Raw genomic sequence first — 115,343 nt, forward strand, 5'->3', positions numbered from 1 at the left:
ACCACTTTTGCTGGATCAATCACACCAGCTGTAAATGCATTAGCGTAATTCATAGCCTCAACGTTGTATATAAGCTCTTTATCATTCTGCTTAATCAAATAGTCAATTATAACAGCAGATTCAAGACCAGCATTTTTAACTAACCTTCTAATTGGAGCACTGAGAACTTTCTTGATAATGTTTATGCCTATTTGTTCCTCGTCACTTGCACCTTTTAATTTGTCGAGAACAGATGAAGCATAAAGAAGCGCAACCCCACCACCTGGAACTATACCTTCTTCAATTGCAGCTCTTGTTGCATGCAGCGCATCTTCGACTCTATCTCTACGTTCTTTAACTTCCACTTCAGTTGCTCCACCAACTTTGAGCACAGCAACGCCACCTGATAATTTCGCTAAACGTTCTCTTAGCTTTTCTTTATCATAATCAGAAGTTGAAGTTTCAATTTGAGATTTAATCTGCTCGATTCTAGCTTTCACACTGTCAGAATCGCTATTTTCGCTGACAACTGTGGTATTATCTTTAGTAATTTTAACATTTTTAGCCGTACCAAGATCATCAAGCGTGAGATCTTCCATCTTGATTCCAAGTTCATCTTTTATGACGTACTTAGCACCAGTTAAAGTTGCTATGTCTTCGAGCATCTCCTTTCTTCTGTCACCAAAACCTGGAGCTTTTACTGCAGCAACTTTTAAACCACCACGCAATTTATTGATAACTAAAGTGCTTAATGCTTCACCTTCGATATCCTCTGCAATAATAACCAAAGGTTTACCAGATTTAACAATAGCTTCAAGAATAGGAAGTAAAGGTTGAATAATATTTAATTTTTTCTCTGTAATTAATAGATAAGGATTATCAAGCTCCACGATCATTTTTTCATTATTTGTAATAAAATACGGAGAGAGATAACCGCGATCAAATTGCATGCCAGTAGTCAGCTCAACTTCTAACTCTTTTGAACCTTTACTCTCTTCAACAGTTATTACACCCTCTTTTCCAACTTTTTTCACGGAATCAGCGATACTGTTACCTATATCCTTATCACCATTTGCAGAGATTATTGCAACTTGTGCCACTTCGTCTATTTTCTCTAGAGAAATTGTACGAGACATTGACGCAATTTCCTTTAATATTACATCTTTTGCCTTCTGTATTCCGTTTTTAATACCAACACGATCGTTTCCAGCAGCAATTGACTTTGAAGCTTCCATTATCATGTTGCTAGTTAGTATTGAGCACGTTGTTGTACCATCACCAACTTTATCGTTACATTGAGAACAACTTTGTGCAAAGATGCTTGCTATCGCAGCGTTTAATGGTTTTTCAGGCTTGATACCCTTCATCACCTTATAACCATCTTTTGTAATTTCTGGTGCTCCATAGGGCTTATTAATCCCTACTGTTTTTCCTCTAGGTCCTGCAGTTATTGCTACTGTTGAATCCACTATTGCTGCAACTTCACGAAAGGCTTCTTGCAACTGCTCACCTGATACTACTACATTAGTCATTTTTATCACCTCTTGTTAATAAAAAATTTAGAAAACTATAATAAAATCATTTACAATGCGCTATGTTGCGCTTTGTTTCAGTTTAGTAAAATAAAGACTGCTACTTAATGACAGCAAGTATATCGGACTCTTTCATCACGATAAGCTTCTCATTATTATGTTCTATTTCTGTACCAGCCCATTGGCGATAGAACACTTTATCACCAGCTTTCACAGTTAAAGTTACGCGTTCGCCACTTGAATTGCGTGAACCTTCACCAATTGCTATAACTTCACCTTTAGTAGGTTTCTTTTCAGCACTTGATGGAAGCACAATTCCACCTTGCTTTTCTTCGCTAATAGGCTTGATCAGCACGCTATCATCTAATACATTTAAACTTATACTTGACATTTGTTTTTCCTCATCAACAAATTAACTTATAAGTTTATATATATATACTCGTAAGTTAGATTTCAAGGGCTGGAGCTTGTAAAATATGCACGCCATTATAAAATATGCACGCCAAAAGCAGTTTCTAAAAGAGCCTAATGTTATATAATAAAATTTAGATTTATTTATAGAGATTTCATGAGTTATATACCATTTTTAAGTCGTGGTGTGATAGTGCTATATGGGCCTGACACTAGAGATTTTCTGCAGGGTATTATAACCAATGATATTAATAAGTTGGATAGCCAAAAAGCCATTTACTCTTTATTGCTTAGCCCTCAGGGAAAATATCTATATGATTTTTTTCTTATTGAATATGGTAAATACACCCTCTTGGAGTGCGAAAACATGCACTTGCAGCAAATAATCGAGAAACTGGATTTGCTTAAAACTTATTTGAAAGTGAAAATTAAAGACGTTAGCGCACTATATAAGGTTGGAGTTTTGTTTAATACTAAGTTGGCGGAGTGTAGTAGTGAATCACAAGTTATTTTTCAAGATCCAAGGCACAAGCTGCTAGGAATGAGGATCATACATAAAGATGAAATAAAAGAGCCGGTTGGGGATTTTACTCAGTATGAAAAAGTCAGAATTCAAAATCTCGTTCCAGATGGAGCGAAAGATATGGTGCAGAATTCATCGTTTCCGCTGCAATTTTTAATCGATAAAGTAAACGGTATAAGCTTTAATAAGGGGTGTTATATAGGTCAGGAAGTTGTAAATCGAATGAGCAGACAAGAAATATTCAGAAGAAAACTTTACCTTGTTGAGGGGGATAACGCACTTCCAGATATTGGCACTAAAGTGACAAATGAAAACAATGAGGAAATAGGGGAACTGCGCTCTAGTGTAGACAACGTTGGATTTGCATTGCTTAATACTGGAAAGAGCCATGCAAATTTATATGCAGATGGAGTTAGGTGCGTTAAGACTTTGAAGTCTTAAGGTAGCGCATATAGAAACGAAAAACTTGCTTGACACCCTTTGCCAGCGCCCTTATCATAACAGTGAAGCTATTTCATTTAACTTCGCAATCTGTGCAGATTAAAACGACAAGGACTCCTGATATAATGTTGAACATTTTTTTTCTGCATTTCCTGGAATGTTCAAAAAAGCATACGCGTCAAGTTAAGGAAAAGTGTAAGTAAAGTTGATAGAGTGAAGGAAAATAATAAGGTATAAATTCTCTTGGATATATGAATGAGAGAACTTACAATGGACAGAATAGCTTGCTTATCAAAAGACCTCAATGAATTCTTTAATGAAAAAGCAGACGAAATATCAATTGCAGTAGGTTTTATAAAAAGAAAGAGAAAACTTAATGGCTCATCATTCATAAAAGATATGGTTTTTGGTAACATAGGAGTTGATGATTGCAGCATAGAAACAATGTGTCAATTACTAAACGAGGACTCGATAGATATAACAAAACAAGGTTTGGATTTTAGATTTACTGAAGAAGCAGTGGAATTTATGAAAAGGATGTATAATGAATCTGTGATTCTCTTTAAAAATATCTTGCAAGTTGATTGCAAAATCTTACAGCAATTTAATAGTGTTAAATTATTGGACAGTAGCTATATTACTCTACCTAACAGTATGGAAGAGATGTATAAAGGTTATGGTACTAGCTACAGTGGCTATGAAAGCAATACTAAGTCTGGAATAAAGTTACAATTAGTTTTCGACTACATGAATCAGATAATAGACCAACTTAATTTAACGGAGGGGGTAAGATCAGACCAGGGATATAGGAAACATTTAAGTAATATATTAAGCAATGATTTGCTAATATCTGATCTCGGTTATTTTGTGCCAAGTTCTTTTAAACAAATCAATGAAATAGGAGCTTATTTCATAAGTCGTTATAAATCCGATACCAACGTATATGATGTAGAAACAAATCAAAAAATGGAGTTATTAGAATGTTTAGAGGATAAGTTATTTTTAGAAAACGAGGTATTGTTAGGAAAAGAAGCAAAAATTAGAGTAAGAATTATATGTCAGAAACTAACTGAAGAACAGTCTATAGCCAGAAGAAGGAAAGCTAATAGATTAGCAAGATCGCAGGGATATACATCCTCTAAAAGAAATCAAAAATTGTTGAACTGGTCAATATTTATAACTAATGTTCCAGAAAATAAAATTAGTGCTGAGCAAGTATTAACGATTTACAGAGTAAGGTGGCAAATTGAGTTATTATTTAAATTGTATAAAAGCCATATCAGACTTGATAAGCTAAAAGGAAAGCCATGCAGAGTATTATGTGAACTATATGCTAAATTGTGCGCAATTCTTATATTTCACGGCATAGTTGGTTGCACAGAAGTGAAAAAGAATACAGAACTTAGCTTAACAAAGGCATTTATTGAGCTAAAAAGACGGGTTAGAGAGTTATTTTTAGTATTAACCAAGATTAATAGTTTAAAAGTATTTCTTAAAAAACTCACTATAACTTGGTCGCGATTTTCATTAAAAGACAAACGTAGAAGGGCTAGAGTATCCACTTTAACCTCTCTAAATTTGCTCACAATCTCTTAACTTGACGCGTATGGTCAAGAATGACAGTCTGTCCAGGTTCCAAGATCGGTGTCAAAAATTGCTCAAACCATCCATTAAAAACATCCATATTACAGTGGCCTTCAAAGGTTAACGGAACAACTATCTTTCTTCCACTTAAGGCTGCAACCATACTGATTCGTTGAGTTTTCTTTCCAGATTTTAAGGCATAAAACCGCTGTCCTTTCTGGCAATATCCGTAGGGGTAGTCTTCGGTGTTATCAATGCCAGACTCATCTATATACACTAAGTTTTTAGGTTCTTTTGTCGCTATAATTTTCAAAAATTCAGCACGTTTTTCTTCGTTTCTTTCCTTGTATCCATATGTCTTTTTTTGCGCGTAAATCCAATTTTTTTAAGGGCTCGATAGATCGTTTGGATACTAACGTTGTTCCAAAGTTTAGCCATTTCCGATAGAGTCTTTCCTCCGTGTTCTCTGGCAAATTTGGCAAAGGTATCCCAGTCGGTAATTTTGTGATTGTAACCCCCATTTCCAAGTTTTTTTGATTGAAAGTCTCCTGTTTCTTTTCTTCTTTGCTGCCACTCCCATAAAGTAGTTCGTCCAATCTTAAATCTTGCTGCCACTGTTTCTCTGCTTTCTCCTTCGTCTAGCGCTTCCATTGCTTTTTTTCTTAAATCATAACTATATGCTGCTGGCATTCAACCTCCTTATCATCATCTACCCTTATCCTATCACATCCGGACTTTTATGGAAAGAGCTATAACTGCATCTTTTGCCTTATCCAATAACCCATTAATAAAACCAATTTCGCTTGGTTTATCAAGTAAATCAGATGCAATGTTAGTATATTCATTAATGACAACTGGAACTGGCGTATCACAATTAGCTAACTCACATATTGCAACACGCAAAATAGATAAGCTTATAAGATTTAACCGTGAAAGGGACCAACTTGGGTGTAAATAAGACTCTATTATTTTATCATATTCTTCACTGCTTTTTATAACCTTATATAACAAGTTTTCTAAGAACTGATGTTCAAATTCTTCACATTCAAATATATCTTTCAACTTATTTATGTAGTCCTTAAGCTCACAATTTTCCAGTTTAAAAGTGCTTTTGTTGTAACCTACGAAAATATTTGAATAAGCAATTTGTACAGCAAGAAATCTTGCCGTGCTTCTTTTTATGCGCCACTTTTTATCTACTGGTTTTTCCTCCATTATTTTAATTTATTGTGTAAATCTATCATACGCAAAACAGTTGAGGCTGCATGGCCACCAACGTTCTTTTTGTTTTTATCAGCTCTAACTAGTGCTTTATCTTTGCTGTCAGCGGTAATTACACCCATACCAAGGGGTATTGCATAATGCATAACAACCTCATTTAAGCCTTCAATTACTCCTTTACAAACATATTGATAATGATCGGTTTCACCGCGAATTACGCACCCAAGAGCTAAATAACCATCATAATTAGTATGCCCACTCTTGACTGCAAAAAGAATTGTAGCTGGTATCTCAAATGTACCAGGAACCTCAACTACATCGTAACTGGCATTACTGCCTTTTAATTTATCAATTGCACCTTCAAGCAAAAGGTTCGCTATTTCAGTATAATAAATCGAATTAACTATTAGTATTCTCGACATTTACTACCACTTTTTTTGTTAAAAACAACTTTATTAATGACTGTTGAATTAGAGTTATAATATTACTAAATATCCAATATATTACCAGGCCGGCAGGAAAAGAAGAAAAAATAAAGACAGAAATGTAAGGTAAAAACTTCATAACATTTACTTGAATATCATCTTTACTGGTTTGATCTTTCTCACTTAGCTTCTGCTGAATTATCATGGTGGCACCGAAAATTATAGGTAAAATGCCTATAGAAATAGGAAAGTTATAATTAAACAACCCAAATAATGTAAAGATGTTCGTTGGGTCAGGAGCTGAAAGATCCTTAATCCATAAAAAAAAAGGAGCATGCCTCATCTCTATAGTAACAAATAATACTTTATATAGAGCAAAAAATACCGGTATTTGTATTAGCATGGGAAAAATGCTCGACATTGGATTTACGTTGTTTCTCTTAAACAATGCAATTGTCTCTTTATGCTGCTTTAAGCTGTCATTTTTATACAACTCTTTTACACGAGTTAGCTCAGGCTGCAAGCTTTTCACCTTGAACATTGAAACATATGATCTATTAGATAAGGGAAGCATCAAAAGTTTGATTACTAAAGTCAGCAATAATATTGCTAAGCCAAAATTCTTTAAAACGAAGTTAAAGTATTCAAGCAGTAAAAACACTGGTTTAGTTATAAAGTAAAGAACACCAAAATCTACAGCTTTATCAAACAAAGGTATATTGAGAGTATCCTTATAAGAATCCAGTAAATTCAACTTTTTTGCTCCAGCAAAAAAATAATTCACATTAGAAGTGCTTGCACCAGGAAGTATACTCTTATAAGACTTAACAAAATCTACTTGAAATTTATCAATATCATTAGCGTTAGTATGTTTAATGCTTACATTTATTTTATCAGATTTTTCAGGTATGATGGCTGTGAGCCAGTATTTATCAGCAAAACCAAACCAATTTTTTTCACTCGTGCTTGCTTTTATTAAATGTTTTTTGGAAATATCCTTATATGTCCACTCCTCTAGTTTATTATCAAATGCACCCAGTACTCCTTCATGGGATATCCAATAAGATTCGTTGATATTGTCACGTTTACGGTTAATTTTACCATAAGGAACCAAAACTACATTATCCTTTGTATTATTTTCAACAACTTGCTCAACTTTAAACATGTAATTATCGTCGAGGTTAATTTTCATTCTAAATAAAATGCCATTCTCATTGTCCCAAGATAAATTGACCTCTTTTTGATTAAGTTTATCTGCTCGCCAGACTGCTTTAGAATCTGGAACTTTAATCTTGTTACTCGGATCGAGCCACCCAAATTCTGCAAAATATACATCTTTTGATTCTGCAGGTGACAGTAACACCACTTGTGGAGAAGAAGAACTCGGTTCTAAGTGGTAATTAGTTAAAATTAAGTCATCAAACCTTGCACCTTTCAGAGAAATTGATCCTTTAATCATGTTATTGGTTAAACTAACCCTCTGTTCTCGAGTAGAATTAATAATTTCAGAACGATTTTGGTATATTATAGGAGCAAGGTCGTTAAAAGATTCGATATGTTCAATATTTTCAATCAATGGCTGGTTTTGGTTTGTACTAAAAAAATTATCATAAATAATACGCCAAGACACCATGATTAACATGGAAAGGATAGCTGCCAAAATTAAACTTTTTGCTTCTGACATGAAATTAAATCAAACATATCTTCTTAAAGTGTATACTAAATATTGTACTAAAACAATGAAATTTACTTATTTTTAATAATAACTTTTAACGCTGATCTTTAAAATTTATTTTAATAGCTTCAAATTTTAACAATATGAACGCGGTGAAAAATCTAGTTATTTGGTTGCTAATAATAGCCACTACTGCAATGCTTATTGATTCACAAAGGGACAAACTAAGCGACAGATTTCTCAGTACTTTTTTACCATATAAAGGAAGAATTCAAAATAGCGGTCAGAATAGTGGAAGTATTGAATTTACGAAGTCATATGATGGACACTTTTATATTCAGGCTCAAGTCAATGATCGCAATATAACGTTTTTGCTTGATACTGGAGCAACCGATATTGTTCTATCACAAAAAGACGCATTACATGTTGGTATTAACTTACAAAATGTTCAGGATTTTAAAATATATGAAACTGCGAAAGGTCAAATAAAAGCTGGAGTGGTTCAAATACCTCAAGTTAAAATAGGAAATTTTTTGATTAATGATGTACAGGCAAGCGTTAACACTCATTCTATGTCTCATTCACTACTTGGAATGAGCTTTTTAAGGTATTTTCATTTCACTATAAGAGATAATAAGTTGATATTATACCGCGACTAAACACTTCTACAATCTACTTATCAAAGCTCTGTAGGTTAATATAGGAGCAGAAATAAATATTGCAGAACAAGTGCCAATCAAAATACCAAAAAAAATGATCAAGCTGAAGTCTTTCACTGCATCTGTGCAGATTAATGCCAAAGGAAGAGCAGCAAGAAGGGTTGTACCCGAGGTTAATATAGTGCGAAATAATGTAGCGTTGATACTTGCATCTACTATCTCACTCATCCGCCCACTTTTACCACTCTTGCAATACTCTCGAATCCGATCGTATATAATTACTGAGTTATTGATTGAATAACCAATGACAGTGAGAAGAGCTGCAACTGATGAAATATTAAACTCAATGCCAGTTAGGCTAATAAAACCAACAGTTAAAATCACGTCATGAATCAGTGCTGTTATTCCACTGAATCCACATTGCCAATTAAATCTAAACCAAACGTAAAAAAATATTCCAACAATTGCGATCAACATGGATAACATTCCTTCAAATATTTGTGTTGAGCTTATTTGTGGGCCAACATAGTCTATTTTACGATAGCTTATTGAGCTCCCCAGCTTTTCTTCTAGTATGCTTTTTATCTTTTTGATTTTATCTTCATCTCCTTCATCTTTAAAACGCATGACTAAATTATCACCCGCTTTTGAACTCTGCACTGTAAAACCATTTTCTTTTAATGCATCGAGAATAGAGTGATTCTCATCTGAAGATTTTATCTCTATCAAAATTCCGCCTGCAAAGTCTATGCCTAAGTTCACTCCACGCAGCACAACAGTGAATATTGAAAAGATGATAAGAATAATGCTAATTAATGCAGTCAAATCCCTATATTTACTAAATTTTATATTGAGGTTATCTGGAATGAGTCTAAGTGCCATGCTATTTACTTAAACTTGAATTTTATATACTTTTCAAAAAATTCACTAGTTTATTCTGTGATTGTTTGACTATGTAAATTTTTCTGTCAGTTGATTCTTGTCTGTCAATTAAGTTCTATCTAGTGCAAACTTTGCAATTTTGAAGTACATTACAAGAGCAAAATACCGCCAATTTGGCCCATCATTTTATCTCTGCAAGCTTATCCCCCCCTTGCTATGTTAGCAACGCAACCTAAGCTAGGTTCCTTCATAGCAGTGTTAGGTACACTGCCATATCTTTCAAAACTTTCATGCTCTATAGCTTCCTCAACACTTTTTCCTCCTAAAAGACAGTTTTCCCCTAAACTTTTTCCCCTATTTTTTAACTCATTAAGCCTTGCTCTGTTTTCCCCATCAATCTCCACTTTTATTTTATTGCTGCCTTTCTCACTAGGACTTAGATAAATACTTATCTCTCCTACCTCAGTAGTAAAAGACATTTCAATACCACCTTTTGAGACATCCATGTAATTTCTTTTTCCCCCTATTTCTTCTACATTTTCAACTCTTACTATACTTTCTCCAATTTTGAGTATGCCAACTCTTAAATTTAAGTCTTTGGCTTTTTCATTGTTTAGGATTTCTGCAACTTCAACAATACTATCTTGCGAGTACTCTATACAAAAATATCTATTATCCTTGTCTACTCCTAATACATTTTGAGTCTGCTTGCTTTTGTTTACAATACTTTCATATGCTAAACCTTTTAGCTTGCTTTCAATTTCCTTACATTTCTCAGAAAGACCATCATCAAATCCATTACAAGTAACTATCTGCTCAAACTCATTCCCATCGAAAAAATTATGGCGTTTTACCTTCCCACCTTCTAACAATAAATTACTAACAATGCTTTTGATAATGTCCTCTTCGGACACTTCATTTTTTTTGTTACAGTTTTGATCTTTACTTTGATAGGGAAAGTTATCAAATACAAAAGTGTTACTTCTGTTACTTATATGACTACCACTAGTAAGATCTTTTATTTCTTCAAATACTGTATTTGTTACAGTTTTGTTACAACAACTACATTTTAAATTTAACATTACTTCTTTTTCTAAGTATTTAGCTACTATGCACTTAATACTTTCTGGAGTATTTTTTATATCTTTTTGTTCATTTTGTTCTGTTATACCTCTCACCTCCCCACAGCATTTATCAATCAGATCCTGTTTACTTTGAGTTAACGACATTTTTAGTTTCATAAAAAGTGAGTCTTTTAGAAAAGGATTATCATCTTCTAGGTCCCGATCATTTTCTGAATCCAAATCATCTGTTAACTCCATTGAATCAAGATTACCTGAACTATAGTACGAACCCTTTTTTGAGTCCGAACTATCTTCTGAGTTCCCATCACTATCTGACCAATTGTCAACTTTCGGAAATTCTGAGCTTTTCTGTTCACCTTCAAAAGTCTGATTACTACCACCAGCGCCCTTTGTCAAATTTTCTTTATTTTCACAAGAACCACCTAAAGAATAGCCTTGACCCTCTTCTTGATCTGAAGCACTTAATTTACTATAAGTTGCTTGACTATAACCATTGAAGTTATAACCTAAACCATTACTACCATGCTGTAAAGGATCGCTTTCAAAAGTTTGTGGATTATCACTTTCACCTAACAAACCACCATTTGTTGGATTACATACATTTTCTGTATATTTTTGATTATTTTGTGCTTCTATTTTCCTCTTCTTGTACAACGGTTCAAACTGATCAATTTCAATCGATCGTACTCGTTTCCTTGAAGGAAAGTCCTCTGGAATCTGATCCTCATCGTCAGAATTGTGACCTGAATCACAAATTACATGATCATTGCAGGTAGAATTATGCTCTTGACTAATCAAGGAAAGCTGAATTAGATTGCTAAAAACAATATTATCTAGCTGTACTGAATCAGTACTTTCAAAAATTTGTGGATTATTACTCACGTCTGGCAAATCACCTGATAAACCAGTCTGATGATTATTTTCACCTACCCAACCATCAGTTGGTGTGGGAATGCATATTCCTGTATATCTTTGGCTATCAAGAGAATCATTAGTTAATTGTACTGCTGTATAAGTTGTCCGGTCATCCTCATCATCGGAACTAATACCTGAATCATGGCCATCACCTTCTTCAATCTTTTGAGTTTCTATATCGTGTTCATTTATTTCGCTCGACGAATCATAGTTGGAAGGGTTATACTGTTGATTAGGACGTTTAAAAATTTGACGCCAATCGCTGTAAGGCTCCTTAAAATCGAAAGGAGTGCGTATAACTTTTTTCTTGCCTGATACCCCACCATTCATATTGTATAACCATTACTCACTAATCCCTTAGTGAATATCGTAATATATAGGTCTGTCAACAAAAAAATATAACTTTCTTTGGTTCTAACCTTTGCAAATCAGTATCTATAGCTCGGTAATTTCTCATACGTTGCACTCTGGACCTAGGAGTGTTGTTAATAAAATCCACGACAGCTAGACAATCCTTGCTCGTCCACTAAAAGGAAAAGCAGCAAGGAGCGAACCAAAAGCGATAAGAAAGGATCCAAGCCAGATTATAGACATTCCAGGTTTATAGTGCACTTTGGCTGCGATTTTGCTCTTACTCTTATCAATCTCTCCAATTACAACATAAATATCAGAAAGCAAATTGTGGTAGATACTGCTTTCAACATTTTTCTGACCTTCCGCAAGGTAAAATCTATATTCAGGAGTTACTTCACCTAATATCTTATTATTCAGCAAATTCCTGATATCCATTGTACCCCTCACTGCATGGAAATTTTTTTCTTTTATTAGCTCAATATTGCGTAAAGTAACTTTAAATTTATTGACTGTTATGCTATCCCCTATTTTTAAGTAATTTTCTTTTTTCTCCTGCCAACCAACTGAATAAGCTATACCAAGCACTAGAATTGCCACTCCAGCATGAGCAAGCATCATTGCATAGTAGGACTTAGAAACTCTTCTTGCTAATAAAATTGATTCACCAAATGCTACCTTAAATAAACGAATTCTTTTACTGTATGCTTCTAAAACAAAGATTAATAATGCTATGGAGATAGTAATTGATAGCACAATTATTAGCTCCATGTGAAAGATAAACGGCAAAATAGCTGCAGCACTGCAGAATGAAAATCTATATTCACGGAATATTGGCAATAGACTATTTCCCTGCCAACTGCAGTATTGCCCGATCATGGTGAGCACTAGAATAGCTAGTGCAATAGAGTTAAATAAAGAATTGTAATATGGTGCTCCAACTGAAATTAATTCACCGGTTAAATACTCAAGCACTGTAGGGTATAAAGTGCCAACGAACACGATGAAAAAGGCAGTGATGAATAATAAATTGTTCATCAGTATCATCGTAAAGCGTGAAAAGAATCTTCTACCCTCTGTCACTTGAGTAGCAAGTTTCTTTCTGGATTCCAGTGTCAAGCATTGGAATGACATCGCAGGCGTGTGATTTTTTCTCGTAAATACTACAAATATTACTAAGCTACTGACTGTAATTACACCAAGTAGAGCTAATATATATAGTCCATATCTTGGGTCATCTGCAAACGTGTGCACTGAGGTAAGTATTCCTGAGCGGACTAGAAATGTTCCAGTCACACTCAATATAAAAGTTGTAAGCGTAAGTAAAATAGCAAAGTTCCTTAAAACATTGAAATTCCGTACCACGAGCAACAAATGTGTCAGCGCTACTGCAATTAGCCACGGCATCAAAGAAACGTTTTCCACTGGATCCCAAAACCAAAATCCACCCCACCCAAGTTCGCGATATGCCCACCAGCTACCCAAGCTGATGCCCAAAGTGAGCAGCGACCAAGAAATAAGTACCCAAGGCCTGACAATTTTAGCCCAAACATTTCCTTCAGTATTTAAAATTAATCCAGCTATAGAGAGCGAAAAAGGAACGCTAAATCCAAGGTACCCCAAATATAATATCGGTGGATGAATAGCAAGGCCTATATCCTGCAATATCGGATTAAAACCCAATCCATCTGTTTCAATGCCTGGCATTTTAGTGAAGGGGCTGGATTCAATTAAAGTGAACAGCAAAAAACAAAAGCAAATCAGCCCATGAGTGATAAGAGATATTTTTTTTAATTTACTACCATTAGTTCGTTCTGGTGTCATTCCAGTGCTTGACACTGGAATCCAGTTTTTATTACACTGCCATTTGATGTACTCATTTGCAATTAAATTGTCTGGATCCCAGTGTCTGGGCACTGGGATGACAGAAGAAGAGACTGGGATGACAGAGGGGGAAACTGGGATGACAGAAGGTATATAAATATCCATTAGTAATAAATACATGACAAGCACTAAGGTCCAAAGCAACATGGACCCTTCTTTGTTTCCCCAAACACCACAAATCTTGTAGATCAAAGGTTTTGTTGTGTGTGAGTGGTAGTATACGTTTTCAAGTGAAAAATCATTTGTAATGTGGCAGTAGATCAAAATAGCCATTGACGCTGATACACAAAAAAATATGGCAGTGGTAATAAACCGACAAGAACTAAGCGGTAAAAACAAATATGTCAAAGACAATAAGCAGGCTAGCAATAGCAATATATTCCCAAGTTCAGGCATAAAAAATTATAGTTTTTATATAAACAATATTACTGATGACAAGTTAGAAGTTAAAGTGTTAATTGATGCTAGCATAATGCTCCCGTAGTTAGCTGTGCTAGTATTAATTAAAAATTAAATATTAAATCTTTATACTTTTATAGATAGCGTTAATATTGAGGTAACATTGTGGGTACAACTAAGATTAGTAAATTTCCATTCAATATAAAAGGTAAAGTGGCAAAACAACATGCCGAACCAATAATCGAAAAAAATCTCTATACTATTTTAGGATTCAAAGATATAGAAGATTTTGAAAATAAGACAAGTAAACTTGTTAATAAAAAAGTTTGGCAATCATTTGTTGACTGCTTTGCAAAAGAAATAGATTATGCAGCAACCGAAGAAGTTGTAAAAAACATCGTTTGTAACATTGCAAAGAGTGATCAAGGTAATGCTTTTACCAAAACTGAACATCTCATATTAAATGAAAAGCAAGATAATAAAAAGAGAGAAAAAGCGATTAGAAAAGCTATTAGTATTTTGAGAAAAATCAATCCAGAAAAAGCCTTTAATGAACTTTCAGTAATAAAAAAACAAGCTGAAGATTTTTTACAAACCGATTTTTGTAAAGCACAGAGTAAATCACTTCAAGGATTTGCTCCCTCTGGTGGACAGCTCTTTGCGGAAACTCTGAAATATATAGAAACACTAGAAAGATTATCCGAAGTAAAAAAAGAAGGGCTAGTTAGAGATTTCTTGTTAAATCATGTTAGTTTATTGAATAAAAAGTATCCTAAATCACAAGGTAAAAGGGAAGATGCTATAACAATACTATCAAGTGATGAGTTGAAGAATTTTTACAATAAAGGTGTAAAAGAAGGAATGTTACAACCAATGGCATCTTACAAAGGATGCAGAAACCTGTATGACAAAATGAACCAGATAAAAAATGAATCCAAAAGTATAATTAAAAGAGAAGAACGGGAAGAAAATTTAAAGAAAATAGATAAGTCGATAATCAGCGCAATTAATGACATAAAAAAACATAGAGAAGCAATCCTTAACTGTAAAGACTTTCAAAATTCTTACATAAAAGAGAAAAAAGAACATCCATTTAGAGGCAACGCATGTCAAAAAATGATTGATATATATCAAGAGAGAATTGTTGGATATCAGGAGAAAATTCGTCAAAACTTAAACCAAATAAAAGCGATATTAAAAAGTGCGCCGCAAGAAATGGATGATGTGGAAGAATTCGAGGAAATAATTGATGATATACATGAAGCAAAGCAGTGTGATGAAATTTTTGATTCAGCTTTAATTTGTTTATCGAACATACAGAATGAGCTAGATATTCAGCTGGAAAATCCTTCAACAGAACTCAGAGCTTCACACATTAACGTTAAAACTGAGCTAACTAGGTTATAAGAACCAAATCTTTAGGATAATGAAAGCACTTTAATTCAAGACAGCTCTTAGTCTGTGTTTTAATTTGGTTGTGTTTTATTAAAAAAACTTTAGATTTATTTTATAATCGATACTCAAATATAATGACTCAAACTTGGGATTTGTTGCAAACAGGACAAAAGGAAGGCTATAAAATTGCGTATACTAATGCTCGTATTATCGACCCGGAAACTAAACTTGATATAAAAGGTTCATTATTGACTGAAGGGGATAAAATTGTTGACTTTGGTGAATCATTATTTTCAACAAGTGGAGTTGATGAAACAATAGACTGTAAAGGGCTTGTTCTAATGCCAGGCCTTATTGACATTCACGTACATTTTCGTGAACCAGGCCAGGAACATAAAGAAACTATATATACAGGCAGCAAATCTGCAGCTGCGGGGGGAGTTACAACTGTAGTTTGTCAGCCAAACACTGTTCCAGCAATTGATAGCGTTATTTTGGCTAAATATTTGAAATATAGAGCACTTGAAACTTCACATGTAAACGTTGAATTTTACGCTAAAATCACCACTTCGGAAGAACACCTGACTGAAATGGCACTTTTAAAGGAAGCAGGTGCGGTTGGGTTCACCGATGATGGCATGCCAGTTATGAACCCAATGATTATGAGACAGGCGCTGCTTTATTCAAGTATGCTGAATGTTCCTATTGCTCAACATGCAGAAGATTTAAATTTATCTGCTGGTGGCGCAATCAACGAAGGTAAAATTTCTGAAGAATTGGGAGTAAAGGGGATCTTGAGTGCGTCAGAATCGGTTATGGTAAATCGTGATATACTGCTAATGAAGGATATGGAAAATGTGCACTACCATATTCTACATGTCTCTTCAAAAGATTCACTTGATGCTATTAAACGTGCAAAAGATTTGGGATTAAATGTTACGTGCGAAGTAACCCCTCATCACTTCACTTTGACTGAAGATATAGTAAAACAACATGGAGCAATTGCAAAAATGAATCCGCCGCTTCGCACTGAAGAAGATCGTTTAGCTATGGTTGAAGGTTTAAAGACAGGTGTGATTGATTGCATTGCAACTGATCACGCTCCGCATGATCGTAGTTCTAAAGATCTACCACTTGAAAATGCTGCATTTGGTATTGTTGGTCTTGAAACAATGCTGCCCCTTTCACTTGAACTCTATCACAGTGGGCAAATGGGTCTACTTGATGTGCTTGCAAAATTGACATATAAGCCTGCAGATATAATACACATACCACGTGGTCGTATACAAAAAAACCTTGCTGCAGACTTAATTTTAGTTGACCTCAATCATGAATGGGAAATTAAAACTGACAACTTTGCTAGTAAATCAAAGAATTCTCCTTTCGATGGTCGCAAAGTAAAAGGACACGTAGTACGTACTGTTGTGTCCGGCAAAACTATATACTCGCAGAAGAGTTAGTTATCATATCTTATCTATTCCAATTTGTTATCACCAGAATGGGCTAAGTGCACCTAAATTTAAATTAAGAAATCTTACACTGTCTCCGAATAAACACATCCTCTTATCTTTCCCTAATCTGTAAAGTTATTTTGTCTATCAATCTGATTCCAAAACAGCAAAATTATTGTATAATGTTACTTTGAAGTTTTATTTTCAATGCACAAGTTTGCAATACTTTTTTCTATACTGCTTGCAATAGTTGCTTACTACCTAAACAATGAAATCATATTTGAAATAGCAAAGCTATTTAGTGATATCTTTATCAGCTTGCTCAAATTAATAAGCTTACCTCTGGTTTTTTTATCCATAGTTTCCACAATTTCCGGGCTCAAAGACTCAATTGAAATCAAAGTCTTAGTTAAGAAAACACTATTTTATACTCTGCTTACAACTATTATAGCTGCGTTTGTTGCATTATCGTTTTATTTGTTAATAGATCCAGCAAGAAAAAATTTCATAAGTAATACAATAGGGAGTATTAACAGCAATAACCACAGTTATTTTTCATATTTAAAATCACTCATTCCTTCTAATTTTGTGCAAGTTTTTCTTGAAAATAATATGATTGGTAGCATATTAATCGCTTTTTTGATGGGTGGAGCTATTGTTTCACTTTCAAAAGAAAAGCAGGATATATTATATCAAGTATTCTCTGCACTTTTTGATACGCTACTTAAAATTGCTCAAGGGTTATTAAAATTTATTCCGCTTGCTGTTTGGTCTTTTATTACATGTTTTTTGCATGAATTAAAAGGCGGTAGTGAGTTCTACAATCTTTTATGGTATTTTGTTTGCATAATGTCTGCAAATTTTGTGCAGGCATTTCTGATTTTACCGCTATTTATGTGGTATAAAGGCATATCACCAATTCAAACGCTGAAAGGGGTTATGCCAGCACTCACACTTGCGTTTTTTTCTAAATCATCCAGTGCAACATTGCCAACAACTATAGAATGTGTGCAGAACAAGCTAAAGGTGCCAAAGAAATTATCGTCTTTTATTTTACCAATATGCACAACAATTAACATGAATGCATGTGCTGCATTTATACTAATCACTGTAATGTTTGTTGCAGAAATGAACGGATACGTATTTTCCTTAAGCGAAATGTTGATATGGATTTTTTTAGCTACAGGGGCTGCAATTGGTAACGCTGGAGTGCCGATGGGGTGCTATTTTATGGCAACCAGTTATCTCATGTCGATGAATGTTCCTCTGCATATTATGGGACTGATTTTGCCTATTTATACAATCATCGATATGTTTGAAACTGCAATAAATGTGTGGTCTGATGTTTGTATCACTCAGATAATTAATAAAGAATGTAATAGTGAAACTTAAAAAATGATATTAGACGAAAATAACCTAATAATAAAAGAATTTAAAGAAGCAGAAGCAATTTTGCATGGGCATTTTGTTTTATCATCCGGGCTGCATAGTGACACATACATACAGTGTGCGAAGATTTTTGAAAATCCAAGCAGAGCCATGAAAGTTTGCGCATTATTAGCAGATAAAATAAAAAAAGAATTAAATAGCTCCATAGATTTAATATTATCTCCTGCAATTGGTGGAATAATTGTGGGTTATGAGATTGGCAGGCAGCTTGGAATAAAGACAATGTTTTGCGAGCGCGTTAATGGTAAGTTTGAATTACGCCGTGGATTTAAGATCAAAAAGGGTGAGAAAATATTGCTCATTGAAGATGTAATAACCACAGGTAAATCTTCACTTGAAGCAGTGGAATGTGCAGAAGGGGAAGGAGGTAAAGTTGTTGCTGAAGCTTCTTTGATAAAGAGAAATAGTGAAACGAAACTGCCTTTTCCTGTCATATCTTTGATTGAACTGAACATCAAAAACTACAGCGAGGAAGAACTTCCAAGTGAATTAAAACAACTACCCATAACAAAACCTGGGAGTAGGGAATATTTAACAAAGTAATCCTATAATATCTTGGAAGCACAGCACAGCTTTAGTTATTTACTCCAAGTGTATTTTATGTATACTTATTACTAAATTAATTTTGAAATGATAGAAAATGAACGAATTTAAATCGATCCGAAATATAGCAATAATCGCACACGTTGACCACGGTAAAACTACTTTACTTGATAACATGTTAAAACAAAGTGGCACATTCCGCGAGAATCAAGAAGTTCAAGAACGAGTGATGGATAGTGGTGATCAAGAGCGTGAACGCGGAATTACAATACTTGCAAAATGCACATCAATAATGTGGGGTGATGAAAAAATCAATATTATTGATACGCCAGGGCACGCAGACTTTGGTGGAGAAGTAGAAAGGGTATTGTGCATGGCAGACGGCGTGTTGCTGCTGGTTGATGCTGCAGAAGGTCCCATGCCACAAACAAAATTTGTGCTCTCAAAAGCACTAAAAGCAAATTTGAAGCCAATTGTGATAATCAATAAGGTCGATCGACCAGACAGCAGAATTGATGAAGTATTAAATGAAATATATGAGTTATTTTTTAACCTTGATGCAACCAACGAGCAGCTAGATTTTCCAGTGTTGTATGCTTCAGGTAGAAATGGCTGGTGTGCTAAGGAGCTTTCTGATGAAAGGAAAGATTTAAGCCCATTATTTTCAACGGTTATAGATTATATAAAACCTTCTGTTTATGATCAAAATGCACCTTTTGCTATGCTGGTCACTCTACTTGAGTCTGATAAGTTTCTTGGCAGAATATTGACAGGAAAGGTTTATCAGGGCGTTGCAAAAGTCAATTCGGATCTTAAGGTGCTTGACCTCGATGGCAAAGTAATTGAACGAGGAAGATTAACTAAGTTGCTCTCATTTTCTGGCTTGAAACGCATTCCAGTAGAACAAGCTGTGGCGGGAGACATAATTGCAATTGCAGGACTTGAGGAAGCTTCGGTTTCAGATACTATAGCAGCACCAGAGGTTACAACTGCAGTAAGCTCAACTCCAGTTGATCCGCCGACAATGGCGATTACTCTGAGTGTTAATGATTCACCTTTTGCTGGGCAAGAAGGTACAAAGCTTACCTCAACTGCTATAAAGGATCGCTTATACGCGGAGGCAGAAACAAATGTTGCAATTACTGTGACTTTGGCACCAAGCGGTGAAGCATTTGAAGTAGGTGGACGTGGTGAGCTACAGCTTGGGGTGTTAATTGAAAATATGAGGAGAGAAGGTTTTGAGCTTTCGGTATCACGCCCTCGAGTGCTATTTAAGGAAGAAGATGGCAAAAAACTTGAACCTATAGAGGAAGTAGTAATTGATGTAGATGATGAATATAGTGGAATCATCATGGAAAAACTCAGCTTCCGTAAAGGTGAAGTAACTGACATGAGACCTTCTGGTAATGGCAGGACAAGATTAACGTTTTTAGTGCCATCAAGAGGATTAATCGGTTATCAAGGAGAGTTTTTAACTGATTCTCGTGGCACAGGCATAATTAACCGTTTATTTCACAGTTATGCTCCACATAGAGGTCCAATTTCTGGAAGGCGCAATGGAGTTTTAATTTCTACAGATAAGGGTGAGGCTGTGGCATATGCAATTTTCAATTTGCAAGACAGGGGAATTATGTTTATTAAGCCACAGGATAAGGTATATTGTGGCATGGTTGTCGGCCAGCACAGCCGTGACAATGATTTGGAGATAAACGTGCTAAAAGGTAAACAATTAACCAATGTAAGAGCATCAGGTAGTGATGAAGCCATAAAACTCACTCCTCCAAAGATAATGACACTGGAGGATATGATAGCGTATATAGACGATGATGAATTGGTAGAAGTAACCCCAAAATCTATACGTTTACGCAAGAAATTCCTCGATCCAAATGAACGCAAACGTGCAGGAAGGGCAAAGAATAAGGAGTAATCAGAGGTTGAACATTTGCGAAAAATAGTGTATAATTATTCGTCTCCTAATTGTATTTAATTATGGCCTTTTCGAAATTTCTCGATCCAAAAAACAATTTTGCGTTCAAGAGAATATTTGGCACTGAGAAAAATAAAGATATTCTCATTCACTTTCTCAATGATATATTGGACTTCGCTGGCAAAGATGAAATAGAAGAAATAGAATTTCTCAGCACTATCATGGATGCTGAGATTGCCTCTAAAAAACAAAGTATTGTTGATGTTTTCTGTACTGATTCTGCTGGAACCCAGCTAATTATTGAAATGGTGCGACCTGAAAGTCTTCGGTCATATTGTTTAAAAGGAGAGGAATTCCTTCAGAAAGAAACTAAAAGAGTTCTAAAACTTATTAAACCAGATGTTTTGCCATCTGAGTCTACGCATCAGTGCGAATCGGGTAACCGGTTGGTGCCAAGCGATGCGGACAATGAACCTCCTCTTGAAAAAGAAGATGCTCAATCGTGAAAGGAGCATAAACTACAAGCATCATGTGGTTGGAGAGCTAGGCTTAGTGGTATGGTGAACGTAAGTGAAGCTTCATAAGTATCGTAACGATTAAAGAGCTAAAGATGCTGATAAGCTCCGACCAAAAGGTAATGTGACATTTTTCATTTCTGGATGTACGCAAATCACCGGTATAGAGAAGTCACCTAACCCACTGTTGTATGACAGAAGGAACAGGGTAAGCCTGTATTTCCGCCTATATGGCAAGCAAACCGCAAGGAACGCTGATGAAAATGCAGGTAAAGGATAATGGAGAAAGCGAATGCCATTTTGTAACGAAATGGATAGAATTTGTAACATTAATTCGCGTGAAAACGAGCAGACTTTCATTTGGTCCCTCGTGACAAGAAACTTTGTTAACCACTTGAGGTAGAGAAGCAGATGACCTTACCCACAAAAATGATGAAGAAATTAGGAATATTTTTTACAAAAAGGACAATACTAACAAAAGAACTTTATTCTATTTAGAATATAAAGTTACAATAAATTTTCCTGTCATCTCCAAATAAATTACATTAACTTAGTATTGTATATTGTTAATAACTTAAATAATACAACCATTTTCAGCAACAAAAACCAAAGGTCTTGAGATACAAGATATTTGTATGGTTACTATGATAGTTCCTTTTTTAAGAAAGTTTTAAATTTCATACCTAACAATAAACAACTTTAGGTTTAAATTTATGAAATCAGTTGTTATATACATCAGCAAATACGAATTTAACTGGTGTTATGGACTTAAATAAATTTACCGAAAAAGCAAAAAGTCTAATTCAAAGTGCTCAAATGAAAGCGTTGGGAGCTGGGCATCAGATTTTTATGCCTGAGCATTTACTAAAAGTGATGCTTGAAGATGAATCAGGTTTAGTTCAGGATTTGATAAACGCTTGTGGTGGAAATGTGCAGAGTATTTCCGATGCTGTGGATAGTGCAATAAAAAAGTTGCCAGTAATTGAAGGTCCAGGAAGTGGTGGCCTTCAACTTTCAAGAGAAATAGCAAAAGTTTTTGAAGATTCAATTGGTATTGCAAAGAGAAATAAAGATTCATTTGTTGCTGTCGAGCGTTTACTGCAGGGCCTCACTGCACAAAAAGATGATACTGTAGGCAAAATTCTGGCAGAGAATGGTGTGACTCCACAAAAACTGAACTCAGTTGTTGCAGAAATGAGAAAGGGCAGCAGTGCGGACTCGCCAGACAGTGAGGAAAAATTAAACGCGGCAAAGAAATATACAAAAGATGTTACAGAGCTTGCTATGCAAGGAAAGCTTGATCCTGTAATTGGTCGTGATGAAGAGATCAGAAGAACTATGCAGGTATCACTGAGGCGGACAAAAAATAATCCAGTGCTGATCGGTGAACCTGGTGTTGGAAAAACTGCAATAGTTGAGGGGCTTGCAAATAGAATTGTTGCAAACGATGTACCACTTGGTTTGCATGATGCAAAGGTCTTAGCTTTGGATCTTGGTGCATTAATCGCTGGAACAAAGTTTAGAGGAGAATTTGAAGAAAGGTTAAAAGCAGTTATTAATGAGCTTTCGAAAGCGGAGGGAAAAGTTATCTTGTTTATAGATGAGCTTCATACTTTAGTTGGAGCAGGAGCAACAAGTGGTGCAATGGATGCCTCGAATCTGCTGAAGCCTGCTCTTGCGCGTGGAGAAATTCGCTGTATAGGAGCCACAACTTTAGATGAATATCGTCAGCATATAGAAAAAGATCCTGCGCTTGCAAGGCGTTTCCAGCCTGTGTTTATTTCTCAACCAACTGAAACTGATACCATTTCAATACTCAGGGGTTTGAAGGAAAGATATGAGGTGCATCATGGTATAAGAATTACAGACGGTGCAATAATTGCTGCTGCAACGTTGTCCAATAGATATATAACAGATAGGTTTTTACCTGATAAAGCAATTGATTTGATTGATGAAGCAGCAAGTAGGGTGAGAATTGAAATGGATAGCAAGCCTGAAGTTATTGATGAACTTGAGAGAAAGGTTATACAGCTAAAGATTGAAGCAGAGGCTTTAAAAAAAGAAAGTGATGAAAATTCTAAACAGCGTTTAAAAAAGATAAATGAAGAGATCGAAAATCTAAACAGTAAATTTGCTGACTTGAACAGCAAATGGCAGATGGAAAAGAATAAAATAGCTAGAATACAAGAAACAGCCGAAAAATTAGATAACGCTAGAAAAGAGTTGGAATTAGTTCAGCGTAGTGGGAATTTGGGAAGAGCAGGAGAGCTGATGTATGGTGTGATTCCTCAGCTTGAGAATGAATTAAAAAATCAGGAAAAGGTTACTGATAGTTTCTTAAAGAAAGAAGTGACTGGAGATGATATTGCAAACATTGTTTCAAAGTGGACAGGAATTCCAGTTGATAACATGATGCACAGCGAAAAGGAAAAACTTCTCAACATGGAGAATGAAATAGGAAGAAGAGTAATAGGGCAGAAAGATGCAATAGAAGCGATAAGTAATGCAGTTAGGCGCTCTCGCTCTGGTGTGCAAGATACTAATCGACCTTTTGGTTCATTCTTATTCTTGGGTCCAACCGGAGTTGGAAAAACAGAATTGGCAAAAGCCCTTGCTGAATTTCTGTTTGACGATCAATCAGCGCTTTTGCGTTTTGATATGTCAGAATATATGGAAAAACATTCTGTTTCAAAGTTAATTGGCGCGCCTCCAGGGTATGTTGGCTATGAACAAGGTGGCAGATTAACTGAAGCAGTGAGGAGAAGACCATATCAGGTAATCTTATTTGATGAGATAGAAAAGGCAAATCCAGATATATTTAATCTATTGCTGCAAATCTTGGATGAGGGGAGACTCACTGATAGTCATGGCAAATTGATTGATTTTCGCAATACCATACTGATTTTAACTTCTAATCTTGGTGCTGAGATAATGCTAAAGGGGATTGCTGAGTCTGTAAAAGATGAGGTAATGCAGATAATTAAATCAACATTTCGTCCAGAATTTTTAAACAGACTGGATGAAATTATTATATTTCACAGTTTAACCAGAAATGACATCTATAAAATTATAGATGTTCAATTTTCTTATTTACAAAAAACACTTGCTAAGCGTAAACTGAGTATAAGTTTGTCGCAGGAAGCTAAAGAACTAATAGCACAAACTGGCTATGACCCTGAATATGGAGCAAGGCCCTTAAAAAGGGTTATACAAGAGTGTATTCAAAATAATTTAGCTAAATTAGTTTTATCAGGGGAAGTAGTAGAAAATGATGAGCTAATAGTGTACGCTCTTGATAATGAAATCTTAGTTAAAAAGGTTTAAGTTCACTGTGTATTTTTGTTAAAAAAAATGTGTATAGATCATAATGTTGACACTGAGTCTTTATTTAAGTTAGCTGATCAAGAAAATCAGCAAGATAAAGAAAAAATTAAAAAATTTATTAAGTATTTTTATAGTTTTGTTTATAAAAGCAACCTAAAAGCCAATGATAAGTTTTTGCTATATATTGTAAACGATGCTTACAATTTTGTTTCTCAAAAAGAGAAAGATGAAAGTAAGTTAGTAGTAAGCAATATAGATGATATACCAGGAATAGAAGGCGATTTTACCACGATTAAGATAACAAACGATGATATGCCATTTTTGGTTGACTCCGTTATTACAACTATTAAGTCGCACGATTTAACCATATGCTATTACAGCAACAGCATAATTAACATTAAAAGAAAAGATGGCCTAATAGATGAGATTTACCCTTTGGAAGAAAGTAATGGAATAAAAGAGTCAGTTATATATGTAATTATCAAAGGTATAAGTGACAGTTTTGTTGATACATTAAAAGAATCTCTACAAAAAACGCTGAAAGCAGTTAATTGTGTTGTGAAAGATTGGCACTTAATGCTTAAGAAACTTGATGAGGCAAGTCTTTCTGTCATCCCAGTACTTGATACTGGGATCCAGGAAAAGGACACGTGGATTCCAGTGTCACGCACTGGAATGACACCAGACCGAAATCAAGAGCAAAAAGATTTTCTAGTTTGGTTAAAGAATAATAATTTTGTATTTCTAGGTTATCAAGAATATATTGCTGGTAAAGATGAAAAACTCGTCTGTGATGGCAAAAAGGACCTTGGCCTGATGAGAGTAGGTCAAAGTACGTTGATTCCTTCTGCAAACCTTGATTCCCTATACATATTGAGATCAGATCTAATCTCAATAGTCCATCGGCGTACATACATGAATTGTATAGGAGTAAAAGAATTTGATGACCAGGGTAATGTAGTAAAGGAACGGCGTTTTTTCGGGCTATTTACTTCTGTAGCGGAGGTCCAAGATATTCGAACTATTCCAATAATAAAAGATAAAGTTAAAGTTATAGAAAAAAATGCAGGATTTGTAACCGGGGGCCACAACAATAAAGCTTTGATTTCTATTTTGCAAGTGTTCTCTTGTGATGAATTATTCCAATCAAATGAAGACGAATTATTTAAAATTTGCATTTCGATCATGTCTCTTGCGATTAGGCCAAGGGTCAGATTATTTTTAAGAAGAGTCGGGGATTTTATTAGTTGCATAGTGCTGATACCGATGCGTTATGCTAGCGCTAGGCTAATGTTCAAGATACGTGACATATTGAAGGATGAGACAAGTGCAGGAAGTTCAGATATTTATAACAATCACATTATCAATGAATATGATTTGATGAAATTGCATGTAGTGCTAAAGACCAAAAATGCTAGCGTTCTTGATGATGAAGTTTTGCGTATCGAAAACAAATTAAGAAACATTACAGAAAAGTGGGAAGATCGTTTTATAGACAATTTATACAATACTTTTAGCACTGTTGAGGATATATTCATCCGTTATTGCAAGGCATTTCCAATAAGCTATCAAGAGAGTTTCGAACCTCATGACGCATATTACGATATGAAAAAATTGGAGATAGTGAGGAAGAAAGGAGTTAGCGAGGTCGATTTAAGACTTACTCGTGATAATCTTAATTATCAATTAAAGGTTTATACTCCAAACAATGGAGGCCTTGAATTATCGAAGATATTAAGGATCACTAAGAATTTGGGAGCTAAAATTCTATCTCATAATGGCTATTACATAGAAATTAACGGTGGAATATGGATACACCATTTTGTGTTGTCAAGAGTCGATGAATTAATAGACAACATTACTCTAAAAGAGCAATTTGAAATAACACTTGCGAAAGTGTTTAGCAAGGAAATTAAAAATGACTATTTCAATAGTTTGATCATTATTGCTGGGCTCAAGTGGAAAGAAGTGCTTCTGGTTAGAGCGTTAAGTGCTTACCTAAAGCAGACGTCATTTAACTACAACCCAGAATATATCCAAAAGGTAGTCTCAGAGTATCCAAAAGTAGTAAAGTATTTGATACAACTATTTCATGCAAGATTTGATCCTAACATAGACATTGATAGAGCAGAAACTACGGACATTGTCAGAGAAAAAATTGAGGAACTTCTAAAAGAGATCAGCAATGTTTCACATGATTACGTTTTGCGCTCGATATTTAACTTGATAATGGCTATTTTAAGGACCAGTTATTATCAAGACGATAAACCATATTTATCTACAAAATTTGACTCAAGTAAAATAAATGGTTTGCCTGATCCTCGTCCGTATCGCGAATTGTATATTTATTCAAACCTTTTTGAGGGAATACATCTAAGAGGAGGGAAATTAGCCCGTGGTGGCTTAAGGTGGTCGGATAGGACTGAAGATTTTCGCACTGAAGTTTTGGGGCTCATGAAAGCTCAGATGACAAAAAATGCGGTTATTGTCCCTGTTGGTGCAAAGGGTGGATTTGTAATAAAGCAAGCTTATAAAGATAAGAATATTTTAAGAGAGAAAAGTGTTGAGTGCTATAAGAGTTTTATTAGAGGAATGCTTGATATTACTGATAACGTGGTTGATGGTGAAATAATTCCACCAGAGAATGTGATTAGGTATGATGAAGACGATCCATACTTGGTAGTTGCAGCAGATAAAGGCACTGCTTCATTTTCTGATTATGCCAACCAGATAGCCTCTGAATACAATTTTTGGCTTGGCGATGCATTTGCATCTGGTGGATCAGCAGGTTATGATCACAAAAAAATGGGTATTACAGCCAGAGGTGCATGGATTGCAGCACAGAGGCATTTTTGGAAAATGAATAAGGATATTTACCAGGATGCAACTGTTATTGGAATTGGGGATATGGCTGGCGACTTATTTGGAAATGGTATGCTGCTTTCAAAAAATATACATTTAATCGGCGCATTTAACCATATGCATATTTTTGTTGACCCAAACCCTGATGCAAAAAAGAGTTTCACAGAGCGTAAACGTCTCTTTGAGTTACCATTTTCAACTTGGATGGATTATAATAAAGATTTGATTTCTAAGGGTGGAGGAGTATTTGAGCGTAGCAGTAAGCAAGTAAACATTTCTCAAGAAATAAAAAAGTGCTTTGATATAACAGAAGATATGCTACCTCCAAGTGATTTGATTAGATATCTATTGAAAGCAAAAGTGGACTTCATATGGAATGGAGGAATCGGCACGTTTGTTAAGGCAAAGAGTGAAAATCATAGCATGGTCGGTGACAAAGCAAACGATGAGTTAAGAGTGAATGGTAAAGATATTAGAGCTTCTATGTTTATAGAGGGTGGAAATCTTGGTTGTACACAGTTTGGAAGAATAGAATATGCTGAAAAAGGTGGATATATCAATGCAGACTTTGTTGATAATTCAGCCGGAGTGATATGTTCGGACCTTGAAGTTAACATTAAGATTGCATTTGTTTCAGCTATGAAAGCAGGGGGTATTTCTTTAGAAAAAAGGAATGAAATACTGGCAAGTATGGTGGATGAAGTTGCATCCAAAGTGCTTGAGAACCACAACAAAATTGAAACAAAAGCATTACTTCTTGAGTGTTTGCAAGCTAAAGAGAGATTGGAGCAGCACCACAGGTTACTGCTCAGTTTAGAAAAATCTGGGCTGTTAAACCGAAGCGTAGAATTTCTTCCAACTGAAGAAGAGATAGCAAGGATGTTAACTGGTGCAGAAGGTTTCAGTTCTCCTCAGCTCTCTGTTCTAATGTCTTATGCTAGAACAGCAATAAAAAATGAAATTATACATTCCGATCTGTCTGAAAAAGATCTTATATCTCATGACTACTTGCTAGGTTATTTTCCTAAAAAGATGGTAACAAAGTTTAAGGATTTCATATTAAAACACCAACTTCGTAGAGAAATTATCTCTACTTGCATTGCAAATGATGTAGTGAATAGAATGGGCTGTATATTTATTAATAATTTAGTTGAGAATACTGGAATTAAGGTACACGAAGCAGTTAACATATATATTGTTGTTAACCACCTGTATGATTTAAACAGCCTGTGGCAGAAAATTGATGAATTGGATGGAAAAATTGATGTTAACTCATACTTACAAATAGTGAGGAACGTGCAGAAATTTATTGGCAGAGTATCATTTTGGCTAGTGAAAAATCTTGGCAAGCTTAGCTTTGTAGAATTGGATGATGTTACAAAATTTAAAGATGCAATTGAAACTTTAGGCCAGAACTTAACTGATGTTTTAGATGAACACCTGTTAAAGATCTATAGCCATGGATCAACTTCTTTAGTAGAACTTAATATAAATAAAGATCTAGCAAAAAAAGTTGCTGATCTATGCGTTCTTGCTTATGCACTGGACATTATATCTGTTGCTGAACAGACATCTTTGTCCATTCTTGATGCTGGTAAAATATACTTTGAGTTAAAGTCGCTGTTAAGATTCGATCTGATTAGAACAATTGCCATCAAGATGAAAAGCCGCTCTTCTTATTGGGATCGCAGCTTAGTTAATGATTTATTGGACGATTTAAGCAATTACCATCACAAGCTAGCTGTTAAAGTCATAAAAGCTACTGATAACCCTGAAGATAAGGTTCAAACCTGGGCTTGTAATGATAAGGACTACATAGAACGTTATAATAGTTTTTTAGATGAGATGGTTGCTTCTAAACTTGATTTAAGCAAATTAATATTTATAATCAGAAGGATTAAAGTACTTGCTTCATAGGAAAATGTTCAATATAGGTCTTTCAGAAATTTTAGTTGTAGCTTTAGTGAGCATAATTGTTCTTGATAAAAATAAGGTGCCTGTATTTATTGATCTTATTAGGAATGTGTATAAGTATCTTATGATTATAAAATCAAAAGCTAGGAGGTTATTGAAAGACGCAGGAGTTGAAGACTTATATAAAGAATGTAATGCTGAGAAAGTAAATTACATAATTGGTAAAAATGGTAAGCTTTATCCTACTTATGATATAGATAATACATCTAAAGATAATGACAGCAAAGATTCTGGTAGTAGATGATGTACTATCTAATGTCAAGCTTTTAGAAGCTCGACTAAAAGCAGAGTACTATACGGTTATCGTAGCTCATGATGGTGAAGAAGCTATAGATTTAGTAGCAAAGCAGCAGCCCGATATTATATTACTTGATATCATGATGCCAAAGATGAATGGCTTTCAAGTTTGTAAGGAGCTAAAGAGTGATCCCTTGACAACCCATATTCCAATAATTATGGTAACTGCGCTGCATGATACTCATGATAGAGTGCAAGGTATTAATGCTGGCGCGGATGATTTTCTGACTAAACCAATAAACGAAACTGCTTTATCTGCACGAATTAAGTCTCTCACACGCTTAAAGATGATTATTGATGAATTGCGTTTGAGAGGAGAAACTAACGCTGAGATTGGTGGAGTCGCAGGAAACAGTATTATGGATTATTCCAATCAGATTTTTGATGCTAACATACTTGTTATAGATGAGGATGTTCATCAAGCAGAGCAGATATATAATATATTAAAGCAACGCTTTAGGTCAATTAAAATACTGAGTGATCCAATGGAAGCATTGAAGGTTGGTATTGAGAATGGTTACGACCTGATCATTTCTGATATGCAATTTTCAAAAACTGACGGCTTGCGTTTGTGTTCTGAGTTTCGTAGTAAGGTGGAAACACGTTATATACCAATTCTGATTCTTTCTGAGGATTATGATAAAAACAATTTAGTAAAAGCACTTGATGTAGGTGCTAATGATTATTTAACAGTACCTTTGGATGAGGGTGAGCTAATAGCAAGGGTTAATTCGCAAGTAAAACGCAAAAGATATCAAGATGCCTTGAGAATGAATTTATTTAATAATGCGGAAATGTCTATAAAGGACCCATTAACTAACTGTTATAATAGAAGATATTTTGATGCACACTTAAGAAACATTGTTAAGGACTCTGTGGAAAAGGATAGAAGGTTGTCTCTTATGATACTTGATATAGACTATTTTAAGATAGTGAATGACAGTTTTGGGCATAGTGCTGGAGATGAACTTTTAAAGCAAATACAGAAAAGAATTTCTGAAAATATCAGAGTGACAGATTTACTAGCTAGGTTTGGTGGTGAGGAGTTTGTTGTTGTAATGCCAGATACCAATGTATCAGATGCGTATACTATTGCGGAGAGAATACGAAAAATTATTGCTAAAGAACCTTTTGTACTTGCGGATAAAAATACAACCCATAATGTAACTGTGAGCATTGGAATTGCAGAAATGCAAGGATCTGACTTTGATGATATTAAAAAATTTATAGTACGTGCTGACAGATATTTATATAAAGCAAAAAACAGTGGTAGAAATAGAGTGGTTACTGGCTATAGCTAAAGTGGCTTAAGTTTACCGACAACCGTCATTCCACTACTCGTTAGCGGAATCTATGCTGAGATACCGCGAATGAATCGCGGTATGACGTGTTGCTTGGGTTAGCTATAGATTTCTGAAATGATTTCAAAAAAATGATAACTAAGATTAAAGCGACAACATGAGGTTTCTCAGCTCTGGAAATTTCACGTTTAACTGCAAAAATAGATACTTATTTAAAAAATATCCTGTGACTTTCAGTCCTAACTGAAATTCTTGGAATGAGTAGCTGTTTTGTAGGGTATTATTGTATACATCATGCAACATTTGTGGAAAAGGTAGGAGTTTATCTGCATAATAATCTCCTACTTTTTTTGACACTGCTCTACCAGTTTTTGGAGAAATAAATTGCAGATTTTCCTTAACACCTGTTACAGCGCATTTGGATAAGTCTAACTTGAATCCCAATTGCGTAAGAAGCAGAAGCTCTAAGTTAAGATAATGGCTTTGCCAAGACTGATTGTTGTGTTTAATTACATCGATGAAATATCGAAAATTGTCATACAGCATGGCACAGGGTTCACTTTCTGGAAGCACTTTTTCTAAAATAGAGGAGAAAGAAACAATAGTAATGCTTTTTAACCTATCTTGAAAGAAATGATGGAATGGAGATTCGATTAATTCGCACTTAAAAAAACCTAGATTTTCAGGTAACTTAGCACTCCATTCTGCATGTAATAGATTACTTATCTGAAACTTATAATTGCTATTGTTTGTTAGCTTAGTTAATCCCCTGCGCTTTCCATGACTTTTTGTAAACAGAGAAAGAATTAAGTTTTTATCGCCGTATTTTTTAGCAGCTATAATGATGCCTTCATCTTTCCATCTCATTTAGAGTGTATTGACCGTATGATATTATAGGATAGTACACCTAGAGCTTGTAATCCATAAAAATCACTTACTCCGTCACTGTCTGCTTCCAAAGTTTCAAGGCTATGAGAGAGTAAGTTATTGGCTGCCACTCTTCTTCCTGAGCCTCCATGCTGAGCTTTTGGTTTGCTAAATAATTGTTTGAATGATTTTAGTAGCATTACTTTTCCTTATCTGAAACTTTCGATAATTCAGCTTCTAATTCTTCTATTGTTGGCAGAGCCGTTTTTATGTTTTCTGGTAGATTCTCAGTGATTTGATATTCTGCAAGACCTATTGGTTTGGTCATGTCTCGGAGTGTATATTTAGCAAGTACATCGTCTTTAGATTTACATAAGATTAACCCTATAGAAGGTTGATCTGTCGAGTGCTTCAGTAAATCATCAACTGCAGAAAGATAAAAATTCATTTTACCAGCATATTCCGGCTTAAAATCCTTATCTTTTAGTTCAATCACTACGAAGCAACGTAACTTTAAATGATAGAATAATAAATCAATATAAAAGTCTTTATTACCAACATCTAAATGAAATTGTCTACCAACAAATGCAAATCCTTCACCGAGTTCTAACAGAAATTTTTCCATATGCCCTACGAGTCCTTTTTCTACTTCTCTTTCATGAGCATCCTTACCTATACTTAAAAAATCAAAAATATACGGATCTTTTAATGTGTAATGTGCTAGATCGGATTGTGGAGATGGTAATTTTTCTTTAAAGTTATTTCCCTTGACGTTTATGTAGTCCAAGCTCTATCTGCATAACCATAATGTTACGTATGTTCAATAGCTTTTTTTACATAAAATAATCTTATTTCATGACTTTCTATTTTTTCCAAAAGAGTGATATTGTGATACCAAGTTAATTGTGCAAGAGGCTCCTGCACAAATTCAACATCAGGATATTCTTCGGCAAACTTACGCATATACTTCAGATTTCTCATGCTAAAGCCTTTCATTTCTGGAAATGTACTTCTCAAATCCTTACTTAATTGATCAATTACCTTAGCTCCCCAGGTATGTTCTTTTTGGCGTTTTAGGATCTCTGTACCAATATGGTGGTAAAGCAAAATAAGCTTACTATTTACTGCAAGTGCTGCTTTATAACGGTTTGTTGCAATATGATCCTTCAATTGCTCTAAAAATTCTGTATATTCTTTTGCTATAATTTTTGTCATACGGTTCCTTTTAATCCATTATACAATTCCTTTGTCTGTCGAGAAGACAATCTTTCGCTTGCCTTCAGCTTTGAAGGGATTCCTTATTGACTTCAAACTCGTCCATCAACTAAAATATATTGACTTTACGTGCAATATTAGCTTTAAACCAGTAAAACAAGCTGCTTAACATATGCGTTTTTTCTATTCGAGTTATATTCTTTTTTTGTCTTTATGTTGTTTTTTGCTTTTTTCGTTATCTTCAACAAAAGCCCAAACGAATGATACGTTAGCTGTTCCTATACCACAAAGGAAAAAAGAAATAGTTGAGCACACTGTTGTAGCACAACCGAGGCAAATTATCGAAATGCAAGAAGAAGTCATTATTAACGAGGGTAAAGAATTCATTCCAATTCCAAAAAGAAAAAAAAGTGTAGAGAAAAAACTAAGAAGGGATGTTAGAGGGGCAAAAAATGAAATAGGAAACGAAAAAAGCGTTGAGAGCAAAAAGGATGAATTAGTTGTAACAGAAATTATTAACTCTATAAGAGAAAAGCTCACAAAATGCTGGAGCATTCCTGAAAGCATAGCTTACAAAGAAAATTTTAATATAAAAATTAACTTATTGTTATCCAGTCAAGGCGAGATAATTATGGCGGATGTAGCAGACAGTGATTCCTATCGAAATAATCCACTTTTCAGGTCGATAGCAGATAATGCAATGCGTGCAGTATATAAATGTAGCCCATTGACCGGCTTGCCTACTCAGCACCACCACATTTGGCGTGAAGTAACACTAGATTTTATTCTATAGCTAAAGTAATTCTATAATTTAATAAGCCCACTGTATCCGTTCAGGATAGCAGCAAGGTAGTATAACCATAGAGTAAAAGTGAGTTTACAACAAATGGTGTCATCCCAGTGCTTGACACTGGGATGGCTTTGTTGCATCGCTACTTATGAAAGGCTAACTATAGTTAGGATTATAAGCAACCTATTGAAAATCTTGTTTTTTTGCAATCAATCTGATCAAATTTAAGAATAGTAATTTGTTATTTATATTAATAAATTTAATTCTATTGAAAATAGCTAAAGCATTGAAATTCTTGAATTTTAGCCGGATTGGTAAATGGTAGTGAAATTTCTTTTACTCAAATTTAGGTATTCATTGACCGTTCTTGTTATAAATACCAGAATAATAAGCTACTGATATTCCCTATCTTTTTTATCTTTAATCCATCATAGCTAGCGATGCAACAAAGCCCACTGGGATCCAGTTTTCTTTACAAATTCACCAAAAGTGCTTCATTCTATAACGCAAAACCCATACTTACCAAACCCAATGCATTACTTGCAATTAAGTTTCCTGGATCCAAGTAGTCTGGGCACTGCCGTCATAAAGGAACTAGTGTCAGCTACTTTCATGACACCCTTCTGGTAGGCCCAAATCGCAATGTTCGTACAGTTATGGAATGAACCGCGGTATGACGTAGGAAGATCTGAGCAAACTTTCAATCAGAAACAGCCAAAGATCTCTCTAAGATGTCAGTTTCTTTTGTATCTTCAACTTTACCGTCCTGGTCGAATGAAATTTGCAGAGACTTACTACTATACTTCCTTTTTCCTAAAAAATTGGCTTGTTTAATTTTATATGAGACATAGTACCAAACATTGTCATCGAACTTTGATACTAATGTTGGTGATCCTAAAGTGTGAACCACTTTTTCTTTATCGTCACCTACTTTTATCTTGCTCCACAATTCAACACTAATGCCAGGAGCTCCGTGATTGTGAATAGTGTGAGTGCAGCTCACTGTAAATAATAAAATAAAAGATATTAATACTCGCATTTCTGTTGATAAATTACTTGAAGCTATAATACACTAATAAATTATCTGCCGTCAAATTTCAAAAAAGTTAAATTGACTGATTCTCAATATCACTTAATATAATATTTACTTTAGAAAATAATAGGTGTCTTATGTCATTGTTAGAAGCAGATCCAATATACAAACCTTTTAATTACCCTTGGGCGTATGATGCGTGGCTGCAGCAACAAAGAATCCATTGGATACCTGAGGAAGTTCCGCTTGCTGATGACGTAAAGGATTGGAAAACTAAACTTTCAAGTGTAGAAAAAAATCTACTAACCCAGATCTTTAGATTTTTTACTCAGGCAGACATTGAAGTAAATAACTGCTACATGAGGCATTATTCAAATATATTTAAGCCAACGGAAATATGCATGATGCTTGCAAGCTTTTCCAATATGGAAACTATACACATTGCAGCTTATTCTTATCTTTTAGACACAATTGGCATGCCAGAAAGCGAGTATCAAGCATTCTTAAAGTATGATGCTATGAGAAAGAAGTATGAATACATGTTAGAATTCGAGGAAAGCAAAAAACACGATAAAAAACATGTAGCTAAAACTCTAGCGGTGTTTGGTGCATTTACCGAGGGGTTGCAGTTATTCGCATCATTTGCAATTTTGCTCAATTTTCAACGCTTTGGAAAAATGAAAGGCATGGGACAAATAATTGCCTGGTCAGCCCGTGATGAAACTTTGCACACCAATTCAATTATCATGTTGTTTAATACATTTATTAAAGAGAATAATGAAATTTGGGACGACGAGTTTAAAGAGGAATTATATTCTGCATGTCGCACCATCGTTGAACTTGAGGATGAATTCATAAAGCTTGCTTTTGATTTCGGAGACGTTGAAGGACTATCCGCAGAAGAAGTGCGCAATTACATACGCTACGTAGCAAACAGACGGTTAATGCAATTAGGTCTTGAGTCCATATATGATGTCAATGATAATCCTATTCCGTGGCTTGATGAAATACTAAATGGCGTTGAACATACGAATTTCTTTGAAAATAGAGTAACAGAGTATAGCCGCGCAGCAACTCAAGGCACGTGGGAAGAAGCTTTTACTGAAAATGACACGAATAATAAGTGAATGCTAATTTCACTCTTTTTTGTCATTCCACTTTCATTACACCATTTGCTGTGCAGTTTAGACAGTTTTGCTTTACTTAACAACTAACTTACCATATATATGTCCATAGGACATTGGTATATAAGAACGTGCTACAACTATTAATCTTACTCACGGTCATCACTTCAGCTGCATTCTTTGGTCATTTAGTTCCAATGGAAGTAAAAACCTTCTTGTACTCAACGAGCCTTAGTATAAAAGAGGTTTTGCTATTTATAATGCCTTTTATTATTTTTGCGTTAATCTTTAGCAGTGTTAACAATCTTAAGCAGTCAGCTATAAAGTTCATATTGTTACTTATTATAATGATCTTCTTATCGAATCTGGCTTCAAGTTTAATAGCTTATTCTGTTGGGCATTTTATCATACAAAACACTTATTCAATACAAGATATAACGTATGAAGAAACAATTGTTCCCTTATGGTCGTTTAGACTGCCTGCATTGCTTTCTAATTTTTATGCCCTTGCTTGTGGATTTGTGTCCAGCATAGTAGTGTCCACACTGCTACCCAAAAAAAGCAGAGAGCTTTCGAACAAAATGTTAGATTTAACTCTCTTTATTTTGAAGACGTTTTTGACGCCGATTATTCCAATATTTGTACTTGGGCTTGCTTTAAAAATGCAGCATGATCAAGTTTTATCTATAATATTTAAGGATTACTCAATAATTTTCATTATTATAGCATCTGCAACCTACCTTTATGTTTTCCTCTTATATGGAGCAGCAAATTCATTCAAGATCACAAGCTGGATAGCTAGTATAGGCAATATGATACCGGCATTTATTACTGCAATGAGCACAATGTCTAGTAATGCAACTATGCCGCTTACTCTTGAAGGAAGCAAAAAAAATGTAAAGCAACCTGACATAGCATCGTCTGTTGTGCCAATAACTGCTAGCTTTCATTTAGTAGGTGATTGCTTTTTTATTATAATATTATCAATGATAATTGCCTCCGGTTATTCATTGTGCACAACAGACTATGTAACTTTCCTTCTCTATTTTTTGTTATTTAAGTTTGCTATCGTGGCAGTTCCGGCAGGAGGAATTATGGTAATGCTACCTATTCTTGAGAAATACCTCAAATTTTCTCCAGAAATGCTTTCGTTAATCACAGCACTGTATATAGTGTTTGATCCAATAATCACTTCAGCAAACGTTATGGGTAATGGTGCCTTTGCTATAATGTTTACAAAACTCTATGATAAGCTTAAGTAATGTCTATTTTAGCGATTGATACTGTAGGTATTGGTAGTTCAATAGCAATAGTTGATTATGATGGTAACTGTTTTGTAGAGCACAATTCCGCCAGCAACAATCATGCAGAATCATTTTTTCAAATTCTGAATACTTTGTTTGATAAGCACAACTATAATTATGATAAAATAGATCATTTAGCGGTAGTAGTTGGACCAGGAAGTTTCACTGGAATTAGAGTTGGTATATCAGCAGCACAAGGTATAAATCTTGCTACAAATAAGCCGTTATATGGAGTTAGTGCGCTGGAAGTTCAAGCCTATGCAATATCTTTGCTTTGTAAAAATAGCAAAAAAAATATCAGAGCTATAATCAAAAATGCTCAAGGGTTTTATACGCAGTTATTTGATTTCAATTTATTGCCGCTGTCTGGTCCAACTGCAGCATGTGACCCTGGTCACGCTACAAGCAGTACACATATGGATTGCAATTTAAATGCTAGCCATGCAGGACTATTAGTTCATTATAGACTGAAGAACAAGCAAAAATTAAACGAAGTTGAAGCTCTATATTTAAATGAGCCTCAGTATATGAAATTGCTATAGATTATTCTTTTGCATACACGCAATTTGGCTAAGCTTGTGCATCTGGTTTACTATCTCTTGAGCTACTTCTTTTATACTCATATTTGAATTTTCTATCTCTATGGCACTCGGTGGTATAAATGAATCGTTAGTCCTCAATTTCTCTATAACGTTATTTACATTAATCACCCTCCTATTTTTTCTTTGCCTTTTTAATGCAATACGCTTTTGTAATGTCAGTAGATCGCACCTGAGTACTACAGGAAGGATTTCTGTGCCCATTTTTTTACTAAGCCTTACTATTGAATCATACATCCTCATGTTCTGGTCATTATTTTCCATCAACTCATCAATAAATATGTAATTTTTTGAGTGAATCGGATAATTTTCTATTACCTGAAGCATAATTTGCATAATGCCATATATTCTATCTTGAACTTCTTTAGGTATTGGATCACGTTCAAAGACACCATCGTATATAGAGCAAGCTTGAACATTGTTATAGAACTTGCTATTTACAATTAATGCGTCTATCATATTAGATAATTCTATTGCTGTGGAAAGTTTACCACTTCCCGAAAGACCAGAGAGATATATGAAAAATCCTGCTGGCTGTTTTTTTGTGTTAATATTTACCATATTATTTTCAATCTTGAAACTTACATTTATAATAACATAAAAATGAAGCTTTAAAACATATGAAATATTATATAGAAAATTATTTTTGTAGTTAAGATATTATGTAATTTAAAAACATAAATTCTGTATATAAACTCTATAATAACGATAACTATTTTTAAGCAAGCTACAACACAAAAGTGTTTGGTATTCAGAAAGCAAGACAGAGTGGCATAGACTTATTAGTTTACTACAAGTCTCTTTTCGCGTATAAACCTTCAGAAGATTCTAACAGAGGATTGTGTTGTTAACAAAGAGCAGAGTAAAAAGGGATCTAGTCTATGCCTATCAGATTTTGTCCTACCTTAAGTTCGATGATCATACATATACTCACCTTTCAGTGCGTTCTGAAGATCAAAAGTCGTTTTATATTTATCCGTTTGGTATGCGTTTTGATGAAGTAGATGAACGTTCGTTAATGAAAGTATCATTTGATGGAGATGTAGTTGAAGGCAAAGAATATCAATATAATAGAACTGGCTATATAATTCATGGTTTTGTTTATCAAGCAAGGAAAGATATTCAAGCAATTTTTCACTTGCATACACCTTCTATTGTAGCGGTTTCTTCTCTCAAAGATGGGCTGCTTCCTATAAGTCAATGGGCACTGCACTTTTACAATAAAATCTCTTACCATAATTATAATTCCCTAGCACTTAGCGATACAGAAGGAAAGAGGTTAATAGCTGATCTGAAAGAAAATTTTGTCATGTTAATGCGTAATCATGGATCTATAACGTGTGGTCGGACTATACAAGAAGCAATGTTTTACACGTATCATTTAGAACAAGCGTGCAAAACTCAATGTTTAACGTTAGCAATGAATAAGGAGTTATCAATTCCAAGTGAAGAAATTTGCTCAAAAGCTGTAAAGGATCTCCTATCTTTTGAAAGCAATCTTGGTGAGAGGGATTGGCACGCATGGGTTAGACTAATTAAAAGTAAGTTGTAAGTGACCTTACCCAGAAAAAGTAGAGAGAAAGTTAAAACGTTTTTGGAGTAAAATAAAACGTTTTTTCAAAATATGACAAATAGAAGAGAATATACAGCAGAATTCAAATTAGAAGCTGTTAAGCTGGTTAAAGAAACAGGTCAAGCAAGTACAAAAATAGCAAAAGATCTAGGTATAGATGGCAGTATGTTAAGTAAGAAAATATGATGGAAAAATGTCTGGAGCATACGCATTTCCAGGCAAAGGCTCCTTATGACAAAGAAAGATTTGATCTAAAAAAAGAGCTAATAAGAGAAAGAGACATCTTAAAAAAAGCCCTGGGCAAAGAAAAAGAGTAAAGTATTCTTTTATATAGAAATTGCTATAAAACACAGGAACTATGTAGGGTTTTGTACTGGTGGTATGGGTTGCTAAGGAAAAAAGCAGTAAAGAATTAGCAAAAGAAGGGCTTCTAGCAGATATTCAAAAAACACATCAAGCTTCTAAATGCAGATATGGAGCCCCTAAAATTCACGCTGAATTAAAAGCTTTAGGCAAAAATTAAAACAGTACAAAGTGTTATGCAAGAAAATGGCATTAAAGCCAAGCTTAGACGAAGGTTCAAAAATAAAAAACAGCAAATAAGCAACCGAGTTGTGGCTCCGAACACATTGGATCAAAATTTTACTACTGATCAGCCAAATAAAGTTTGGGATTACCTACATAAAAACTAAAGAAGGTTGTTGGCGGCAATAATTGACCTATATTCACGCATGGTGGTTAATGAGTAACATGATAATTAGTTATAGATTCTTTATTAATGGCCGTTGATAAACGCAAACCCGATAAAAATCTGCTGTTACATAGCGATCAAGGGTGTTCGGTAGAAGCTGTAGCTTTACTCCTCTCGTTTGAGTTTTATTACTACAACTCCCCCTAAAGAACCGTGCTTGCAGATTTCCCGCACACGGCTCATCAATATTAGTTTTCACAGTCGTCCCTCTTATGCATATAAAGAAAAATGTATTTTTGGCTTTGGTAATGGATTTACTTCTACGTAGTGTACAAACTGTTCCCAGGTCATACTCTTTTTCTGACTACGCCGATTTATCCATTTAAATGCTAGCTTTCTTACTGATGTGTAAAATTGTTTCAAACACCAATAATTTCCGCTAATACCAAAGTAGTTATAGTGTCCTGTTAATTTAGCCTTCAGTACTTGCCACCAATCTTTAAGTCGAATACTTCCGCGGACTATTTTCAACCACTCCTTGATTTCTTTTAGTTTTCTGGCTAGATTTAACTTAGAGGTTTTATGTCCCATCATTAATCTACCACGACGACTTTTTGCACCATAGTGCGTAAACCCCAGAAAATTGAAACTTTCCGTCCTTCGTTTCTCTCTTATCGCTCGTTGCCACTCCCTCTTGCCAAACTTTACTACTCTGGTCTTGTTTTCAGATACTTCCAACCCAAATTTATTTAGCCTTTGTTTCAGTAATTCCAGAAATTCTTCCGCGTCTACCTTACTTTCGCAACAAACCACAAAATCATCGCAAAACCTTATTACTTGTATATATCCTCTGGATCTTGGTTTAAATTTCTTTTCTATCCATAAATCCAACACATAATGTAAGTATATATTTGCTAATACAGGACTTACTATACCGCCTTGTGGTGTACCTTGTTTTGTTGCTTCATAATTTCCAGCTTCGACTATCCCTGCCTTGAGAAACCGCTTTACTAACCACAGCAAATTTGGGTCAGTTATTCGTTCCCTTAGACACCTCATTAGCCATTTATGCTGTATATTATCGTAGAACTTCTTGATATCCACTTCTACAATGTAGTTTATTGGCTTGTACATAACTGCTTTATCTAGTGCATTTACCGCTTGATGACAGTTTCTTCCTGGTCGAAATCCATATGAGCTGTCCAGAAAGTTTGCCTCGTAAATATTTTCTAATATCTTCTTCAGCATAATCTGTACTAATTTATCCTCGGTCGATGGTATTCCGAGTCCGCGTTTCTCTTTACTTCCAGCTTTCGGTATATATACCCTCTTTACTGGTTGTGGTTGATATTGCTTCCTCTTCATACTTTCTACTAGCACTTCGAGTTTCTCATTCAGATTTTCTCCGTATGATTCCACTGTTATCTGGTCTACTCCACAAGCCTTGTTACGCTTCAGTTCTTTATAACATCTCGCAAGATTCTCTGTATTTATCAGATGGACTAACGATGTGAATTTTAGTCGCTTATCTTGCTTTGCTCTTACTGCTATCTGGTTTAGTTTATATCGCATGTTATTCCTACCTCCGTTGTATTGGCATAGCAATCCCTATTCCAGTTACTATATTGCTGATCGCTTCCCCTTGTACGTGGCTTTCCCACATTCTGAGTACTATCAATCAGTCCGACTTCCCCTGCATCTTCCGCTAGTTCTTGCCTTTGTTGACTTGTTCCAACGTACCTTAATAGGAATGCATGGGATCTCCCAAGTTCACTTGAAGTCCATTTCAATACATGGCACGGTCTCAGATCCCGATAGAGTGAGTGATAACTTGCCTTTACGTTATCCTTCATGCTGTCTTCCATGGCCATGAACATGTCGACCTCTATGTCTTCAGGTATTTCGGGACTCCACTCCTTCACTTCCGTTGTGCCCTGCATTGTCCATCCCACTAGCTCTATTACACTCGTTACCTCATGCAACATAGTGGTCTGTTCCAAACTGTTGGCTAGACTTTGTTTGTGTTGGATTTTCACCAACTGTTCTCCAAGCACTTCTTGGCGCACCTTGGCAGTTACTGACTCTCATTTTTTGTGGCATATTTTTTCTTCAACAGTTAAATGGCTATTTATAATGAATTTGTCAGTAACTGCCAGTTCTTTTCACTTGAGCGATGCAACAAAGCCCACTGGGATCCAGAAAATTTGATTGTGTACTATACAACATTTTCGATTAAAAGCTGGATTCCAGTGTCAAGCACTGGAATGACATCACAGGGGCACTGGAATTTTTGTTTCAATATTTGTACATTAGCCATGCATCTGAACAGATACTGTAAACTAGCTATATTACATTAGCCCATCAGATGAGTTGTAATGGTTATAATTGTCTGATAAGTGATCTCTAACATCGTGACCTAACTCATCCACATCAGGTTTAAGCAAAGAAAGGTCATCAGCAGAAGGTTGTTGCGTAGATTCATCAGATTTTTCCTCTTTAGACCAAAATAACCATGAAAAGAGTGATGAGATAGAATCAATAATGGATTTAATTGCTGAAAAAATATTGGATAAGAAATTACTGGGTTGCTGAGTGTCTTGCTGGTTACTTTTTTCTTCTTCTACATTACTTTGTTCTACTTCATTTGATTCTTCCACCTCTTCTTCAGGGTTACTTCTGCTTATAAATGTCTTATCTAGCTGTTTGAATATATTTTTGTCGGAGTTTTGAAAATACATTCGACTTATCTCCTTATTTTCATCAATGTAAATCACTAAAGTTGTATTCTCGTTCCCCAATCCATCACATTCACTAACGAGCGATTCATGAGAGTTCTTAATGTCTTTGATAAATTGAAGTTTTTCTTCTTCTGCTGAAAGATAATCTCTGTGTTCTGCTCTATAAGTGGTGCCTTTGTATTTAAAACTAAACATTGATCCATGGTCTTCATATTCATCTACTAGTTCATGAATACTCTTGACATTTTGTATAGCTTTAAATTTTTCTTCTTCTGAAAGGTTCTTGTGATATTTATAAAGTGTACCTTTATATTTAAATTGAAACATCGATCCACGGTCTTCATATTCATCTAATCCAGAGTTCTTGATACGTTGTATAATTTGAAATTTTTCTTCTTCTGAAAGATCTTCACGGTATATACTACCAGTTGTGTCCTTATATTTAAATTGAAACATCCATCCACGGTCTTTATATTCATCTACACCCATCTGCTTGCAAATAGCTTTATAATTTTTTTCTTCTACCTCTCGTCCAACAACATTTGCTATGAGTTCAGTATCCAGAATATTCAAAGTTCGGACTGTTGCTGATGGTGAAAAACGTAATTGAAATATGTGACCTAGCTCATGACCTAGAACAAAATCCATGGCACTTTGCTTATATGTCAGAATATTCTGATAATCTGTTACTCCTCGTGTAATATATCCTGGACCACCGTCTTCATCTATGCCGAGAAGATTGTTATACTTTATATAATCGCTTCTATTATTGAAAATGTAAACCTTTATATCTTTAATTATGCTACTATCTTTGAAGCAAAACTTTTCTTTAAATGCCCCATAGGCAGTTTTAATGTCTGTTTCTATTTGGTTTTGTTCCTGCTCAGATAAGTTGTCGTATTTTATAGTACAATTTATATACCCGTATTTAACGGTAAAGCTGTTAGACAAAATATCATGTATATTTGTGGAAAAATAATTGAACTGCTTTGACTCGGCTTCCTTATACAATTGATGCCCATATTTATCACTAGAATACTTTGGTAGTTTAGGTACTTTGGCAATTAAGTTTTTGTTACTATCAAAAAAAGAAATGTCTGTATTACCAATTTCACAATTTTGTATAGATTGCCCGCAAGTGCCATCATTTGCACAATCGTGATGATTTGGGTCAGTCTTCTTATAAAACCATGCATTAGTGTATTTTCCCATTTTGATATCTCACTACCAAACCTTACTATATTATTATCTTGGTAAAAATCATAATAATTCATTAACTTGTATTTTAAATCTGTATCAAATGTGCTTTTCTCGTAAGGTATCAATTGTGAAGTAATTAACTTTATTTGTTTAAAATTTTGCTAAAATAGCTCTTTTTATACTATGTTTTATATAGCTAAACTGACTTAGATTTACTGACAATTTGAAAAACAAAAATTCGTCATTCCGCTACTATAGTATTTTCTAAAACGAATGATAAACATCTAAAATGGTATTACCAACTAAAAGGTGTAAGTCTGTACATTGATGCATTAGAGGTCTGAGGCGACTTTTGATGGTGTGCCAACAATGCTCTATCGGATTTAGATCTTACTATTACCCACAAATATAAATGTTTGTTGCATAGCTCTTAATGGCATAACTTTTGCTTGAAATAACTGTTTATATGGTGCAATTTACAGCTTTTAGTTGCTAAAATTATAACTCTTAGTTTAATAATTTTAATCTAATAAGCTTTCAGGTTAATAAAATTAAATTATTTGAATAAATACAATACTATGTTTTTATTTGTGGGTAATAGTAAGGCTTAAAGCAAAATGTAGTACGAACGGTAGGTGGATCTAAAAGATCGAATTACAATCCTGTATACAGCATTTTGCATTATTGTTTGATGATATTTATAGGTACAAAAATGGCTAGAATAATTTTCATGGGAGTAGATGTTTCCAAGGAAGCATTGGACATCTCAATTAATGGCAAGCATAAGCGCATAGCAAACGTGAGTGATGCTATATCTAAGTTTATAGAAACAAATATAGTCGATTTACCCATCAAGTTATGTGTAAACTGGTGGCTATGAAAAGCTCATTATAAAATTGTTGCAAGATAACTGTCCATAAAGCTCACCCGAATCGGGTATATGCATTTGCCAAAGCTTGCAATCATTTTGCAAAAACTGACAAGTTAGATGCTAAATTACTGGAAAAATACGCTGAATTTGTCAGTAAAGACGGTGAAGTAAAAGGATGTGTAATTTCAAAAAAGCAAGAGGAATTAAAGGAGCTGGGGGCAGTTGAGCGTAATTTAAATGATGCAATTCATGCAAACAAGTGTCGCCTGCAAAGTGCGACGGGAAAAGCTAGAGAATACATAGAAAGACAGATAGGGTTTGCTGAAAAACAATTGAAAGAAATTAGGCAAGACATAGAAGACGCAATAGCTGAATTGAAAGGAAAAAATGAGCTTTTAATCAGCTATAAAGGTATTGGATCAAAGACGGCGAGCGTTCTACTGACAGAGGTGCCTGAGCTTGGTAGATTAGAGAATAGAGAAATTGCATGCTTAGTTGGAGTTGCACCTAAAACTAGTGAAAGTGGAAGAAAAGTTGGCAAAGCTCAAATCAAAGGAGGCAGGTTTTATGCAAGGAAAGCACTATACATGTCAGCTTTTGTTGCTATGCGCCACAACAGAAAAATGAAAGCGTTTTATCAGCGTTTGGTTGATTCTGGCAAAGCTGCTAAGGTTGCATTAGTTGCTGTCATGAGAAAAATTATCGTTTGTTTAAATGCCATGATAAAAAATAACAACTTTTATCTTGACTCTTAAGACGGTAGATGACAGACCATTGATTGTATGGGTTCCATCTGTTATATATAATCTTTTTGAATACGAAGAAAACTGATGAATGAGTATGATATTACGGTTATAGGTAGCGGTCCTGGTGGTTATATAGCGGCAATTAGGGCGGCACAGCTTGGGTTTAAAACTGCAATTGTGGAAAAAGAAAAAAATTTAGGCGGTATATGCTTAAATTGGGGATGTATACCAACAAAATCACTGCTTAGAGCATCTGAGGTTTATAGGCTAATAAAAAGATCAAAAGAGTTTGGTATAGAAGTAAAGGGAGCGAATTTTGATATACAATCAATAGTGAAATACTCAAGAAACGTTGTTGATAAATTGTCAAGCGGTGTTGCATATTTGATGAAAAAAAATAATATCAAAGTTCATCAAGGTTTTGGTAAACTTGCAGGCAATGGTACTATAAAAGTTGCTGGCGATAAGGAAGAACAAGAAATTGTTTCCAAGCATATCATTTTAGCAACAGGCGTGAGAGCACGGAATCTGCCTGGAATAGAGGCAGATGGAGATTTAATATGGAATGCGCAGCACGCTATGACTCCAGAGAGATTACCAAAATCGCTACTAATTATAGGGTCTGGTGCAATTGGAATAGAATTTGCAAGTTTTTATAGTACTTTGGGGGTTGATGTAACAATCATAGAGATAAAGAGCACTATTTTGCCGCTGGAGGATAAGGACATTTCAGATTTAGCACAAGAAATATTCACAAAACAGGGGATAGAAATATATACAAGCAGTAGCGTAAAAGCTCTTACTAAAAGTAAAGACTCTGCTCAAGTGCTACTAAGTAGTGGTGAGAGCAAAGAATTTGAGAGGGTGATTGTTGCGGTTGGAATTCAAGCAAATATTGAAAATATAGGTTTAGAAAATACAAAAATTAAATTAAGCCCTTCTGGCTTTATTGAAACGAATGAATGGTATGAAACTAGTGAATCAAATGTGTATGCAATAGGTGATGTAGCTGGCCCACCATGTTTAGCACATAAAGCGAGCCATGAAGCCGTGATCTGCATTGAAAAGATTGCTGGTAAAAATGCTCATGCGTTAAAAAAAGAATGCATACCAAATTGCACTTATTCTCATCCACAAATAGCGAGCATCGGCCTTACTGAGGAACAGGCAATAAAAGGTGGGTATGATATAAAAATAGGAAAATTTCACTCTAACTTTAATGGTAAGTCTGTTGCACTCAGTGAAACTGAAGGGTTAGTGAAAACGATTATAGATAAAAAAACCGGAGAAATTCTGGGTAGCCACATGATAGGTGCAGAAGTAACGGAGTTAATTAGCAATTTTGCTCTTGCAAAGCAACTAGAAGGAACAGACTTCGACATAAAATCTACGATTTTTCCTCATCCAACCATTTCAGAGATGATACATGAATCAGTGCTTGCTGCAGATGTTAAATAGTTGAACTAACGTTCCATCGTTTTAGAGTTGTCAATGTCTTGAGTAGTAGTTTGATTAGGCACTTTAGTTTCAATAGATTGATTACCACCAGCATCAGAATTCTGTAACTCTTCTTTCAATCCCTTAGCTGCTTCTTTAACTTCAAGCTTTGCCTTTGGATGAAGATCTTCTGGGCCTTTTCCTTTAGTATCCAAACCTTGTTGTAGATTAGTGCTTTTCATTTTATTATGCTGCTCGTGCTCAGGTAGGTCAACGACCGAATTGAAAAGAATTTTTATTATATTTTTTAGCAGTTCTAAAAAACCTCCGCTTCTGCCTTCTCTTTGTTCTTGAGGTTTATTTTTCTCATTAGGTTCTTTTTTACTATTACTTTTAGGCATTTTTAACTCAACTATCATAACGCTTAATAAAATTCTACGTGCAAATTGTTAAATAACAGTTAACAATCTAGGATTTATTATTTACAGATGGATATTATTTTAGCAACAGGTGGCACAGGTGGGCATATCTTTCCGGCCATAGCTTTAGCAAAAGCACTAAAGACACAAGGATACAATTGCATATTATTCACTGATAAAAAAACAAATAAAAATACCGACATAGAAAGCTACACCTTACCATTACGTAGACCAAGCAGCAACAAATTTAAGTTTTTCCTTTTCTTGATATACAGCTCTATGTTAGCACTGTATCAAGTAAGAAAATTAAAACCAAAATCGGTCATTGGTTTTGGTAGCTATGCTTCTTTTCCAACTCTTCTTGCAGCAAGAGTTCTTTCTATACCTATAATTTTACATGAACAAAACACAGTTTTAGGGAGAGTAAATAGATTCTTTTTCAAGAGTGCAAAATTAATTGCAACCAGCTTTCCGGAGACTAAATATGCAGAGGGCAATAAATGTATTTTTACAGGAAATTTTGTTGATATAAAAGCACAGAGCCATTCTAGCACTGAGAAAATCCTAAATATATTGGTCATAGCAGGCAGCCAAGGTGCAAATTTTTTTGATGATGTAGTAAGCAGCGTAATTTGTGATTTACCTATTAAAATGAAAAAGAAAATTAGAGTGACGCAGCAATGTACGAAGAAAAATGTAAACAAGGTCAAAAGTCTATACAAAAGTGAAAAGATCGATTGTGAATTGAGTGAATTTTTTGATGATATGGAGAATAGACTGGCCAATGCTCACTTGGTAATTAGCAGAGCAGGAGCAACTTCAATAGCAGAGATCACTCTTGCTAGGCGTTCTGCTATATATATTCCTTACCCTTACTCAAAAGATAATCACCAATTTTATAACGCAAAATATATTGAAAACTCGAGAGCAGCTATAATAGTTGAGCAGAATAGTGAAGCAAAAAAAAATCTAACAGAGGTACTATTTGATCTATTAAATAATTCTCAAAAATTGCGTGATATGACCAATAGTACAGAAAAAACAGGGATAAAGAATGGGACTACTGAGTTTGTTAAGGTGATTGTTCACAGGTTTAGTTGATGGCTGCTTGCTTTTTCTTCAAACACGTCCCAAAGATCCTTTTCTAGCGATATATTATACAATTTATTGATATAAACTACTCCCGTGGGTGAAGTTGTGTTAATTTCGAGCAGGAAGTCATCTATAATATCAATACCAACAAATATTAGCCCTCTTTTCTTTAATTCAGGACCAATTTTGTTACATATTTCATTGTTTCTATCGTTCATTTGAGCGGGCTCAAAACTTGCTCCAAGTCGCATGTTTGTTCTGATCTCTCCACTGATTTTTGGAATTCGTTTCATTACACCAATTGGTTGGCCATAAAGTAGCAATATTCTTTTATCTTTATCTATGTTTTTACAAAATGATTGTGCAATCACAGGGCATTCGTATTTTGCTATCATGAGATCCACTACTACTTGAATACTATTCTCATCTTGTATTCTTATCACATCGTTTCCTCCATAACTATACAATGGCTTCAGAATAATATCTTGATAGTTGTAGTAGAAATCTCTAATCATTGATATATTTTCAGTAATCAAAGTTGGCGGAATTAGCTCTGGAAATAATGAAGTTATCAATTTTTCAGGACAATTTCTTATTTCTGTTGGATTGTTAATTACCAATGCGCTGGTTTTTTCTAAGATATATGTTGTTGTAATATAACGCATATCAAAGGGTGGATCCTGTCTGATAAATATGATGTCCATTTCATTCAAGTTGATTGCTACATCCTCTTTAGAGATAAAACTAAAATCATCAACGCTGACTTTCTGAGCCAGAGCAATTGGATGGTTTAGCTTTAGTGCTAAATTGTTAGGAGCATAGACAAAAACTTCGTGCTTCCTCCTTTGTGCTTCCTTTATTAGCACGAATGTAGTGTCAGTTTCAAAATTTATATTTTCATCCATCTGAAAGGCAATTTTCATTTATGTTCTCTACCTATTGTCACAACTGTACAAATGTTATAATTTGAAAGCGATTTTTGCCTAATGGCGTAACTTACTGTACCTGTATCGTACATAACTTACAACTTGTTTTACTCCCTTTACTTTTCTTGCAATTGCTATTACAGCTTTTAATTCCGCTTTATTTTGGGCTATACCCATCAAATAAACAACTCTATCAACCGTATTAACGCTATAATTAATTGACTTAATATTTCTTTTTCCCAGGAGTCTTGTTCTTATTTCCGCTGTTATCATGCCATCTACAGTGGTGTCTAGCATGGAAGCCATTTGAATTGGTATTACTCTTATTTCATTTATCACTTCTTTAATTTCTTTTTGCTGCCAAGCTATTTTTTCTGCTGTAAGTTGTTTTTCAGGAGTGTCAACACTTCCAATGAGCAATACTCTTCCTTCACTTACTTTAACCTTTATGGATGAAAATAGCCCATGTTTTAAGAGCCCCTTATTAATTCTGATGACCATAGTCGTATCATCAATGATATTTCCCAAGGATTTGTCCTGCATTGTTATTGCTGTTGCTGTAGCCACCACACCACCTATTATAAGGGTTGTGCAACCACTTTGTGTAATCAAAAAAATTGCGAGTAAGAAGCTTGTTATTAATCTCATTATTGATTTTCATGGTTTAGAGCTTTCATTAAGAAATGTTAATAAGCTTTTTTGATTGTGTAAATACCATAAATTAAGTAAGACTTTAAACCTTGAATATTTTTAATGGAATACCTATAATAGGGTACTGAAAATTTCTTGCGGATATGGCGGAATTGGTAGACGTGCCAGGTTTAGGTCCTGGTGAGCTTGCTCGTGGGGGTTCAAGTCCCTCTATCCGCACTTTAAAGTCATGTAACTTAGGTTTTAAGGGAAAATTTATAATCACTAAATACACTTTTGTTTGTGTAAAAACCTGTTCTTAAGGATTGTGTTTAACTTAAATTCTGGTAAAATGACTCTATTAAGATATGAATTAAAATGTTAATAAATGAATTATGATGTCTAATAATATACCTCAAAATACAGTCGAAGTAAGTAGCGTATATACCTACAAAGAGCTTAGTATAGATAAACTAAAGTATGAGTATGAAATCACAGTTGGTAGTGATTATATAAAACAAAAGGTAAATTCCAGGTTGCAAGAGATAGCAGAAAATGCAAAATCACCTGGATTTAGGGCTGGAAAGATGCCCTATGACCTTGTTGTTGCAAATTATAAAAACGAGGCTTTGGAATATGTGATAAATAATACAATTGATTATTGCTCAAGTGATTTGATGAAAAAAATTGAAGTCAAGTCTCACATTTATCCTAAGGTTGATGTTATATCATTACCAGATCTGGGCAAAGAAAATGAGGAGGGCAATTTTGTATACAAGCTATCTTTTGAGTCGATGCCTGAAGTACCGATGATAGATCTTGACAAAATAAACTTAAAGAAAATTGAAGCAAAGATTGAAGAGGAAGATATAAAAGAATTTATTGATTCTATCAAAACAAAGTTCCCCAATTTTGCCTCTGTTGATGATGCTTCTTATCAAGCGAAAGATGGGGATAAATTGATAATTGATTTTGAAGGGAGGATTAGGAATAAGCTCTTTCAAGGTGGAAGTAGCAAAGATTTTGCCGTTAATTTAGGGTCTGGCACATTTATTAATGGTTTTGAAGATCAATTAACTGGTATGAAAAAGGGAGAAACAAAGAACTTTAAGTTGAAATTTCCTGAAAATTACCAAGCCATTTCCCTTGCAGGACAGGAAGCTGATTTTTCTGTGCGAGTTAATGAGATTCAAATTGCCAAAGATTTTGAAAATGATGATGAAATAGCTAAGAGTATTGGGTTTAAAGATTATTCTTTGCTAATAAATCATGCAAAAAAAATGATTGGTGATCAGTGCACCGAAATGAGAAATCTCTTAATTAAAAAGGAGCTGTTTGATTATTTGGATGCTAATTATAGTTTTGATTTACCCACAGACATAGTAAAACAGGAGCAACAAAGAATGGAAGGAGAATTGGGTGCTCAAAATGATTCTTGTAAAGAAGCTGAAAAACGTGTAAAGCTTGCTATGTTATTTATGAAATTTAGTGCAGAACATAAAATATCATTAACTCAAAATGATGTTTTGAGTGTTATTGTAAATCAATATGTCAGTAAAGATGTGCAATTTGACAGAGTACTTAAGCATTTTGAATCAAATAAACAATTTCAAGAATTAGTTAGAGGGCAAGCGCTTGAGTATAAAGTGACAGATTATATAATAGAAAAAGTTAGTAAAGAAGAGCAGATTGTTTCTGTGAAAGAATTAAAGGAATTATTTGATAATATTTAATAGGAAAAGGTATGACTCTTATACCAATTGTAGTTGAACAAACTAGTCGCGGTGAGCGCGCTTATGACATATATTCAAGACTAGTGAAAGAAAGAATAATTTTTGTAACAGGTCCTATTGAAGACAATATGGCCAGTGTAATAGTAGCACAGCTTTTATTTTTAGAATCGGAAAATCCCGATAAAGACATTTGTATGTACATCAACTCACCAGGTGGTGTTGTAACTGCTGGTTTGTCGATCTACGATACAATGCAGTATATAAACCCAGACGTTTCAACTTTATGTATAGGTCAAGCTGCGTCTATGGGTTCTTTATTGCTTGCAGCTGGTACAAAAGGTAAGCGCTACTCTCTACCTCATTCAAGAATTATGATACATCAGCCATCTGGTGGTTATCATGGTCAAGCAACTGATATAGAAATACATGCTAATGAAATTTTGCGGGTTAAGAAAAAACTAAATCAAATTTATGAAAAACATACTGGAAATTCACTGAAGAAAATTGAAGGAATGATGGAAAGAGATAAATTCATGGATCCTGAAGAAGCAAGGAAAATTGGCTTAATTGACAGGGTGATAGCTGAGCGTACAGATATTGAAATTGAAAATATTAAAGTTAAACAAAAGGTGGGTTAATGGATAACAATAATGATTTACACTACTGTTCTTTTTGCAACAAGGCGCAAGATGAAGTAGATAAATTGATTACTAACTCTTCGGATGGTTTAAAGGTGTTTATTTGTAATGAGTGCATAGAATTATCCCATAAAGCAATAAGTCAAAAGAAAGATAGATCTTTTAATTCAGATCGTATATCTGATATGAAGCTATTACTAAAGAAACCTGAGGATATAAAAAACTTTCTCAGCAAGCATGTTGTAGGTCAAGAACACGCGCAACACGTTTTATCTGTAGCTATGTATAACCATTGTCAATCCATGGTACAATTTCATGCTATAAGTGATATTGAAATCGAGAAGTCAAATATAATGCTTATTGGTCCCACTGGTTCTGGTAAGACTTTGCTAGCCAAAACACTTGCTAAAGTTTCAGATGTGCCATTTGCTATGGCTGATGCGACAACTTTAACTGAGGCAGGTTATGTGGGTGATGATGTAGAAAGCGTGTTGTCGCGTTTATTACAAGCTGCAAATTATGACGTTGTAAAAGCACAGCGTGGTATAGTGTTTATAGATGAAATAGACAAGATTACAAGAAAATCTGAAAGCACTTCAATAACCCGTGACGTTTCAGGTGAAGGGGTCCAGCAAGCTCTGCTTAAGATTATGGAGGGTACAGTTGCTTATGTTCCGCCACAAGGAGGGCGAAAACACCCACAACAAGAGTTTATACAAGTGGATACTAGTAACATACTGTTTATTTGTGGAGGAGCTTTTGAAGGCCTCGATAAAATTATTGAAGCGAGAAAAAAGGGAACGTCAGTTGGCTTTGGAGCAGATATAAGTCAGTCTAAAGAGCAAAAGAAAAAGAATGCTTTACATGATGTTCAACCTGAAGATTTAATCAAATTCGGTTTAATACCCGAATTTGTAGGGCGGGTTCCAATAACTGCTGTTTTAGATGAGCTGGATCATGAAGATTTAATACATGTGTTGACAGAGCCAAGGAATGCACTAATAAAACAGTACAAAGCATTGCTTGCGTTTAGCAAAGTAAACCTTGAGTTTTCAGATGAAGCAATATCAGCTATTGCTAAAAAGGCTATAAGCTACAAAACAGGTGCAAGAATGTTACGTGCTATCTTGGAGTCACTTTTGCTTGACATTATGTATACATCTGGAAACGGAGGCTTTGAAGGTAGCACTATAGTAATCACTAAGAAAATGGTAGAATTAGGAAAAGCAACGGTTAATCATAATAACAATGGCAATGTTATAACGGTTAATGATTAATTTGAGGCATATATTATGAACATTGAACGTGCTGTAAGCTCTAGTTTTACTGCATTGCCAGTATTACCTTTAAGAGATGTAGTAATTTTTCCAAATATAATGGTGCCTTTATTCATAGGCAGAGAAAAATCTGTTAATGCACTAGAGTATGCAATAAGTAGTAGTAATCACCAAAATGAGATTTTTCTTGTAGCACAGAAAGATGGCTCTGTTGATAATCCAGAGCCTGAAGATCTTTATGAAGTAGGTGTGTTAGCAAGCATTGTACAACCGTTAATAAAATTACCTGACAATGCAGTAAAAGTTATAATCCGGGGGATAAGAAGGGGAAGAGTTGTAGAATATATTAGCTCTCATACTTTATTACAAGCCAGGGTAGAGTTAGACAGTCATTATAAAGAAGATGAAGACAATATTGACTTAGAAGCTTTAAGGCGATCTGTTGTAGACGCGTTCGATAGCTGGTGTAAGCTAAACAAGAAAAATCAGCCCGAGGTTGCCATTAACTCCATTGATCAAATCAAAGAAGTTGATCAACTTGTAGACACGGTAGCTTCACATTTAAATATAAAAGTATCAGATAAACAAAGCATACTTGAGGCTTATGACCCAGAAGAGCGTTTAAAAAAAGCTTTTGCTTTTATTGAGAGAGAAATGAGTATTTTGAACGCACAAAACCGTTTATATAAGACAATTAAATCGCAAGTTGAAAGCACTCAGAAAGTTTACTACCTTAACGAACAATTGAAAGCTATACAGAAAGAATTAGGCGAATTTGAGAATGGTGATGAAGGGAATATACTCAATGAATTTGAAAAAAAGATAAATGAAACAAAGCTTTCTCAGGAAGCAAGAGAGAAAGCTATAACTGATTTGAAGAGATACAAGAAAATGAATCCCATTTCTCCTGAAGCTACAGTTATATCTAGTTACTTGCATTGGTTGCTTGAGTTGCCATGGGGAAAGTACAAAGATGCAAAAATTAACTTAAATGCAGCTAAGAAAATCTTAGATGAAAATCATTATGGCATAGAGAAAGTAAAAGATAGAATAATAGAATTTTTAGCGGTATTAAAAAGAGTAAAAGAGATAAAAGGTCCTATACTTTGCTTAGTTGGACCGCCAGGTGTTGGTAAAACTTCTTTAGCTAAGTCTATGGCAAGAGCAGTAGGAAGAGATTTTGTTCGCATAGCTCTTGGTGGTGTGCGTGATGAGTCTGAGATACGAGGGCATAGGAAAACTTATATTGGCTCAATGCCTGGTAAAATCATTCAACACATGAAAAAAGCTAATTCATGCAACCCGCTTTTTCTGCTTGATGAAATAGATAAGATGGGTTCTGATTCGCGTGGCGATCCTGCATCGGCATTACTTGAGGTTTTAGATACTGAGCACAATAAACACTTTACGGATCATTACTTGGAAGTTGAGTTTGATCTTTCAAGTGTAATGTTTGTAGCTACGGCAAACAGCTTAAATTTACCACATCCTTTGCGTGATAGGATGGAAATTATACAATTGTCCGGGTATACTGAAGATGAAAAAATCAGTATTGCTACACACCACCTTATTCCGAAGTTAAAGAAGGAGCATGGTTTGTATCAGAAGGAATGGGACATAACTAATGAGGCGTTATACGAGTTGATACGTTTATATACACGTGAAAGTGGTGTGCGGAGTATGGAAAGGGAGCTTGCAAAGCTCATGAGAAAGGCAGTTAAAGAAATATTGACTGATAAAAATAAGAAAATATCCGTAGGGGTTGACAATTTACAAGATTATTTAGGGGTACGTAAATATACCTTTGGCATTGCGGAAAATGAGAGTTTAGTAGGAATAGTAACTGGGCTCGCCTATACTGAAACAGGTGGTGATATTTTGATGATAGAATCAGTCCTAATTCCGGGCAAGGGAGAAATAAAATACACAGGAAAGCTTGGAGAGGTTATGCAAGAATCTATAAAAGCTGCGTATAGTTATATTCGATCAAATTGTTTGTTTTTTGGTATAAAGCCCGAAAAATTCCAAAATAATGATATACATTTACATGTACCTGAGGGTGCGGTACCAAAAGATGGCCCTTCTGCTGGCGGCGCGGTATGTACGTCTATTGTTTCTCTTATGACGAATATACCAGTTAACAAAAATGTTGCTATGACAGGCGAAGTGACATTGCGTGGTAGAGTTTTAGCTATTGGGGGCTTAAGAGAAAAATTGCTTGCAGCGCTCAGAGGATCAATCAAAACTGTGATTATACCAAGTGAAAATGAGAAAGATATGCAAGAGATTCCGGCAAGCATCAAAGAGGGGATCAACGTAGTTTTTGCTAAGAATATTGATGAAGTTATGAAAGTTGCTTTAATGCACCCTACTACTCCAATTGATGGTGATGATAATCAAAATAGTGTGCCTTCCTCTATAGAAAGTAAAGATGATACTTTTCCTATGTCGGAAACATTGAAGCATTAGATTAAAAAAATATTATCAATCTCCATTTCTCTTTTATCCGGCAAAAATCCACCAACTTGTGCATCCCATAAGGATATGACTTGCTTTGTTGTTATGTCATTCATATTTTTTACTTATTCTATCTCCCAGTTTAATTCAAGTAGATGATATATTATAATAGTCCTTTTGTTCGGTAGAAGCTGTAGCTTTACTCCTCTCGTTTGAGTTTTATTACTACAACTCCCCCTAAAGAACCGTGCTTGCAGATTTCCCGCACACGGCTCATCAATATTAGTTTTCACAGTCGTCCCTCTTATGCATATAAAGAAAAATGTATTTTTGGCTTTGGTAATGGATTTACTTCTACGTAGTGTACAAACTGTTCCCAGGTCATACTCTTTTTCTGACTACGCCGATTTATCCATTTAAATGCTAGCTTTCTTACTGATGTGTAAAATTGTTTCAAACACCAATAATTTCCGCTAATACCAAAGTAGTTATAGTGTCCTGTTAATTTAGCCTTCAGTACTTGCCACCAATCTTTAAGTCGAATACTTCCGCGGACTATTTTCAACCACTCCTTGATTTCTTTTAGTTTTCTGGCTAGATTTAACTTAGAGGTTTTATGTCCCATCATTAATCTACCACGACGACTTTTTGCACCATAGTGCGTAAACCCCAGAAAATTGAAACTTTCCGTCCTTCGTTTCTCTCTTATCGCTCGTTGCCACTCCCTCTTGCCAAACTTTACTACTCTGGTCTTGTTTTCAGATACTTCCAACCCAAATTTATTTAGCCTTTGTTTCAGTAATTCCAGAAATTCTTCCGCGTCTACCTTACTTTCGCAACAAACCACAAAATCATCGCAAAACCTTATTACTTGTATATATCCTCTGGATCTTGGTTTAAATTTCTTTTCTATCCATAAATCCAACACATAATGTAAGTATATATTTGCTAATACAGGACTTACTATACCGCCTTGTGGTGTACCTTGTTTTGTTGCTTCATAATTTCCAGCTTCGACTATCCCTGCCTTGAGAAACCGCTTTACTAACCACAGCAAATTTGGGTCAGTTATTCGTTCCCTTAGACACCTCATTAGCCATTTATGCTGTATATTATCGTAGAACTTCTTGATATCCACTTCTACAATGTAGTTTATTGGCTTGTACATAACTGCTTTATCTAGTGCATTTACCGCTTGATGACAGTTTCTTCCTGGTCGAAATCCATATGAGCTGTCCAGAAAGTTTGCCTCGTAAATATTTTCTAATATCTTCTTCAGCATAATCTGTACTAATTTATCCTCGGTCGATGGTATTCCGAGTCCGCGTTTCTCTTTACTTCCAGCTTTCGGTATATATACCCTCTTTACTGGTTGTGGTTGATATTGCTTCCTCTTCATACTTTCTACTAGCACTTCGAGTTTCTCATTCAGATTTTCTCCGTATGATTCCACTGTTATCTGGTCTACTCCACAAGCCTTGTTACGCTTCAGTTCTTTATAACATCTCGCAAGATTCTCTGTATTTATCAGATGGACTAACGATGTGAATTTTAGTCGCTTATCTTGCTTTGCTCTTACTGCTATCTGGTTTAGTTTATATCGCATGTTATTCCTACCTCCGTTGTATTGGCATAGCAATCCCTATTCCAGTTACTATATTGCTGATCGCTTCCCCTTGTACGTGGCTTTCCCACATTCTGAGTACTATCAATCAGTCCGACTTCCCCTGCATCTTCCGCTAGTTCTTGCCTTTGTTGACTTGTTCCAACGTACCTTAATAGGAATGCATGGGATCTCCCAAGTTCACTTGAAGTCCATTTCAATACATGGCACGGTCTCAGATCCCGATAGAGTGAGTGATAACTTGCCTTTACGTTATCCTTCATGCTGTCTTCCATGGCCATGAACATGTCGACCTCTATGTCTTCAGGTATTTCGGGACTCCACTCCTTCACTTCCGTTGTGCCCTGCATTGTCCATCCCACTAGCTCTATTACACTCGTTACCTCATGCAACATAGTGGTCTGTTCCAAACTGTTGGCTAGACTTTGTTTGTGTTGGATTTTCACCAACTGTTCTCCAAGCACTTCTTGGCGCACCAAGGAATTCCGCTCAAAATTACCAGATAAGGAAATAGAGGAATATTCTGGCAAATTGAATAAGCTACATATCTACCAGTGCAATAAGCATATAATAGAAAATAAGAAGCTATATCATTATACAATAAATGGGAAAACCCATGCTATGGGTCAGCATGGGCATAATTTTGTCAAGAGTTTAGAAGTTATCTTGAGGAATAAGCCACAAATTTCCTTAGAAGAGGTAATTGATTTTATGGAAAAAATAATTAATTTTGGTATTGATAGTTGTTATGGAGCATTTGAGATGATATTTGAATCTCGCTCTGGTGTTACAATAGATGATGCAGTTAATTTTGTAAAAGATAGCTTATCTAGTAAATTTTATAGATTCCATGGCAGTGGGATTTTCAAAGTAATATTAGAACTTAATCCAGAGAGCTCTCTTGAAGAGATAGAGAAACAATTTAGCAAAGTAGTAGATCCTTACTTTCTTAATGCTTGGAGTCGAGAAAGTGAAAGGGCTTTTGCTAAGATATGTAGGTTATGTAGAGAAGGACATGTGGAGAGTATGCAGAAATTTGATTTTAGCAATTTTAATTTAGATCAAGATAGTGCTGGAGCATTAAGAGCACTGTTACAGTATTGTGTTGACGTTTCTAATCAAAAAGCTTTAGGTGATTCACATGAATTGCATAGAGAAGAGATGGAGGGGATATATAAATTTGATGATAATTACGATTTAAATTTAGATAGTGATCATAATGATAGTATCTGGCATTGAAATTATACTACAATAATAAAATAACTGGATAAAAATTATCACCAAAAAAATTCAAAAAAGTGCTTGACATAAAAGAACGAACATTATATAGTGTCATTATCTTTTATTTTACCTCGCTTAATTTAATTACTGGATTAAGCTTACAGTACTAAGCGTGGCACAAAGTGCCACGCTATTTTCCGGTTTACATTTTCAACAGATAAAAAATGATGCCATTTCAGTGCCAAGCACATAACTGTACGGATATTCATTTTTAAAGGTAAATTGCACAACAGATGATGTCATTCCAGTGCTTGACACTGGAATCCAGAAATTTTGCTTATAACTGAGCTGATGAGCTAAAGGTAGTTGTCTTACGCTAAAACAAACGTTTTTAATTAAGTTGCATAGAAGCTGGATCCCAGTGTCAAGCACTGGGATGACAAGAAAGGGAGCACTGGAATGACATCGTTTACTATGTACCATATTGCAATATTCGTACAACTGTGGGAAACATCTATGGATGCCATTCCTATTACCTTATTTCCATTTTTATTTCATTTTCAAAGGAGGCTATTATGTCACTTACCGATATCGCTCACCGTATCAATGAACTCGCTTCATCATGGGAGCAATTTAAATTAATAAATGATCGCAAACTAAAAGAAATTGAAAGCAAAGGGCGTGCTGATTCTGCAACAATTGAGCAGCTATGCAAGGTAAATAATGCCATTGATAGTTGCAAAGAGCGTTTAGACTTGATCGAAACTGCAGCTCAACGCCCAGAAGTAAATACAGATTTTAGCACAAGCGATAAATATTTTTCTGATTATATCCGCAAGGGAATGGAAAGCGGTTTATCACACAAAACCCTCAGTGGAGATGACAGTGATATCGGGGGGTATCTAGTTACTCCGCATATTGTAAAACGCATAAACAAGCGCGTAACTGATTCGTCCCCAATGCGACAAATATGCTCCAGTCAAAGAATCTCTACTGAAACATTGGATTACATTATAGAAGATTTTGACCGCGCCGGTGCAGGTTGGAGCAGTGAAACAGTAGATGATGAGGACGGTGGCAATAAGTCTAAGTATGATTTTGCAAAAGATACGGACACGCCCAAAATCCAAAAGATTTCCGTCACAACTTACGAGTTATATGCTCAACCACAAATATCACAAAAGTTACTCGATGATGCGTTTGTCGATGTTGAGAGTTGGCTGGTGGAAAAGATTGCCGAGACTTTTAGTAAGGAAGAAAGCGAAGCCTTCATTAAGGGTGAGGGCACTTTTCAACCAAAAGGAATTTTAGCTTATGAAAATGGAAACAGTTATAATAAAATAGAGCAAGTTAAAACTGAAAAATTAGATAGTGATTCAATAATGATGTTGTATTACTCTCTGGACGAATATTATTCCAAAAATGCGTCATTTTTGATGAACAGGAGTACGTTGAAGGATATCAGGCTGCTAAAATCTCAAACAGGTCAGTATCTCTGGCAGCCAAGTCTGTCGCTTGAAGCTCCAGATACTTTAATGGGAATACCAGTATATCAATCTGCCGATATGCCACCAGCGCCAAACAATCAGCTACCAGTAATTGCGGTGGCAGATTTCAAACAAGCTTATAAGATTGTAGATAACAGAGGAATGAGAATATTAAGAGACCCTTATACGAATAAACCTTATGTGAGGTTTTTTGTCACTAAGCGTGTCGGCGGAGAGGTTGTAAACACCAGTGCTATTAAATTGTTGAAAGTTGCGAGCAAGTACTAAAAACTTCCGCAGCATCATCTTTATAGCTGATCAAAGCAACACGTCATACCGCGATTCATTCCATAACTGTACGAACATTGTGATTTTGGCCCATCAGGAGGGTGTCATCCCAGTGCTTGACACATATAGCTAAACTAATTTAGATTTACCGACAGTTTGAAAAACAAAAATTCGTCATTCCGCTACTTGTTAGCGGAATCTATGCCGAGATACCGCGAATGAATCGCTGTATGACGCAGGAAAACCTTGCTTCTTACATTATGTAATTTTATTTTTAGCGTTGCTTCTTACATTATGTAATTTTATTTTTAGCGTTGCTTCTTATATTATGTGATTTATTTTCCATAATGTATATTATGTAATTTTCGATGCTAAGATCTGCTATAGCTCTCAGTATGATATGAGTGATTCTCTTTTAATAATTATTTTTTAAATAGTTTGTTGGTTCATCAATTTCTTTAGGATTGATATCTACAATTATTTTTCCGTTTTTTAACAGAATAATCCGATCTGATATTTTTGTTAAAAAATCCAAATTGTGAGAAGCGATAATCATAGTAATACCCATATCTCTAACTGATTGTAATAGTTCCACAACGTCGACTATTGTTGCTACATCTAAACCAGACGTTGGCTCATCGCATAATAGAATCTTTGGATTCATCATTAAACTTCTGGCAAGCGCAACCCGCTGTTTTTGCCCACCAGATAGATTATTAGGGTAATCATTTTTTTTAGAGGCAATACCCAAAGACTCAAGTAGTGAATAACTTTGATCCTGAGTTTTATTTTTAAGCTTGGGAGCGTATGTAAGATTTTCCCAGACAGTCATATGTGGGAAAAGTTGAAAATCCTGAAATACAAAACCAGTACTATCATTGCATTCAATGCTACCAGAATCTAAAACTTCGAGTTTTTGTATACAACGTAACAATGTTGATTTACCACTACCAGAAGGACCAGCAAGACCAACTATAGATTGTTCTATAATCAGGTTAATATTATTAAGTACTGGAATATTATTAAATAATTTACAAACATTATGCATTTTTATCATATATACCTTTCTGTTCAATCTTTTTGCCTATATATTCAATTAGTAATACAAGAGCGTAATAATAAGCCCCAGCAAGACAAAGTGGTATAAAATAAGTAAATTGTTCTGCTGCAAGCATTTGCGCAGAGCGCATAATATCAACACCACCAATAGTAGAGATTAATGCCGTTTCTTTAAGGAGTGCAATGATCTCATTTATCATTGCAGGAAGAATATTTTTAATAACTTGTGGTAATATAATATCTCTCCACATATAGAAACTAGGTATTTGTAAAGTTTTAGCTGCTTCAAACTGGTTTTTTGATATAGTTTCAATACCAGCTCGTAAAATCTCAGCAATATAAGCACAGCTATTTAGACCAAATGCTATAATGCCAGCACTAAATATGTTTAATTTAATTCCTGCAATGGTTGGAGTCATAAAATAAACAACACTTAACTGTAATATAAGGGGGGTGCCACGTATTACAGATATAATTCCATTAATTAATGGAATACAGATCTTATTATATCTGAGTACTGAAAATAACCCTCCTAGACTCATACCTAAAAGCAGTCCTCCAATCAATAATTTTAAAGTAAAGGCAAGGCCTGTTCCAACAAACAAGAAATTAGAAATTAATTCTTGCATCAGTTATCTCCTAGCCATTTTTCTGCTATCTTTTGTATTACACCTTTACTTTCTAAACTTTTTAACGCCTCGTTTATTTTATCCTTTAAATCAGATCCTTTATTCACAGCAATAGAATAACCATTATCTGACTTAGCGATGGCTGACCATGATAGACCAGGATTTTTTTTGCTAAATACTTTACCTTGGAATTCATCAATTAGGACGCCATCAACATGACCAGACTTTAATGTTTCTACAGCTTGATTATTATTGTCTATAGCAATAATTTGAGCTGTTGTAGGAACATGCTCTTTTAGCCAAATTTCCATGACAGTTCCTAGTTGAACGGCTATCTTCTTGTGAGTTAAGTTGTTTATACCGGCTATGGGTTTATTTTTGTGATATAGAATACCAAATTCCCCTGTATAATAACTATTTGAAAAATCAAAATTTTTTTCACGCTCTTCTGTGCTACCAATAGTAGATATAGCAGCATCTACAGAATTACTTTGTAATGCTGCAAATATAGCACTAAACTGCATATCTTTAAACATTGCTTCTTTACCTAACTCTTTTGCTACTAATTGAGCAAGCTCAATGTCAAAGCCAGTAAATTTACCATTTTCATAATATTCAAAAGGTGGATAATCTGCAGAAATTGCAAATCTAATGATATTATCGTGTTTATCTTCCTTGCATCCTGTTAATAGAATACTTATCACTATAATAGCATTTAAAATATATTTTTTCATATTACTAATTTATATTCATGTTTTATTCATCTTATGAGTATAGACATTAAAAATTGAATAGTCAAGAAATAATGAATATAATTTCAAATATACTTATTACATATTCAATATGAGGAAAATGCATAATGCATGACAACACACTAGGTGAACATATTTTAAATATTATTCAAAATCACGAAATTTTAGAGCAGAGCGATTTACAGACCTTGCTTAAAGAAAGAGGGCACAACATTCCTCAGGCTACTTTATCAAGAAAATTAAAAAAACTTAAAATTGCCAAAGTTGCTGGTGTATATAAAGTAATCGATATCAACCAGTATCAATTACCATTGATACTTAATATGCAAATTTCGGATTTTGGTTTAATAGTACTACATACCCAACCAGGACAAGCTAGCAGTCTGGCTTACTTTCTAGATCAGAAGTATGTTATTTATTCATTAAATAATAGCAAAAACATAGGAATTATAGGAACTATAGCAGGTGATGATACAGTATTATTGATCATCAAAAGTAAGGCTGAACTTAACAAAGTATTACAATCAATTTATGAAACATTTCCATATTTAAGTCCTGAATAAGAATGTTGTAAGTTAAAAATGTGATATAAAGGAGATAAGAGGGATTCCTTTGTTTAAATCTTTGTCTTCTTTTTTTCAATATACCTACATATCAGAATGGACAATTCATATAGAATCAGCATTGGTATTGCAAGCCCTACTTGGCTTAATACATCAGGTGGAGTTAAGATTGCAGCGATAATAAAAATTACCACTATCGCGATTCTGCGTTTATTTGACAAACTTTGTGTAGTAAGTAACCCTACCCTCACCATCAATGTGAGTATTACTGGAATTTGAAATGCAGTGCCAAATGCAAACATAAATTGGAGAACGAGGTCTAAATATTCGCTAACTGATGGCATAAACTCTATTGGTATACCGAAAGATTTCCCACTATGTTCAAAAGTGATGAAAAACTTCCAGGCTAAAGGAAATATATAGTAATAGACTACAGTAGCTCCCGTTACAAATAAAACCGGTGTTGCAATCAAGTATGGCAACAACACTGCCCTTTCACTTTTATATAACCCAGGTGCTAAGAACATATAAAATTGCCATGCAAACACAGGAAAAGAAAACAAAAGTGCGCTCATTATTGCAACTTGGAGATACACAAAAAATGCCTCTGTTAAGTCTGTGTAAATTAAAGAAAAACCTTCGCTACCTTTTGTTGCTTCTATTAAAGGTGCGAGTAAAAAACGGTATATATTTTCCTTAAAATAATAACAAAAACCAAAAGCAACGCAAAAAAATAGAAAGCAAAAGATAACTCTTTTTCTGAGTTCCGCAAAGTGCTCATAAAATGAGGCGTATTTGTTTGAGTTCCAGTTCATACTTTACTATAGCTCAATAATGCTATGTCTAACATTCTCAGCGAAAAAGCCCACTCATTGTCATACCACGCTGCAACCCTGCATATATCACCTGTAACATATGTACCAGTTAAATCCACAATTGCACTATAAGGGTTATGCACAAAATCTATTGAGACTAAAGGTTCCTCGCATATAGAAAGTACATTTGACATTGGATAACCCTCTGTCATCCTAGTACCCTCTGATGTCATCCGAGTAGCTGACACTGGGATCCAGAAATTAGATTCCAGCGTCACGCGCTGGAATGACGTAGAGGAGAGAGCTGCATCCTTAAACATTTCATTGATTTCTTCAACGGTCGCTTTCTTATCAGTCGTAAATGTAAAATCAACCATAGAAACATTGCTAACCGGAACTCTGACGGCAGTGCCATCTAGCTTTCCTTTTAATTCAGGAATGACAGAACCAATTGTTTTTGCTGCCCCGGTTGTAGTTGGCACCATAGATAATCCGCAAGCTCTTGCTCTACGCAAATCTTTATGATTACCATCAAGAACATTTTGATCATTCGTGTAGGCATGTATAGTAGTCATAAAACCGCTTTTTATGCCTAAACTAGAATGTAGGACTTTCACAATCGGAGCAAGGCAATTTGTAGTGCAAGAACCTGCTGATATCACTTTATGCTCTTTTTCGAGCATATCGTTATTCACACCATAAACTATAGTGACATCAGCATCCGGAACTGGAGCAGAGACAATTACTTTCTCTGCATTGTGCCTTATTGCTTCTTCACGTTTGTTGAATGCACCAGTACATTCAAGTATTACATCAACATTCCAAGGAATATTTTCAGGGCTCCGTTCTCTATACAAAGAAAACTTTCTGCCATTTATGGATAGCCAATTTTGAGACTCATTAAAATCAATATCACCACTGAATTTGCCATGAACAGAATCATATTTAATCAAATGTGCATGCTGCTTTGCACTGAGTGACCCATTTACAGCCACGACTTCTATTTGCTCACCATATTTTTCTATTTCATAAATAGCACGCAATACACTTCTGCCTATTCTACCAAGACCATTAATTCCTACACGAATCGTCATCTCTTCATTCAAAAAATTTAATTATAGAGGATATCACTTGATATTTCATTCTATTCTTTTGCTTTTCTATCGATATGAACATTATAGCAAGGAGACAGGGCTAAAAACTTGCTTGACAAACTCCGCCAGCCCCCTTATCATGGTACTGAAGCTATTTATTTATCTTCTCTGTACAGATTAAATGACAAAAAAACTCACGTATCTGGCGTCTCATGTTTAATTTTTTGCACTATGTGCACCTTATGTCTTTATAAAATTTCTAGGTTTTTACCTAATATAAGCTAAAATGCGCTTATAAAGCATTTAAAACATAAAAAAACGCCAACTTAAAAAATGGATAGTGAATAACTAGCTACTCTAGGGTTTCTTTTGCCTTTTTTTCTGTTTAGTAAATTTCTTAACGTTTATAATTTAGATTAGTTGCGGTTTAAAAGCAGCTGAGTCGTGGTTATTAAACGTTTAGAATAAAAAAACGCCATACTTGAAAGTATAATGTAAGTAATTAGCCAACCACGGGGCTTCTTTTGCCTTTTTTTCGTTTGGTAAATTTCTTAATATTTATGGCTAAAGATTGCACGAATGTTGCAATTACAAAAGCGTTTCTACTAGGAGGGTGTCATCCCAGTGCCCAGACACTGGGATCCAGGAATTTTATTAAGTTGGTAAGCATAAAAGTAGCCGTTTTACGTTACAATACAATGTTTTGATGATTATGGAAAGGCTGGATCCCAGTATCACGCACTGGGATGACAAAAAAGAGGCTACTCGGATGACAAGAAAGGAGCACTGCTATTATAGAGTGAAATGAGATCCCAGATACTGTCTCTGCTGTCAAACAAATTATCCAACAAAATTACAATTAAATGGTTGATTATTTTTAAGAATACCAAAAAAGACATGCATTAATTTTCGCATTAACGCAAGAACTATGACTTTTGGACATTTGCCTTTACTTGCTAGACGCTGACAAAACTTTTGAAAATGATTATTATGGTTTTTGACTACTATAGCTGGCATATAAAGAGCTTTTCGAATACGCTCAGATCCTATTTTGCATATGCAACTTCTCTTACTTACTGACGATCCCGATTGATAATGTCCTGGATTTAGACCAGCAAAAGCTGTAAATTGTTTAGCATTGTCAAAGTTATCAACTGATGGCATTTCTGCGACAACAGCAACAGCAGTAAGATATCCTATACCTTTTATAGTCTTAAGGTTTTCCACCATATTTTTTAGATGTGGATAGTTATTTATATGCTCATTAATTTCTTTTTCGAGAACAATAATTTGCTCCTCTATTGCCAAAATTACTTTAGATATAGCTTCTTTGCAACTGGAATGCATATTTTTGTTTTCCAAGCGATTTGTCTGTTGCACCTTATCATCTTTTAGCGATTGCATGCAACGGTAAAGCTCCCTCAAATGCCTCATTTCAGGTGCAATGGGCTTCCAAAGAGCAGGTTTGTTGGCGATACAAAATCTAGCTATCATAGCTGCATCTGATTTATCTGTCTTATTTCTGAGCAGCTCACTTTTGCCAAAAGCTTTCTGGGTTTACTATACTGACATTATGTCCTAAATCGTGCATAAAAGTAGCCAAATCTTCTCCATACCAACTAGTTGCTTCAAGACATAAATGAGTAAGATTTGCTCCATGGCCATTGCACCAAACTACAAGTTTTGCAAAACCATCTTGATTATTTTGAAAGACTTTGTGTCGTTTTTTACTGTCCACTAACAAACATCAAATTTCTTTTTTGAAATATCCACACCCAAAATAGCATTTACTTGCATAAAATTGCCTCCAAGACTATAAATAAACTGAGAGTTTAGACTAACCTTGTAATACGGGATATAATTCCAAAAGATACTGTTCAGTCTTTAACTCTATGGGAGGGAAGCAAAATCTGGCTTAATGGCATTAGTGTCGCATCAGCTTCACCCTCCCTGTGAGGTATTTTAGCTCTAATGCCTCACATCATAAAGATACAAGTGTCACGCACTGGAATGACATCATAGGGGCTTGCATGACATCATTCTTTTTCTTGGATCCAAGTAGTCAGGGCACTGGGATGACATCATAGAGGCACTAGGATGACACCTTGACAATCGTCATTCCGCTACTTGTTAGCGCCGCGGTGGTATGACGTAGAATTTTATAACCCAGTGTCCAATCTGGATTCTAGTTAGCGTTTTTAGTAACTAAGAAAAGTGCTTCCCCCTTTTAGAGCACTGCATATAATAGAATTATATCGCAGTGCATTGCGAAACAAAATTCCCAATACTACAGGAGGCTTTATGAATAAGAAATTTCTCTATTCACCATTGTCAATAAAAAGCATAGGAGAAAACGGTGTATTTTCTGGTTATGCTAGCGTTTTTAATATAGTTGATAAACAAAATGATCTGATCTTACCCGGAGCATTTAAGGAAAATTTAAACAGAAATAAAATAAAACTCCTTTGGCAGCATAATCCTGACGAACCTATAGGTAGCATCATAGATATTTATGAAAATGATGTTGGTCTATATATAATTGCACATTTACTTTTGGGTATTCAGAAAGCAGAAGAAGTGTATTTGATGCTCAAAACTGGGGCAATTAACGGACTTTCCATCGGCTATATACCTATAGAGTATGATGTTGATCATAAAAGCGGAGCTAGAGTGTTAAAACAAGTGGAATTATGGGAAGTCAGTTTGGTCACTTTTCCTGCAAACTTAGCTGCTCAGGTAATCAATGTGAAAAATCAGAACAATGAACAGGAAATGTTAGCAAGGGCGATAGGAAAAGCAAATGCTGTACTTACAGACATGTGTATTTCTGCTTAAAGTGTATTATGCAGGCAAAAGCTTTACCATAATTTGACAACCCGCGTTAGTATTTATTTAACATTTATACTAATATATATAACTTTATCACTATTAAAATTTTCTGTAAATTAAAGTTAAAAAACAAGGTAATTTTATGTCAAATATTAATAATACGGTTAATTATGAAATTAATGTTAAACAAAAATACAGTTGGTCTACTGTGTTTGCTTGGTTGTACTTAAAAACGATTGGACGAATACTACCAAAGAAATGGAACAAATGGGCGGAAAATATTCTATATTACGATAAAGCTACTGGAAGTCATACTGATGGTCTTAAAACAACAGATGAAAGTGCTCAAATTGATTTAAAACCTGGAGTTGCAGTAAAAGAGAGTCAAAGTGAAGCAATAAGTAAGGATGAAACTACATTTCAAAATACGACAATGCAGACCGAATACGTTGAAACAACGGATAAAAATATTGAAGCTGATTTAAAACCTGAAGTGGCAGAAAAAGAGAGCCAGAGTGAAATAATAAGTAAGGATGAAACTACATTTCAAGATACGACAATGCAGACTGAATACGTCAAAACAACGGATAAAAATATTGAAGTTGATTTAAAACCTGAAGTTGCAGAAAAAGGGAGCCAGAGTGAAATAATAAGTAAGGATGAAGAGGTTCAAACTGAAGAAAATAGTGAGTTCACTGATGAGAGTTGTTTTGATACTATAGTAAATGATGAATTCATTGATGAAGACTACGATAGTATGGAAGAAGTAAGCATAGAGGAGGATGAAGAATTGAATGAACAACTGAGTCAGGAACTAGAACTTGAGCGTGCACAAAATGACTTTTTAGAAGAGGAAAATAGAGAGTTAAGGTCTAAACTTGCAGAATGCGAAAAAGATTATACGGAATTGGAAGATGTTTCAGGCCAACTAGAGGAAGAGCTCTCAGCAGAATTAAAGGAAAAATCTAAATTGATATTTGGACTAAGCGAAAGATTAATTGAGTGCAACATAGAATCTCTAAATGAAATAAAAAGACCTCTGATTGAAGTAGAAAAGGATATGAAAATAAATAGTTTAATGCGGTTAAATGAAGAATCAGATGAAGCGTTACAAGAAAAGCTTGCAGAACAAGAGAAGTTGATAGAGCAGTTACAAAAGGAACGGAAGCAAGCAGAAGATCAATCAAAAGCTGATATTAAGAAACTACAGGGAGAAAAAGAAAACATGGAAGAACAATTAAAAATAATGCAACAACAACTGTTAAATAATCAAGAACAACAAAAGTTGGAAGAAAAGTTAAAAGGTGTTGATAAAAGGTTAGAAGATATTGATGGAGAAACTAAAAAATCACAAGAACAAACAAAAGCTCACAAGCCAGATGCAGTGAGTTTGGTAAGCACAGTATCTACTGTAAAATCAACTACAGGCTCTAGTAAATCAACCCTTTCAAAATTACGAAACTTGCCCAATAAGCTTTCTAGGGATAAGGGTCTCAATAACTTTTTATCTAGGAAAAACGAGGAGTTAAAAAAAGGTTTTCCTGAATTTAAAGAAAAGCACTTTTGCCATAACGTGCTTGATGAAACCATAAAATCTCTATCAAATCAAGATGATGGCAAATTTGAAAGCAGTAAGCTGCTTGAATTATTAGAAAGTGATTTGAAACAATCCGCAAGGGAGATCATAGAAGCTAAGGTTAAAGAAGTTGTCAATAAACATTGCATTGAAAAAAATATAAAAGAACTACGAGATGGCACGTTAAAAGCCAAGTTATCACCTTCTGTTAGAAAATGCATAAAAAAATTAGAATTTAACAAACAAGAAGAAGGGGTAAATAAGATTGTAGACTCTATCTTGCACAGCTTTAATAGCAAGAATAATAATAATAACGACTCAGGAGAATTACTTAAAGAAATTGTTGTGAAAGAGCTAGTAGAAGCTAGAATGAGATTTTTTTTAGATAAGATTGTTCGGTAGAAGCTGTAGCTTTACTCCTCTCGTTTGAGTTTTATTACTACAACTCCCCCTAAAGAACCGTGCTTGCAGATTTCCCGCACACGGCTCATCAATATTAGTTTTCACAGTCGTCCCTCTTATGCATATAAAGAAAAATGTATTTTTGGCTTTGGTAATGGATTTACTTCTACGTAGTGTACAAACTGTTCCCAGGTCATACTCTTTTTCTGACTACGCCGATTTATCCATTTAAATGCTAGCTTTCTTACTGATGTGTAAAATTGTTTCAAACACCAATAATTTCCGCTAATACCAAAGTAGTTATAGTGTCCTGTTAATTTAGCCTTCAGTACTTGCCACCAATCTTTAAGTCGAATACTTCCGCGGACTATTTTCAACCACTCCTTGATTTCTTTTAGTTTTCTGGCTAGATTTAACTTAGAGGTTTTATGTCCCATCATTAATCTACCACGACGACTTTTTGCACCATAGTGCGTAAACCCCAGAAAATTGAAACTTTCCGTCCTTCGTTTCTCTCTTATCGCTCGTTGCCACTCCCTCTTGCCAAACTTTACTACTCTGGTCTTGTTTTCAGATACTTCCAACCCAAATTTATTTAGCCTTTGTTTCAGTAATTCCAGAAATTCTTCCGCGTCTACCTTACTTTCGCAACAAACCACAAAATCATCGCAAAACCTTATTACTTGTATATATCCTCTGGATCTTGGTTTAAATTTCTTTTCTATCCATAAATCCAACACATAATGTAAGTATATATTTGCTAATACAGGACTTACTATACCGCCTTGTGGTGTACCTTGTTTTGTTGCTTCATAATTTCCAGCTTCGACTATCCCTGCCTTGAGAAACCGCTTTACTAACCACAGCAAATTTGGGTCAGTTATTCGTTCCCTTAGACACCTCATTAGCCATTTATGCTGTATATTATCGTAGAACTTCTTGATATCCACTTCTACAATGTAGTTTATTGGCTTGTACATAACTGCTTTATCTAGTGCATTTACCGCTTGATGACAGTTTCTTCCTGGTCGAAATCCATATGAGCTGTCCAGAAAGTTTGCCTCGTAAATATTTTCTAATATCTTCTTCAGCATAATCTGTACTAATTTATCCTCGGTCGATGGTATTCCGAGTCCGCGTTTCTCTTTACTTCCAGCTTTCGGTATATATACCCTCTTTACTGGTTGTGGTTGATATTGCTTCCTCTTCATACTTTCTACTAGCACTTCGAGTTTCTCATTCAGATTTTCTCCGTATGATTCCACTGTTATCTGGTCTACTCCACAAGCCTTGTTACGCTTCAGTTCTTTATAACATCTCGCAAGATTCTCTGTATTTATCAGATGGACTAACGATGTGAATTTTAGTCGCTTATCTTGCTTTGCTCTTACTGCTATCTGGTTTAGTTTATATCGCATGTTATTCCTACCTCCGTTGTATTGGCATAGCAATCCCTATTCCAGTTACTATATTGCTGATCGCTTCCCCTTGTACGTGGCTTTCCCACATTCTGAGTACTATCAATCAGTCCGACTTCCCCTGCATCTTCCGCTAGTTCTTGCCTTTGTTGACTTGTTCCAACGTACCTTAATAGGAATGCATGGGATCTCCCAAGTTCACTTGAAGTCCATTTCAATACATGGCACGGTCTCAGATCCCGATAGAGTGAGTGATAACTTGCCTTTACGTTATCCTTCATGCTGTCTTCCATGGCCATGAACATGTCGACCTCTATGTCTTCAGGTATTTCGGGACTCCACTCCTTCACTTCCGTTGTGCCCTGCATTGTCCATCCCACTAGCTCTATTACACTCGTTACCTCATGCAACATAGTGGTCTGTTCCAAACTGTTGGCTAGACTTTGTTTGTGTTGGATTTTCACCAACTGTTCTCCAAGCACTTCTTGGCGCACCAAGAGTTACAACTGACATCAAGCATAAGAGATAAATTTTTATCTACAGATCAGGGAATGTGTAATCAAACTCAAGGAGGAGTAAACGAATACCAATTAACAGAAAAAGCTAAAAAAGAATACACATACTGTAATTGCTATTGAATGATGGAGAGACATACTCCATTATTTTAGCACGAAGTAACAAGTTCAATAGAATTAGTTCTTCAAAAATAATTTAAACTTTTACAGTAGGAGCAGCCTCATGAAATATTATAGTGGATTAGATGTCTCACTCAAGGAAACTTTTATCAGTATCATTGATGAGAAAGGAAAAATTGTTAAAGAAGAAGTTATTGTAAGTGAAAGCAGTACAATAGCGGAGTATTTGCTTAGTCAAAGCAAAAAATATGAAGCAATAGGGATAGAAAGTGGACAACTATCAATATCAATGTGCAAAGAATTGAGGAGATTTGGATTGCCAGTAACTTGTGTAGATGCAAGGCATATGGCAGCAGCATTGTCTGCAAGAATCAATAAGAATGATAAAAATGATGCAAGAGGTATAGCACAAATGATGAGAGTTGGGCTATTTAAAGAGGTATTAGTAAAGTCAGATGAAGCTTGTCAGATTAAAATAATGCTTGGAAGCAGAAGACAATTAACACGTAGCAGAGGGAAAATTGAGGGAACAATAAGAGGATTATTAAAAATATACGGGATAAAAATTGATCAGCGTGCCAGATCTACAAGTTTCGTTTTAAAAGTGCAAGAAATAATTAATGAGCTAGATGAAATTAGCAAGAACTCAATTGAAGTATTAGTACATAGCTTAGAAACAATAGAAGAATCGATAAGAAAACTTGACAAAATGCTCTCAGAGCAAGGTAAAAAAGATGAGGATTGTAAATTATTAACTACTGTTCCAGGAGTTGGTATTATAGTAGCAATGACATACAAAGCTGCGATAGATGATGCATATAGGTTTGAAACATCTTATGCAGTTGGAGCCTATATGGGATTGAGCCCAAGACAGTACGCTTCTGGAGAGATTGATCGGCATGGAAGTATATCAAAAATGGGACCAGTAGAATGTAGGAATGTGTTGTACGAAGCAGCACAAGTCTTACTGGTAAAATGTAAAAGGAAATTTAAATTGAGAAGCTGGGGATTGAGGCTTGCAAAAAAGAAGGGTATGAAGAAAGCAATTGTTGCCGTAGCGCGGAAGTTGTCTGTAATTATGCATAGGATATTGGTTAGTAAAACAGAATTTTGTTATCAATAAATGCAAAAAGTAGATAATTTGATGTAAAGTAAAGATAGCAATGCCGATGGAAGGGATAAGCAAGATCCTAGGTTGAAGCATAGACTTCGTAAGACACATGTTGCCGTCCACTTCCGCCTAACAAGTATAGTGCGGCTTGGCTAAAATACAAATTAGCCATATCAGACCGCGGAGAGAACCATGGAAGCATGCTATTTTAACTTATATTAAGACTATGGAGGGAAAGAATGATACCTTAGTTTTTATAAGCTTAATGAATATGTGGATAAATACTTTAAATGTGTGTGGCGTGTGTGGCGTATTTATCCACATATTCATTGGCTGCATAATTTAAAAGGGATTAATTAGAAATTTAGTGCTGGTGTTTTTATTGCCAATAAAACCCCTTTTGATTGAATAAGATAATACGATAGTAAATAAAAGGTTGTATCAGACCTGAGTTTTACATCAAAAAATATTTTTCATGATACAAAAAATTATTATTGACTTTCATGCAATTAGAGAACTTTCATGCAATTAGAGAACCTAATTCCTCGATGAGTTACACTAATACTGTAAGCGTACATTCATTAAACAGCCAGAAAGCAGTTAGAGTAGGCTCTTAGCATAAAGCACCAGCTCCTCTTTTGTTAAAGTGTAGGAGCTGTCTTCCCAATTTTGCCTGAGCAACTCTAAGTTTCTACCTAAACTTTTTCCTGGCTGGTGACCTATATTTATCAAATCATTACCAGATAAAGGAAATTTTGGAATATTGAATATATTAGCAAATGAAATGTATTTATCAACATTTTCTCCAGACTCAACACCACAAATTCTTACTAAATCACAATATGATTCTCTACCAAATAAAGATATGTATTTTTTTTGCTCTTTTTCTGAGAGTTCTGTTTTGATATCGTTGGATAGTAAAAATAGCAGCTTTTTCTTTTGCTTGTTCGAAAGACGTAAAAACTTACTTATGTATTCTCCAAGACTTAGCCTGTCATTTTCTTTAGTGGTCCTAAGGAGTAACGCTAATTTTACTAGTGCATCAGTGCCCAAAAGAAGTGGCGAAGACAGAATTTCGCATTTTATTTCTTTTGGGATAATCTTTTGCAAAATATCAGATTCTTGCATGCTCTTAAGTGTTGGAAAAGGATCATTGCACTCCAGCAATTTAAGTATTTCATCTCTTATTCTCTCTCCAGAGAGGTTTTGGATCATATGCGAATGCTTTTTGCATACGCTTAGTATTTCATCACTCAAATCTCCGACACATATTTTTGCATGAAAACGAAATGCTCTTAAAATACGTAGATAGTCTTCTTTAATTCTATCTTCAGCGTTGCCTATAAAGTTTAACCTTCGCGCCTTTAAGTCCTCTATACCACCAAAGTAATCATATATATGGCCATGCTTATCTGCATACAGAGCATTAAATGTAAAGTCGCGCCTTGAAGCATCCGCTTGCCAATTATTGGTAAATTCTACTTTTGCATGCCTACCATCACATTTCACATCATGTCTTAGTGTTGTAATTTCAAAAGACCTCTGATTTAAGATCGCAGTGATAGTTCCATGTTTTAAGCCAGTTGGAATAGTTTTTATATTACGGAGTTTTAGCGCTTTAATCGTTTGATTGGGAGGCAAATTAGTAGCTAAATCGATGTCGTGGACATCACGCTGCAAAATTGAGTCTCTCACACACCCGCCGACAAGCCTAGCCTCACCACCAAATTTCTCTATGGCATCAATAATTAAACTAGTTTCACGGTCAACTTGCATTTAGTTAGTATATGCTGCAGTTCATATTATATGAAATGCTTGCAAAAAGCCCCATATAAAAATATACAGGGCTATGAAGATTTATTTTACACTTCCAATTGTGATATTTGTTGTTGATGAAATGTTTTTTCTGTTCTTGATTCCGCCATACTACATCTTGGTGAGCTTGAAGGGTTTTGCTTCTCAGAGCGCTCTATGTGCTGCTTTATCTCACTAACGCACTGCTCTACAACATCACCAATTTTTCCATCAGCATTTTTTGCCAATAACTCATCAAATCCCTTTTCAACCTCTGCTCTCTCAGAGATATCCTTTGAAAGGTTACAATATTCTAAGATCTCGTCTACCTGAAGTTTTTTTGCTAATAGGAAATCTTCTTGTTCTTGCTCTTGTTTAAGTTTGGTTTCCTCTTGCAGTTGTTTTGCTAAACTTTTATTTCTATCAAGCAATGGTTCGAAATGCAATCCGCCTTTGTTTATTATATGCACAATACTACTATCATCATAATCAACTTTATTGTATTCACCTGCACTTTTTGAACCTGAATTGTCTATTAATTCATGCAAAGACAGATCTTGGTTATCAACAGTCTGGTTCTCTATAACATGTAGCTTTACCTTATACTTTTCACAAAGTATTCTGCCTTCAACGTCAGGATCACCCCACCTACTGTTACGCATAATGTCTGCTGTATAATCATCTACAGTTTCACTACGGTGCTGGCCATTGTTATCATGACTATTGACAATTGCATTTGTAAACCACTTTGGTGGATTCTTTTGCGCAAATTCTTTACAATCATTTCTTAATTTTTCGATAGTAACTTGCTCTCCTGTCTGTTGTTCTAGACTTTGTCTGAACGAGTCAAAAAAGCAGCTTCCATTACCAATTGCTTGTCCTACATGGAAATTGTCAGGGTAAGGATTACTATTTAAAAGAGTTATTTCTTGTCCAGAGCTCTTGAACCTTTTCGGACTTCCAGTATCGTAAAAATCATTTGATAGTTTCCGTTTCCTAGGTACATTCATTTGCCCTGAGATCTTGGGCCTTTTTATTCCAACCTCAACATCATGAAAATCACTTGGTAGCTTCCGTTTCCTAGGTTCAGCCATAGTTTTTACCTTAATTTGAGCTATATGTTACTATACCAACAAAATTATTAATAAGCAACTAATTAAGTATAGCAGAAATTTTTAAATTATGCAATAGTTGTAGCTTTAAATAGCAAATATGAGTTTTAACTGCGGTATAGTTGGGTTACCAAACATAGGAAAATCAACCTTATTTAATGCACTTACAGAGTCAAGTGCAGCCGAAGCTGCAAATTATCCTTTCTGCACAATTGAGCCAAATATAGGCAAGATTTCGATAAAAGATCAGCGTTTGAAACAAATCGCAGCAATTGCAGGCTCAGAGAAGATAATTTATAATCAATTAGAAGTTGTAGATATTGCAGGTCTGGTAAAGGGTGCGAGCAAAGGTGAAGGGCTCGGCAATAAATTTTTAAGCCATATCAGAGAAGTTGATGCTATCGTTCATCTGCTCAGGTGCTTTACGGATGACGATATCAGCCATGTACACAGTAAAATAGATCCAATATCAGATGCTGAAGTGGTAGAAATGGAATTAATCCTAGCTGATATTGATAGCATAGAAAAAAGGCTTCCTCAATTGGAAAAGAAAGCAAAGCAAGGTGATAAAGAGCTAAAGAGACAACTTGAATTAATGCAAGAGGTATTAGCTACTTTAAAATTAGGTAAACCTGCAAGAAGTTTGGAGAATATCGATGAAGATGAGATGAAGTCGCTTCAATTGCTGACAACAAAGCCCGTTATGTACGTTTGCAATGTTGAAGATACAAATGTTATAACTGGCAATGAATTATCTAAAAAGGTAGAGAGAATGGCGGAGGAAAATAAAAGTAAATTTTATTGTATTTCAGCAAAACTCGAAGCAGATATTGCAAATCTTGATACTGAAGAGGAAAAACAGAGTTTTTTATCAGAATTTGGCTTACAAGAATCAGGCCTTGATGGAGTAGCGCGTATTATGTATGAAGTGCTGAGTATGATAACTTTCTTTACTGTGGGCCCCAAAGAAGCACGGGCATGGCCAGTAAAAATAGGGTCAACAGCTGACAAAGCTGCAGGTGTAATCCACACTGATTTTGAGAAAGGTTTCATAAAAGCAGAAACGATAGGCTTTGCAGACTACATAAAGTATGGAAGTGAACCGGCTTGTAAAGACGCAGGAAAAATTCGCTTTGAAGGCAGAGATTACATCGTGCAAGATGGTGATATAATGCACTTTAGGTTTAATGTGTAGTTTATTATGCAGCCACTTATTTAAAGTTAAGTTTTCTGGATCCCAGTGTCTGGGCACTGGGATGACAAGAAAGGGAGCACTGGAATTTTTGTTTCAATATTTGTACATTAGCCATGCATCTGAACAGATACCTCCCCTAAACGGATACACTGTAGAAGGATAGTTTCTTCTCCCCAGTAAAGACTAGATTCCAGACTGGAATGACAGCAGTCCTACGTCATATCGCGATTCATTCCATAGCTGTACGAACATTCATTTTTGAAGGTAAATTGCACAGCAAATGGTCAGTGCTTGGCACTGGAATAACGTCCTCCTTTGTCATCCCAGTGCCCAGACACTGGGATCCAGTTTTCCATATAATCTCATCGAAAATGTTGTAACCACTTTCTATGCTAGTTTGCTTGCTTACAAGCAAACTTTTCTGGATCCCAGTGTCTGGGCACTGGGATGACATCCTCCCTAGCGGAGATTGCTCTCAAATCACAATGTTCGTACAGTAAGCACTGACCACTTTGCTTCAATATTTGCGATGCCCCTGAACAGATACAAAAAATCTATTGTTTTTTTATAAATTAAATCCTAAGGCATTTTTTACTGTAGATTAATCATTTGATTATAGTATCATTTTAATTAAGCTTATGCTTGGGATATTTATGAAAAATATTTTATATTTTATATTATTAGCTGTTGTATTCGGATCACTGAGCCTATTTGCTGTAGAGCAATTTGAAGAAAAGAAAATTGAATCAGTTCATAAAAACGAAAATGTAGGTGTAAGGAAGCAAGATAGCACAAATCAAAAAGATGAGTTAAAAAGCAACGTCGATGCTAAACAAACACAAGAGGCTGAGAGCAAAAGATTAGACGGCACTACCGATAAAGAGAAACTGCAACACAACGAGAACAAAGCTTTCGTGGTTGAAAAAACTATAAGTGAAGGTGAAAGGATTGATAAAGATTTGCCAAATGACCAGCTAGAAGGAAGCACAGACAAATTTGCTCAAAATTTACCAAATGTGGCCAATAAAGAAGTGAATAAAGATTTGAAACCAGAGCCTTTGCCTTTAAGTGCTGATTTAAATGAGAATACAGCTAACCCGCAAAAAAATCTACAAGCTGATCAGAAGATTGATATAAAAGATAATGAACTTTCAAAAAGTGATGCGAGTCAATTATTAGAGGGAAAAAAAGAAAAAGTAGAGAATCAGTCTGAAGAAAAAAAAGTGAAAGAAACAAACAGTAATTCCAAGGACCGCAATAGAGTAAAACCTATAACTAAAAAAGATGAAGAAGAGCAAAGTGAAAAGAAAAGTTTACAAAAATGGACAAAGCTAAACAGAGAACCAATAAAAGAATGGGGTCATAAAGACATACAAAGCAAGTCAATATATAAACGACAATATGATAGCCTTAATGAGCATCTTCCTACAACTGTGTTTATTGATGATTACAGTAAGCAATTTTTTTACTGCATTAAGAAGAACAACTTAACTTGCTTAAGAGGAGTAATAAGTAAGCTAGAAAAAATTGGATTAACAATTCAAGAGATACTAAGGTTTAGAAATAAATTGGGTGATACTCCTCTCATTTATTCAGTTAAACAAGGTGAGGTAGACATAGTGCGCTTTCTCTTATTACAAGGTGCTGATCTTAGAGTAGTTAACAATAATTTTCAATCCCCAATTGATATAGCAATCGAAAAAAAGCAGATCAATATAATAAATGCGATTGCCGAAATGATGCCACATCTTTTGGAGGATAGAAAAATAGACAATAAAGAAAGCTCAGCAATGTACGATTGGGCTGTGAAAACGAAAGAAATACAGTGCGATAAGCAAGATGATTAGATTTTTGATATTAATTTTAGTTGGTCATTTATGTTATGGAAACGAAACAAATGATGAAAAAAATCAGATTAGTGATTTTTTAAACGCTTTGCGTGATGCAAAATACGTATCTTACAGTAAAAAAGACTTTGCTGAATTTTTGGTGCAGTGCCACAAAGAGGGCGTGCCAGAAGATTTTAAGAAAGGTTTTGGTTCTAACTTAAATGGAGCTAATTTTAACCAACTGTACCTAAGTAAATCTGTTTTTGATGGAGTAAGTCTGATTGGTGCCGATTTTTCTAACACCGATTTATCCGATGTGTCTTTCATTGATGTTGATTTACGTGGTGCTAATTTTTCCAATGCTAATTTACATGGCATTAAAATAAAAGGTACAAATTTGAGTTTTACAAAATTTGTTTCTGCAAACTTAACAGATATCGTATTTGATCAGTCTAATGTTAGTTATGCTGATTTTATCAGTTCCGATCTCAAAAAAGTAAGTATGCACAACGTAATTGGTTTGCATACTAATTTCTCGAATGTGAAAATGAATTTCTCCAACTTATCAAACTCGAATGTTAGCCACGTAAATTTTAGTGATAGTGAAATAAACGATACTGTTATGCAGAAAAACAACCTTGATAATGCAAGTTTCTTTGGAGTGGATGCATATAAATTAAAGATACAATTTTCTTCATTAAAAAATGCTAACATATATGGTGCAGAGTTAAAAGAATCAGACTTTACAGGTAGCAATCTTTCCGATGCTTGCCTTAATTCTTCTATCATAATTAACAGTAACTTCGACGAAACTGATTTAAGCAACACACAAATTTCCTATGTGAATGACGATAATTCAAGTTTTGTTCAATCTATACTAAATGGTTCCAAGATAAAACATGCATATGTTTCTGAAGCAAATCTTCATGATGCTGATTTATCCAATATTGATTTTAGTTTTAGTGAACTGCATCAAGTTAATGTCTCTAATGCTGACATTCGTCACGGAAAGTTTCATAATACTAAAGTTGCAAATTCTAACATGAATGGCTCATTTTTTGACCATTCACTATTCACCTCTGCGAAGATAGAAGATTCAGACCTTTCTACAACTTCAATGTATAAGATAAAAATCCAAGACTCTCAAGTTTATAACAGTACACTTTCTCGCCATAATATTGATTCCAGTGAAATAGAAAATTCAACATTCTTTAATTTATTAGCTGATAATTCGAGTTGGTCCAATTTAAAAGTAACTAATTCAAATTTTATTGAAAGCGATTTCAGATCTTCTTTGCTTCACACTAATGCCTTTAGGAAAACTAGTTTTTTTCTTAGCAATTTGAGTAATTCAACAATTAGTGATATGTCTTTTCTCTCTTCAAGCATATATAAAAGTTCAGTTGTTGATGCTCACTTAACAGGTTGCAAATTTGATAATTCAATTTTGATTGACAATAAAGGACAGAAAAAACTTGCAGGTTCAGAAAATGCTATAACTTCGATTAAAGATTTGCAAGAGAAAATATCACAGGGTGAAAAATTTAATGTAAATTATTCTTACTTTGAATTTAAGAATATGAATTTAGAAAATGCCGATTTTTCTAATTCAACATTGAGTAGAGCAAAGTTTGTAAACGTTAATTTGAATAAGGCAAATTTTGAAAAAACCGATTTGCGCTATACTGTCTTTGATAACTCTTCTCTTATTGGCACCAACTTATCAAATTCTAATTTAGAAGGTTCTAGCTTTTTAAACTCTGATCCAAAAAGCACCATGTTAAAAAATGCAAAGAAAAATGACCGTAAAAAGTGAGGGCGTATTATTGGTTCTATCCTCCCCTTCTGGAGCTGGAAAAACTACTATATCAGCAAAATTACTTGAGCAATCAACTAATTTAGTTAGGTCTGTTTCTATGACTACACGCAAGCCTCGCCCCGGCGAAATAAATGGAAAAGACTATTTTTTCGTTACCGAAGAAAAATTTCACGAGTTATGCAAAGCTGGCCAAATGCTTGAATACGCCAAAGTTTTTGAGAATTTTTATGGTATACCAAGAAATTTTATAGAGCAAAACTTAAGCAATGGAATAAGCGTTTTACTCAGCATAGACTGGCAAGGAGCATTTCACTTATTCAAGCTCATGAGAAAAAAAGTTGTAAGTGTTTTTATACTTCCCCCTTCAATGGAAGAGCTTAGGTTGCGTTTGCAAAAGCGTAATAGTGATGATGCAAGCGAAATAGAGCGCAGATTAGCCGAAGCTCAAAAAGAGATAAGCAAACGTGATAAATATGATTATGTAATAATCAATGATGATATTGACAAAAGTGTAGAAGAGATAAGCTCCATACTAAATAAAGAAAGACTTAAAAAATCAGAAGAAAAACCAAGCCTGGAAGATTTATAAAAAATCAATTTGGATATTTGCAGCTATAGTTTCTTATCCTATTTTAGCCAATAGCACGTTTCACAGTTTAGCTATATTTATTATTTTTTAAGATTAAATGGTTAAAATAGTAGCAACTGTTCAAGTGAGGATTTGACTATGGTGCGCCAAGAAGTGCTTGGAGAACAGTTGGTGAAAATCCAACACAAACAAAGTCTAGCCAACAGTTTGGAACAGACCACTATGTTGCATGAGGTAACGAGTGTAATAGAGCTAGTGGGATGGACAATGCAGGGCACAACGGAAGTGAAGGAGTGGAGTCCCGAAATACCTGAAGACATAGAGGTCGACATGTTCATGGCCATGGAAGACAGCATGAAGGATAACGTAAAGGCAAGTTATCACTCACTCTATCGGGATCTGAGACCGTGCCATGTATTGAAATGGACTTCAAGTGAACTTGGGAGATCCCATGCATTCCTATTAAGGTACGTTGGAACAAGTCAACAAAGGCAAGAACTAGCGGAAGATGCAGGGGAAGTCGGACTGATTGATAGTACTCAGAATGTGGGAAAGCCACGTACAAGGGGAAGCGATCAGCAATATAGTAACTGGAATAGGGATTGCTATGCCAATACAACGGAGGTAGGAATAACATGCGATATAAACTAAACCAGATAGCAGTAAGAGCAAAGCAAGATAAGCGACTAAAATTCACATCGTTAGTCCATCTGATAAATACAGAGAATCTTGCGAGATGTTATAAAGAACTGAAGCGTAACAAGGCTTGTGGAGTAGACCAGATAACAGTGGAATCATACGGAGAAAATCTGAATGAGAAACTCGAAGTGCTAGTAGAAAGTATGAAGAGGAAGCAATATCAACCACAACCAGTAAAGAGGGTATATATACCGAAAGCTGGAAGTAAAGAGAAACGCGGACTCGGAATACCATCGACCGAGGATAAATTAGTACAGATTATGCTGAAGAAGATATTAGAAAATATTTACGAGGCAAACTTTCTGGACAGCTCATATGGATTTCGACCAGGAAGAAACTGTCATCAAGCGGTAAATGCACTAGATAAAGCAGTTATGTACAAGCCAATAAACTACATTGTAGAAGTGGATATCAAGAAGTTCTACGATAATATACAGCATAAATGGCTAATGAGGTGTCTAAGGGAACGAATAACTGACCCAAATTTGCTGTGGTTAGTAAAGCGGTTTCTCAAGGCAGGGATAGTCGAAGCTGGAAATTATGAAGCAACAAAACAAGGTACACCACAAGGCGGTATAGTAAGTCCTGTATTAGCAAATATATACTTACATTATGTGTTGGATTTATGGATAGAAAAGAAATTTAAACCAAGATCCAGAGGATATATACAAGTAATAAGGTTTTGCGATGATTTTGTGGTTTGTTGCGAAAGTAAGGTAGACGCGGAAGAATTTCTGGAATTACTGAAACAAAGGCTAAATAAATTTGGGTTGGAAGTATCTGAAAACAAGACCAGAGTAGTAAAGTTTGGCAAGAGGGAGTGGCAACGAGCGATAAGAGAGAAACGAAGGACGGAAAGTTTCAATTTTCTGGGGTTTACGCACTATGGTGCAAAAAGTCGTCGTGGTAGATTAATGATGGGACATAAAACCTCTAAGTTAAATCTAGCCAGAAAACTAAAAGAAATCAAGGAGTGGTTGAAAATAGTCCGCGGAAGTATTCGACTTAAAGATTGGTGGCAAGTACTGAAGGCTAAATTAACAGGACACTATAACTACTTTGGTATTAGCGGAAATTATTGGTGTTTGAAACAATTTTACACATCAGTAAGAAAGCTAGCATTTAAATGGATAAATCGGCGTAGTCAGAAAAAGAGTATGACCTGGGAACAGTTTGTACACTACGTAGAAGTAAATCCATTACCAAAGCCAAAAATACATTTTTCTTTATATGCATAAGAGGGACGACTGTGAAAACTAATATTGATGAGCCGTGTGCGGGAAATCTGCAAGCACGGTTCTTTAGGGGGAGTTGTAGTAATAAAACTCAAACGAGAGGAGTAAAGCTACAGCTTCTACCGAACATAACAGATTTTCTAATAGAAACTAGTTTTCTGCCTTTCCACCTATACATATACAACGTTTAGCTCAATTTAAAAGTCAAACTTCTTGGTTGTTAGTTTAGTGCTGACAACTTAAATAGCTTTTAATATTGAGGTTTTAGTATGGGTATAGATATAACTGCACTAACTACTAATGCAGATAAATTAGGTGAATGCATAGATAAAAATAAAAAGCAAGAGCAGGATAGAAAAGACGAACAATTGTATGGCATTATAGAGAGAAAGGTAAAAAAAGAAGAACACAAGCGTGAAAAACCAAGAGGTCAAGATGGAGCTCTCAAGGAGTGTAAAAGGTTATTCAAGGAAGGTGCTAGCCCTGAAGTATTAACTAAATTAGAAGAATCACTTAGAGAACAAGAAAAATATTATAGGTATTATGTCCAATGCTTCCTTCCAGTGCTAGATAAAGCAATAAAACGATCGAAAAAAATATCAAATGAAACAAAAGAACGAGTAAAGCAAGTAATTTCAGAAATTACTGATAATAGCAAATATTGTTCTAATAGTATTACCCACAACCAAAATGATCGTAGGAATAGTGAAGATAGTGAAGCAGAAAGTGGCTACGGTAGCGATGTTGAAGATGATCATAAAGTAGAAATAAGCAACGAAATAACAAATAGCAATGCTCTATTACTAAAAGCGATCAAAAATGGAAATAACAGGAAATTTAAAAAATATCTAAAAGATTGTACGGATATTAATAGTGTAAAAGGTGAAAAAGACAACAATATTTTACACCTTATCGTGTCGTTGGAAAAGAAACAGAAATGCAAGTTTCTAGGTACCCTAATAAAAACGGTCACCGAGGAAGATTTAGCACAACTCATTAATAGTAAAAATCAGGAAGAACAAACGCCTCTTCATCAGTTGCTTCAGCATATAAAAGAAAAGAATGAGGATCGATCATGTACAGATAGAAAATTTGAAAAAACAAATAGGTATAAAGCCTTAGAGTTATTTCTACAAAATGGTGCAGATATTACTGTGCAAGATAAAGATGGAAAAAATGCTCTGCACTATATTGCTTCATTCAAAGGAGAACAAAAAGTTACATGTTTAGAGTTGATTTCAAATAAAGATGATGCTGTAAATACTACTAACAGGGAAGGATTAACACCTCTTCATCAGCTGCTTCAGCATATAAAAGGAAAGAATGAGGATCGATCATGTACAGATAGAAAATTTGAAAAAACTAAAAGGTATGAAACCCTAGAACTATTGCTAAAAAACGGTGCAGATATTACTGTGCAAGATAAAGATGAAAAAAATGCTCTGCACTATATTGCTTCATTCAAAGGAGAACAAAAAGTTACATGTTTGGAATTGATTTTAGGTTTAGTAAAAAATGGAACAATATCTAAAGATAAATTAGGTAAAGCTATAAATGCTAAGAATGGAGAAGGGAACACACCCCTAGAATTGGCATTAAAGAAAAAAGCAGAAAAAAGAAGTATCGAATACCTACCGCAAGGAACAATTTTTGATACAGCAACTGCTTATGACAATACAACAAAATTTTGTACAATGCTGCTAGAAATAGGCGCTGATCCCTGTTCTCTGGAGCTGAAAGATCCAAAATTCCATACTAAAAAGTACTATTTAACTTTACGAGATCTAAAAGATTATTCAGGGACTCCACAGAAAGCACAGGAGAAAGCTAAAGAACTAAAAGAGAAGCTTGAAGAAAAATACCACTGTAAAACTGCTTCAAAAAAATGCAAGTCTGGCATTAAAGAAGCAGGTTCTGGTATAAAAAAAGGAGTATCTGCTGTAGCAGGATTCATAGATCCAGCAAAAAGGACCCGCGAACTGTTAGCAATCACGATAACGATTACTGTTATTGCAATGGTAACATTTGCTTTCTTTCAGGGTCAAATGGCAATTGGAGCAGCCATTCCTATCATAGCTGTTGCTGGAGTTATATGCCTTACTTTAACTTTAGGATTTAGTGGTATTAAGAAACTTTTTGAAAAATCAACCAACAAAGCACAGGACACATTTAACGACAAAAACCGCTCTAATTCAACAACAGAGCAGAATCAAGCTTCGAAGAACCTTGTTAATAATGATCAACAGAATTTAAGGAATGAGACTAAAAATCAAGCAGTACAAGAGTCACCAAATCAATCAGAGCATACTGAGAGTCCTCCAGACACTAAAATGAGTGCCATATCAATAATGAACTCGTTGAAAAATTGTGTAGGGATAGTGTAACTAGTAAACCCTCTTCTCTGGCGCTATGAAATCAATCTCACCGCTCAGAGTTTTTTCAGCCACTTTTTTATAATCAATTTTTACGTTAATTTGCCCTTTCTTTTCTTCAAGCCACGCTATAGTGTGCTTCATCCAGTTTTTGTCATCACGTTCAGGAAAGTCTTCACGAGCATGGGCACCTCTGCTTTCCTCGCGATTAGCTGCGCATTCCATGGTAATAACCGCTTGTGGGATCATGTTAGCAAGCTCCAGTGCTTCAACTAAATCACTATTCCACATCATACTGCGATCCTCAAGTGAAATATCAGGCATCATTTTTGCTACCTTTTTTATAGCTTTTTTGCCTTCTTCTAAAACTTCAGCAACACGGAAAACTGATGCGTATTTTTGCATAGTGTTCTGCATTTCACTGCGTATTTTTGCTACTTTTAGCCCACCAGAAGCAAATCGCATTTTATTGAATCTATCTACTATCCAGTCTGTGCAGTCTGAATGCAATTTTTTATGTGGTGTACCGGATTTTAGTTTCTCTCTTGCTCTGAGCGCTGCAGCTCTGCCAAAAACCACAAGATCAAGAAGCGAGTTAGAACCAAGTCGATTTGCACCGTGCACAGAGACGCACGCAGCTTCTCCAATTGCAAATAGTCCATCTACCACTTCTTCCTTACCTTGCTTCAGCGTGATCACTTCTCCATAATAATTGGTTGGAATGCCACCCATGTTATAGTGAACAGTCGGAATGACCGGTATTGGATCTTTAGTGACATCAACTCCAGCAAAAGTTCTTGCGGTTTCGCTGATGCCCGGCAATCTGAGTTTTATTACTTCCGGATCAAGATGCGCTATAGTTAAATACATATGATCTTTTTTTGGTCCAACTCCCCTTCCCTCTCTAATTTCAATTGTTATTGCACGACTTACCACATCACGAGAAGCTAAATCTTTTGCTTTTGGTGCGTAACGTTCCATAAACTTTTCGCCCTGAGAATTAACGAGATATCCCCCTTCGCCACGGCACCCTTCTGTCATCAAGCACCCTGAGCCATATATTCCTGTTGGATGAAATTGTACAAATTCCATATCTTCAAGTGGTAATCCAGCCCTTACTACCATGCCATTACCATCACCTGTGCAGGTATGCGCACTTGTTGCAGAGAAATAAACACGTCCATATCCACCTGTTGCTAACACCACTCTATGCGCACGAAATCTATGTAATGTGCCGTCGCATAGCGACCAAGCAAGAACTCCGCAGCATGCTCCGGTTTCGCTATCCATAATTAAATCAATCACAAAGTATTCAACAAAAAATTCAGCGTTGAATTTAAGACACTGCTGATATAGAGTGTGAAGGATTGCGTGCCCAGTTTTATCTGCCGCCGCACAAGTGCGTTGAGCTGATTTTCCTTTACCAAAGTGAGTTGTCATTCCACCAAAAGAGCGCTGGTATATTTTGCCATCTTCTGTACGAGAAAAAGGTACGCCAAAATTTTCAAGTTCAATAACAGCTTTAGCAGCGTTTTTACACATATATTCTATTGCATCTTGATCACCAAGCCAGTCTGAACCTTTTATTGTGTCATATGCATGCCAGCGCCAATCGTCTTCACCGATATTACCTAAAGCTGCACTAATTCCGCCTTGTGCTGCAACTGTATGACTTCGTGTAGGGAAAATTTTAGAAATGCAGGCAACTGAAAAATTAGTTGCAGCCATCCCAAGCGTTGCTCTGAGCCCTGCTCCACCTGCACCTACTACTACCACATCATACTCATGTTCTATGATCTCATACGCTGACTTATCCATATTTACTTATTTTATCATTATAGGCTTATGATATCACAGAAGTAGAAAAAATCTATACAAGTTTTCTATAGCTATACCACAGCGAACCGTCACACCGCCACGAACCGTCATACCGCCGCGGTATCTCTTAACATAGATCCCTTACTTAACCGTCATACCTTAACATAGATCCCGCTAACAAGCAGCGGGATGACGGTTATCAGGCTAGCTGTCATCCCAGTGCCCAGACACTGGGATCCAGGAAAGTTTGCTTGTAAACAAGCAAACTAGCATAGAAAGTGGTTACAACGTTTTCGATGAGATTATATGGAAAACTGGATTCCAGTGTCAAGCACTGGAATGACATCACAGGGGCACTGGAATGACACCTCTCTTGGGCTCTTTTAGCTATAAACATTAAGAAATTTACCAAACAAAAAAAAGGCAAAAGAAGCCCTGTGGTTATTATCCGCTTTAAAATATTGGCGTTTTTTATGTTTTAAACGCTTGACAAGCGAAATTCAGCTGCTTTTAATTGCAACTGACCTACGCTGCAAATGTTTAAGAAATTTACCAAGCAGAAAAAAAGACAAAGAATCCCCGAGTTAGCTAGTCTTTTACTATCTTTGTCGAGTATTGGCATTTTTTGATGTCTTGTAACGCTTTGTAAGCGCGTTCAGCTTATTTAGATAAAAATCTAGATGTAGATGAAGTTTTGTAAAGACATACAGTATCTATATACTGCAAAAAATTAAACATAAGACGCCGATACATTAAGTAATCCTTACCTTTTAATCTGCAGATTGGCGAAAGCAAATACAATAGCTTCACTGTCATGATAAAGGGGCTGGCAAAGCTTGTCAAGAAATTTTCTTATTTCATTTAAATTGCTTGTAACCTTCTTATACACTCGTCTTTACCAAGAATCACCATGATATCGATGATTCCAGGTGCATCCATTACTCCAGTTATAGGGGCGCGTAATGAGTGGTATACATCGCTTATTTTCATATCGTGCAATTTTGCACATTCCTTGATCTGAGAAGATAAAAAACCCTTATTCCAATTTTCATCACCGATCTTTGACAGAAATGACGCAAGTAACTTGATTATATCGAGGTTAGATTTGACAATTTGACGAGCTTCTTCACTTAAATCAAGTGGCGGATCTTGAATATAAAACCTTGCTAAATCCAGCAGTTCAGCCAGGTAATTTGCTCTTTTTTTTAGTTCCGTTAGCCCTTGCAGTAAATAGCCCTTTTTTTTGTCAGTTAGAGTATTTTCTCCAAGTATTAGAGCCAGAATATCTTCATTGCTCATATTACTAATATAGTGGTTATTCAAATGCTCCAGTTTTTTGAAATCGAGCCGTGCAGATGAACGACCAATACTTTCTAAATTAAACCACTCTATTGCTTGCTCATCGCTAATAATCTCATCGTTGCCGTGACTCCAGCCAAGTCTCAGCAAGTAATTACGCATCGCTTTTGGCAATATTCCCATCTTTTCATAATCGCAAACGCTTGTGGCACCATGCCTTTTGGATAGCTTATTCCCATCTTCCCCATGGATAAGCGGCACATGTGCAAAGCGTGGAATGTCAAAATCAAGAGCCTGGTATATTAGTAGTTGTTTAAAGGTATTAGTAAGATGGTCAGAACCACGTATTATATCAGTTATTCCAGCATCATGATCGTCAATTACGACAGCAAAAATATATGTTGGAGTGTTGTCAGAGCGTAAGATCACTATATCATCAAGCTGGTTGCTATTTACTTTGATTTGGCCGTATATTTTGTCATTAATGACGATCTCTTGCGAGTCTGGCACTTTGAAACGGATAACTGACCTCACACCCGATGTCATTCCAGCGCGTGACCACATATTTTTCCAGTGTCGGCTACTTGGATGACAAGAAGGAGGTTTTGTAGTACATTTATGCTTGTATATCTTGCCCTCTTCTCTTGCTTTTATTTTCTTTTCTGCAACTTCATCCTCAGGGCAATAACAGTGATACGCCCTACCCTTCTCAACTAAAAGGTTTGCTACTTCAATGTGCCGCTCTACTCTTTTTGATTGGTATATTATTTCCCCATCATAGCTCACACCGAGCCATCTTAGCCCTTCTATAATTGCATCAATTGCTTCCTGTGTTGAACGTTTTCTGTCGGTGTCCTCAATCCTTAGCAAAAACCTGCCACCATGGTGCCTCGCGTAGAGCCAATTAAATAACGCAGTACGAGCCCCTCCAATGTGCAAAAACCCTGTTGGTGATGGAGCGAATCTAGTGACTATACCTGGCATATTTGTCTGTTACAGTAATGTAAATGATAATAGCTAAAATTTATGTTTGTAACAATTTAGAATTTATTTATTCTGAGAGATTAAATTTTCTTTATTTTCAATAAATTGTGTTGTATAATTTATTATTGGTTAAATAGTAGGTGTATATTATGAATGAAAAATTCAAAGATCTGGTCAATGCAATCAAAGAAGGCAATTATGAGAGAGTGGAAGCCGCTCTGAGTCCCAGGCAAGCAACACTTAATAATTAACTTAAAAGAAGATGGGAAAACTCCTCTTCATATTGCTTTAGAGCAGTCTAATCCTAACATTCAAATTATAGAATTATTACTGGGCGCAAAAGGATTCGAGGTTAACTATGGCTACACCGGCCCATTTGATAAAACAAAACAAATAGTGCGGGGAGATAATTATTTACACATAGCTGCAAGAACAGGAAATAAAGAGGCATTTGTAGCCATTTGCAAAAAGAACATTGCTTCTGTAACTGTGCATAATGAAAGCGGAGATAATCCATTTCATGAAGCAGCAAGAAGCAAGATTCTGCTACCTGCAATCAAAGAGATTATGAGGGATTTAGAAGAAGGTACTAAGAGTAAGGTTGAAAAAGCAGAAGAAGCTAAAAATTGGGGGGAAGTAAAAAGATTAAAAGAGGAGCTTAAATGTAATAACAAATACATTAAAAATGCACTCTGCGATAAAAGCTGCTTTCTTCATGGGAGAGTAGCGGTAGCTCCTCTTTATTTTTTAAATGCTGCAGAACGGGAGGAAGCTAAGCAAATCGCAGGTATAAAGGGCGGTTTTATATGTAATAGAAAATTTCATTTGTGCTTATACATAATAGGAGCTATAGCGTGTATTGCTGCCTTGTGTTTATCCTTGTACTTTTTATTTTTGGTTTCTCAATCTCTTGCACTAGCTTCAGTAGCTACAATAGCTTCTGGAGGATCTACATGTTTGTTGTTTAAGGCATGTAACGGGATATACGGCTTGTATGATGAAAGTACTATAGTGACAGATCCTGATGTTATGCAACTTTTAGATGGTGGTTTAGCTGCAGCATGAAGCTAGAAATTACCTGCAGACAATGATATAGAAATTTACTTTCTCAAGCTAAGAAAGTATACTGATAAGATGACAGAAAAGAAGTACAGTAAGATTTTAATAGCAAACAGAGGGGAGATTGCCTGCAGGATTATCAGAACTGCCCATAAGATGGGTATATCTTGTGTATGCGTATATTCGGATGCAGATGTAAATTCTGTGCATGTAAGACAAGCAGATGAGTCAAGATGTATCGGCCCTTCGCCTTCTTGCCTCAGTTACTTAAACATTGAAAAAATATGTGAAGTAGCAGTTGAAACAGGTGCTGAGGCAGTTCATCCTGGCTATGGTTTTTTAGCAGAAAATCCAGATTTTCCACGTGCTCTTCAAAAACATAATATAGACTTCATCGGCCCCAGTGCAGAAACAATAGAAGTTACAGCCAACAAAATAACAGCAAAAGAAGCGGCAAGAAAAGCTGGAGTGAATGTAGTGCCAGGATATATGGGTAAGATTAGCGACGCTGCCCACGCAGCTCAAGTTGCTGAAGAAATTGGCTTTCCGGTTATGCTTAAAGCTGCATCAGGCGGTGGTGGCAAAGGAATGCGAATTGTAAATTCCAAAAAAGAAATTGAACTAGCGTTCACATCAGCAACAAATGAAGCAGAGAAAAGTTTTAAGGATGGCAGTATCTTTATAGAGAAATATATAGAGTTACCAAGACATATTGAAATACAAATCATAGCAGATAAATATGGCAATATAGTGTGTCTTGGAGAGAGAGAATGCTCGATACAAAGGAATAATCAGAAAATAATAGAAGAAACGCCAAGTCCATTCATTAGTGAAGAAGTAAGACAAAAAATGTATGCCCAATGTGTTTCTTTAGCAAAGCAAGTTGGCTATTTTTCAGCAGGCACTGTTGAGTTTGTTGTAGATAAAGACCAAAACTTCTATTTTCTTGAGGTAAATACGAGATTACAAGTTGAGCATCCAGTAACAGAATTTATCACTGGAATAGACATAGTAGAAGAAATGATTAGAACTTCCTGTGGAGAAAAACTAAGGTTTAGTCAGGATGACATTAAACTTACTGGTTCTGCGATGGAAAGTAGAATTTGCGCTGAAGACCCATCGAAGAAATTTTTCCCCTCCAGCGGAAGGATAAAATATTATGATAAACCGGATGAAAATGATTATGTAAGAATAGATGATGGAGTTGCTGCAGGTTCAGAAATTAGCACGTTCTATGACTCAATGATTGCAAAAGTTATAACATATGGAAAAGATAGAGTAGAAGCGATCAGCAGAATGCAAAAAGCATTGTCTGAATGCTATATAGAAGGAGTAACAAATAATATAGAATTTCTAGAATCCATCTTCCATCACCCAAATTTTATTGCAGCAAAGCTCCACACGAGATTCATTCCAGATCATTACCCTAGTGGGTTTCACGGCGATTTTGTTACAGAGGAGTATATTAAAATATTTATTTTCACTGCGTTATATGTTCATTTGGAAAATGAAGAAAGGTACCATCATAAAGCAGTGAATGAAACATCTCAGGTGTCATTCCAGTGCGTGACACTGGAATCTAGTAAAAAAGAAGGGGCACCAGTATCAGCTACTCGGATGGCAGGTGACCGTGCAAGAGATTTATTCATAGTGAATATAAATGACAATGAGTACTCCGTAAATGCAAAATACCAAGATAATATATTAATAACGGTATATAATCACAATAAATACTCCGTTATAGGCAAGTGGAAATCAAGTTATAGATTGCTATATATCACAATTAATGACGATACCAATATAGCACTTAAAATAGAAAGACAAGGCAGCAAGTACTTCATAAGGCATGCAGGCATGAAAGCTGAGTGTTGTATATTTAAGCCTCATGTAGCTGAATTAAGTAGGTTAATGCTAAATAATGAAACAGAAGGGATTTCAGCAGATGCTGTAAAATCCCCAATATCTGGTTTATTAGTTAAATTGCACGTAAATGTAGGAGATCAGGTGGAAATAGGACAACCTTTATTTGTGGTGGAGGCAATGAAAATGGAAAATATCATATGTGCTGAAGCAGCAATGGTGATAAAAAATATTCCCGTTCAAGAAGGAAAAAATGTGCAGATCGGTGATGTAGTCTGCTTTCTTAAATAACACAAGAAGTACAAACTTGACCCAAACAAGATAAATGAAAACACTTGATGAGCTATGGCAATGGCTATTGGTATGTGTAACAAAAGAGTAACCACTCCTAAAATTATCTGAATGATGATGGAGAGCAGCATAATATATACCGGTTTTACGCTAGCATTTTTTACTGTGAGTATTACTACCAAAGTTAGTATTAGCAATGCCAGTGCTCGATGTATAAATTGCACTGTCGCTCTGTTCTCAAAGATATTCAGCCATATAGGCTGTAAGAAAAATAAATCTTCTGGAACGACTTGTCCGTCCATTAGTGGAAAGGTATTGTAAATCAAACCAGCATTTAATCCCGCAACAAATGCGCCGAAAATTATTTGTATTACAATTAGGACCAAAATCATCCTTGCGTAGTATATAGTGTTACCACTAACCTTAAGTTTTGTTTGTTGTGGCCTTATCTGATAATCAAAAAATTGATATGACAATAATGCAAAGATAATTAATGCTAATAATAAGTGAAGTGCAAGCCTATAGTGGCTAACATGAGGTTCAGTTACTAAACCACTTTTAACCATATACCAACCAGCAAAAGCTTGTAAAGCTCCAAATAATAATGCCACAAATAGCTTTATTACTACCTTTTTAGATATTTTTCTTCTTAATATGAAATATATAAATGGCAGGACAAAAACTAAACCTGTTAGTCTTGCAACCAATCTGTGTATATATTCTATTAAGTATATAGCGCGAAACTCCTCCATACTAATACCATAGTTAAGTGCTTTATATTCAGGTGTAGCTTCGTATTTTAATTTTTCTTGTAGCCAGTCTTGTTCACTCAGTGGTGGTAATGTTCCAGTAATTGGTTTCCACTCCGTGATTGACAATCCTGCTTTTGAAAGTCTGGTAAATCCACCAATCCCTACCATGAGAATTACCATGACCGAGCAGAGAAAAAGCCAAATAGCTACAGGTTTTGCTTCCATAAACCATGCTGAGTTTTGTTCCATCGCTCAGGGTAAAGAATAAATTCCCATAAGGCAAGAAAAGCTGCAACACTATGTAGCAGACTATAGACCGGAAAAAATATCGATACTATATAAAAATAAAAAGGCATCTTTTGCTGTTTGACAGCTATTACCAAAAGAATCAGGTTAGTAACGTATACCACTACAAAGTAGTACAAAAATAATTCATTTAAAACTTTAGTTAATATCAATGAAAGCAGTAAAAATGGAGTAGTAAAAAATATAAAAGCTGCAGAGCCAACAAAAAGATTCAATAGCAAAATTCCCTTAAATCCAGTGTGTTTATAAAGTGACTTTATATTTTTTAAATGAACAATATAAGTTTGCATATAGCCTTTGATCCAGCGCGCTCTTTGCTTAATCCAAGCAAATACAACAATTGGTGACTCTTCCAATGTTTCTGAGTCAATCATCCTGGTTTTATATCCCATTTGCGCAAGTCTCAAACCGAGGTCAGCATCTTCGGTAACACTGTAAGCATCCCAGAAAAACACTTTTTTTAGAATTTTTACTGAAAAATGATTACTGCTACCACCCAAAGGCATCGGCATGTTCATTTTTTGGAATCCAGGCAATAAGTATTGAAACCAGTTCATATACTCCAGAGAAAAGAATTTTGTGAGAAAATTATAATCACAATTGTAGTAATTTAATTTCGCCTGTACACAGGCAAGCTTATCGTCGTCCTTATTAAATTCAATCAGTGCTTTTTTTAACTGCAATGGGTCTGGTTTATCGTCCGCATCATATATTACTGCATACTTTCCTCTAGCAAAGCTCATAGCATAATTGCATGACTTGGCTTTTGTTCTAGGCAAAGAATGAGGCACTTTTATTACTTCAAAATACTGCGGTAAAGTGTACTTTTCTATAGCTGCTAGCGTTTCTTGGTCATCACTTTCTACCTGAAGCTTCACATCTAATTTTGATTTTGGATAATCCAAACTTTCAATGCTTTCGATCAATTGCTCTATCACTGCACTTTCTTTAAAAGCAGGCAATAAAATAGTATATATAGGAAAATCTTCTTCATTCAGCTTACTATAATCCACTTTTTGGTTGGAGGTTTCACATAAGCTAAAAACTGTAGCTATAAACTTGAATAAATAACTAGAACATCCGATTATAAATATCAACATCAAAGCAAAATATGTATATTTCTCTGTTAGTGTTAAAATTGAAGTTACAATAAAGAAAGAAGCAAAAAATATTGAGCTTAGTTTAATGCTTTTAGCTGAAAAATTAGGATTCTTGTAATATAAGTAGTTGCTTGCAAATTCTGAAATACCAAAGTGCGAGTTAAGAAGATTTAAAATCTGTTCGCTATCCACTTTTATTAATACATAGTCAATACCGTAATGAGCTTCGACCCAACGGTTGATATCTCGGCTTGTGTCTTCAACCATAAAAAAAGTAGTATTATTTAATTTTTGCCAAGGAATTATATTAAATTTATAGTAAAAAAGTTTCTCTGGCTCTTTGCACAAACTAGAATCAAACTTAATTTTTTCTACATTATCAGCTTGAAGTATAGGCAATTGTTGCATTGAACCTAATGCAATTTTTTATTTAAGTCACGTGAAAATGAAGATATGACCTCGCTACTACGCTTATCATCTTTACGTTCATGCATTATTTTTTTTACAGCATCAGCAGCTATATTCACTGTGTTAGTCTGTAAATCCCCAAGAGCTTTTTCAACTTGGTCAGTGACTTTCTTCAAGTTAGAATGGGCATTGTCATCTAATGTCTGATCTAGCTGCTGTCTATTGTGCTTAATGATACTATTAGCTTTATCAAGTGTTTCATTCATCATTTTATTAACTTCTGCATCTAATTCTTTGTATTTTTTAGAAGATTTTTTGTAATACTCCAACATATCTTTCCTGAATTTTTCAGTTTCTTCACTTGAAAATTTGCTTTTGTTACGCTTATTGTTAAGCGCATTTTTTATCACTTTCTTTAGCAATTTATACGAAAGGACAAAACTTACCAAGAAGGCAAGACCGATAATCAGTGATGTAGACATAAAAACCCCTAAAATTCTTTGGACACCAAGTCAGCAATAAATTCCTCTTCAATTTCAGAATTAGTCAATTTAGTATAATAAATTAAAGCAATACTAGTAGCCATTTGTTTTAACTGATCAGTATATTCAGATTTAAATTCTGCCACTTTTTTTTCAATAAGCTTGCTCTTTTTTTTATCTTCCTCTTCTAATATATTCTTAACATTAGCTCTCATTTCTTCTACCTGAGCAAGTGCATCATCTATGATTTTTTTTGCCTGTATTCTAGCTTGGTTTAAAGCGGCATTATACTTGGCAACCTGATCTTCCGTGAGTCTTAAAAGATGAACAGAACTATTAAAAGAATCCAATACTTCTTTACTTCTAGTGCTTATTATTTCATCTAACTTTGGCAAAAATAAACAACTTACTACGAAAAAAAGTGAAGAGAAAAAAATTAAAAACCAAAAAACTTGAGAAAAGAAGGTTGAAACATCAAGCTGTGGCATCTGTTAAGCAGCAAATATTAATAACATTGCAAGTACAAACGCAAGCAATCCCATGATTTCAACCATGGCAGCACCAATATAAACATAACTTTTCATTTTACCTTCTGATTCAGGGTTTCTCGCAATCCCATTTAACATAGCAGAGAAGATATTAGCTATACCTAAACCAGCACCGAGCATTCCAAACACAGCTAAACCAATTGCTATAAATTTTAAAGCTACTAAATCCATATATTACCTTTAATTATTTCTTTATAATATAATTGTAAAATATTCTACAAGGAAGTCAATTACTTTACTGCATCTGACAAATATACACATGTTAATATAGTAAATATATAAGCTTGTAAAATTGCAACAAATACTTCAAATCCTATCAATGCAATTATGAACAAAAACGGCGCAGGAGTGAAAAATATGTTCATATTTACAATAAACCCTGCTATCACTTTGATGATTGTATGACCAGCAATCATATTTGCTGCAAGCCTTATTGATAGGCTAACCGGCCTTACTAAATAAGCAAACAACTTAATAATAATTATTATAGGTGCAAGCCACGAAGGAGTTCCTTTTGGTAGCAATATGCGTAAAAATTCTACTCCCCTTTCTTTAAATCCAACAATCGTTATATAAATAAAAACCACCATCGATAAAGCGAAGGTGACTATCACATGACTTGTGACCGTGAAACTATAAGGAAGAACACCAACTAAATTACACGATAAAATGAAAATAAATACTGTGAATATCAATGGAATGTGCTGCAAGCCTTTGCTTCCAGTGTTATTTTCTATTATTGAAATAACAAAATCATATACATACTCAACTGCAGCTTGCAAATATCCTGGTATTACTGACCCCTTCTTTATTCCAAAAAGCAAAAAGAGTATCATCAATATCACCGAAATCATCGTGAAAAAAGATGAATTGGTAAAGCTTACGTCATACCCAAATAACCTAGGTAACTCTATTATTGTATATACTTTAAATTGCTCTAGCGGATTTAACGCCATTTTGACCCTATGTACTTGAACTATAACAGTAAATAAAGTATGAATTTTATAGGACAAAGTCAAGGGTTAAGATAAGGCTCTGTGTTATTATAACATTGATACATTAACAAAATATGTAATTAGAGTGTTAATTACAGTCAGCTCTGTATTTTAAAATTTACTAATCTTATTAAATTATTTAACTTAACATCTTATTTTAATTATAATTTAATTTTTAGTGAGGTATATAATGGTGCGCCAAGAAGTGCTTGGAGAACAGTTGGTGAAAATCCAACACAAACAAAGTCTAGCCAACAGTTTGGAACAGACCACTATGTTGCATGAGGTAACGAGTGTAATAGAGCTAGTGGGATGGACAATGCAGGGCACAACGGAAGTGAAGGAGTGGAGTCCCGAAATACCTGAAGACATAGAGGTCGACATGTTCATGGCCATGGAAGACAGCATGAAGGATAACGTAAAGGCAAGTTATCACTCACTCTATCGGGATCTGAGACCGTGCCATGTATTGAAATGGACTTCAAGTGAACTTGGGAGATCCCATGCATTCCTATTAAGGTACGTTGGAACAAGTCAACAAAGGCAAGAACTAGCGGAAGATGCAGGGGAAGTCGGACTGATTGATAGTACTCAGAATGTGGGAAAGCCACGTACAAGGGGAAGCGATCAGCAATATAGTAACTGGAATAGGGATTGCTATGCCAATACAACGGAGGTAGGAATAACATGCGATATAAACTAAACCAGATAGCAGTAAGAGCAAAGCAAGATAAGCGACTAAAATTCACATCGTTAGTCCATTCCCCTTGTACGTGGCTTTCCCACATTCTGAGTACTATCAATCAGTCCGACTTCCCCTGCATCTTCCGCTAGTTCTTGCCTTTGTTGACTTGTTCCAACGTACCTTAATAGGAATGCATGGGATCTCCCAAGTTCACTTGAAGTCCATTTCAATACATGGCACGGTCTCAGATCCCGATAGAGTGAGTGATAACTTGCCTTTACGTTATCCTTCATGCTGTCTTCCATGGCCATGAACATGTCGACCTCTATGTCTTCAGGTATTTCGGGACTCCACTCCTTCACTTCCGTTGTGCCCTGCATTGTCCATCCCACTAGCTCTATTACACTCGTTACCTCATGCAACATAGTGGTCTGTTCCAAACTGTTGGCTAGACTTTGTTTGTGTTGGATTTTCACCAACTGTTCTCCAAGCACTTCTTGGCGCACCACGAATCACCTCAAATATTGTTGCAATTGCTTCTCCCTGACTCTTGCCTTTTCCATGCATGCATACTTTATATTGCTCAAAATCTAGGTCTCCTTCCCTTAAATCTGGATTTTGCTGTATAATCTTTTGTATTAGAGCATTTCTCTCCCTTGTACTAAACCTTAACCCGTCACTGTTAGGGCGATCAGAAATGCTGTAGCATCTGACAACTTGCTGTCCGTCACGATTATGAGTTAAAATAACAACTTTCAGATTTCCTGTATTTCTATTTCTACCACGTGTATCAATACTATGATTATCAAAACGAAAATACATTCTCTCATTTGCATTTAAGATATTAGCATCATGTGCAGTAGCAAACATACTAAAAAAGAATACAGGAAGGAAACGACCTGCACTTACATGATACAAGAAAGATGGACATTGATCTAAAAAAGATTCAAATCCTTGTCTGAATCCTTCAAGATCTCCATCCACCAAACTCCTAATAAGTCCATCACCATTACTCATACAAAATACCCCTTATTTACTACGACCAGAAACACCAAGAGTTCATAAGTGGATTACTTGTTACCACTAAGCGTAAAGACGCTTTTTTTCTTATAAGAAGAAACACCACTTACACTAGGAGTTCCAAGCTCAGACTGCGGACCATCATCAACTGGCAAAGTTGTTTCCTTACTACCATGAGCTTTAGATCGTGACCGTAAATTATTCCAAGGACCATCACCTACAGGACCAAGAGGTAGAGTTGTTTTCTCTAACTCAGAGAATAACTCTTCTGCAAACAGACCGTAATCTACATTTACTCTTTTACCTTCTCTACCACATAATCTAAGGTTTTCTATCATGACTTCTTTAAAAAGTTCAAACTTTTCAGGGAAGCAATCCTTGGCAAATGACATTATATCTAATATTTCTTTTTCCCTATCAGACTCATGACTATCTTCTCGCTTCCAATTGACTATTAATCCTGCAAGCATACCACTTACATGAACTGTATAATTAGAAGTATTAACGGCAGCCTTCTTGTGTTTATAAAAGTGATCACATTCCCAAATCTTCATAATAAGAGATCTAGCTTGAACACTTGACTCAGAATTTTTCAACATTACATCTGAGAGTGATGAAAGAAGAAGTTCATACTCTCGCTGTGAGAATATTTTGTCTGAATGGTCTCCTCCTGCTGAAACGTCTTTATAGCACCAGCACTGTACCAAATCATGAACTGTATCAAAAAAACATGACTCTATTAATTCAGCAAGAAGAGCATATACTCCCTTATCTTTCTGCAATAATTTCTGTAAAAGAGTATCTTTATCGACTATCTTATTTACACAAAAATCTAAAATAGGAGCATCTTTCTCAACAGATTGAACGCGAGATAGAGCAAGAATAGCTTCTGTGAGCTTCTTTTCTTTATCTTCTTCTTTCAACAGATTATAAAAATACTCTACTCCTTCACTCCACTTAAGTTTTACAGCACTGTCAAAACCTTCTACTGCATCATACTTCTTTAATTCCCCAGATTCTCTATCGATCCAGAAATCAAATACAGGACCTTTCCTCTTTATGCTATCTAGTAACGAGTTTCGTACGTATTTGCCAATTTCAGTTTCAGTTTTACCATCAAATGCACCAGGAGGAAAATTGTTCCTATAAGATTCAAATCTTTTTTGAAAGAGTGGATGAATTTTATCCACTACACAGTAACTACAAGCCATCTCATATTTGCGAAGTGGATTATCTACCCCACCTATTTTCTCTTCAGTAAACCTTTGACCTAAAGCAGCATTATCCAACCTTACACCTGACCAGCAACCTTCATCTTGGAATACATTGTGCAAAAACTTCAACTTATCACCCTTAAAGTATTTTATGTGCTCCATAAAGTTATCTTGAAGGACTCCCACCCATCTCTTGATAGCTGACTTCCTCCCGGCAGCAACTGTTGGATCTGGATGTTTAATAGCTTCCTGTAATTTTTTGGACATCGTAGCCCGAAGCTCTTTCTGTGTTGGCATTAACCCCTCCTATTAAGTATTTATATAAAAAAGGCATTGTACAGACATTAGAATGGATTGCAATATTAAAATTACTAGAATAGAGGGTTTAATAAAAAAACGTTATGGCTAAAACTTCTTTTCTTGAATTTTCTCAATATAATCAACAGAAAACCCTGTTATTTCAGCAATAACATCAATAGAAACACCCGCCTTGAGTGAATTTTTAGCCACAGCTATTTTAGCCTGTTTTTCGCCCTCTGCCCTGCCTTCTTCTCTACCTTTTTCAGTAGCATCATCAAGGCGTTGTTCCCAAATAGCAGCTTCTTTCTGTACACTCAAAACTCTTTCTTCGTATGCTGCAAGATCCTCTTCTTCCCAACTAAACTTGTCTAATTCATCATATGCTAGCTTTATTATTGGCGATTTTTCTGCAATATCTTTTAGGTCTTCATCTGTAGTATCTTCTGCATACCGGAAAAAAAAACACCACCTTTCTACTGTGCTCTCTAGTTGCTCTACTTTGTTCTTTGTAAATTTAGGCAACTCAATGAAAACGAATTGAAAATCTTTTAAATAATGTCCGTTGGTTTTTATCTCTCGTATATTATGAGTGGAAATATACTCAACCTCTGCAGGAAATAATATACTATTGGAAATAGCAATAAAGAATACTTTCTTAAAATCAATGTAATTGCCAGATTGTCTTGAGTAAGCTTTAGAAGCATAAAGTTGTGCACGTTTTTCAAAGCCCTTGTCACGAGCGAGCTGCATCTCCGCAATATATCTATTCCCGAAAGAATCCTTACAGAGGACATCAACAATACTCTGTTTATCAGAAGCAATCTCAGGATCCATAATAGTGCTAAGAAACTTAACATCTTGAATTGTGTTAACACCAGTAAACCCTAAGATGTCATTTAAAAAGTGGATAAGAATATTCTTATTTTTCTCAGTGCCAAACACTCGTTTAAAGGGCAAATCGTATTTAGGGTCGAGGAACTTAGAAAAAGTCATAAGAAAGAACCTTAAAAAGCATTAATAATTATACACAATTCTGAAGGAATATTCAACGTTTTTATATTGGGTTTTGTTTTTTTAAGCTTTGAGAAAAAAACGACCTTCAGAGGTGGGCTTAGAATAGCATTCTCTACTTTAGACGTTTTTGTATATCTTTTTACAACCACCTCTATAACATGCCTTAGAAGGCTAGGAAATGAATTCATGAATTTAGTACCTATAAAGAGCTTCAAAGACACCTATTTTTGGTGCAGGCTCCCAAAAAAACACGAGCCCAAGTACGATATCGTGAGGCCTGCACCTTATAGTAACAAGAGAAAGACGAGGATAGGCACAGTGAGTGATACAGAGAGGAAAGGTTCACCTTTTGAAGTTAGTGAAGGGAGAATGGAAAAAGAAAAGAAGCAAAAAGTGGCAAAGAATTTTATAAAGGAAGGCCAAGTCCTTTTGAAAATCAGCTAATGAAAGAATTCAATGCACCAGATGAAGGGAAGTAAAGCTTATCAGAAGGGGTAGGATTGTTTGATGAGAGGTCCCCGGCAAAAGCGGAGAGTATGGTGCTGGAAATTGATTTAATAGAGAGCTGTCCTTTAGGGTATGCACGCTGCCAAGTCTACAATACTTATATTATTGCCGAGGCTAAAAGTTATAGTTGATCAACATGCGGCCTATGAAAGGTTAGTGTATGGTGCGCCAAGAAGTGCTTGGAGAACAGTTGGTGAAAATCCAACACAAACAAAGTCTAGCCAACAGTTTGGAACAGACCACTATGTTGCATGAGGTAACGAGTGTAATAGAGCTAGTGGGATGGACAATGCAGGGCACAACGGAAGTGAAGGAGTGGAGTCCCGAAATACCTGAAGACATAGAGGTCGACATGTTCATGGCCATGGAAGACAGCATGAAGGATAACGTAAAGGCAAGTTATCACTCACTCTATCGGGATCTGAGACCGTGCCATGTATTGAAATGGACTTCAAGTGAACTTGGGAGATCCCATGCATTCCTATTAAGGTACGTTGGAACAAGTCAACAAAGGCAAGAACTAGCGGAAGATGCAGGGGAAGTCGGACTGATTGATAGTACTCAGAATGTGGGAAAGCCACGTACAAGGGGAAGCGATCAGCAATATAGTAACTGGAATAGGGATTGCTATGCCAATACAACGGAGGTAGGAATAACATGCGATATAAACTAAACCAGATAGCAGTAAGAGCAAAGCAAGATAAGCGACTAAAATTCACATCGTTAGTCCATCTGATAAATACAGAGAATCTTGCGAGATGTTATAAAGAACTGAAGCGTAACAAGGCTTGTGGAGTAGACCAGATAACAGTGGAATCATACGGAGAAAATCTGAATGAGAAACTCGAAGTGCTAGTAGAAAGTATGAAGAGGAAGCAATATCAACCACAACCAGTAAAGAGGGTATATATACCGAAAGCTGGAAGTAAAGAGAAACGCGGACTCGGAATACCATCGACCGAGGATAAATTAGTACAGATTATGCTGAAGAAGATATTAGAAAATATTTACGAGGCAAACTTTCTGGACAGCTCATATGGATTTCGACCAGGAAGAAACTGTCATCAAGCGGTAAATGCACTAGATAAAGCAGTTATGTACAAGCCAATAAACTACATTGTAGAAGTGGATATCAAGAAGTTCTACGATAATATACAGCATAAATGGCTAATGAGGTGTCTAAGGGAACGAATAACTGACCCAAATTTGCTGTGGTTAGTAAAGCGGTTTCTCAAGGCAGGGATAGTCGAAGCTGGAAATTATGAAGCAACAAAACAAGGTACACCACAAGGCGGTATAGTAAGTCCTGTATTAGCAAATATATACTTACATTATGTGTTGGATTTATGGATAGAAAAGAAATTTAAACCAAGATCCAGAGGATATATACAAGTAATAAGGTTTTGCGATGATTTTGTGGTTTGTTGCGAAAGTAAGGTAGACGCGGAAGAATTTCTGGAATTACTGAAACAAAGGCTAAATAAATTTGGGTTGGAAGTATCTGAAAACAAAACCAGAGTAGTAAAGTTTGGCAAGAGGGAGTGGCAACGAGCGATAAGAGAGAAACGAAGGACGGAAAGTTTCAATTTTCTGGGGTTTACGCACTATGGTGCAAAAAGTCGTCGTGGTAGATTAATGATGGGACATAAAACCTCTAAGTTAAATCTAGCCAGAAAACTAAAAGAAATCAAGGAGTGGTTGAAAATAGTCCGCGGAAGTATTCGACTTAAAGATTGGTGGCAAGTACTGAAGGCTAAATTAACAGGACACTATAACTACTTTGGTATTAGCGGAAATTATTGGTGTTTGAAACAATTTTACACATCAGTAAGAAAGCTAGCATTTAAATGGATAAATCGGCGTAGTCAGAAAAAGAGTATGACCTGGGAACAGTTTGTACACTACGTAGAAGTAAATCCATTACCAAAGCCAAAAATACATTTTTCTTTATATGCATAAGAGGGACGACTGTGAAAACTAATATTGATGAGCCGTGTGCGGGAAATCTGCAAGCACGGTTCTTTAGGGGGAGTTGTAGTAATAAAACTCAAACGAGAGGAGTAAAGCTACAGCTTCTACCGAACATTTTTGATATAGAGATCTGCACCATTCTTAAGAAAATCATAAAAAGTAGCGTTAGCTGTATAGGTTTCATCACATTCAATTAAGCGCTGCTTAATAAAATTGACAACAGCGTAGTGTAGTGAGCTATTTCCATTATTATCTGGTATATTAACGTTAACTCTTTGTTTTATGAGATATTTTGCATGGCCCAACTTATCTTGAATAATTGCATTTAGTAATAACGTTCTTCCTTCAGCATCTTGAGAATTTACTCCTTCATGTGCTCCCCTTTCAAGCAATAGCACAGCATTTTCAACATCACCTTTTTCAGCTGCAACACTCAGTAGGGCTTGATCACCTTTATTAACATTAATGTTAGCACCATTTTTTAGCAACCAATCTATAACCTCTTCCTTTTCGCATCTGTCCTCAATCTCTAATGCTTTTGTAAGCACATCAAAGCAGTAGTTATGGTCAGAAACAAGTTTATTTAAATCTAATTCCCCTATATTAAGGTTGCGTGAGTATAAAAACTTTTCACTATGTTGTGCTCCATATTTTTGCAGCAAGCTATACATTTCACTGCCATATTGAGCATAATCCAAAGCAGTACAACCATCATTATCCTTAGCATTTACTTCTATTTTTTGATATAACATAGACAATGGCAAAAACCTTGCTACCAGGTACTGAGACACTTCTTTTTCATTAGCTTCTAAAAACAACTCAACAACTTTTCTATTTTCATTCCTAACAGATCTATGCAGTACAGTACGATCGCTAGCATCTATAGTATCAATCCTACTGCCATTGCTTATTAATGAACTTATAACTTTTGATGAGCATTTTTTTTCTATAGCAACGTCTAGAATAGTTTTGCCATTTTTTGTAGCATTTATATCTAAATCTTCCTTGATAAGCTGCTTAATTCTGTTTTCCCTATCGGTGCTGTTTTTTATTCTCAACACATCTTCAAAGTACTCAAAATTAGACCACGCATCACACAATGCTTCATTTTCTACTGATTTTTGTATTCTTTCTGAGTAAGCAATATCTGAATGAACAGCATTTCCTGCTTGTTCACGTACTATATTAATTCTATTATTATTTTCTGTATCTGTTGTCATATACCCTCTATAAAGCCTAACTTATATCATACTATATTTGTGACGCTTGTAAAAACTTAAATTTACAGTTGGAAATACTGTTTTTTTAGACGAATAGAATAAGAAATTAGTGTTACGCATAAAAAAGTTTATCATGGCATGTGTTTTTGATCGTTCTAATTTTTCCGCAATAAAATTTTCTCATTTAGCGAGATTAGCGCATTTTTCACACCTTTTTTCAACTTAGGAGAATACACACTTAAGAGAAAACTAAGACCAATCAAATTTCTTATCTTGCGGTTTTATTTGCAATATTGCTACCACACTGATCAACAAGCAGAAGACTATATAAAGCCCAGCAGCAAGGTTTGTTTGAGGAAATGTTACAGTCAACCAAATACAAACCATAGGAGTAAATCCTCCATGTAACGCATAAGAGATATTGCGTGATAAGCTCACACCACTAAATCTAACATTGGTAGGAAAGAGTTCAGATGCAACTATTCCTATGGGAACTATACCCCTTTCTATTATAGAGAGAACCATTACGCTCAACGCAATCACAAGATAATTTTTATAGTAATATGCAATAGATAACGCAGGACAACACAGTGCCATTGTAATTGCTATAAATAAGATTGCAGTGCGCTCTTTTCCAACTTTATCAGCCAACATTCCAAACGCTATTGAAGATATCGGCATTAATACACTGGTTATAATCAATACAATTTCGTTGATATATGTTGTTACATAAACATCCACTGATGCTATTTCCTTTGCGAGAGTTCGAAGAAATATGGTAAATCCAACAGCAACATTAACAGGTACAGATATTAAAATAGCAAGTATAAGAGCTCTCTTGTGGCGTTTTATAAGCTCTATTATTGGCAAATCAGGTAAATTTCTTTGTTTTCGATTTTTTTCATATGCTGGAGTTTCTCCCAATGTGTATATGCTATACGCGCTAATTAATCCTAAAATAGCTGAGAAAATAAATGGCAATCTCCAACCCCAGGTACAAAAATCAGTAGTTTTTTTGCAGATAATCACTATCACCGCAGAAAGCAAGACGCCAATGGAGCGACCAAAACCCATCATTCCAAAATACATCCCTAAGTTCTCTTTCCTACTGGATAAATGCTCTATAAGATAAACAGAACTTCCTTGTTCACCACCAAGTGCAATTCCTTGTGTTATATGGATTGCAAGAAGCAATATAGTAGAAATTATACCTACTTGATTGTGACTTGGAATAAATGCAATGAGACTTGATGGTATCGATATTAGCAAGATAGTAATTATTAATGCTATCCTCCTTCCATACCTGTCACCAACGTGACCAAATATGAATGCACCAAGTGGCCTTACAATTGCACCTAGCCCTACAATTCCAAATAATTGCAGTATGTTACTGTAGACATCTTTTACAAAACAAAACTCTCTGCTGATTATGTTAATCAAATCAATAAAAAGCATGTAGTCATACCATATTGCGATTCTGCAGAGTATGGTTGATATCAACACCCTTGTTTGCACTAAATTCAATTCGTAAATGTTTGCTTATTCTATTCTGGCTGCTTTTTGGGATTTTACAACCTAAACATATGGAGTTGACTTTTTTATTATGGTGTGTGATAATTGCAGTGTTATTAAGTTTAGTGGTAAAGTTATAATAAATATAGCTTATTTAGCAGCACTTATAGCAGCAGCTATAATAAAAATAGCAGCAGTAATACTTTGTGCTATAATGTGTATAAGCATTTTCTTTATATTATTTAAGGGAATTAAAGAACATTTAGATTCAAAAGGATTTCTATCTCTTCTGAAAACAGTAGGTGTAATTTCTATAATACTATCAATTATATCTCTCCCACTTATTATATTAAGCCTTACTACTCCGTCACCTCTGGTAGTAGGTATAGTAGGTGGTATCGTTGGTGCTATTTCCATAATACCATTAATAGTAGCTTACATTTTGCTTGTGGCTATATCGGATATCTTTATTACCAAGTCTTTATAAATTTGAGCTAATGTTACTGTCTTCATTTCTTCTTGGTTGTAATATTGCTGAAAGTTATCTATTTCCATAGGTATAACATATAATCTGATTTTATAAGATATTCTACCGGGATTAAAATATCGTAAATCTTAGGCGTTATAAACAAAATTTACAGGAAAAATAAGATGATACTACTCAAAAAGGCAAACAAGACGGTATTTTTTTGGCATAAGTTAACGTTCAGCTTTACCTTTCCTTGCAAGACATTTTAGAGCTATTATGTCTTACTTCTTGAAGATACAAGTTAGCGTTTTTAACCCGAATTCTGGATTGGAGATTAAAAAAAACAAGAATATCAATAGCTTATTGTTTTAGCATTTACGATAAAGCAGTAAGCATTTTAAGACTAATTACTAATTTAGTAAAATTCAAGACTTTCAATAATTTACCTAAAATCTAATCCAGAATTCGGGTTAATAATAAAATCTTGTTTTTTGAAAATGAATTTGGTAAACTTTAAAGATGTATGTGACAATATGGTGATATATTGTTTTTAGTATTTAATAAATTAAAGTACGTACTTGATAATTTTTCTGAACGCTCTAATCAAGCTAAAATAGGTAAGCTAGATAAAATTATTCTTAGTTTAAAATTGGTATAAGGTATTAAGATGAAAAAAATTGAAATTTCAGAATTACTAAAAAGAATTGCAATCTGTTTACTATGCGTGGCAACTATTATCTCTATCGCTTTTTTGTTTGCCTATATGCATACAATGTTGCTCAGTAAAGGGTATGAGTTAGCTGCACATTATGTTAGTGAAGCTATGCCTTTTGTGTTACTTGTCGTTTTCTTTTTTATTGCTTGGTTTATATATGATCAAATATTCAGCAAACTAAAGGAAGTAGAGCTGCCTATATCGATAGAATTAGCTGATTCAGATGATAAAAGAATAACATTTGCTGATGCTATAATTGATGACTCCTTAAAACAACGGTTGCAGATGATTTGCTGTGACCAAATGACAGAAGAAATGCGCAAGCTGTTTGGAAATAAAAGTATTAATTCACTAAGAGGTTACATATTACATGGCCCTCCTGGAAATGGTAAAACACTTATCGCTCGTGCAATTGCAGGTGAATCAAATATGAATTTCATAAGCATCTCAGGTCCTGAACTTATTGGAGTATATATTGGTCATGGTGCACATGCTGTACGCGAGCTTTTTAAAATAGCAAAAAAATATTCTCCTTGTATAGTCTTTATAGATGAAATAGATGCAGTTGCTCAAAAAAGAAGTACCGCTAATAACTCAGCTTACCATTGTCGAGAGAGTTTAACACAGTTGTTAACTGAAATAGATGGATTTAAGAGCAGAAAAGATATAATAGTAATTGGTGCAACTAACCTTATCGGTGGTATAGATCCAGCACTTATTAGACCTGGACGTTTAGGTCAGAAGGTTTATGTCCCTAATCCAAACATAGAGGTGAGACAAAGGATATTGGAACTTTATATGCGAGGTACAAAAACTGATGAAAAGCTAAACCTCCAAGACATTGCAGACAAGACTGAAGGCTATTCTGGGGCTGAATTAGAGCAATTAGTGAATGAAGCAAAAATTAGCGCTGGTGCGCAAAGACGGCTTATAGTGAGTGAGGAAGATTTCAGTTACGCGCTTCACAGGTTAAGTCCAGAACAAGAAAGAGATAGAATAAGGTTAGTTTCAAACGTGAAGACACAGACAGAAGTATCTTATTCTATTTAGAGTATAAAACTATCATAAATTTTTCTGTTATTTCCAAATAAATTGCTATTAATTTAACAACATACATTACTAAAAGCTTAAATAATCCAGCCATTTCCAGCAACAAAAAACAGCAAGCGTGAGAAGATTTTTTTTTGGAATGAGTTGGTCATGGTGCGCCAAGAAGTGCTTGGAGAACAGTTGGTGAAAATCCAACACAAACAAAGTCTAGCCAACAGTTTGGAACAGACCACTATGTTGCATGAGGTAACGAGTGTAATAGAGCTAGTGGGATGGACAATGCAGGGCACAACGGAAGTGAAGGAGTGGAGTCCCGAAATACCTGAAGACATAGAGGTCGACATGTTCATGGCCATGGAAGACAGCATGAAGGATAACGTAAAGGCAAGTTATCACTCACTCTATCGGGATCTGAGACCGTGCCATGTATTGAAATGGACTTCAAGTGAACTTGGGAGATCCCATGCATTCCTATTAAGGTACGTTGGAACAAGTCAACAAAGGCAAGAACTAGCGGAAGATGCAGGGGAAGTCGGACTGATTGATAGTACTCAGAATGTGGGAAAGCCACGTACAAGGGGAAGCGATCAGCAATATAGTAACTGGAATAGGGATTGCTATGCCAATACAACGGAGGTAGGAATAACATGCGATATAAACTAAACCAGATAGCAGTAAGAGCAAAGCAAGATAAGCGACTAAAATTCACATCGTTAGTCCATCTGATAAATACAGAGAATCTTGCGAGATGTTATAAAGAACTGAAGCGTAACAAGGCTTGTGGAGTAGACCAGATAACAGTGGAATCATACGGAGAAAATCTGAATGAGAAACTCGAAGTGCTAGTAGAAAGTATGAAGAGGAAGCAATATCAACCACAACCAGTAAAGAGGGTATATATACCGAAAGCTGGAAGTAAAGAGAAACGCGGACTCGGAATACCATCGACCGAGGATAAATTAGTACAGATTATGCTGAAGAAGATATTAGAAAATATTTACGAGGCAAACTTTCTGGACAGCTCATATGGATTTCGACCAGGAAGAAACTGTCATCAAGCGGTAAATGCACTAGATAAAGCAGTTATGTACAAGCCAATAAACTACATTGTAGAAGTGGATATCAAGAAGTTCTACGATAATATACAGCATAAATGGCTAATGAGGTGTCTAAGGGAACGAATAACTGACCCAAATTTGCTGTGGTTAGTAAAGCGGTTTCTCAAGGCAGGGATAGTCGAAGCTGGAAATTATGAAGCAACAAAACAAGGTACACCACAAGGCGGTATAGTAAGTCCTGTATTAGCAAATATATACTTACATTATGTGTTGGATTTATGGATAGAAAAGAAATTTAAACCAAGATCCAGAGGATATATACAAGTAATAAGGTTTTGCGATGATTTTGTGGTTTGTTGCGAAAGTAAGGTAGACGCGGAAGAATTTCTGGAATTACTGAAACAAAGGCTAAATAAATTTGGGTTGGAAGTATCTGAAAACAAGACCAGAGTAGTAAAGTTTGGCAAGAGGGAGTGGCAACGAGCGATAAGAGAGAAACGAAGGACGGAAAGTTTCAATTTTCTGGGGTTTACGCACTATGGTGCAAAAAGTCGTCGTGGTAGATTAATGATGGGACATAAAACCTCTAAGTTAAATCTAGCCAGAAAACTAAAAGAAATCAAGGAGTGGTTGAAAATAGTCCGCGGAAGTATTCGACTTAAAGATTGGTGGCAAGTACTGAAGGCTAAATTAACAGGACACTATAACTACTTTGGTATTAGCGGAAATTATTGGTGTTTGAAACAATTTTACACATCAGTAAGAAAGCTAGCATTTAAATGGATAAATCGGCGTAGTCAGAAAAAGAGTATGACCTGGGAACAGTTTGTACACTACGTAGAAGTAAATCCATTACCAAAGCCAAAAATACATTTTTCTTTATATGCATAAGAGGGACGACTGTGAAAACTAATATTGATGAGCCGTGTGCGGGAAATCTGCAAGCACGGTTCTTTAGGGGGAGTTGTAGTAATAAAACTCAAACGAGAGGAGTAAAGCTACAGCTTCTACCGAACATGTTTGTAAAACTTAATTTGTACACTTTACTTACCCCCAGTAATTCTGATATAGTTACTTTAGTTAAAGTCTATAAAAGTTTATAAATGGCAACCTTAAGTGTAAGAGAAGCTTTATGCACAGCAATTAGAGAAGAAATGCAAAACGACTCTGATGTGCTTATCATGGGTGAAGAAGTTGCAGAGTATGATGGTGCTTATAAAGTAACGAAAGGATTACTGAAAGAGTTTGGAGAAAACAGAGTAGTTGATACGCCTATTACCGAACATGGATTTGCTGGCCTTGCTGTTGGAGCGGCATTTGCTGGATTAAAGCCAATAGTCGAGTTTATGACTTTTAATTTTTCTATGCAAGCTATTGACCAAATTGTGAATTCCGCAGCAAAAACAAATTATATGTCAGGCGGACAACTTGGATGCCCTATAGTATTTCGTGGACCAAATGGCGCTGCAGCAAGAGTTGCTGCACAACATTCTCAATGCTTTGCAGCTTGGTATTCGCATATACCGGGGTTAAAAGTAATAGCACCCTATTTTGCCTCCGATTGCAGAGGTCTGCTTAAAGCTGCAATTCGTGACCCTAATCCGGTAATATTTCTAGAAAACGAAATAGCTTATGGACATGAGCATGAAGTTTCTGACTCTGAGCTATCAAACAAAGATTATCTACTTGAGATAGGCAAAGCTGCTGTTATACGGGAAGGAAAGGATGTAACTATCACTGCTTTTTCATTAAAATTAATGGATGCCTTAAATGCAGCAGATTTACTTTCGAGTGAAGGTATAGAAGCTGAAGTTATTGACCTCAGAACCTTAAGACCACTTGACACTCAAACTGTTATTAACTCTATTCAGAAGACTAATAGGTTAGTTAGTGTAGAAGAAGGATGGCCATTTGCAGGAATAGGAGCAGAGCTGTCAGCCGTTGTTATGGAACAAGGATTTGACTACCTTGATGCTCCAGTTGTACGTGTAACTGGCAAGGACATCCCCTTACCTTACGCTGCAAATCTAGAAAAAAAAGCATTACCGCAAGTGGAAGATATAGTTGAAGCCGTGCATCAGGTCTGTTTTAGAAAAAAATAGTTCTTTTTTGTGTCTCCTGTTCCGCATTGGTCCATCAAAGAAGTATTTCCAGTGCCGCCTATACCACCCATTACTTTTATGACGATAGTTTTAGCACCGAAAAATACAGCACAAAATATACCGAGTGCAAAAAGAGCTGGCCATGGCATTCTACCAAATATCGCAAGCAAAGCTGCACCTATTATCACTACGGTCATAAGCGGTCCGCCTATTCCCCAAACGTAGCCAATAATGTTACATATTACTTGAGCAGTTGTATCAGTATTAGTGTCAGCGGCAGCACTCCCAACATGAGAAAAAGAAATAAATAATACTATAAAAAGAATATTAAAAACTTTCCTAGGGTTCATCTCTATACCTTAAATTTAGATATTGCAATTATACCTAAAATACTATAATTTTTAGTAAAACTAGCATAAAGATTGAATAACAAACGGTGCCACAAAAGTAGTTGATACACAACTGCACAAATATTGTAATATAGACATAGTAAACGATATTATTCCAGTGCTTGACGCTGGAATCCAGACTTTAATTGTTATATTTGTAAATAAGTCTGGTAAGAGTAAACGTTCATCTCAAATGCAGTATTTTTGTTGAAATAGCTCAACTGGATCCCAGTGTCAAGCACTGGGATGACAGCAGTCCTACGTCATACCGCGATTTATTCGCGGTATCTCATCAGCTAACAAGTAGCGGGATGACGGTTGTCGTTTAGCCATAAACATTAAGAAATTTACCAAATGAAAAAAAAGGCAAAAGAAGCCCCGTGGTTGGCTAATTACTTACATTATACTTTCAAGTATGGCGTTTTTTTATTCTAAATGCTTAATAACCGCGATTCAGTTGCTTTTAAACCGCAACTAATCTAAATTAGAAACATTAAGAAATTTACTAAACAGAAAAAAAGGCAAAAGAAGCCCTAGGGTAGCTAGTTATTCACTATCCATTTTTTAAGTTGGCGTTTTTTTATGTTTTAAACGCTTTATAAGCGCGTTTCAGCTTATGTAGGTAGAAGTTTGATAAAGACATAAGGTGCACATAGTGCAAAAAATTAAACATGAGACGCCAGATACGTGAGTTTTTTTGTCATTTAATCTGTACAGAGAAGATAAATAAATAGCTTCACTTTCATGATAAGGGGGCTGGCAGAGTTTGTCAAGTAAGTTTTTTCGTTTCTAACGGTTGTTGCCAAAAACTATACAAGAAGTCTTTTAAGATCAATCACTTATCTTCAAGGCTTGAATAAAAGCATTCTGTGGAATATTTACGTTCCCTATAGAATGTAACCTTTTTTTACCCTTCTTTTGCTTTTCAAGTAGTTTCATTCTTCGCGTTACATCTCCACCATAGAGTTTAGCTGTTACATCTTTTCTGTATGGGTTAATCGTTTCTCTGGCAATGATTTTTCCGCCCACTGCCGCTTGAATCGCGATTTTGTATTGCTGACGTGGTATTAAATCCTTCAAGCGTGCACATATTTCACGCCCTCTTTTTTCTGCCCTACTTTTGTGAACGATACAAGCCAGTGCATCTACGGGCTCTCCATTAATTAAAAAGCTTAATTTATCTATTTGGCTTACCAGATAGCTGGAAATTTCCCAATCTAAGCTTGCATATCCTTTGGAAATTGATTTTAATCGATCATAAAAGTCAAAAACAACTTCAGACAGTGGTAACTTATATCTTAACAATGCTGTTGTTGTGTTACCAATGTAAGATAAATCCTCCTGTTCTCCCCTCCTTTCTTCACATAGAGATAGAATCTCTCCCAAGTATTGATCAGGAACCATTATGGTTGCGGTAATCCACGGTTCTTCCACAATTTCAATTTTTGTTGGATCTGGCATATCACTTGGGTTATGAATATTCAAAATTTCACCACTTCGTGTTGTAACCCTGTATATAACACTTGGCGCAGTTGCTGTTAGGTCTAAATCAAATTCTCTCTCGAGCCTTTCTTGAATAACTTCAAGATGCAACATTCCCAAAAAACCACAACGAAATCCATAGCCTAGTGCATTTGAAGTTTCAGCTTCGAAGGTAAAACTTGCATCATTTAAATGTAACTTTTCTAGAGCTTCCCTTAAATA

The 115,343-nt window shown here is 35.4% G+C and carries 108 protein-coding genes, 1 tRNA gene and 5 pseudogenes (2 of these 114 running past the window's edge); 61 read left to right on the forward strand and 53 right to left on the reverse strand.

Annotated elements, in window-relative coordinates:
- A protein-coding gene (groL, locus tag AAGD84_RS03405; RefSeq protein WP_264723435.1) for a chaperonin GroEL crosses the window boundary here: on the reverse strand, window positions 1-1,511 show its 5' portion. 139 nt of this gene lie to the left of the window's left edge; 1,511 of the gene's 1,650 nt are visible here — the first part of the coding sequence; the start codon lies at window positions 1,509-1,511; its stop codon lies off the left edge, out of view.
- 100 nt (window positions 1,512-1,611) lie between these two features.
- Window positions 1,612-1,893: a co-chaperone GroES gene (locus tag AAGD84_RS03410; RefSeq protein WP_173862895.1), complete on the reverse strand. Its 282-nt coding sequence runs from the start codon at window positions 1,891-1,893 to the stop codon at window positions 1,612-1,614.
- A gap of 186 nt (window positions 1,894-2,079) precedes the next feature.
- On the opposite strand from AAGD84_RS03410, the gene AAGD84_RS03415 reads away from it, so the two are divergent.
- Together AAGD84_RS03415 and AAGD84_RS03420 are read left to right on the forward strand one after the other, a co-directional pair.
- Window positions 2,080-2,886, forward strand: coding sequence for a YgfZ/GcvT domain-containing protein (locus AAGD84_RS03415; protein ID WP_264723436.1), 807 nt, complete (start codon window positions 2,080-2,082; stop codon window positions 2,884-2,886).
- Between the two features lie 270 nt (window positions 2,887-3,156).
- Entirely contained in the window at window positions 3,157-4,482 is a 1,326-nt protein-coding gene (locus AAGD84_RS03420; RefSeq protein WP_410541713.1) for an IS4 family transposase, read from the forward strand.
- Between the two features lie 10 nt (window positions 4,483-4,492).
- Here AAGD84_RS03420 and AAGD84_RS03425 read toward each other — a convergent pair.
- The 4 genes and pseudogenes from AAGD84_RS03425 to yidC all read right to left on the reverse strand — a co-directional run.
- Window positions 4,493-5,160: pseudogene (locus AAGD84_RS03425) on the reverse strand (IS630 family transposase); the annotation flags it as partial.
- A gap of 33 nt (window positions 5,161-5,193) precedes the next feature.
- Complete coding sequence (gene nusB / locus AAGD84_RS03430) at window positions 5,194-5,685, reverse strand: transcription antitermination factor NusB (RefSeq protein ID WP_341818152.1); 492 nt, start codon at window positions 5,683-5,685, stop codon at window positions 5,194-5,196.
- Window positions 5,685-6,113, reverse strand: a complete 429-nt coding sequence (locus tag AAGD84_RS03435; RefSeq protein ID WP_006279647.1) for a 6,7-dimethyl-8-ribityllumazine synthase — start codon at window positions 6,111-6,113, stop codon at window positions 5,685-5,687. Before AAGD84_RS03435 ends, nusB begins: the two co-directional genes overlap by 1 nt.
- Complete coding sequence (yidC, locus tag AAGD84_RS03440) at window positions 6,091-7,800, reverse strand: membrane protein insertase YidC (RefSeq protein ID WP_077188570.1); 1,710 nt, start codon at window positions 7,798-7,800, stop codon at window positions 6,091-6,093. The genes AAGD84_RS03435 and yidC overlap by 23 nt, the downstream gene beginning before the upstream one ends.
- A gap of 134 nt (window positions 7,801-7,934) precedes the next feature.
- On the opposite strand from yidC, the gene AAGD84_RS03445 reads away from it, so the two are divergent.
- On the forward strand, window positions 7,935-8,450 hold the full coding sequence (locus tag AAGD84_RS03445) for a TIGR02281 family clan AA aspartic protease (protein ID WP_006279648.1): 516 nt from the start codon (window positions 7,935-7,937) through the stop codon (window positions 8,448-8,450).
- 6 nt (window positions 8,451-8,456) lie between these two features.
- Here the strand turns inward: AAGD84_RS03445 and secF are convergent, their stop codons facing one another.
- From secF to AAGD84_RS03460, 3 genes are all read right to left on the reverse strand, one after another.
- Entirely contained in the window at window positions 8,457-9,332 is an 876-nt protein-coding gene (gene secF, locus AAGD84_RS03450; RefSeq protein ID WP_006279649.1) for a protein translocase subunit SecF, read from the reverse strand.
- A 200-nt stretch (window positions 9,333-9,532) separates the two neighbouring features.
- Complete coding sequence (locus AAGD84_RS03455) at window positions 9,533-11,662, reverse strand: hypothetical protein (protein ID WP_341818153.1); 2,130 nt, start codon at window positions 11,660-11,662, stop codon at window positions 9,533-9,535.
- A 174-nt stretch (window positions 11,663-11,836) separates the two neighbouring features.
- A complete protein-coding gene (locus AAGD84_RS03460) occupies window positions 11,837-13,963 on the reverse strand; it encodes a heme lyase CcmF/NrfE family subunit (RefSeq protein ID WP_010962452.1) in 2,127 nt (708 codons plus the stop codon).
- Between the two features lie 168 nt (window positions 13,964-14,131).
- Between AAGD84_RS03460 and AAGD84_RS03465 the strand changes: the two genes are divergently transcribed.
- The 10 genes and pseudogenes from AAGD84_RS03465 to AAGD84_RS03510 all read left to right on the forward strand — a co-directional run bounded on the left by AAGD84_RS03465 (window position 14,132) and on the right by AAGD84_RS03510 (window position 31,004).
- Entirely contained in the window at window positions 14,132-15,373 is a 1,242-nt protein-coding gene (locus tag AAGD84_RS03465) for a hypothetical protein (protein ID WP_006279654.1), read from the forward strand.
- Window positions 15,374-15,495: 122 nt separating this feature from the next.
- A complete protein-coding gene (locus tag AAGD84_RS03470; protein WP_022626228.1) occupies window positions 15,496-16,821 on the forward strand; it encodes a dihydroorotase in 1,326 nt (441 codons plus the stop codon).
- Between the two features lie 198 nt (window positions 16,822-17,019).
- Window positions 17,020-18,204, forward strand: coding sequence for a dicarboxylate/amino acid:cation symporter (locus AAGD84_RS03475; RefSeq protein WP_010082165.1), 1,185 nt, complete (start codon window positions 17,020-17,022; stop codon window positions 18,202-18,204).
- Between the two features lie 3 nt (window positions 18,205-18,207).
- Window positions 18,208-18,804, forward strand: a complete 597-nt coding sequence (pyrE, locus tag AAGD84_RS03480) for an orotate phosphoribosyltransferase (protein WP_006279657.1) — start codon at window positions 18,208-18,210, stop codon at window positions 18,802-18,804.
- A gap of 97 nt (window positions 18,805-18,901) precedes the next feature.
- Window positions 18,902-20,731 carry a translational GTPase TypA gene (gene typA / locus AAGD84_RS03485; protein ID WP_264723349.1) on the forward strand — a complete coding sequence of 610 codons (1,830 nt, stop codon included), beginning with the start codon at window positions 18,902-18,904 and terminating at the stop codon, window positions 20,729-20,731.
- A gap of 62 nt (window positions 20,732-20,793) precedes the next feature.
- Window positions 20,794-21,039: pseudogene (locus AAGD84_RS03490) on the forward strand (PD-(D/E)XK nuclease family transposase); the annotation flags it as partial.
- 969 nt (window positions 21,040-22,008) lie between these two features.
- Entirely contained in the window at window positions 22,009-24,570 is a 2,562-nt protein-coding gene (gene clpB, locus AAGD84_RS03495; protein ID WP_265037984.1) for an ATP-dependent chaperone ClpB, read from the forward strand.
- Between the two features lie 27 nt (window positions 24,571-24,597).
- Window positions 24,598-29,349, forward strand: coding sequence for an NAD-glutamate dehydrogenase (locus AAGD84_RS03500; protein WP_265038481.1), 4,752 nt, complete (start codon window positions 24,598-24,600; stop codon window positions 29,347-29,349).
- Window positions 29,350-29,353: 4 nt separating this feature from the next.
- Window positions 29,354-29,650 carry a hypothetical protein gene (locus tag AAGD84_RS03505; protein ID WP_038250226.1) on the forward strand — a complete coding sequence of 99 codons (297 nt, stop codon included), beginning with the start codon at window positions 29,354-29,356 and terminating at the stop codon, window positions 29,648-29,650.
- Window positions 29,622-31,004, forward strand: a complete 1,383-nt coding sequence (locus AAGD84_RS03510; RefSeq protein ID WP_341818154.1) for a PleD family two-component system response regulator — start codon at window positions 29,622-29,624, stop codon at window positions 31,002-31,004. The genes AAGD84_RS03505 and AAGD84_RS03510 overlap by 29 nt, the downstream gene beginning before the upstream one ends.
- Before the next feature lie 144 nt (window positions 31,005-31,148).
- On the opposite strand, the gene recO is transcribed toward AAGD84_RS03510, so the two are convergent.
- Together recO and AAGD84_RS07520 are read right to left on the reverse strand one after the other, a co-directional pair.
- Entirely contained in the window at window positions 31,149-31,871 is a 723-nt protein-coding gene (recO, locus tag AAGD84_RS03515) for a DNA repair protein RecO (protein WP_253303463.1), read from the reverse strand.
- 199 nt (window positions 31,872-32,070) lie between these two features.
- Window positions 32,071-33,086 (reverse strand): annotated as a pseudogene (locus AAGD84_RS07520) (PDDEXK nuclease domain-containing protein).
- Between the two features lie 172 nt (window positions 33,087-33,258).
- Here AAGD84_RS07520 and AAGD84_RS03530 point away from each other — a divergent pair.
- Together AAGD84_RS03530 and AAGD84_RS03535 are read left to right on the forward strand one after the other, a co-directional pair.
- Window positions 33,259-33,879 (forward strand): hypothetical protein, encoded by a 621-nt coding sequence (locus AAGD84_RS03530; protein WP_341818155.1) that lies wholly within the window; start codon window positions 33,259-33,261, stop codon window positions 33,877-33,879.
- A 78-nt stretch (window positions 33,880-33,957) separates the two neighbouring features.
- Entirely contained in the window at window positions 33,958-34,104 is a 147-nt protein-coding gene (locus AAGD84_RS03535) for a hypothetical protein (RefSeq protein ID WP_155975170.1), read from the forward strand.
- 472 nt (window positions 34,105-34,576) lie between these two features.
- Here AAGD84_RS03535 and AAGD84_RS03540 read toward each other — a convergent pair whose 3' ends face one another.
- Window positions 34,577-34,915, reverse strand: a complete 339-nt coding sequence (locus tag AAGD84_RS03540; RefSeq protein ID WP_006279908.1) for an outer membrane protein assembly factor BamE — start codon at window positions 34,913-34,915, stop codon at window positions 34,577-34,579.
- Window positions 34,916-35,046: 131 nt separating this feature from the next.
- Between AAGD84_RS03540 and AAGD84_RS03545 the strand changes: the two genes are divergently transcribed.
- The 3 genes from AAGD84_RS03545 to tsaB all read left to right on the forward strand — a co-directional run bounded on the left by AAGD84_RS03545 (window position 35,047) and on the right by tsaB (window position 37,879).
- The gene (locus AAGD84_RS03545) at window positions 35,047-36,036 is read left to right on the forward strand and encodes a ribonucleotide-diphosphate reductase subunit beta (protein ID WP_077188563.1); all 990 of its coding nucleotides are present in this window, start codon (window positions 35,047-35,049) and stop codon (window positions 36,034-36,036) included.
- Between the two features lie 128 nt (window positions 36,037-36,164).
- Window positions 36,165-37,295 carry a cation:dicarboxylate symporter family transporter gene (locus AAGD84_RS03550; protein WP_006280118.1) on the forward strand — a complete coding sequence of 377 codons (1,131 nt, stop codon included), beginning with the start codon at window positions 36,165-36,167 and terminating at the stop codon, window positions 37,293-37,295.
- Window positions 37,295-37,879 (forward strand): tRNA (adenosine(37)-N6)-threonylcarbamoyltransferase complex dimerization subunit type 1 TsaB, encoded by a 585-nt coding sequence (gene tsaB, locus AAGD84_RS03555; RefSeq protein ID WP_264723341.1) that lies wholly within the window; start codon window positions 37,295-37,297, stop codon window positions 37,877-37,879. The genes AAGD84_RS03550 and tsaB overlap by 1 nt, the downstream gene beginning before the upstream one ends.
- Here tsaB and AAGD84_RS03560 read toward each other — a convergent pair.
- Window positions 37,874-38,497 carry a hypothetical protein gene (locus AAGD84_RS03560; protein WP_015588891.1) on the reverse strand — a complete coding sequence of 208 codons (624 nt, stop codon included), beginning with the start codon at window positions 38,495-38,497 and terminating at the stop codon, window positions 37,874-37,876. The two genes, tsaB and AAGD84_RS03560, sit on opposite strands and share 6 nt — an antisense overlap.
- A gap of 280 nt (window positions 38,498-38,777) precedes the next feature.
- On the opposite strand from AAGD84_RS03560, the gene AAGD84_RS03565 reads away from it, so the two are divergent.
- The 4 genes from AAGD84_RS03565 to AAGD84_RS03580 all read left to right on the forward strand — a co-directional run bounded on the left by AAGD84_RS03565 (window position 38,778) and on the right by AAGD84_RS03580 (window position 40,032).
- Window positions 38,778-39,488 (forward strand): class II aldolase/adducin family protein, encoded by a 711-nt coding sequence (locus tag AAGD84_RS03565; RefSeq protein ID WP_065094941.1) that lies wholly within the window; start codon window positions 38,778-38,780, stop codon window positions 39,486-39,488.
- Between the two features lie 72 nt (window positions 39,489-39,560).
- Window positions 39,561-39,695, forward strand: a complete 135-nt coding sequence (locus tag AAGD84_RS03570) for an IS3 family transposase (protein WP_007548354.1) — start codon at window positions 39,561-39,563, stop codon at window positions 39,693-39,695.
- The gene (locus AAGD84_RS03575) at window positions 39,692-39,826 is read left to right on the forward strand and encodes a hypothetical protein (protein WP_007548509.1); all 135 of its coding nucleotides are present in this window, start codon (window positions 39,692-39,694) and stop codon (window positions 39,824-39,826) included. The genes AAGD84_RS03570 and AAGD84_RS03575 overlap by 4 nt, the downstream gene beginning before the upstream one ends.
- 59 nt (window positions 39,827-39,885) lie before the next feature.
- Window positions 39,886-40,032 (forward strand): IS3 family transposase, encoded by a 147-nt coding sequence (locus AAGD84_RS03580; RefSeq protein WP_341818156.1) that lies wholly within the window; start codon window positions 39,886-39,888, stop codon window positions 40,030-40,032.
- 238 nt (window positions 40,033-40,270) lie between these two features.
- Here the strand turns inward: AAGD84_RS03580 and AAGD84_RS03585 are convergent, their stop codons facing one another.
- From AAGD84_RS03585 to AAGD84_RS03600, 4 genes are all read right to left on the reverse strand, one after another.
- The gene (locus tag AAGD84_RS03585; protein WP_341818157.1) at window positions 40,271-40,459 is read right to left on the reverse strand and encodes a hypothetical protein; all 189 of its coding nucleotides are present in this window, start codon (window positions 40,457-40,459) and stop codon (window positions 40,271-40,273) included.
- A gap of 11 nt (window positions 40,460-40,470) precedes the next feature.
- A complete protein-coding gene (gene ltrA, locus AAGD84_RS03590) occupies window positions 40,471-41,772 on the reverse strand; it encodes a group II intron reverse transcriptase/maturase (RefSeq protein ID WP_338476458.1) in 1,302 nt (433 codons plus the stop codon).
- Window positions 41,757-42,266 (reverse strand): hypothetical protein, encoded by a 510-nt coding sequence (locus tag AAGD84_RS03595; RefSeq protein WP_341817816.1) that lies wholly within the window; start codon window positions 42,264-42,266, stop codon window positions 41,757-41,759. Before AAGD84_RS03595 ends, ltrA (AAGD84_RS03590) begins: the two co-directional genes overlap by 16 nt.
- Window positions 42,267-42,548: 282 nt before the next feature.
- Window positions 42,549-44,150 carry a hypothetical protein gene (locus AAGD84_RS03600; protein WP_264722785.1) on the reverse strand — a complete coding sequence of 534 codons (1,602 nt, stop codon included), beginning with the start codon at window positions 44,148-44,150 and terminating at the stop codon, window positions 42,549-42,551.
- Between the two features lie 700 nt (window positions 44,151-44,850).
- Here AAGD84_RS03600 and AAGD84_RS03605 point away from each other — a divergent pair.
- The 3 genes from AAGD84_RS03605 to lpdA all read left to right on the forward strand — a co-directional run bounded on the left by AAGD84_RS03605 (window position 44,851) and on the right by lpdA (window position 47,213).
- A complete protein-coding gene (locus AAGD84_RS03605; protein ID WP_182319366.1) occupies window positions 44,851-45,018 on the forward strand; it encodes a hypothetical protein in 168 nt (55 codons plus the stop codon).
- A gap of 323 nt (window positions 45,019-45,341) precedes the next feature.
- Window positions 45,342-45,764 (forward strand): transposase, encoded by a 423-nt coding sequence (locus AAGD84_RS03610; protein WP_264722784.1) that lies wholly within the window; start codon window positions 45,342-45,344, stop codon window positions 45,762-45,764.
- Window positions 45,765-45,839: 75 nt separating this feature from the next.
- Window positions 45,840-47,213 (forward strand): dihydrolipoyl dehydrogenase, encoded by a 1,374-nt coding sequence (gene lpdA, locus AAGD84_RS03615; protein WP_044471191.1) that lies wholly within the window; start codon window positions 45,840-45,842, stop codon window positions 47,211-47,213.
- Between the two features lie 5 nt (window positions 47,214-47,218).
- Here the strand turns inward: lpdA and AAGD84_RS03620 are convergent, their stop codons facing one another.
- The gene (locus AAGD84_RS03620; RefSeq protein WP_006279962.1) at window positions 47,219-47,611 is read right to left on the reverse strand and encodes a hypothetical protein; all 393 of its coding nucleotides are present in this window, start codon (window positions 47,609-47,611) and stop codon (window positions 47,219-47,221) included.
- 69 nt (window positions 47,612-47,680) lie between these two features.
- On the opposite strand from AAGD84_RS03620, the gene murG reads away from it, so the two are divergent.
- Entirely contained in the window at window positions 47,681-48,712 is a 1,032-nt protein-coding gene (gene murG, locus AAGD84_RS03625) for an undecaprenyldiphospho-muramoylpentapeptide beta-N-acetylglucosaminyltransferase (protein ID WP_264722783.1), read from the forward strand.
- Here the strand turns inward: murG and gshB are convergent.
- Both gshB and AAGD84_RS03635 read right to left on the reverse strand, forming a co-directional pair.
- The gene (gene gshB / locus AAGD84_RS03630; RefSeq protein ID WP_015589118.1) at window positions 48,697-49,626 is read right to left on the reverse strand and encodes a glutathione synthase; all 930 of its coding nucleotides are present in this window, start codon (window positions 49,624-49,626) and stop codon (window positions 48,697-48,699) included. The two genes, murG and gshB, sit on opposite strands and share 16 nt — an antisense overlap.
- A 60-nt stretch (window positions 49,627-49,686) precedes the next feature.
- Window positions 49,687-50,277 (reverse strand): BON domain-containing protein, encoded by a 591-nt coding sequence (locus AAGD84_RS03635; RefSeq protein ID WP_236514819.1) that lies wholly within the window; start codon window positions 50,275-50,277, stop codon window positions 49,687-49,689.
- A 140-nt stretch (window positions 50,278-50,417) separates the two neighbouring features.
- On the opposite strand from AAGD84_RS03635, the gene AAGD84_RS03640 reads away from it, so the two are divergent.
- From AAGD84_RS03640 to lon, 5 genes are all read left to right on the forward strand, one after another.
- Window positions 50,418-50,499: transfer RNA gene (locus tag AAGD84_RS03640), tRNA-Leu, on the forward strand.
- Between the two features lie 158 nt (window positions 50,500-50,657).
- Entirely contained in the window at window positions 50,658-51,992 is a 1,335-nt protein-coding gene (gene tig, locus AAGD84_RS03645) for a trigger factor (protein ID WP_341818163.1), read from the forward strand.
- Between the two features lie 11 nt (window positions 51,993-52,003).
- Window positions 52,004-52,630 (forward strand): ATP-dependent Clp endopeptidase proteolytic subunit ClpP, encoded by a 627-nt coding sequence (gene clpP, locus AAGD84_RS03650; protein ID WP_006280254.1) that lies wholly within the window; start codon window positions 52,004-52,006, stop codon window positions 52,628-52,630.
- Window positions 52,630-53,907, forward strand: coding sequence for an ATP-dependent Clp protease ATP-binding subunit ClpX (clpX, locus tag AAGD84_RS03655; protein WP_006279985.1), 1,278 nt, complete (start codon window positions 52,630-52,632; stop codon window positions 53,905-53,907). Before clpP ends, clpX begins: the two co-directional genes overlap by 1 nt.
- A gap of 15 nt (window positions 53,908-53,922) precedes the next feature.
- The gene (gene lon, locus AAGD84_RS03660) at window positions 53,923-56,376 is read left to right on the forward strand and encodes an endopeptidase La (protein WP_155968871.1); all 2,454 of its coding nucleotides are present in this window, start codon (window positions 53,923-53,925) and stop codon (window positions 56,374-56,376) included.
- Window positions 56,377-56,489: 113 nt separating this feature from the next.
- On the opposite strand, the gene AAGD84_RS03665 is transcribed toward lon, so the two are convergent.
- From AAGD84_RS03665 to AAGD84_RS03675, 3 genes are read right to left on the reverse strand one after another with little or no spacing between them, the layout of a single operon-like run.
- On the reverse strand, window positions 56,490-56,657 hold the full coding sequence (locus tag AAGD84_RS03665; protein ID WP_265038269.1) for a hypothetical protein: 168 nt from the start codon (window positions 56,655-56,657) through the stop codon (window positions 56,490-56,492).
- 11 nt (window positions 56,658-56,668) lie between these two features.
- Entirely contained in the window at window positions 56,669-57,970 is a 1,302-nt protein-coding gene (ltrA, locus tag AAGD84_RS03670) for a group II intron reverse transcriptase/maturase (protein WP_338476458.1), read from the reverse strand.
- A complete protein-coding gene (locus AAGD84_RS03675) occupies window positions 57,955-58,467 on the reverse strand; it encodes a hypothetical protein (RefSeq protein WP_245611107.1) in 513 nt (170 codons plus the stop codon). Before AAGD84_RS03675 ends, ltrA (AAGD84_RS03670) begins: the two co-directional genes overlap by 16 nt.
- A 52-nt stretch (window positions 58,468-58,519) precedes the next feature.
- Between AAGD84_RS03675 and AAGD84_RS03680 the strand changes: the two genes are divergently transcribed.
- Window positions 58,520-59,227, forward strand: a complete 708-nt coding sequence (locus AAGD84_RS03680; RefSeq protein ID WP_242049546.1) for a hypothetical protein — start codon at window positions 58,520-58,522, stop codon at window positions 59,225-59,227.
- A gap of 192 nt (window positions 59,228-59,419) precedes the next feature.
- Here AAGD84_RS03680 and AAGD84_RS03685 read toward each other — a convergent pair whose 3' ends face one another.
- Complete coding sequence (locus AAGD84_RS03685; RefSeq protein WP_213862913.1) at window positions 59,420-59,692, reverse strand: hypothetical protein; 273 nt, start codon at window positions 59,690-59,692, stop codon at window positions 59,420-59,422.
- 92 nt (window positions 59,693-59,784) lie between these two features.
- On the opposite strand from AAGD84_RS03685, the gene AAGD84_RS03690 reads away from it, so the two are divergent.
- Window positions 59,785-60,984 carry a phage major capsid protein gene (locus AAGD84_RS03690; protein WP_341817819.1) on the forward strand — a complete coding sequence of 400 codons (1,200 nt, stop codon included), beginning with the start codon at window positions 59,785-59,787 and terminating at the stop codon, window positions 60,982-60,984.
- Between the two features lie 415 nt (window positions 60,985-61,399).
- Here AAGD84_RS03690 and AAGD84_RS03695 read toward each other — a convergent pair whose 3' ends face one another.
- The 3 genes from AAGD84_RS03695 to AAGD84_RS03705 are packed head-to-tail and all read right to left on the reverse strand — an operon-like array spanning window position 61,400 to window position 63,406.
- Entirely contained in the window at window positions 61,400-62,041 is a 642-nt protein-coding gene (locus tag AAGD84_RS03695) for an amino acid ABC transporter ATP-binding protein (protein WP_012673115.1), read from the reverse strand.
- The gene (locus tag AAGD84_RS03700; RefSeq protein ID WP_007548901.1) at window positions 62,025-62,672 is read right to left on the reverse strand and encodes an amino acid ABC transporter permease; all 648 of its coding nucleotides are present in this window, start codon (window positions 62,670-62,672) and stop codon (window positions 62,025-62,027) included. The genes AAGD84_RS03695 and AAGD84_RS03700 overlap by 17 nt, the downstream gene beginning before the upstream one ends.
- Entirely contained in the window at window positions 62,672-63,406 is a 735-nt protein-coding gene (locus AAGD84_RS03705) for a substrate-binding periplasmic protein (RefSeq protein ID WP_264723312.1), read from the reverse strand. Before AAGD84_RS03705 ends, AAGD84_RS03700 begins: the two co-directional genes overlap by 1 nt.
- Before the next feature lie 125 nt (window positions 63,407-63,531).
- Between AAGD84_RS03705 and AAGD84_RS03710 the strand changes: the two genes are divergently transcribed.
- Window positions 63,532-63,987, forward strand: a complete 456-nt coding sequence (locus AAGD84_RS03710) for an arginine repressor (RefSeq protein WP_065094904.1) — start codon at window positions 63,532-63,534, stop codon at window positions 63,985-63,987.
- 53 nt (window positions 63,988-64,040) lie between these two features.
- Here AAGD84_RS03710 and tatC read toward each other — a convergent pair whose 3' ends face one another.
- From tatC to AAGD84_RS03730, 4 genes are all read right to left on the reverse strand, one after another.
- The gene (tatC, locus tag AAGD84_RS03715; RefSeq protein ID WP_012673114.1) at window positions 64,041-64,802 is read right to left on the reverse strand and encodes a twin-arginine translocase subunit TatC; all 762 of its coding nucleotides are present in this window, start codon (window positions 64,800-64,802) and stop codon (window positions 64,041-64,043) included.
- A complete protein-coding gene (locus tag AAGD84_RS03720; protein WP_341818164.1) occupies window positions 64,799-65,896 on the reverse strand; it encodes a type I glyceraldehyde-3-phosphate dehydrogenase in 1,098 nt (365 codons plus the stop codon). The genes tatC and AAGD84_RS03720 overlap by 4 nt, the downstream gene beginning before the upstream one ends.
- Window positions 65,897-66,736: 840 nt before the next feature.
- Complete coding sequence (locus AAGD84_RS03725) at window positions 66,737-67,390, reverse strand: transposase (RefSeq protein ID WP_138264789.1); 654 nt, start codon at window positions 67,388-67,390, stop codon at window positions 66,737-66,739.
- 37 nt (window positions 67,391-67,427) lie between these two features.
- Complete coding sequence (locus AAGD84_RS03730) at window positions 67,428-67,634, reverse strand: hypothetical protein (RefSeq protein WP_182309225.1); 207 nt, start codon at window positions 67,632-67,634, stop codon at window positions 67,428-67,430.
- 563 nt (window positions 67,635-68,197) lie between these two features.
- Here AAGD84_RS03730 and AAGD84_RS03735 point away from each other — a divergent pair.
- Window positions 68,198-68,731: an HK97 family phage prohead protease gene (locus tag AAGD84_RS03735; protein ID WP_264723310.1), complete on the forward strand. Its 534-nt coding sequence runs from the start codon at window positions 68,198-68,200 to the stop codon at window positions 68,729-68,731.
- A 136-nt stretch (window positions 68,732-68,867) separates the two neighbouring features.
- The gene (locus tag AAGD84_RS03740; RefSeq protein ID WP_341817820.1) at window positions 68,868-70,703 is read left to right on the forward strand and encodes a hypothetical protein; all 1,836 of its coding nucleotides are present in this window, start codon (window positions 68,868-68,870) and stop codon (window positions 70,701-70,703) included.
- Here AAGD84_RS03740 and AAGD84_RS03745 read toward each other — a convergent pair.
- Genes AAGD84_RS03745 through AAGD84_RS03755 form a run of 3 tightly spaced genes read right to left on the reverse strand, consistent with a single transcriptional unit; the run spans window position 70,683 to window position 72,618 of the window.
- Window positions 70,683-70,808 (reverse strand): hypothetical protein, encoded by a 126-nt coding sequence (locus AAGD84_RS03745; RefSeq protein WP_341817821.1) that lies wholly within the window; start codon window positions 70,806-70,808, stop codon window positions 70,683-70,685. The two genes, AAGD84_RS03740 and AAGD84_RS03745, sit on opposite strands and share 21 nt — an antisense overlap.
- 11 nt (window positions 70,809-70,819) lie before the next feature.
- The gene (gene ltrA, locus AAGD84_RS03750) at window positions 70,820-72,121 is read right to left on the reverse strand and encodes a group II intron reverse transcriptase/maturase (RefSeq protein ID WP_338476458.1); all 1,302 of its coding nucleotides are present in this window, start codon (window positions 72,119-72,121) and stop codon (window positions 70,820-70,822) included.
- On the reverse strand, window positions 72,106-72,618 hold the full coding sequence (locus AAGD84_RS03755) for a hypothetical protein (RefSeq protein ID WP_245611107.1): 513 nt from the start codon (window positions 72,616-72,618) through the stop codon (window positions 72,106-72,108). Before AAGD84_RS03755 ends, ltrA (AAGD84_RS03750) begins: the two co-directional genes overlap by 16 nt.
- On the opposite strand from AAGD84_RS03755, the gene AAGD84_RS03760 reads away from it, so the two are divergent.
- Both AAGD84_RS03760 and AAGD84_RS03765 read left to right on the forward strand, forming a co-directional pair.
- The gene (locus tag AAGD84_RS03760) at window positions 72,607-72,759 is read left to right on the forward strand and encodes a hypothetical protein (protein ID WP_341817822.1); all 153 of its coding nucleotides are present in this window, start codon (window positions 72,607-72,609) and stop codon (window positions 72,757-72,759) included. The two genes, AAGD84_RS03755 and AAGD84_RS03760, sit on opposite strands and share 12 nt — an antisense overlap.
- A 100-nt stretch (window positions 72,760-72,859) precedes the next feature.
- Window positions 72,860-73,879, forward strand: a complete 1,020-nt coding sequence (locus AAGD84_RS03765; RefSeq protein WP_265037747.1) for an IS110 family transposase — start codon at window positions 72,860-72,862, stop codon at window positions 73,877-73,879.
- A gap of 588 nt (window positions 73,880-74,467) precedes the next feature.
- On the opposite strand, the gene AAGD84_RS03770 is transcribed toward AAGD84_RS03765, so the two are convergent.
- Both AAGD84_RS03770 and AAGD84_RS03775 read right to left on the reverse strand, forming a co-directional pair.
- Window positions 74,468-75,643 (reverse strand): CCA tRNA nucleotidyltransferase, encoded by a 1,176-nt coding sequence (locus AAGD84_RS03770; protein WP_341817823.1) that lies wholly within the window; start codon window positions 75,641-75,643, stop codon window positions 74,468-74,470.
- Between the two features lie 86 nt (window positions 75,644-75,729).
- Complete coding sequence (locus AAGD84_RS03775; protein ID WP_341817824.1) at window positions 75,730-76,755, reverse strand: hypothetical protein; 1,026 nt, start codon at window positions 76,753-76,755, stop codon at window positions 75,730-75,732.
- Between the two features lie 118 nt (window positions 76,756-76,873).
- Between AAGD84_RS03775 and ychF the strand changes: the two genes are divergently transcribed.
- A complete protein-coding gene (gene ychF, locus AAGD84_RS03780; RefSeq protein ID WP_264723404.1) occupies window positions 76,874-77,968 on the forward strand; it encodes a redox-regulated ATPase YchF in 1,095 nt (364 codons plus the stop codon).
- A complete protein-coding gene (locus tag AAGD84_RS07525; protein WP_349496636.1) occupies window positions 77,961-78,131 on the forward strand; it encodes a hypothetical protein in 171 nt (56 codons plus the stop codon). The genes ychF and AAGD84_RS07525 overlap by 8 nt, the downstream gene beginning before the upstream one ends.
- A gap of 66 nt (window positions 78,132-78,197) precedes the next feature.
- Here the strand turns inward: AAGD84_RS07525 and AAGD84_RS03785 are convergent, their stop codons facing one another.
- On the reverse strand, window positions 78,198-78,383 hold the full coding sequence (locus tag AAGD84_RS03785) for a hypothetical protein (RefSeq protein WP_197907208.1): 186 nt from the start codon (window positions 78,381-78,383) through the stop codon (window positions 78,198-78,200).
- Window positions 78,384-78,621: 238 nt separating this feature from the next.
- Between AAGD84_RS03785 and AAGD84_RS03790 the strand changes: the two genes are divergently transcribed.
- The 7 genes from AAGD84_RS03790 (at window position 78,622) to AAGD84_RS03820 (ending at window position 86,523) form a co-directional block, all read left to right on the forward strand.
- Window positions 78,622-79,815 (forward strand): ankyrin repeat domain-containing protein, encoded by a 1,194-nt coding sequence (locus tag AAGD84_RS03790; RefSeq protein ID WP_077188062.1) that lies wholly within the window; start codon window positions 78,622-78,624, stop codon window positions 79,813-79,815.
- On the forward strand, window positions 79,808-81,613 hold the full coding sequence (locus tag AAGD84_RS03795; RefSeq protein ID WP_264723405.1) for a pentapeptide repeat-containing protein: 1,806 nt from the start codon (window positions 79,808-79,810) through the stop codon (window positions 81,611-81,613). The genes AAGD84_RS03790 and AAGD84_RS03795 overlap by 8 nt, the downstream gene beginning before the upstream one ends.
- Window positions 81,597-82,205, forward strand: coding sequence for a guanylate kinase (gene gmk, locus AAGD84_RS03800; RefSeq protein ID WP_264723406.1), 609 nt, complete (start codon window positions 81,597-81,599; stop codon window positions 82,203-82,205). The genes AAGD84_RS03795 and gmk overlap by 17 nt, the downstream gene beginning before the upstream one ends.
- A 138-nt stretch (window positions 82,206-82,343) precedes the next feature.
- Window positions 82,344-82,856, forward strand: a complete 513-nt coding sequence (locus AAGD84_RS03805) for a hypothetical protein (protein ID WP_245611107.1) — start codon at window positions 82,344-82,346, stop codon at window positions 82,854-82,856.
- Complete coding sequence (ltrA, locus tag AAGD84_RS03810) at window positions 82,841-84,142, forward strand: group II intron reverse transcriptase/maturase (RefSeq protein WP_338476458.1); 1,302 nt, start codon at window positions 82,841-82,843, stop codon at window positions 84,140-84,142. Before AAGD84_RS03805 ends, ltrA (AAGD84_RS03810) begins: the two co-directional genes overlap by 16 nt.
- A gap of 11 nt (window positions 84,143-84,153) precedes the next feature.
- Entirely contained in the window at window positions 84,154-84,330 is a 177-nt protein-coding gene (locus AAGD84_RS03815; RefSeq protein ID WP_341817825.1) for a hypothetical protein, read from the forward strand.
- 78 nt (window positions 84,331-84,408) lie between these two features.
- A complete protein-coding gene (locus AAGD84_RS03820; protein WP_264723407.1) occupies window positions 84,409-86,523 on the forward strand; it encodes an ankyrin repeat domain-containing protein in 2,115 nt (704 codons plus the stop codon).
- Here the strand turns inward: AAGD84_RS03820 and sdhA are convergent, their stop codons facing one another.
- Window positions 86,524-88,329: a succinate dehydrogenase flavoprotein subunit gene (gene sdhA, locus AAGD84_RS03825; protein WP_265037819.1), complete on the reverse strand. Its 1,806-nt coding sequence runs from the start codon at window positions 88,327-88,329 to the stop codon at window positions 86,524-86,526.
- A gap of 861 nt (window positions 88,330-89,190) precedes the next feature.
- Window positions 89,191-90,612 (reverse strand): glutamate--tRNA ligase, encoded by a 1,422-nt coding sequence (gltX, locus tag AAGD84_RS03830; RefSeq protein WP_264723409.1) that lies wholly within the window; start codon window positions 90,610-90,612, stop codon window positions 89,191-89,193.
- Window positions 90,613-91,008: 396 nt separating this feature from the next.
- Between gltX and AAGD84_RS03835 the strand changes: the two genes are divergently transcribed.
- Together AAGD84_RS03835 and AAGD84_RS03840 are read left to right on the forward strand one after the other, a co-directional pair.
- Window positions 91,009-91,677 carry an ankyrin repeat domain-containing protein gene (locus tag AAGD84_RS03835; protein ID WP_264723410.1) on the forward strand — a complete coding sequence of 223 codons (669 nt, stop codon included), beginning with the start codon at window positions 91,009-91,011 and terminating at the stop codon, window positions 91,675-91,677.
- A gap of 69 nt (window positions 91,678-91,746) precedes the next feature.
- Window positions 91,747-93,822: an acetyl-CoA carboxylase biotin carboxylase subunit gene (locus AAGD84_RS03840; RefSeq protein ID WP_264723411.1), complete on the forward strand. Its 2,076-nt coding sequence runs from the start codon at window positions 91,747-91,749 to the stop codon at window positions 93,820-93,822.
- Here the strand turns inward: AAGD84_RS03840 and AAGD84_RS03845 are convergent.
- From AAGD84_RS03845 to AAGD84_RS03870, 6 genes are read right to left on the reverse strand one after another with little or no spacing between them, the layout of a single operon-like run.
- Window positions 93,771-94,799 carry a COX15/CtaA family protein gene (locus tag AAGD84_RS03845; RefSeq protein ID WP_264723412.1) on the reverse strand — a complete coding sequence of 343 codons (1,029 nt, stop codon included), beginning with the start codon at window positions 94,797-94,799 and terminating at the stop codon, window positions 93,771-93,773. The two genes, AAGD84_RS03840 and AAGD84_RS03845, sit on opposite strands and share 52 nt — an antisense overlap.
- A complete protein-coding gene (locus tag AAGD84_RS03850; RefSeq protein WP_320157282.1) occupies window positions 94,781-96,379 on the reverse strand; it encodes a glycosyltransferase family 2 protein in 1,599 nt (532 codons plus the stop codon). Before AAGD84_RS03850 ends, AAGD84_RS03845 begins: the two co-directional genes overlap by 19 nt.
- Window positions 96,380-96,393: 14 nt before the next feature.
- Window positions 96,394-96,870: a hypothetical protein gene (locus AAGD84_RS03855; RefSeq protein ID WP_341817826.1), complete on the reverse strand. Its 477-nt coding sequence runs from the start codon at window positions 96,868-96,870 to the stop codon at window positions 96,394-96,396.
- Between the two features lie 8 nt (window positions 96,871-96,878).
- The gene (locus AAGD84_RS03860; RefSeq protein WP_065094794.1) at window positions 96,879-97,358 is read right to left on the reverse strand and encodes a hypothetical protein; all 480 of its coding nucleotides are present in this window, start codon (window positions 97,356-97,358) and stop codon (window positions 96,879-96,881) included.
- A 3-nt stretch (window positions 97,359-97,361) separates the two neighbouring features.
- The gene (locus AAGD84_RS03865) at window positions 97,362-97,589 is read right to left on the reverse strand and encodes a F0F1 ATP synthase subunit C (RefSeq protein WP_006014985.1); all 228 of its coding nucleotides are present in this window, start codon (window positions 97,587-97,589) and stop codon (window positions 97,362-97,364) included.
- Between the two features lie 59 nt (window positions 97,590-97,648).
- Entirely contained in the window at window positions 97,649-98,374 is a 726-nt protein-coding gene (locus tag AAGD84_RS03870; RefSeq protein ID WP_022626288.1) for a F0F1 ATP synthase subunit A, read from the reverse strand.
- Between the two features lie 229 nt (window positions 98,375-98,603).
- Between AAGD84_RS03870 and AAGD84_RS03875 the strand changes: the two genes are divergently transcribed.
- Window positions 98,604-99,116 (forward strand): hypothetical protein, encoded by a 513-nt coding sequence (locus AAGD84_RS03875; protein ID WP_245611107.1) that lies wholly within the window; start codon window positions 98,604-98,606, stop codon window positions 99,114-99,116.
- Window positions 99,117-99,166: 50 nt separating this feature from the next.
- On the opposite strand, the gene AAGD84_RS03880 is transcribed toward AAGD84_RS03875, so the two are convergent.
- The 4 genes and pseudogenes from AAGD84_RS03880 to AAGD84_RS03895 form a co-directional block, all read right to left on the reverse strand.
- Complete coding sequence (locus AAGD84_RS03880) at window positions 99,167-99,607, reverse strand: hypothetical protein (protein ID WP_341817827.1); 441 nt, start codon at window positions 99,605-99,607, stop codon at window positions 99,167-99,169.
- A pseudogene (locus tag AAGD84_RS03885) lies at window positions 99,606-100,082 on the reverse strand (cytoplasmic incompatibility factor CifB); the annotation flags it as partial. The pseudogene AAGD84_RS03885 and the gene AAGD84_RS03880, both read right to left, overlap by 2 nt.
- An 86-nt stretch (window positions 100,083-100,168) precedes the next feature.
- Window positions 100,169-101,494 carry a cytoplasmic incompatibility factor CifA gene (locus AAGD84_RS03890; RefSeq protein WP_341817828.1) on the reverse strand — a complete coding sequence of 442 codons (1,326 nt, stop codon included), beginning with the start codon at window positions 101,492-101,494 and terminating at the stop codon, window positions 100,169-100,171.
- A 243-nt stretch (window positions 101,495-101,737) separates the two neighbouring features.
- On the reverse strand, window positions 101,738-102,625 hold the full coding sequence (locus tag AAGD84_RS03895) for an Rpn family recombination-promoting nuclease/putative transposase (RefSeq protein WP_264723374.1): 888 nt from the start codon (window positions 102,623-102,625) through the stop codon (window positions 101,738-101,740).
- A 66-nt stretch (window positions 102,626-102,691) separates the two neighbouring features.
- Here AAGD84_RS03895 and AAGD84_RS03900 point away from each other — a divergent pair, with 66 nt between their 5' ends.
- The 5 genes and pseudogenes from AAGD84_RS03900 to AAGD84_RS03920 all read left to right on the forward strand — a co-directional run bounded on the left by AAGD84_RS03900 (window position 102,692) and on the right by AAGD84_RS03920 (window position 105,321).
- On the forward strand, window positions 102,692-103,090 hold the full coding sequence (locus tag AAGD84_RS03900) for a hypothetical protein (protein WP_341817829.1): 399 nt from the start codon (window positions 102,692-102,694) through the stop codon (window positions 103,088-103,090).
- Window positions 103,063-103,315: pseudogene (locus tag AAGD84_RS03905) on the forward strand (DNA mismatch repair protein MutL); the annotation flags it as partial. The gene AAGD84_RS03900 and the pseudogene AAGD84_RS03905, both read left to right, overlap by 28 nt.
- Window positions 103,314-103,826 (forward strand): hypothetical protein, encoded by a 513-nt coding sequence (locus AAGD84_RS03910; protein ID WP_245611107.1) that lies wholly within the window; start codon window positions 103,314-103,316, stop codon window positions 103,824-103,826. The pseudogene AAGD84_RS03905 and the gene AAGD84_RS03910, both read left to right, overlap by 2 nt.
- Window positions 103,811-105,112, forward strand: coding sequence for a group II intron reverse transcriptase/maturase (ltrA, locus tag AAGD84_RS03915; protein WP_338476458.1), 1,302 nt, complete (start codon window positions 103,811-103,813; stop codon window positions 105,110-105,112). Before AAGD84_RS03910 ends, ltrA (AAGD84_RS03915) begins: the two co-directional genes overlap by 16 nt.
- A gap of 11 nt (window positions 105,113-105,123) precedes the next feature.
- Entirely contained in the window at window positions 105,124-105,321 is a 198-nt protein-coding gene (locus AAGD84_RS03920; RefSeq protein ID WP_264723486.1) for a hypothetical protein, read from the forward strand.
- On the opposite strand, the gene AAGD84_RS03925 is transcribed toward AAGD84_RS03920, so the two are convergent.
- Window positions 105,229-106,344, reverse strand: coding sequence for an ankyrin repeat domain-containing protein (locus AAGD84_RS03925; protein WP_265037796.1), 1,116 nt, complete (start codon window positions 106,342-106,344; stop codon window positions 105,229-105,231). The two genes, AAGD84_RS03920 and AAGD84_RS03925, sit on opposite strands and share 93 nt — an antisense overlap.
- A gap of 249 nt (window positions 106,345-106,593) precedes the next feature.
- Window positions 106,594-107,799, reverse strand: coding sequence for an MFS transporter (locus AAGD84_RS03930; RefSeq protein WP_410541714.1), 1,206 nt, complete (start codon window positions 107,797-107,799; stop codon window positions 106,594-106,596).
- Between the two features lie 148 nt (window positions 107,800-107,947).
- Here AAGD84_RS03930 and AAGD84_RS03935 point away from each other — a divergent pair, with 148 nt between their 5' ends.
- From AAGD84_RS03935 to AAGD84_RS03960, 6 genes are all read left to right on the forward strand, one after another.
- The gene (locus AAGD84_RS03935) at window positions 107,948-108,343 is read left to right on the forward strand and encodes a hypothetical protein (protein ID WP_341817831.1); all 396 of its coding nucleotides are present in this window, start codon (window positions 107,948-107,950) and stop codon (window positions 108,341-108,343) included.
- A 649-nt stretch (window positions 108,344-108,992) separates the two neighbouring features.
- Window positions 108,993-110,090 carry an ATP-binding protein gene (locus AAGD84_RS03940; RefSeq protein WP_264723393.1) on the forward strand — a complete coding sequence of 366 codons (1,098 nt, stop codon included), beginning with the start codon at window positions 108,993-108,995 and terminating at the stop codon, window positions 110,088-110,090.
- Between the two features lie 150 nt (window positions 110,091-110,240).
- On the forward strand, window positions 110,241-110,753 hold the full coding sequence (locus AAGD84_RS03945; protein ID WP_245611107.1) for a hypothetical protein: 513 nt from the start codon (window positions 110,241-110,243) through the stop codon (window positions 110,751-110,753).
- A complete protein-coding gene (gene ltrA, locus AAGD84_RS03950) occupies window positions 110,738-112,039 on the forward strand; it encodes a group II intron reverse transcriptase/maturase (RefSeq protein ID WP_338476458.1) in 1,302 nt (433 codons plus the stop codon). Before AAGD84_RS03945 ends, ltrA (AAGD84_RS03950) begins: the two co-directional genes overlap by 16 nt.
- A gap of 11 nt (window positions 112,040-112,050) precedes the next feature.
- The gene (locus AAGD84_RS03955) at window positions 112,051-112,251 is read left to right on the forward strand and encodes a hypothetical protein (protein ID WP_341817832.1); all 201 of its coding nucleotides are present in this window, start codon (window positions 112,051-112,053) and stop codon (window positions 112,249-112,251) included.
- Window positions 112,252-113,250, forward strand: coding sequence for a pyruvate dehydrogenase complex E1 component subunit beta (locus AAGD84_RS03960; RefSeq protein WP_012673123.1), 999 nt, complete (start codon window positions 112,252-112,254; stop codon window positions 113,248-113,250). It begins immediately after the preceding gene.
- Here the strand turns inward: AAGD84_RS03960 and AAGD84_RS03965 are convergent.
- Window positions 113,226-113,600, reverse strand: a complete 375-nt coding sequence (locus AAGD84_RS03965; protein ID WP_006279664.1) for a TrbC/VirB2 family protein — start codon at window positions 113,598-113,600, stop codon at window positions 113,226-113,228. The genes AAGD84_RS03960 and AAGD84_RS03965 overlap by 25 nt on opposite strands.
- Before the next feature lie 870 nt (window positions 113,601-114,470).
- Window positions 114,471-115,343, reverse strand: the 3' end of a protein-coding gene (gene lepA / locus AAGD84_RS03970; protein WP_265037975.1) for a translation elongation factor 4. The gene runs 924 nt beyond the window's last position; the window shows 873 of its 1,797 coding nt (coding positions 925-1,797); the start codon falls outside the window, past its right edge; it ends in the stop codon at window positions 114,471-114,473.

Origin of the sequence: Wolbachia endosymbiont (group A) of Andrena fulva, assembly GCF_964026815.1 — a bacterium.
In the GTDB taxonomy this organism is placed as follows: Bacteria; Pseudomonadota; Alphaproteobacteria; order Rickettsiales; family Anaplasmataceae; genus Wolbachia; species Wolbachia pipientis.

Coding starts and splice junctions, on each gene's coding strand:
- AAGD84_RS03415 (WP_264723436.1), top strand. CDS start 2,080: ATGAGTTATATACCATTTTTAAGTCGTGGTGTGATAGTGCTATATGGG.
- AAGD84_RS03420 (WP_410541713.1), top strand. CDS start 3,157: ATGGACAGAATAGCTTGCTTATCAAAAGACCTCAATGAATTCTTTAAT.
- nusB (WP_341818152.1), bottom strand. CDS start 5,685: ATGGAGGAAAAACCAGTAGATAAAAAGTGGCGCATAAAAAGAAGCACG.
- AAGD84_RS03435 (WP_006279647.1), bottom strand. CDS start 6,113: ATGTCGAGAATACTAATAGTTAATTCGATTTATTATACTGAAATAGCG.
- yidC (WP_077188570.1), bottom strand. CDS start 7,800: ATGTCAGAAGCAAAAAGTTTAATTTTGGCAGCTATCCTTTCCATGTTA.
- AAGD84_RS03445 (WP_006279648.1), top strand. CDS start 7,935: ATGAACGCGGTGAAAAATCTAGTTATTTGGTTGCTAATAATAGCCACT.
- secF (WP_006279649.1), bottom strand. CDS start 9,332: ATGGCACTTAGACTCATTCCAGATAACCTCAATATAAAATTTAGTAAA.
- AAGD84_RS03455 (WP_341818153.1), bottom strand. CDS start 11,662: ATGAATGGTGGGGTATCAGGCAAGAAAAAAGTTATACGCACTCCTTTC.
- AAGD84_RS03460 (WP_010962452.1), bottom strand. CDS start 13,963: ATGCCTGAACTTGGGAATATATTGCTATTGCTAGCCTGCTTATTGTCT.
- AAGD84_RS03470 (WP_022626228.1), top strand. CDS start 15,496: ATGACTCAAACTTGGGATTTGTTGCAAACAGGACAAAAGGAAGGCTAT.
- AAGD84_RS03475 (WP_010082165.1), top strand. CDS start 17,020: ATGCACAAGTTTGCAATACTTTTTTCTATACTGCTTGCAATAGTTGCT.
- pyrE (WP_006279657.1), top strand. CDS start 18,208: ATGATATTAGACGAAAATAACCTAATAATAAAAGAATTTAAAGAAGCA.
- typA (WP_264723349.1), top strand. CDS start 18,902: ATGAACGAATTTAAATCGATCCGAAATATAGCAATAATCGCACACGTT.
- clpB (WP_265037984.1), top strand. CDS start 22,009: ATGGACTTAAATAAATTTACCGAAAAAGCAAAAAGTCTAATTCAAAGT.
- AAGD84_RS03500 (WP_265038481.1), top strand. CDS start 24,598: ATGTGTATAGATCATAATGTTGACACTGAGTCTTTATTTAAGTTAGCT.
- AAGD84_RS03505 (WP_038250226.1), top strand. CDS start 29,354: ATGTTCAATATAGGTCTTTCAGAAATTTTAGTTGTAGCTTTAGTGAGC.
- AAGD84_RS03510 (WP_341818154.1), top strand. CDS start 29,622: ATGACAGCAAAGATTCTGGTAGTAGATGATGTACTATCTAATGTCAAG.
- recO (WP_253303463.1), bottom strand. CDS start 31,871: ATGAGATGGAAAGATGAAGGCATCATTATAGCTGCTAAAAAATACGGC.
- AAGD84_RS03530 (WP_341818155.1), top strand. CDS start 33,259: ATGCGTTTTTTCTATTCGAGTTATATTCTTTTTTTGTCTTTATGTTGT.
- AAGD84_RS03540 (WP_006279908.1), bottom strand. CDS start 34,915: ATGCGAGTATTAATATCTTTTATTTTATTATTTACAGTGAGCTGCACT.
- AAGD84_RS03545 (WP_077188563.1), top strand. CDS start 35,047: ATGTCATTGTTAGAAGCAGATCCAATATACAAACCTTTTAATTACCCT.
- tsaB (WP_264723341.1), top strand. CDS start 37,295: ATGTCTATTTTAGCGATTGATACTGTAGGTATTGGTAGTTCAATAGCA.
- AAGD84_RS03560 (WP_015588891.1), bottom strand. CDS start 38,497: ATGGTAAATATTAACACAAAAAAACAGCCAGCAGGATTTTTCATATAT.
- AAGD84_RS03570 (WP_007548354.1), top strand. CDS start 39,561: ATGACAAATAGAAGAGAATATACAGCAGAATTCAAATTAGAAGCTGTT.
- AAGD84_RS03575 (WP_007548509.1), top strand. CDS start 39,692: ATGATGGAAAAATGTCTGGAGCATACGCATTTCCAGGCAAAGGCTCCT.
- ltrA (WP_338476458.1), bottom strand. CDS start 41,772: ATGCGATATAAACTAAACCAGATAGCAGTAAGAGCAAAGCAAGATAAG.
- AAGD84_RS03600 (WP_264722785.1), bottom strand. CDS start 44,150: ATGGGAAAATACACTAATGCATGGTTTTATAAGAAGACTGACCCAAAT.
- AAGD84_RS03605 (WP_182319366.1), top strand. CDS start 44,851: ATGGCTAGAATAATTTTCATGGGAGTAGATGTTTCCAAGGAAGCATTG.
- lpdA (WP_044471191.1), top strand. CDS start 45,840: ATGAATGAGTATGATATTACGGTTATAGGTAGCGGTCCTGGTGGTTAT.
- AAGD84_RS03620 (WP_006279962.1), bottom strand. CDS start 47,611: ATGATAGTTGAGTTAAAAATGCCTAAAAGTAATAGTAAAAAAGAACCT.
- murG (WP_264722783.1), top strand. CDS start 47,681: ATGGATATTATTTTAGCAACAGGTGGCACAGGTGGGCATATCTTTCCG.
- gshB (WP_015589118.1), bottom strand. CDS start 49,626: ATGAAAATTGCCTTTCAGATGGATGAAAATATAAATTTTGAAACTGAC.
- AAGD84_RS03635 (WP_236514819.1), bottom strand. CDS start 50,277: ATGAGATTAATAACAAGCTTCTTACTCGCAATTTTTTTGATTACACAA.
- tig (WP_341818163.1), top strand. CDS start 50,658: ATGTCTAATAATATACCTCAAAATACAGTCGAAGTAAGTAGCGTATAT.
- clpP (WP_006280254.1), top strand. CDS start 52,004: ATGACTCTTATACCAATTGTAGTTGAACAAACTAGTCGCGGTGAGCGC.
- clpX (WP_006279985.1), top strand. CDS start 52,630: ATGGATAACAATAATGATTTACACTACTGTTCTTTTTGCAACAAGGCG.
- lon (WP_155968871.1), top strand. CDS start 53,923: ATGAACATTGAACGTGCTGTAAGCTCTAGTTTTACTGCATTGCCAGTA.
- ltrA (WP_338476458.1), bottom strand. CDS start 57,970: ATGCGATATAAACTAAACCAGATAGCAGTAAGAGCAAAGCAAGATAAG.
- AAGD84_RS03685 (WP_213862913.1), bottom strand. CDS start 59,692: ATGGTACATAGTAAACGATGTCATTCCAGTGCTCCCTTTCTTGTCATC.
- AAGD84_RS03690 (WP_341817819.1), top strand. CDS start 59,785: ATGTCACTTACCGATATCGCTCACCGTATCAATGAACTCGCTTCATCA.
- AAGD84_RS03695 (WP_012673115.1), bottom strand. CDS start 62,041: ATGATAAAAATGCATAATGTTTGTAAATTATTTAATAATATTCCAGTA.
- AAGD84_RS03700 (WP_007548901.1), bottom strand. CDS start 62,672: ATGCAAGAATTAATTTCTAATTTCTTGTTTGTTGGAACAGGCCTTGCC.
- AAGD84_RS03705 (WP_264723312.1), bottom strand. CDS start 63,406: ATGAAAAAATATATTTTAAATGCTATTATAGTGATAAGTATTCTATTA.
- AAGD84_RS03710 (WP_065094904.1), top strand. CDS start 63,532: ATGCATGACAACACACTAGGTGAACATATTTTAAATATTATTCAAAAT.
- tatC (WP_012673114.1), bottom strand. CDS start 64,802: ATGAACTGGAACTCAAACAAATACGCCTCATTTTATGAGCACTTTGCG.
- AAGD84_RS03720 (WP_341818164.1), bottom strand. CDS start 65,896: ATGACGATTCGTGTAGGAATTAATGGTCTTGGTAGAATAGGCAGAAGT.
- AAGD84_RS03725 (WP_138264789.1), bottom strand. CDS start 67,390: ATGATAGCTAGATTTTGTATCGCCAACAAACCTGCTCTTTGGAAGCCC.
- AAGD84_RS03735 (WP_264723310.1), top strand. CDS start 68,198: ATGAATAAGAAATTTCTCTATTCACCATTGTCAATAAAAAGCATAGGA.
- AAGD84_RS03740 (WP_341817820.1), top strand. CDS start 68,868: ATGTCAAATATTAATAATACGGTTAATTATGAAATTAATGTTAAACAA.
- ltrA (WP_338476458.1), bottom strand. CDS start 72,121: ATGCGATATAAACTAAACCAGATAGCAGTAAGAGCAAAGCAAGATAAG.
- AAGD84_RS03765 (WP_265037747.1), top strand. CDS start 72,860: ATGAAATATTATAGTGGATTAGATGTCTCACTCAAGGAAACTTTTATC.
- AAGD84_RS03770 (WP_341817823.1), bottom strand. CDS start 75,643: ATGCAAGTTGACCGTGAAACTAGTTTAATTATTGATGCCATAGAGAAA.
- AAGD84_RS03775 (WP_341817824.1), bottom strand. CDS start 76,755: ATGGCTGAACCTAGGAAACGGAAGCTACCAAGTGATTTTCATGATGTT.
- ychF (WP_264723404.1), top strand. CDS start 76,874: ATGAGTTTTAACTGCGGTATAGTTGGGTTACCAAACATAGGAAAATCA.
- AAGD84_RS07525 (WP_349496636.1), top strand. CDS start 77,961: ATGTGTAGTTTATTATGCAGCCACTTATTTAAAGTTAAGTTTTCTGGA.
- AAGD84_RS03790 (WP_077188062.1), top strand. CDS start 78,622: ATGAAAAATATTTTATATTTTATATTATTAGCTGTTGTATTCGGATCA.
- AAGD84_RS03795 (WP_264723405.1), top strand. CDS start 79,808: ATGATTAGATTTTTGATATTAATTTTAGTTGGTCATTTATGTTATGGA.
- gmk (WP_264723406.1), top strand. CDS start 81,597: ATGACCGTAAAAAGTGAGGGCGTATTATTGGTTCTATCCTCCCCTTCT.
- AAGD84_RS03805 (WP_245611107.1), top strand. CDS start 82,344: ATGGTGCGCCAAGAAGTGCTTGGAGAACAGTTGGTGAAAATCCAACAC.
- ltrA (WP_338476458.1), top strand. CDS start 82,841: ATGCGATATAAACTAAACCAGATAGCAGTAAGAGCAAAGCAAGATAAG.
- AAGD84_RS03820 (WP_264723407.1), top strand. CDS start 84,409: ATGGGTATAGATATAACTGCACTAACTACTAATGCAGATAAATTAGGT.
- sdhA (WP_265037819.1), bottom strand. CDS start 88,329: ATGGATAAGTCAGCGTATGAGATCATAGAACATGAGTATGATGTGGTA.
- gltX (WP_264723409.1), bottom strand. CDS start 90,612: ATGCCAGGTATAGTCACTAGATTCGCTCCATCACCAACAGGGTTTTTG.
- AAGD84_RS03840 (WP_264723411.1), top strand. CDS start 91,747: ATGACAGAAAAGAAGTACAGTAAGATTTTAATAGCAAACAGAGGGGAG.
- AAGD84_RS03845 (WP_264723412.1), bottom strand. CDS start 94,799: ATGGAAGCAAAACCTGTAGCTATTTGGCTTTTTCTCTGCTCGGTCATG.
- AAGD84_RS03855 (WP_341817826.1), bottom strand. CDS start 96,870: ATGTCTACATCACTGATTATCGGTCTTGCCTTCTTGGTAAGTTTTGTC.
- AAGD84_RS03860 (WP_065094794.1), bottom strand. CDS start 97,358: ATGCCACAGCTTGATGTTTCAACCTTCTTTTCTCAAGTTTTTTGGTTT.
- AAGD84_RS03865 (WP_006014985.1), bottom strand. CDS start 97,589: ATGGATTTAGTAGCTTTAAAATTTATAGCAATTGGTTTAGCTGTGTTT.
- AAGD84_RS03870 (WP_022626288.1), bottom strand. CDS start 98,374: ATGGCGTTAAATCCGCTAGAGCAATTTAAAGTATATACAATAATAGAG.
- AAGD84_RS03875 (WP_245611107.1), top strand. CDS start 98,604: ATGGTGCGCCAAGAAGTGCTTGGAGAACAGTTGGTGAAAATCCAACAC.
- AAGD84_RS03890 (WP_341817828.1), bottom strand. CDS start 101,494: ATGGAGCACATAAAATACTTTAAGGGTGATAAGTTGAAGTTTTTGCAC.
- AAGD84_RS03895 (WP_264723374.1), bottom strand. CDS start 102,625: ATGACTTTTTCTAAGTTCCTCGACCCTAAATACGATTTGCCCTTTAAA.
- AAGD84_RS03910 (WP_245611107.1), top strand. CDS start 103,314: ATGGTGCGCCAAGAAGTGCTTGGAGAACAGTTGGTGAAAATCCAACAC.
- ltrA (WP_338476458.1), top strand. CDS start 103,811: ATGCGATATAAACTAAACCAGATAGCAGTAAGAGCAAAGCAAGATAAG.
- AAGD84_RS03925 (WP_265037796.1), bottom strand. CDS start 106,344: ATGACAACAGATACAGAAAATAATAATAGAATTAATATAGTACGTGAA.
- AAGD84_RS03930 (WP_410541714.1), bottom strand. CDS start 107,799: ATGCTTTTTATTGATTTGATTAACATAATCAGCAGAGAGTTTTGTTTT.
- AAGD84_RS03935 (WP_341817831.1), top strand. CDS start 107,948: ATGGTGTGTGATAATTGCAGTGTTATTAAGTTTAGTGGTAAAGTTATA.
- AAGD84_RS03940 (WP_264723393.1), top strand. CDS start 108,993: ATGAAAAAAATTGAAATTTCAGAATTACTAAAAAGAATTGCAATCTGT.
- AAGD84_RS03945 (WP_245611107.1), top strand. CDS start 110,241: ATGGTGCGCCAAGAAGTGCTTGGAGAACAGTTGGTGAAAATCCAACAC.
- ltrA (WP_338476458.1), top strand. CDS start 110,738: ATGCGATATAAACTAAACCAGATAGCAGTAAGAGCAAAGCAAGATAAG.
- AAGD84_RS03960 (WP_012673123.1), top strand. CDS start 112,252: ATGGCAACCTTAAGTGTAAGAGAAGCTTTATGCACAGCAATTAGAGAA.
- AAGD84_RS03965 (WP_006279664.1), bottom strand. CDS start 113,600: ATGAACCCTAGGAAAGTTTTTAATATTCTTTTTATAGTATTATTTATT.